Here is a 115,343-nt window from a genome sequence, read left to right as displayed (position 1 = left end):
TAAGCATTTTAACAGCGTCAGTATAAGTAACTCTTCCAAAATCAGAATTTACTACATGGTTTAATCTATCTAATAATCCTTTATCAATAAATTGATTAAAGAATTGAAGTTCTTCAGGACATTCTTTCATAACATAGTTTATAACGTATTTTAACATAGCTTCAGCAAGATTCATATCATCTATAAGGTCAGCAAAAGCTATTTCAGGTTCTATCATCCAAAATTCTGCTGCATGTCTTGCGGTGTTTGAGTTTTCAGCTCTAAATGTAGGACCAAATGTATACACGTTTCTAAATGCTAATGCATAACATTCAGCGTTTAATTGACCAGAAACTGTAAGATTTGTTTCTTTTCCAAAGAAATCTTCTGTAAAATCAACTTTTCCGTCTTCAGTTTTAGGAATATTATTTAAATCTAAAGTTGTAAGTCTAAACATTTCTCCAGCACCTTCACAGTCAGAACCTGTAATTATTGGAGTGTGAGTATAAACAAATCCTTGTTCTTGGAAGAATTTGTGTATAGCATATGCAGCCACGCTTCTAACTCTAAATACTGCTGAGAAAGCATTACTTCTTGGTCTTAAGTGAGCTATTGTTCTTAAGTATTCAAAAGTGTGTCTTTTCTTTTGAAGAGGGTAATCAGCATCTGATAATCCTTCAACTACTATGTTCTCTGCTTGAATTTCAAAAGGTTGTTTTGAATCAGGAGTTTCAACTAAAGTACCAACAACAGAGATTGAGGAACTTATAGGAAGTTTTGAAACCTCTTTAAAATTAGAAATTTTTGAACTATCAAATACTACTTGAACATTTTTAAAAAAAGAACCGTCATTAACTTCAATAAATCCAAAAGCATTTGAAGCTCTTAGTGTTCTTATCCAACCAGAAATTTTTACTTGTTTATTAGTAAAATCACTAGTGTTTCTGTATAGTTGTTTAACTAATATAACATTACTCATTTTATAACCTCCATGTAATTGTTATTTACATTTTAAAATAAAAAAGTCCATTTCATCCTCAATGGGACGAAAATGGACATATTCGCGGTACCACCCAAATTGCTATAAAAATAGCCACTTAGTAAAGCATAATAATGCTTTTTTCAAATTTAACGGTTGAAAACCGTCTAAGCCTACTATCCTTTAATGGATTTCGGTTAGAAACTCAGAGATGTTCTTCTATAAAGTTTTAATGACAGGACTCACACCATAACCTGCTCGCTAAACATTAAAATCTAAATATACTCTTCTCGTCATAGTTTATTTTTATTAAATACAAACTCGCACTTTTAAAGGCAAATCTACTGTCTTTTAACAATATATAAATTGATTTTACAATAAAAAATTAATATTTGCAATATAATTCAAAGCCATAGAATAATATGCTTTTTATACTTAGTTATTCTTTACCAAGTTCATAAGATTTTATAAGTTTTTCAGGAAAGTTTAAATTTTTCATTGTATTCATAATTTCTTTATAATCATAAGAAACTGAATGTATTTCAGGTGTTAAATTATCATCTGTTATATCAATTATTAGATATGTTGCGTTTGGAGTTCCATTTTTAGGTTTACCTACACTACCATCATTTATTATGATTTTAGAATTAATTACTTTTACATAAGGGATGTGTGTGTGTGCACAAACCAAAACATCATAATTAAATTCGTTAATAACTTCATCAATTTTTTCATAGTCTTCAGTTAAATATTCATTAATTCTTCTAGGACTTCCATGAACAAATTGTATTTTTTTATTATTAAATTCTAAAGTAATAGTGTTAGGAAGTTCTTTTAAAAATTTTATATTTTCATCAGTCACATTTTTAATTGCCCAAGGTAAGCTAAAGGAGTTTACTTCATTTTCACGAATAAACGTATAATCCTTATCAACAACGGAAGCATCATAATTCCCTTTAATACAAGGAATTTTTTCATTTCTAAGTCTTTCTATAACCTCATTAGGATTACATCCATATCCAACTAAATCTCCAAGGCATATAGTATAAGTTACATCTTGTTTTTTTATAGCTTCTAAAACTGCGTTTAAAGCAAAGATATTTCCATGTATATCTGAAATAACAGCAATTTTCATAATATAGTCCTCCTAAAATTAAAATTTTTGTTATAAAAGTATTATAAATATTGTTGTATTACTAATATAAGAATAAAATAAAGTTAATATAAATCTACTTTATTTTCAACAATAACTTTTATAATTATCTATATTTAGTATAGTTATACTATAGATTTTTATATAGGCTAAAAAGTTTAGTATGTAAATTAACCTTATAAATTAATTATATCACTATAAGGTTTAATTTTAGGGAAGGAATGATATTTTTGAAAGAAGAAAGATTAAAAAGAGTTTTACAGGAAATGGATAAAAATAATTTATCACAAATGATAATAACAGAAACAGCTCCTATATTTTATCTTACAGGTGTTTGGATACATTCAGGTGAAAGATTGATGGCTCTTTATATAAATACTAAAGGTGATAAAAAATTTATAGTAAATGAATTGTTTCCAGTAGATAATAATTTAGGCGTTGAGGTTGTTTATTATAATGATACTGAAAATCCATTAGATTTATTAAAAGGAATTATAAATAACAATGAAGTCTTAGGAGTTGATAAAGATTTTAAGGCTCATTTTTTAATTGGATTAATGGATAGAAAAGTTGCAAAATCTTTTGTAAATAGTTCTCCAATCATAGATAAAATTAGGATGATTAAAGATTTAGAAGAAATAAATCTTATGAGAGAAGCATCAAGAATTAATGATTTAGTTGTAGAAAAAGTAATAACAGAAATAAAAGATGGTATTTCTGAAAAATTTATATTAAATAGGTTAGGGGAGCTGTATGAAGAAAATAAAGCAGAAGGTTTTTCTTTTGAGCCTATAGTTGCTTTTGGAGAAAATGGAGCAAACCCTCATTATGAAACAGGTAGATGTATTTTAAAAAAGGGCATGGGAGTTTTAATAGATACAGGATGTGTAAAGAATCATTATTGTTCTGATATGACAAGAACTGTGTTTTTTAAAGAAGTTACAGACAAACAAAAGGAAATATATAATATAGTTTTAGAAGCTAACATAAATGCTATGGAAAAGGTAAAACCAGGAGCAAGGTTTTGCGATATAGATAATGCTGCAAGAAATACTATCGAAAAATATGGTTATGGAAAGTATTTTACACATAGAACAGGCCATTCTATAGGAATAGAAGTACATGATTTTGGTGATGTAAGTGCAGTAAATAGTGAGGAATTAAGACCAGGAATGATATTCTCAATAGAACCTGGAATATATTTAGCAAAGGATATGGGGGTTAGAATTGAAGATTTAGTTTTAGTAACTGAAAATGGATTTGAGAGATTGAACAATCTATCTAAAGAACTTCAAGTAGTTAAATAATTTATTAAATAAAATTACAGTGTTGATTTTATTAAAATTTAAGTTTATATAAATGGTCAACACTGTATATAAATTGTAAAAACAATAGAAATATAGTTATCTAATGCTTATACTAAATTTCTTTAATTATATTTGTCATAAGATTAATAAATTTTTCTTTAACCCTTTCGGATGTTTCCATAACTTCTAAATGATTTAATGGTTGAGCTAAAATTCCAGCTGCCATATTTGTAGCACAAGAAATACCCAAAACTTTCATACCACAGTGGTTTGCTACAATAACTTCAGGTGCAGTAGACATACCAACGGCATCAGCACCTATTATTCTAGCCATTCTAATTTCGGCTGGAGTTTCATAATTTGGACCACTAAACATTGCATAAACTCCCTCTTGTACAGAAATATTTAAAGATTTAGCTATATCTTTAGCTTTTTTGATTAAATCTTTATTATAGGCGTTAGACATATCGGGGAATCGTGTTCCAAAGTCGTCCAAATTTTTACCAACTAGAGGGTTTGAACCTGATAAGTTTATGTGGTCAGAAATTATCATCAAATCTCCAGCATTAAAATCTTTATTTACTGCTCCAGCAGCATTTGTAACTATTAAAGTTTCAACTCCTAAAAGTTTCATAACTCTAACAGGGCAAGTAACTTCTTGCATTGTATACCCTTCATAGTAATGAAATCTACCTTGCATAGCAACAACTTGTTTACCTTGAAAATTTCCAATTACAAGTCTTCCTTTATGACCTTCAACTGTTGAAATAGGGAAATTTGGAATATCGCTATAATTGTAGTATTCAGCATTTTCTATTTTATTTGCGATAGCACCAAGTCCAGAACCCAAAATAAGTCCTATTTTTGGTTCAAATTTAGTTTTAGATTTAATATATTCAGCAGAAAATTTTATTTTGTCAGATAAACTCATAAAAAACACCTCTTAATAATTTATTTCTCGTCAATAATAGTAAAATTAGTTTAATACTTAAAAAGGATTAATATATAATCTAAGGATTATTAACATTATCTTAATATAAAATAAAAGAAGATGCAAAATAATTGCACCTTTTTCTAATTTTGTATTGAAATATTTAAATAATTTTGTTTTTTTATTAATTCTATTTAATTTTAAAATTTAAATTTATTTTAAAAACATCTCTCCAACCTTTACGACATCTCCAGCACCAACTGTAAGTAATAAATCACCATCTTGTAATTTGGATTTTACATAGTTTAATGCATCTTCGTGAGAATGAACATTTGTGCACTTAACTCCAAGTTTTCGTATAGCATCACCTAGTTCATCAGATGATACAAGACCTGTATCTTTTTCTCTTGCAGCGTAGATATCCATCAATATAAGTTCATCGGCATCATTGAAGCATGTTGTAAAATCGTTAAATAACGTTTTAGTTCTTGTATATGTGTGAGGTTGGAAGACACAGTATATCTTATTGTGTTTTATTTTTTTAGCTGTTGATAAAGTTGCTTTTATTTCAACAGGATGATGAGCATAATCATCTATTACAGTAATTCCGTCTTTAACCCCTTTGTATTCAAATCTTTTATGTGCACCATGGAAGGCTAACAATCCATCTTGTACTTTATTAAAAGGTATGTTAAAAATCAATCCTAATGAAACAGCTGACAAAGCATTAGAAACGTTGTGAAGACCAGGAACAGATAAAGAAATAGTTCCAAGGAATTTATCTTTATTATAGGCATCAAAAGTATAGGCACCTTTTTCATTACAAACTAAATTTTTAGCTGTAACATCACCTTCATTTATTCCATAAGTTATGATATTGCACTTAGGCTTGTCTAAAATATCTCTAACATTTTTATCATCTATATTTACTATTGCATAGCCATCTTTAGGTATTATGTTTATGAATTCCTTAAAAGTTTCTTTTATATGATTTAAATCTTTATAAAAGTCTAAATGGTCAGCATCTATATTCAAAATTATTCCTACATATGGGAAAAATCTTAAAAAGCTTTGCTTATATTCGCAAGCTTCAGTTATGAAATACTCACTATTACCAACTCTGAAGTTCCCATCTATAACATCTAAATTACCACCAACTAATATTGTTGGATCTAAATCAGCGCTTAAAGCAATATGGGAAACCATAGATGTAGTTGTTGTTTTACCGTGAGTTCCAGCAACAGCTACATTGTATTTATGACCTTTCATAATTTGACCTAAAAATTCAGCTCTATCCATAAGTTCGATATTTTTCTTTTTTGCCTCTACAAGTTCAGGATTATCAGATGGAATAGCTGCGGTATATACAATTAAATCAACATTTTTTAAATTATCTGCTTTATGTCCTATGTATATTTCTGCTCCATGAGACTTTAGTGTATTTAGTATATCAGAGTCTTTAAAATCAGAACCTGAAACCTTATAGCCAGCATTTAAAAGTACAGCAGCAAGTCCACTCATGCTAACCCCACCAATACCTATAAAATGAACCTTTTTATTTTTATCTGTTATTAAATCAAAAGACAATAAAATCAACTCCTTTAATAATCTCTTATATAATTATATACACTTTTTGTTATAAACACACAATAAAAATATACTTTTGTATAAATTTATTATAAGAAAGTGAAAGAGTAATTTTTATTATAGATAAATAACAATTGTTTATACAGTTAAAATACATAAAATTCGTATCTATACGTAATAGAATCATTAACATACATCTTAAAGTTTGTTATAATAAATTTGTGAAATTAATTAATAAGCTTTAAAAGTGGTAATACTTAGATTATAAAAAGTTTGCTATAAATTTTTAATTAGTTGATAAAATGGAGTGTGGTTTTTTTGGAAAAATTAAGTAGGAATACTAGGGTATCTATTATTACAAAAATATTAATAGAAAATCCTAATAAAATAATAGGCTTAAATAGATTTTCAGAGCTTTTAAATGCAGCAAAATCAACAATAAGTGAAGATATAGTTATTGTAAGAGAAGCTTTAGAGAAGGTTTCAATGGGAAAAGTTGAAACTATAGCAGGGGCTGCTGGAGGAATTAAGTTTATTCCTATTATGGGGGAAAAAGAAATAAAGGAGTTTTTGGATGAACTTTGTGTGTTAGCTAGTGAAGAAGGTAGAGTTATGGCTGGTGAATTTTTATATGTTACAGATATAATGTTTAATCCTAGCATAATATCAAAGGCAGCTATAATACTTGCAACATATTTTTATGGAAAAGGGGCAGATTATGTTATTACTGTTGAAACTAAAGGTATTCCATTAGCTTATGAGGTTGCTAAATGTTTAGGAGTGCCTATGGTTACTGCAAGACGTGATAGTAAAGTTACAGAAGGTTCAACTGTTTCTATAAATTATGTATCAGGAACATCAAAAAGGATTCAGCAAATGTGCTTATCAAGAAAATCATTAAAATCAGGAAGTAAATGTATCTTTATAGACGATTTTATGAGAGGTGGCGGAACTGCTAACGGAATAATTGATCTTTTAAAAGAATTTGATTCAGAACTTGTTGGAAGTGGAGTTTTAATAGACAATAAAATGTCTTCTAATAAGGTTTCAAAAAATTACATATCATTAGTAGATATATTAGCTATTGATGATAAAGAGGGCATAAAAATGGTTCCTTCAGAGAGTTTAATATAAATTGCAGTTGTTAGCATAAAAAATATATAAAATTTTCTAAAATTAGGAAGGAAATTGATATGTTTTATAGAAATATATTAGTGCTAACAACTGGAGGTGGATTAAATGAATATTACTGACGTGAGAATCAGAAAAATTACAACAGAAGGAAAAATGAAAGCTATTGTTTCTATAACTTTTAATGAAGAATTTGTAATTCATGATATTAAGGTTATTGAAGGACAAAATGGATTATTTATTGCAATGCCAAGCAGAAAGACACCAGACGGTGAATTTAAAGATATTGCGCATCCAATAAATAGTGCAACAAGAGAGAAGATTCAAAAGGCTATTTTAGATGAATATGAAAAAGTAAAGAATTCTGAGTTACAAGGAATATCTACACAGGAATAGTTTTGAAAAGTAAAAGGATAATTTCCTTTTACTTTTCTTTTTAAATGTATTTGCACTATATATAATAAGTGTTGAAAAGAAATGGTTAATAAAATATAATTAGAATGATATGAGCGTACTATTTAGAATATTTCAATTACCAAGAATATGAATATACTAAATTTTAATAGAAAGAGGTGAAGTTATGGACAGATATGCCATAATATTAGCAGCCGGACAAGGAAAAAGAATAAAGTCTAATCTTCCAAAAGTTTTACATAAAGCTTGTGGAAAAGAAATGGTGAATCATGTTATTGATACTATGAGAGAAGCCGGAATTGATGATGTGAATGTAATAATTGGAAAGGGAGCGAAACTTGTACAAGATAGAACAAGCTCAAGAAATGTTACATATTCATTGCAAGAAGAGCAATTAGGTACAGGACATGCTGTTAAATGCGCAAAAGCTTTCTTAGATGGGAAATCTGGTGTAGTAGCAATATTTACAGGAGATGCCCCATTAATAAAAGCTTCTACAGTTAAAAAGTTAATCGATACCCATATAGCAAATAATAACTGTGCTACATTATTAACATCTATTGTAGAAAATCCAACTGGTTATGGAAGAATAGTTAGAAATGATAATGCAGTTGAAAAGATAGTTGAGCATAAAGATTGTAGCGAAGATGAATTAAACATAAATGAAATAAATGCGGGAATGTACTGTTTTGATATAAAAAATCTTTTAGATGCATTAGGAAAGTTATCAAATAATAATGCTCAAGGCGAATATTACTTAACTGATGTTATAGAAATATTTAAATCAAATGGAGAAAAAATAGGAGCAATGGTTACAAATTTTGAAGAAACTTTAGGTGTTAATTCAAGAAGTGAACTTGCTGTTGTTGAAAATATATTAAGAAAAAGAATAAATAAAATGCATTTAGATAATGGGGTTACTATAATTGACCCGAATAATACGTATATAGGCGTTGATGTTAAAATAGGACAAGATACAATAATATATCCAGGAAATGTTATAGAAGGGAATACTGTAATAGGTGAATCATGTGTTATATATCCTAATTCAAGAGTAAATAATAGTATTATAGAAGAAGGTGTAGAAATACAATCATCTGTTATTTTAGATAGTAAAATAGGTAAAAATACGACAGTAGGTCCTTTTGCTTATATAAGACCTGAAAGTAATATAGGAAATAGTGTGAGAATTGGTGATTTTGTAGAAATTAAAAAATCTACAATTGGAGATAATACTAAAGTGTCACATTTAACATATATAGGAGATGCTGAAGTTGGTACTTCTTGTAATTTTGGTTGTGGTACTGTGGTTGTTAATTATGACGGAAAGAAAAAACATAAAACTAAAATAGGAAATAATGTTTTTATAGGATGTAACACAAATCTTGTTGCTCCAGTTGAAGTTAAAGATAATTCATATACAGCAGCAGGATCTACTATAACTAAAGAAGTGCCTGAGGGTTCTTTAGCAGTTGCTAGAGCAAGACAAAAAAATATTGATGGTTGGGTAGAGAGAAACAACAATAAATAATTTTAAACATAAAGGTTAAATTGTTATTTCAAGGAGGTCTTCATCATAATGGAAAATAATACAAGAAATATAAAAGCATTTACAGGAAATTTTCCTCTAGAAGAATTAGTTATGCTAAATACTATAGCCCTGCCAGAAGATAATAAAAACTTAAGTAAATTTAAGTCGTTATCTATTGCACCTCTTTTAGCAGATGCTATTAAGAGGATTTATGATGATAAACCTTTAAGTAGCTTGTTTTAAACCCAAAGTTTATATACAAAGTGTAGTAGAAAAAGGAATATAGGTGTCTACTGCACTTTTCTTTTAATAATTAAAATGCAATATCAAAAGATAATATGTAGGAGGATTATGTTATGGAAAGCTTAAAGGAGAAAATTTTAATAGTTGATGATGATGAAAATATATGCGAGGTAATAAGAATATATCTAGAATCAGCTAATTATGATGTTAAGACAATTCATGATGGAGGAATGGTTCAAGGTATTTTTATGAGATATAAACCAGATTTGGTCATATTAGATATGATGCTTCCAAACATAGAGGGTATAGATCTTTTAAAGTGGATAAGAAAAGAAGGGAATATTCCAGTCATAATGTTAACTGCAAAAGGAGAAACGTTTGATAAAGTTTTAGCGCTTGATTTAGGGGCTGATGATTATGTAGTTAAGCCATTTGAACCAAAAGAATTGATAGCTAGAGTTAAGGCTGTTATGAGAAGATACACAGTAGAAGATAAGGCTTTAGAAAAAAAATTAGAGTTTAAAGATTTAATTATAGATTTAAATTCTTATAAAGTTATTTATAAAGGTGAAGAATTGAAAATGCCTCCTAAGGAGTTTGAACTTTTATATTACTTAGCAAGTAATAGAAATAAGGTTTTTACAAGAGAACAATTGCTTTGTGAAGTGTGGGGATATGATTATCCAGGAGATTCTAGAACAGTTGATGTGCATGTAAAAAGATTAAGAGAAAAATTAAATAATGAAAGCGAATGGCAATTAGAAACTGTTTGGGGAGTTGGATATAAATTTGAGGTGAAATAATGAAAAGAAAGAGCTTAGTATTTAAGCTTATAGCAACGATAAGTGTAATTATACTTATAGTGTTTTTTGCCACTGGAGTTATTTTATCCTATTTTGTAAGACAGGATTATTTTAATTTGGAGAAAGAAAAGCTAGATATGGAGAGCAATACTATACAAGAAGTTGCTGTAAAATATCAAGGTGGTACATCTGAGGATAGAGAAAATATCTATACAATGCTACATCTAATTTCAAATTATTTAGAAGCAGATATAATGCTTGTCAATAGTTCAGGTTATATCTATGGGATATCAAATGATAAGTATCAATACTTGTACAATAAAAGATATACAAGTTTTAATGTAGAGAATTTAAAAAATGATAATATATTAGAATATAAAAGTGGAGATAAATACATATATTGCAGGGGTATGTATAATAGCAATGATGAATTTATTGGTGGGATAGTATATGTAATTCCTCAGGAAACTATAAATAGACCGATAGATGATATGTATAATATCATATGGATTTCAGTTGTTATAGCTATTATTATATTAAATATTTTATTTTATTTTATTTCAAAGAAATTTATAATTGAACCTTTAGAATCAATAAATAATGTGGCTAAAGATTTTTCTAATGGTTATTTTGAAAAGAGAGTAAGTATTAAAAATAATGATGAGATTGGAGATTTGGCTAAAACATTTAATAATATGGCAGATTCTATAGAAGAGGCAGAGAATAATAGGCGAGAATTTATATCAAATATATCTCATGAATTAAGATCACCTATAACATCTATAAAAGGTTTTATAACAGCTATTTTAGATGGTATTATACCTAAAGAAAAGGAAAAAGATTATTTAAATATAGCAAATGATGAGATAATGCGTCTTACAAGGCTTGTTAATGATCTTTTAGATTTATCGGCAATGCAAGCTGGTAAAGTTCAGTTTAACTTTATGAAAATAGATATAAATAAGGCTGTAAGAATAACTGTACTTAAAATGGGTCAAAAAGCTTTAGAGAAAAATATAAAAATAGATATAAATTTAAATGGAAAAAATCTTTTCGTTTTAGCTGATAATGATAAAATAATTCAGGTCTTGATTAATCTTATAGATAATGCTATAAAATATTGTAATAAAGGTGGTAAAATATTAGTAAGCACTAAAGTTAAAAATGAAAAAGTTATTGTGTCAGTTTATAATAATGGTCCGTGTATTAAAGAGGAGGACTTAAAGTATATATGGGATAGGTTTTATAAAGCTGATAAGTCTAGAACTAATAAAACCAGTACAGGTCTTGGACTTCCTATAGTTAGAAATATAATATTACAACATAATGAAGAGATTTGGATTGATAATACTGATAAGGGAGTAAGTTTTAGCTTCACCTTAAAAAGAATTAAAGATGATTAATTTTAAATTTTATTTACCCTTCGCAGATTATGTGAAGGGTAAGGTTTTTGCATATACAATTTTAATTGAATATAATAGAAATAAAGGAGAAAATTTCAATGTTTTTGATAGTTGGACTTGGAAATGTAGGAAAAGAATACGATAATACAAGGCATAATATAGGTTTTCAGGCTATAGATTATATAGCAGCTAAGTATAATATTGATATAAACAGGATAAAATTTAAGGGAATATATGGGGATGGAATAATAGAGGGAAACAAAGTAATTCTATTAAAACCTACAACTTATATGAATCTAAGTGGAGAGAGTATAAGGGAGGTTATGAATTTTTATAAAATATCAGAGGAAGAGCTAATAGTATTGTATGATGATATAAGTTTGCCAGTTGGAAGGCTTAGAATAAGGGAAAAAGGAAGTGCTGGTGGACATAATGGAATAAAGAGCATTATAGCTAATATTGGAACAGAAAAATTTCCAAGAGTTAAAATAGGGATAGGACAACCTAATCATGATTTAGTTGGTCATGTTCTAGGAAAGTTTACGTCTGAAGAAAGTGAAATTTTAAATAAGGTTATTCCAGTTTGTTCAGATGCTGTAGCTGAAATGATAAAAAAATCAGTAAAAGATTCAATGAATATATATAATGGTTTCAAAGTTGATTAGGAAAATGGAGGTGTCTAGTTTGAGACTACAAGGGTTAATAAATCCTTTATTAAATAGTGATAGCTTTACAAGCATAAAAGATTCTTTAAATAGAAATAAAAATTTAGAGATAAATGGACTTTCTGAATCTGGAAAAAGTTATATGATAAATGCTATTTATGAGGAGCAAGACAAATCTATGGTTATAGTAACCCATAGTGATATAGAAGCTAGAAATATGTGTGAGGATTTATCGTTTTACACACAGGATGTTTATTATTTACCTGCAAAGGAAATAGTATTTTATAATATTGCAGCTATATCTGGCGATTTAAGATGGGCTAGATTATCTGTTATAAGGGAAATATTAAATAAGAAAAAGAAAATAATTATAGTAACTATGGATTCTTTTGCGACAACATATACACCTGTTAATTTATTTAAGGAAAATACTATTAAATTAAAGGCTGGAAAGGAACTAAATTTATTAGAGTTATCTAAAAAGCTTTTAGGGTGTGGATACGAAAGAGTAGAGGTTGTTGAAGGAAAGGGAGAATTTTCTTTAAGAGGTGGGATATTAGATATATATCCACCTAATAGTTCTGTTCCATATAGAATTGAGCTTTTTGGAGATGAAATTGAGTCAATTAGAAGATTTAATGTAGAATCTCAAAGAAGTATTGATAAGATAAGGGAAATTGAAATTTTTCCAGCTAAAGAAATAATATTAAATGATGAGATTGTAGATTATGCTATAAAAAATATAAGTTCTGAACTTGAAAATTTTAAAGAATCAAAAAATCATGATGATGAAGTTATAAACAGAGTCTGTGATATGGTAAATAGGAATATAGAAAATTTAAAGGAAAATTGGACTTTTGAAACTATAGATAGTTACCTTCCTTTTTTCTTTAAAAAGCCGTCTACACTTTTTGACTATTTGGATAATTATTTAATGATAATAGATGATACAAAAAGATGTAGAGGAAAGCTTGATAGTACAATTATTGAATTTAAAGAAAATTACGAATCTTTTTTGGAAAGAGGAAGTATACTTCCATCGCAGGGGAATTTATTGTTAGATGAAGAGATTATTATTAATTCTTTTAAAGATAGAAAAATAGTAGCTATAAATTCTTTTGAAGGAAGTAAAGATTTTTATTCTTTGTGTGAAAGTGCAACTTTTAAGCAAGGCACATTAAATAATTATCAAGGACAGTTAGATTTTCTTATAGATGACATTAAAGATAGAAAAGCTAGAGGTTTTAAGACGATTATTTTAGCAGGAACAAAGCCAAGGGGGGAAAGGCTTGTTAACACTTTAAGGGAAAATGATATAGAGAGTGTATACAAGGAAAAAATAGATGAAATTAAGGATGGAGAAGTTGTCATAACTTATGGAAGTCAACTTAAAGGTTTTGAATATTCGGACTTAAAATTATGTTTAATTTCAGATAAAGAATTTTTTGGTGAAGGAAAAAGAAAATCATCAAAGAAAAAAATAAAACAAAAAGGTGTAGCCAAAATAGCAAGCTTTGGAGAACTTAAGCCAGGTGATTATGTAGTTCATGTAAATAGTGGTATTGGTGTTTATAAAGGCATAAAGCAAATAGAAGTACAAGGTCATATGAGGGATTACTTAGATATTGAGTATACCAAAGGAGATAAACTTTATGTTCCTGTTGAACAATTGGATTTAGTTCAAAAGTATATAGGTTCAGAAGGAAGTTCTCCTAAGGTAAATAAGCTTGGAGGAAATGAATGGATAAAAGCCAAAGCCAAAGCTAGAAAATCTATAAACGATATAGCTGAAGATTTGGTAAACCTTTATGCAACAAGAGCTGCATTAAAGGGATATAAGTTTTCAAAAGATACTCAATGGCAAAAACAGTTCGAGGATGAGTTCCCTCATGATGAAACACCAGATCAATTAACATCTTTAGAAGAAATAAAAAAAGATATGGAATCTGATAAGCCTATGGACAGACTTTTATGTGGAGATGTTGGTTATGGTAAAACAGAGGTTGCAATAAGAGCAGCTTTTAAAGCTGTTATGGATGGAAAGCAAGTAGCATTTTTAGTTCCAACAACTATATTAGCAGACCAACATTACAATAACTTTTTAAAAAGATTTTCAGGATTTCCTATAAAGGTTGATATGGTAAGTAGATTTAGAAGTCGAAAACAACAAACAGAAACTATTAAGGCATTAAAAGAAGGTAATGTAGATATCTTAATAGGAACTCATAGGCTTGTTTCTAAAGATATAGAATTTAAAGATTTAGGTCTTTTAATAGTAGATGAAGAACAAAGATTTGGAGTTGCTCAAAAGGAAAAAATTAAAAGTGTTAAAAAGAATGTAGATGTTTTAACCCTAAGTGCTACGCCTATTCCAAGAACACTTCATATGTCATTAACAGGAGTTCGTGATATATCAGTAATAGAAACGCCACCAGAGGATAGATATCCGATACAAACTTATGTTGTAGAACAAAATGATCAATTGATAAGAGATGCTATTCTTAGAGAAATAGGAAGAGGTGGTCAAGTTTATTTTGTATATAATAGAGTTGAAAGTATACAAAGTATGGCAAGTTATATTCAAAATTTAGTTCCAGAAGGAAAGGTAACTATTATTCATGGTCAAATGACAGAAAGGCAATTAGAAAAAGAAATGATTGCTTTCATGAATAAGGAGTTTAATATATTAGTTTGCACATCAATAATAGAAACTGGAATAGATATTCCAAATGTTAATACAATGGTAGTCTATGATGCAGACAAAATGGGACTATCTCAACTTTATCAGTTAAGGGGAAGAGTAGGAAGAAGTAATAGGGTTGCTTATACTTATTTTACTTATCAAAAAGATAAGATTTTAACAGAAGTTGCTGAGAAGAGACTTAAAGCTCTTAAAGATTTTACAGAACTAGGTTCGGGATTTAAAATTGCTATGAGAGATTTAGAAATAAGAGGAGCAGGAAATATGATGAGTTCTGCTCAACATGGTCAAATGGCTGCTGTTGGATATGATTTATATTGTAGAATGCTTGAGGATACTATAAAGCTAATTAAAGGTGATATAGATCAAGAACCAGTTGAAACAACAGTTGATATAAAAGTTGATGCATTTATTCCATCAACGTATATAGAAGATGAGATACAAAAAATTGAGATATATAAAAAAATAGCATCTATTCAAAGTATGGATGATTATGTATATGTTGAGGAGGAACTTGGAGATAGATTTTCAACCATACCAAAAGAGATTTACAATCTCATGGATATAGCATATATAAAAAGTAAAGGGAAAATTTTAAATATAGAAGAAATAAAAGAGATAAATAATGAGGTTGTATTCAAATTTGAAAGTAGAGAAAGAACTGATAAACAGTTATTTATAAGGCTTTTAGAAAAGAATAAAGAAAATATATTGTTTAGATTTGGTGATAAACCAGCCTTTGTTTATAAATATAAGGATATGAAAAAAGAAAGTGTTTTAGAAAAATTTAAAGAAATATTGGATGATTTAGTTTCCTATAAAAACAAATAATTGAAATAAAATTGTAATATTGGTATATTATTATAAAGTTAACATTATAAAAATATGAAAATATAAGGAAATTAAGTGAGGGGAATTATGAAAACTTGGAAAAAATTAGTGATAGTTATAGTTGCTGGAGTTGCAACAATTGGTGGAGTTTGTCTTACAATGGTTGAAAAAACAGATGAGGCAATACAAAAAACTGTTGTGGCTGTTGTAAATGATGAGGATATAACTTTAGGGGAGGTTAATGGAAATTTAAAGGGATTATATACAACATTAGAAACACAATATGGCAGTGATTATCTTAAGGATTCACAAATACAATCTAGAGTATTATATGAAAGACAAAGTATGTTAAGTTCCTTAGTTCAAGAAAAACTTATGGTTTTACAAGCTGAGAAGTTAGGAATAGTGCCATCAGAAGATGAAATAAATACTCAAATAGATGCTAAAATGGAAAGTCTTAAAGAGTATTTAGGGGATAAATATGATGAATATATAGAGACATATGGAGAAAGTTCTGTTAAAGAAATGTTTAAAAGTTCTATAATATGTGAAATACTTCAAGATTATATGACTAAGGATTTGTCAGTTTCTGATGAAGAAGTTGAAACTTATTATAATGAGAATAAAAATGATTATTTAAATTATGGAAGTGTTAATATTAAGGAACTTTCATTTAAAACTGAAGAGGAAGCAAAGGTTGCAAGTGAAGCTATAAAAAATGGTACAGCAACTTTTGATGCTTTATATAACGAATATGTAGCTAATGTTGAAAAGGCAGAAGCAGAGGAGGCAACAGATGAAGAGAAAAATCTTCCGACAGCTAGTGATTTAGGAAAAATAGGTTATAACTCAACTACTTATGAAACTACATTTATGGAAGCTGTAAAAGGTATAACAGAAAGTAAGGGAGTATCAGAAGTTATAAATTACAATTCAAAGTATGTTATACTTCAAGGAGATAATGTAGTGGCAACAACTGAAAAGCCTTTAGATGATGAATTAAAGGAAGAAGTAAAGGAAAAAGTTTTATATAATAAAAAGGTTGATGTTATGACTGAAGGATTAACTGCTTGGGAAGAGGAATTTAATGCAAAAACTTATAATGATAAGTTAAAAGAAGGTTTATAAATTGTTTAAAAAATCGCAAAGTATTGATGCTTTGCGTTTTTTTATTTTTAAATTTAATATTTAATTTTTAAAGTAAAATTTTCTTTATAGATAAATTATAACCAATGTGTATAAAATTTGAAATTAATAAGATACTAATATTGAAAACTAGATATAGTAATACCCTATTTTATTAAAAATAATTATACATAGATAATTAAGGAGGAAAAAACAAATGAAAGCAACAGGAATAGTTAGACGTATTGATGATTTAGGAAGGGTTGTAATTCCAAAAGAAATTAGGAGAACATTAAGAATTAGAGAAGGAGATCCATTAGAAATATTTACTGATAGAGAGGGTGGAGTTATATTAAAAAAATATTCTCCAATTGGTGAATTAACAGATTTTTCAAAAGAATACGCTGAAGCATTACAACAAACTATGGGACATATAATTTTAATTGCTGATAATGATGCCTTTATATCAGTAAGTGGCACTACAAAAAAAGAATTTATAGATAAAAAAGTTAGTGATGAACTAGAACAAGTAATAGAAAATAGGAAAACAGTTATTTTAGGGGAAGATGGAAAAAATGTAATACCTCTATATAATGATGATGATGAATCTAAATATTCAAGTCAAGTTATATCACCAATTATAGCAGAGGGAGATGTGATAGGCTCTGTTATAATAATTTCTAAAGAAGATGAAAAATTAGGAGAATTAGAAAGTAAATTGGCAGAAACTGCAGCTGTATTTTTAGGAAAACAAATGGAGCAATAATATTTAATTATCATTAGGAATAATACCTCTAGATTAACAATAAAATTAAACAGTTAATAATATCTGGAGGTATTTATGAAAAAGCAATCATTGGTTAAGGGTAGTTTAATACTAGTTTTTGCTAGCATATTAGCAAAATTTTTAGGTATATTTTTTAGATGGCCACTAATAATGTTAATAGGGGATGAAGGGCTTGGATATTATCAAATGACTTATCCCCTTTATATGTTGTTTATAGCTATATCAACTGGAGTTCCAATAGCTGTTTCAAAGCTTATATCTGAAAAAATAGCGCTAGGAAAAAGAGATGAAGTGTTTCAGGTTATAAAAGAAGCATTAAAAGTAATGATTTTATTAGGTCTTGGGACAACCATTTTTCTAGGGGGTTTTGGAAAGGTTATTATACATGTGTTAAAATGGGATGAAAAAGCGTACTATTCAATACTTGGAGTTTGTTTAGCTCCTCTTTTTATAGGATTTATGACACCACTTAGAGGTTTCTTTCAAGGAATGCAAAATATGACACCAACAGCAGTATCTCAAGTTATAGAACAGATAGGTCGCGTGGTTTTTGGTGTTGGACTAGCGTTCTTATTATTTCCATATGGAATAGAAAAAGCGGCAGGGGGAGCTTCTTTTGGTGCAGCGGCAGGAGCGATTTTAAGTGGTTTATATCTTTGGCCTAAGTATTTAAGAGTTAAAAAAGAAAATAACATAAGAAAAATAAGTAGAAGCGATAAGGTATTTATGGAAATAATGAAAGTAGCACTTCCGATATCAGTAGGAGCCGCTGTAGGAAGTATTATGGGAGTTATAGATTCTGTTTTAGTCCCACAGAAACTTTTACAATCAGGAATGAGTATGCAAAATGCAACGATACTTTACGCGCAACTAACAGGAAAAGCATCAATATTTACTAATATTCCAATGACTTTAACGGCAGCATTATCTGCTTCAATAATTCCAATAATATCTGAACTTTATATATTAAAAAATAAAAATGGTTTAGAAAATAAAATAAATTTATCTATAAAGCTTAGCATGTTAGTTGCGTTACCTTGTTTTTTAGGATTATATTTTATGGCAGGACCTATAATGAAATTAATATTTCCAGGAAAATCAGAAGGGTTTATTATTCTTAAATATTTAGCATTAAGCATTCCATTTTTAGTAATAACCAATATAACAACATCAATTTTACAAGGAACAAGATATTATTATAGACCAGTTTTAAATTTATTTATTGGGTGTGTAATAAAAGTAATTTTAACTACTATTTTAGTTCCAATGCCAAATTTAAATATATATGGAGCAGTTATAGCGACTATATCAGCTTATTTTGTAGTAGCAATATTAAATGTTGTTTACATGGTTAAGAAATTAAAATGTAGATTCTATTTTACAGATATAGTAATAAAACCTATCATTGCATCCCTATTAATGATTACAGGTGTCTTATTAACATATTTAAAAATTACGGATATAGGAATAAATAGTAGTTTATCATGCTTGATTTCTATATTTGTGGGTATTATTATATATGTAGTATTAATAATATTATTAAAAATATTAAGGTATGATGAGATTAAAGAAAGAAAAGTATATAAAAAATAAATTAATCTTAACATATTTTATATTTTACACGAAGGAGAGCTGTTATGCTAAAGATAGTAGGTCTAGGCCCTGGAGATTATAATGCATTAACTATAGGTGTTTTAAATGAGCTTAAAAAAAACAAAAATATTTATTTTAGAACAGAAAAACACCCTACAGTTGATTTTTTAAAAGAGCAAGGTATAATATTTAATACTTATGACCATGCTTATGAAATGTTTGATAGTTTTGATAATGTTTATGAATATATTGCAAATGATATAATAAAAAATTTGGCCGATAAAGAAGAAATAATATATGGAGTTCCAGGACATCCGTTGGTAGCGGAAAAATCAGTTTTAAATTTAATAGAACTTTGTAAGAAGAATAATATAGAGTATAAATTATATCCAGCTGTTAGCTTTATAGATGCTATCATGGAGAGTTTAAAAATAGATCCAATAGAAGGTATAAAAATAATTGATGCTTTTGATATAAATAATCAAATCATTGATAAGAGAATAGGATGTGTAATAACTCAAGTTTATAATAAATTTATAGCTTCTGAAGTTAAAATAAAACTTTTGGAAGGATATAATGAAGATACAGAGATATTTTTTGTTAGAGCAGCAGGAATTGAAGGTCTAGAAAGTATAAGAAAAATTCCTTTGTACGAATTAGATTGGCAAGAAGATATAGATTATTTAACGTCAATTTATATTCCTAAAGATTTAAATAACAAAAAAGATTTTTATGATTTTGTTGATTTAATAGATACTTTAAGAGGGGAAGATGGTTGCCCTTGGGATAGAGAACAAACTCATAAAAGTATTAAAAGGAATGTAATAGAGGAAAGCTTTGAGGTTTTAGATGCAATAGAAAAAGAGGACGAAAATGCACTCATAGAGGAGCTTGGAGATGTACTTTTACAAGTGATTTTTCATTCATCTATAGGAAAAGAAGATGGCTATTTTGACATAAATGATGTTATACAAGGCATATATAATAAAATGCTATATAGACATCCTCATGTCTTTAAAGATTTAAAAATAAGTTCAGCAGAAGAAGTATTAGATAATTGGGATGAGATTAAGCAAAAAGAAAAAGGATTTTCAACACTAACAGAAGAAATGAAAAGTATAGCAGATGCGTTACCAGCTTTGATAATTGCAAGTAAAGTACAAAATAAAGCTAAAAAGGTTGGATTTGATTTTGATAGTGCCTCTGACGCTATTAAAAAAATAGAAGAAGAGTTAGATGAAGTGAAGGACGTATATAAAGATGAAAATAAGTCAAGAATAGAAGAAGAACTTGGAGATTTACTATTTTCATGTGTAAACTTATCAAGATTATTAAATATTGACTGTGAAGAAGCTCTTAGAAAAACAATAAAAAAATTTATTGCTAGATTTTCTTATATGGAGAAAAAAACTTTAGAAAAACATAAATTTCTTAAGGATTTAACATTAGAACAAATGGATGAGCTTTGGAATGAGGCTAAAAACTTTCAATAAAATCATAAAAATAAGCTTTTAAAATAATTATATTATTATTTCTTAGATAATATAGAATCATTGACTATACAAAGAAAAAAATATATTGTATGATAATATAAGCTAAGTTTAGTATTTATAGCTATATTAAAAAATTAGCTAATTATGTAAATTTAAGGAGGATGTAAAAGTGAATAAAGCAGAATTAATAACAAAAATGGCTGAAAAGTCTGGATTAACAAAGAAGGATACTGAAACAGCTTTAAGAGGATTTATAGAAAGTGTTACTGAAGCTTTAGAAAATAAGGAAAAAGTTCAATTAGTTGGTTTTGGAACTTTTGAAACAAGAGAAAGAGCTGCAAGAGAAGGAAGAAACCCAAGAACTAAAGAGGCAATAATTATTCCTGCATCAATAGCTCCTGTTTTCAAACCTGGTAAAGAGTTAAAGGAAAAAGTTAATAAGTAATTTTGAAAAGAACCTAAGAAATCTTAGGTTCTTTAATAATATTTAGGTTTATAGGAGGAAAATATATGAGATTAGATAAATATTTAAAAGTATCTAGAATTATAAAGAGAAGAACTGTAGCAAAAGAAGCTTGTGAGGGTGGAAGAGTTAGTATAAATGGGAAGGTGGCAAAACCATCAACTAATTTAAAAGAAGATGATATTATAGAAATAGTTTTTGGAAATAAAGTATTAAAAGCAAAAATTATAAATTTAGCTGAACATGTTAGAAAAGAAGATGCAAAAAATATGTATGAAATAATAGAAGGCGAAGAGGATACAGAATAAAAGTATAAATGTCTCCATATTTAAAAATTGAGTTAGTTATTTTTTATGTTGAGTTAGCATAATTATAATTTAGAAAATATTTTAAAGTTTTTAATATATGGAGGAGTTTTATGGAAAATAAACTTGTAAAAGAAGAAAATAAAAATAGTTTAAATCTTGAAGATAGAAAAGTTTTAGTAGTAAATGGAGTATTAGAGGTATTAAATTTTAATGATGAGAAGATAACAGTAAACACTAATTTAGGCTCTTTAGCTATAAAAGGGAAAAATCTTAGAGTGAAAAAATTAGACTTGGAAAATAGTGAAATAATAATTCATGGATATGTAGACAGCTTAATATATTCAGGAACAAAGGCTAGAAGAAAAAGAAGATTTATAATTCCTAGATTAGGGAGATAATAATTATTATGTTATTGCCATTAAAAATACAGTTTGATATGATAATATACCCATTTATAGCTGGCTTTATAATAGGTATTTTTTTCGATATTTACAGGATAATAAGGGGAAAAGAGAGAATAAAAATTATAAGTATATTACAAGATGTATTATTTTGGATATTATGTAGTATAATAGTATTTATATTTTTATTAAAGTTTAATTATGGTTTTTTAAACCTATATGTGTATGTATTTATACTTTTGGGAATGGGAATATATTTTATTTTCTTGTCTAAAAAACTACTGAAATTTGAATCTTTGCTTATAAGGAAATTATTAAAAATTATAAGGGTAATATTTAAGAATTTAATATATATATTTAAAAGTATTTTTATAAAATAATTACTAAAGAATTGAAAAAAATCTTGAATAAAAAAATAATAGTGTTTAAAATATACTTATAATAAGCCATTTTTTATTGGGGGACATATATGAGAAATGGAAAAATTAAAATTAAAACGTTAGTGGTTATGATAATATTTGGAGTATTTATTATAGCTTTTGTAAGACAGGAATCTACTATGAAAAGGTTAAATAAGAACATAGCTACAAAAAATGAAGAACTTCAGCAATTGCAAGAAGAAAATGTAAAGTTGCAGAATGAAGTTGATATGGTAAACTCAGATTCATATATAGAAAGATTAGCTAGAGAACGTCTTGGAATGATAAGAAATGGAGAAAAGGTTATAATAAGTTCTAGTGAATCTAATTAATTGTATTTTAGGTTATTATTTAAATAACATATATTTATTTTAAATTAATTTAAGGAGGAATCTTTTAAACATGACCTTAGAGGCAGGAAACATATTAGAAGGCAAAGTAATAAATATTACTAATTTTGGTGCATTTGTTGAAGTTGGTGGAAAGACAGGATTAGTTCACATCTCAGAAGTTGCTGATTCTTATGTTAAAGATATAAGAGAACATTTAAAAGAACAGGATGTAGTTAAAGTTAAAGTTCTTTCAGTAGATGATAATGGTAAGATGAGTTTATCTATTAAACAAGCAATGCCACCTAAAAGAAAATCCGCTAAACCTATAGAAATAGATTGGATTTCAGAGAAAAGAAAAACTTCTTCAAATAATTTTGAGGATATAATGTCTAAGTTTTTAAAAGATAGCGAAGAAAGACTTCAAGATGTTAAAAAACATCAAGATGTTAAAAATAAAAAGAGAAGTTACTAAAATTTAAATTAACATAATAATAGTATTTATTATGGTTAGTATATTATATATGGAGTAAATTCATTTTAAATTAAAATCAAGTATGGTAATGGCTGTTTCAAAATTATTTACATTCTTTTTAATTTACATTTACGTTAATATAAATTTTTAAGAATTATCTATATTTGATACAGCCTTTATGTCTGTTATAGAATTATAAAAAAAATTTTAAAAAAGTGTTGACACTTACTAAAGTGTTATGTATAATAAAACATGTCGCTAAGATAACTAAAGAAATTAAATGCATGCCGAAGTGGCGGAACTGGCAGACGCACAGGACTTAAAATCCTGCGATGCTAACACATCGTACCGGTTCGATTCCGGTCTTCGGCACCAAATATCGCGGGGTGGAGCAGTTGGCAGCTCGTCGGGCTCATAACCCGAAGGTCGTAGGTTCAAGTCCTGCCCCCGCAACCAAATTATGGCGGGATAGCTCAGCTGGCTAGAGCATTCGGTTCATACCCGAAGGGTCGTAGGTTCAAGTCCTATTCCCGCTACCATTTAAATTAAATATATGCCGAAGTGGCGGAACTGGCAGACGCACAGGACTTAAAATCCTGCGATGCTAACACATCGTACCGGTTCGATTCCGGTCTTCGGCACCAAATATCGCGGGGTGGAGCAGTTGGCAGCTCGTCGGGCTCATAACCCGAAGGTCGTAGGTTCAAGTCCTGCCCCCGCAACCAATTATGGCGGGATAGCTCAGCTGGCTAGAGCATTCGGTTCATACCCGAAGGGTCGTAGGTTCAAGTCCTATTCCCGCTACCATTTAAATTAAATATATGCCGAAGTGGCGGAACTGGCAGACGCACAGGACTTAAAATCCTGCGATGCTAACACATCGTACCGGTTCGATTCCGGTCTTCGGCACCAAAACTCATCTAAATTTTTAGATGAGTTTTTTGTGTTTTCAATAAAAAATGATATATAGTATTTTATTTTATTTTTGTGTAGATTATTATAAAAAAAAATAAAAAAATATATATAAAAAGAGAAATATGTCTTACGAAAATGTAAAAAAAATACATAAATTTATATAAAAAAATATCCCATATTGGTATAATATAATTACAATTAATGGAAGAGGTGAATTGTATGCAATATGGAGCTAAAGTTAATAATTATGGCGACAATAAAAATTCTATATTAAAAAACAATAGTTATGTTGTTATAAATTTTGTTTTGTATTTTATTATAGGATTATTAATAAGCAGGGTTAACATAGCTATGAGCTTTGGCGGTTTTAATAGTTTAGCACCTTTTGGGATAGCATATTCTTTATCTGTAATGAAAAAAGATAGAAAAACATTTTATTGTGCTTCGCTAGGAATATTTTTAGGATATATAACTCTTTTTAATAAGGTGAAAGAATTTCCTCTATATTTAATAATATTGATGCTAATAATTATTTTACAAACTGCTAATATGAAAACAACTGATAATCAAAAGATTAGGCTTAGTTTTTTAATTGTATTTTTTACAGTTTTATCATATGGTGTATTCATAAGTAAGACTGATTTCATTATAAATATAATAATATCTTTTATAATTTCAGGTCTTATTTATCCTATATATTTTATGATGACATATAGTATAAAATGTTTAGATAATATCTATAATAGGCATATGTTTAATAGTAATGAAATTATAACTTTGGGATTATTTATAGCATTGCTTATAGTTGGAATTGGAGAGATTTCATTATTTCAGATTGGGTTTAGAAATATAGTAGCATTACTATTTGTTATTTCTATCTCGTATGGAATTAGTTATAATATGGGAGCTTGTATTGGTGCTATTATGGGAATTGTTTTAGGCTTTGTTTCTGGAAATTTACCTTTGTATATAGCAATTTATAGCTCTTGTGGTCTTGTAGCTGGAATATTTAAAGAAACAGGAAAAATATTAACATTTTTTTCTTTTAATATAATGTATTTAATTATAAATATGTATTGTGAAACTCTAACTCAATATGGAATGATAGAAGTATTAATTGCAACTGGTATATTTTTTTTAATTCCTAAAAGTTTATATAAGCATATATTTTTAGAACAGAATGAAGATATAAAAGTAAATAAATATAATGAAAATTGTTTGGATAAGATTACAAATGATTTCACTATAAAGGTGAGGAATTTAACTGATATTTTAGGGATGATTGGGAATATATTAAATTACAAAAGAGACGAGGAGTTTTCTCTAGAAAATAAATATAATGTATTAATAGATGATATATCGGAAAAAACTTGTGTAAATTGTGAAAGAAAGTTAGTATGTTGGAAAAATGAATTGACTTCAACTTACAATTCATTTGTAGAACTTATAGATAATTGTCAAAATGATATGTTTCCGTTAGAGCTTGAGAAGAAGTGTTTAAAAAAATATACGTTGATAAAAAATTTAGAAAATACAATGTCTATTTATAGAATTAATGAAAATCTCAAAAAAAGATTGAAGGAAGGACGAGAACTTCTATCTAAAAATATAAATAATATGGCTTTGACTATAAACGAGCTTGTTGATAATTTTCAAGGGGAGCTAGATATTTTAACGGGAGTAGAAAATGATGTTAAAGTCGCTTTAAGTAAAGAATATATAGTATATAATGATGTATTATGCTATAACGATAAATATGGAAGGCTTAATGTAAAGATACAATTGGATAATTTTAATCAAATGGAAATTTGTGAATATATAGTGCCTATAGTCAGTAGTGCAGTTGGAAAAACTATGAGTCTTTGTGAAAATGGTTTTGAAATGAATAAAAGTGTTAATAGGTGGGAAGCTTGTTTTGAGGAAGCGACTAAATATAAAGTTACATCTTATGTGGCTGCTGATAAAAAATTTGATGAAAAATATACAGGTGATTCTTATAGTAATGGCAAAACCAAAGATGGAAGTTATATAATGGCGATATCAGATGGTATGGGCTCAGGAAAGGGCGCTGGTACAGAAAGTAAAATGGCTATCGAGATTATGGAAAAATTTATAGAACTTGGATTTGATGATGTAATAGCTATAAATACTATAAATTCTATAATAGGAATTAAGTTTGATGAGGAAGAAAAGTTTGCAACTTTAGATATGCAGAAGATAGATTTATATAATGGAAAAGTTAAATTTATGAAGGTTGGAGCTGTAGAGAGTTTTATAAAGAGAAAAAAGGATGTTGAAGTCATAAACTCTAATTCTTTACCTTTTGGCGTATTGGATAGAGTAGATATAGATATAGTAGAAAAAAATGTTAAAAATGGGGATTTGATAATAAATATAAGTGATGGTATTTTAGATAATAAAGAAAATGGTTCTTTTAATGTTGAGTGGCTTGTCAATTTTTTAGAAAATACTAATATCAAGCAGCCAAAAGATCTTGCTATAAGTATACTAAAAAAAGCTAAGGAATTTAATGAAGGAAAAGCTAAAGATGATATGACTGTAATTGTGTCAAAAATTTTTACAGAAGGTTAAAATAATAGATAATAACTAAATTATAGTTATTATCTATTAAAATTTTATTAGTGTACAAAATTTTTAATTTTAATATTTGAAGATATTATAAAACTAATTTATAATTCTAACTAAAGATTTAATATGCTATAATGTTATAAGGTTAAATTTATAATGGAGTGTGTTTAATAGTGGAAAATAAAGTTTTGGGTTTTATAAAAGAAAACTCCATGATTAAAGATAAAGATAGAATATTGGTAGCTTTATCTGGAGGTCCTGATTCTATTTGTCTTTTAAATATTTTGAATGAACTAAAGGAGAGTTTAAATATAACTATATTTGCAGCTCATGTTAATCATTGTTTAAGAGGGGATGCAGCATTAGATGATGAGAATTATTGTTTAAATTTTTGTAAAAATTTAAATATACCTTGTTATGTTAAACGAGTAGATATTAAAAAATTAGCTAAAGATAAGGGTGTATCTACTGAAATGGCAGGAAGAGATGCGCGTTATGAATTTTTTGAAGAATTAATGAAGACATTAAATATAGATAAAATAGCAATAGCGCATAATGCTAATGATCAGGCTGAAACTATTATAATGAGAGCTATTAGAGGGACTGGTATAGATGGTTTAGTTGGAATTAGGCCAATTAGAGATAATAAATACATAAGACCTATTTTATGCTTAACAAGAGATGAAATAGAGAAATATTGCATAATAAAAGAATTAAATCCTCATATTGATAAGAGCAATTTAGAAGAAATTTATTCAAGAAATAAAATAAGGTTAAAAGCCATACCTTATATAGAGGATAACTTTAACAAGGAGGTTATTTTTGCCTTAAATAGACTAGCTTATAGTTGTAGCAAAGATATAGAGTTAATTAATAGTATAATAAAATCTAAATATAGTGAATATTGTATTATAGAAAAAGCTTATATTATTATTAAAAAGCAGGCTTTTGAAGAAATGGATGCTGTAATTACAAGGATTATTAGAAAAGCTTTAGCTGATATTAGTTTAAAATTCAATAATTTTGAAATGAAGCACATATATGACATAATAAGCCTTCAAAAAGGAACTTCGGGAAAGAAAATAAATATAACTAATAATGTTGTAGCGATTAATGAGTATGGGAATATAAAGTTAAAAGTAAATAATAATACAAAAGAAGAAAATAATCATGTTAGTGTTGAAGAATTAAAAATTTCCAAAAAAGATATAGAAAATAGTGATTTTTGCTATGCAAATGGTGATTTTACTTTTAAAATATATAATAAGAACAATTTTAATGGATTTGTTAACAACAATTTCATAAAAGTATTTGATATTTCTAACATTTCGACTATAACTATAAGAGGTAGAAAAAGTGGAGATAAAATAATTCCATTAGGAATGAAAGGAAATCAAAAAATAAAAAACATATTAATTGATGCTAAAGTTCCTAAAGATTTAAGAGATACCATACCTTTAATATTATTTGATAATGAGGTAGCTTGGATTTTGGGATTAAAAACTAGTGATAAATTTAAAGTCACTAAAAATACTAAAACATTTTTAGAAATAAGATATAATAGGAAAGGACATGATTATGAATAGTATTACAAATGATATTGAAGAAACTCTTTACTCAGAAGAAGAAATATTAAAACGTGTTAAAGAGATTTCAATGCAAATATCAAAAGACTACGAAGGTAAAGATTTATTAATAGTAGGTATTTTAAAGGGTTCTGTAATTTTCACATCAGATCTTGCAAAACATATAAAGATACCTTGTTCTTTAGATTTTATGGCTGTATCTAGTTATGGCAGTTCAACAGAAAGTTCTGGTGTTATAAAAATACTAAAGGATTTAGATGAAGATATTGAAGGAAAACATGTTTTAATAGTAGAAGATATAGTAGATACAGGAATAACTTTAAGTTATCTTTTAGAGTATTTAAATGTTAGAAAGGCTGCTAGTATAGAAATAGTAGCACTATTAAATAAAAAAGCTAGAAGAAAAGCAGATATTAAGGTGAAATATATTGGATTTGATATTCCTGATGAATTCATAGTTGGATATGGCATGGATTATAGTGAAAAATATAGAAATCTACCATTCATAGGAATATTAAAAAGAGAGATATATGAAAAATAATCATCACTAAATATAAAATTTTATGATATAGAGAGGAGGCAAATGCAATGAGAAAGACATCCAAATTAACTGTGTGGATTGTTGTACTTATAATGATTATAATGGCTGCTGTTACTTTATATAATAGTGGAGATGTTAGTTCAACTATTGGGTACAGTCAATTTGAGCAAAGTTGGAGAGACAATCAAGTTGCTACAGCTAATGTAAATGTAAGTAAAGATTTAATTTCAGGAACTATGAGAAATGGTTCAAAATATAATGTAGTAGTTCCTACTGAAACATTTAATCAATTATTAACACAATATTCAAGTACTAATACTGCTGTAATACAATTTCAACAAACAAATAGTTCATCAGCATGGATATCAGTTGTTCCAACAATACTTATGGTAGTAGTATTTTTAGTATTTTTCTTTATGATAATGAATCAATCTCAAGGTGGTGGAGGAAATAGAGGTGTAATGAACTTTGGTAAGAGTAAGGCTAAAGTGGCTCCACCAAATAGCAACAAGGTTACTTTTAAAGATGTAGCTGGTGCAGATGAAGAAAAAGCAGAACTTGAAGAAATAGTAGACTTTTTAAAACAACCTAAAAAATATATAGAAATGGGTGCTAGAATTCCGAAGGGAGTATTATTAGTTGGCCCTCCAGGAACTGGTAAAACATTGTTAGCTAAAGCAATATCTGGTGAAGCTGGTGTACCATTCTTTAGTATATCAGGTTCAGATTTTGTTGAAATGTTTGTTGGTGTTGGTGCATCAAGAGTTAGAGATATGTTTGATCAAGCTAAGAAAAATGCTCCTTGCATAGTATTTATTGACGAAATAGATGCTGTTGGTAGACAAAGAGGAGCTGGAGTTGGTGGTGGTCATGATGAAAGGGAACAAACTTTAAATCAGCTTTTAGTTGAGATGGATGGATTTGGAGTTAATGAAGGAATAATCATGATTGCGGCAACTAATAGACCAGATATATTAGACCCTGCACTTTTAAGACCAGGTAGATTTGATAGACAAATAGTAGTTGGTGCTCCAGATGTAGCAGGAAGAGAAGCTATACTTAAAGTTCACACTAGAAATAAACATTTAGGTGATGATGTGGAATTAAAAGTATTAGCTAAAAGAACACCTGGATTTACAGGGGCTGATTTGGAAAATCTAACTAATGAAGCAGCACTTTTAGCAGTTAGAAGAAATAAGATGACAATTGATATGGATGATATAGAAGAGGCTATAACAAGAGTAATAGCAGGACCAGAAAAGAAAAGTAGAGTAATGAGTGCTCATGATAAAAAAATTACGGCTTATCATGAAGCAGGTCATGCGGTGGCTATGAGAATGCTTGAACATTCTGATCCAGTTCATGAAATAAGTATAATCCCAAGAGGAATGGCAGCAGGATATACTATGCATCTTCCAGAAAATGATAGAAGTCATATATCTAAATTGAAATTAAAAGATGATATGGTAGGGCTTTTAGGTGGAAGAGTTGCTGAACAAATAATAATTGGAGATATAAGTACTGGTGCTAAAAATGATATAGATAGAACTAGCAGTATTGCAAGAAGTATGGTTATGCAGTATGGTATGAGTAGTAAAATTGGTACTATATCATTTGGAAATGATAATGGCGAGGTATTCTTAGGTAGAGATATGGGTAAAAGCAGCAATATAAGTGAGGAAACAAGTGCTAAAATAGATGAAGAAGTTAAGGCACTTATAGATGAAGCTTATAAAAGAGCTGAAAAGATATTAAATGAAAATGTTAATAAACTTCATGCAGTTGCTCAAGCTTTACTTGAAAAAGAAAAAATTGATGGAGAAGAATTCGAAAGAATATTCCAAAACTCATAAAATAAAGCAGTTAAGCCTTTGGTTTAACTGCTTTATTGAATTATATAAGTATTAAAATAATTTAAAGTTCGTATATGATAAAACTTTTTTTAAAAAAATATATATTTTATTCGTATAAAACTTTATTTTTTTTAAAAAAATTAATATAATATAAATATAAAATTTGATAGTTAAATTATAATTTGTAGAAGATATTAAAAAAGTGAGGGCATATTTATGAAAAGTGATATAGAAATAGCTCAAAACGCTAAAATGGAGCCAATAGTAAAGATAGCTGAAAAATTAGGAGTGCTAGAAGATGAAATAGAGCAATACGGAAAATACAAATGTAAAATTTCTTTAGATATTATGAAAAAAAATGAAAATAAAAAGGATGGAAAGCTTATATTAGTAACAGCAATTAATCCTACGCCAGCTGGAGAGGGAAAATCAACAGTTACAGTTGGTTTAGGTGATGCTTTTAATAAAATAGGAAAAAAAGCAGTTATAGCTTTAAGGGAGCCTTCTTTAGGTCCTGTTTTTGGAATGAAAGGAGGAGCGACAGGTGGTGGAAATGCACAAGTAGTTCCGATGGAAGATATAAATCTTCATTTTACTGGAGATATGCATGCAATAACATCTGCAAATAATTTATTAAGCGCAGCTATAGATAACCATATTCATCAAGGCAATCTACTTAGAATAGATTCTAGAAGGGTTGTTTTTAAAAGAGTTATAGATATGAATGATAGGGCATTAAGAAATATAGTTGTGGGATTAGGTGGAAAAATAAATGGTTTTTTAAGAGAAGATGGATTTAATATAACAGTTGCATCAGAAATTATGGCTATTCTTTGCATGGCTAAAGACCTATCTGATTTAAAAGAAAGAATGGGTAATATACTAGTAGCTTATAATTTAGATGGTGAGCCTGTATATGCAAAAGATTTACAAGTTCAAGGTGCTATGGCTCTTCTTATGAAAGATGCAATAAAACCTAATTTAGTTCAAACATTAGAAAATACACCTGCAATAATACATGGAGGACCTTTTGCAAATATTGCTCATGGTTGTAATTCAATAGTTGCTACAAAGATGGCTTTGAAATTAGGTGATTTTGCTATAACAGAAGCTGGATTTGGAGCTGATCTTGGAGCAGAAAAATTTTTGAATATAAAGTGTAGGTATGGAGATCTAGCACCAGAGTGTGTTGTATTAGTTGCTACTGTAAGGGCTTTAAAACATCATGGTGGGGTTAAAAAAGATGAGTTAAATATACCAAGTGTTTCAGCTTTAGAAAAAGGTATTAAAAATCTTGAAAAGCAAATAGAAAATATAAAAGAATTTAATATTCCAGTAGTTGTGGCTATAAATAAATTTATAACAGATTCAGAAGAAGAAATTAAATTTATTGAAAATTTTTGCTCAAATTTAGGGATAAAGGTTAGCAATACTGAAGTTTGGGAAAAAGGTGGACTAGGTGGAATTGATTTAGCAAATAAAATTTTAGAAACTATTGAGGAAAGTGAGTCTAAATTTGCTCCGATATATGATATAAATGATTCTATAAAAGATAAAATATTAAAGATATCTAAAACAATTTATGGAGCCGATAATGTTAATTATGCACCACAAGCCTTAAAGCAAATAAGTGAAATAGAAAAATTTAATATGGATAAATTACCAATATGTATGGCAAAGACACAATATTCATTATCAGATAATCCGATGTTGTTAGGGAGACCTCATGGATTTGATATAAATGTAAAAGAAATAAATGTGTCAAATGGAGCTGGATTTATAGTTGTTCAAACAGGAAATATAATGACTATGCCAGGTCTTCCAAAAGTGCCAGCTGCAAACAAGATGGATATAGATATAAATGGAAAAATAACTGGATTATTTTAAAATTAAATTAAATAAGCAGTAAAGAAGCTATATTGTTCAAATAAAATATTTGAGCAATATAGCTTTTATTTATCATTGAAAAAAATTGACAATCATCGTTTTGATTGCTTGACAAAAGCTTAGTTGTTGTTAAAATTATATTGTTATATGAAAGGGAGTAGCATGTTTTTCGACAGCTTATATGCTGTCTTTTAATTATATTAAGGTGGTGTAAATATGATTTTACTTGTTGATGTGGGGAACACTAACATAGTATTAGGAATCTACAGTAAAAATAAATATGTAGCTTGCTGGAGAATATCAACGGATTCTAAAAAAACATCAGATGAATATTCTATACAGGTTATGCAACTCTTTAACCAAGCAAATCTAAACACAGAAGACATAGAGGGAATAATTATATCTTCTGTCGTACCAAATGTTATGCATTCTTTAGAAAATATGATTAAGAAATGTTTTAATAAAGAACCAATAATAGTAGGCCCAGGTATAAAAACTGGACTAAATATTAAATATGATAATCCAAAAGAAGCAGGTGCAGACAGGATTGTAAATGCAGTAGCAGCTTATGAAAAATATAAAAAAGAATTAATAATTATAGATTTTGGGACAGCAACAACTTATTGTGCTATAACAAAAAATGGTACTTATTTAGGGGGAAGTATATGTCCTGGAATTATAATATCGTCAGAAGCTTTATTTGAAAGAGCAGCTAAACTTCCAAGAATTGAACTTGAAAAACCTAATAGAATAATATGTAAGAATACCGTAGAAGGTATGCAAGCTGGCATAATATATGGTTATGTAGGTCAAGTTGAATATATTGTAAGAGCAATGAAAAAAGAGATGCAAGATTTAGGACATAGTGAACCATTGGTAATAGCAACAGGTGGTTTAGCTAAACTTATATCAAATTCAACAAATGTAATTGATGTAATTGATTCAAAATTAACTTTAGAAGGATTGCAAATACTTTATGAGAAAAATAAGGAGTCATTAAATGCGAATTTCAAATGTAACTTTAGAGAATAATGTATTTTTAGCTCCCATGGCAGGTGTAACAGATATTGCTTTTAGAAGTCTTTGTAAAGAAATGGGCTGTGGTCTTGTGTATACGGAGATGGTTAGTGCTAAGGCGTTATATTATGAAAGTGAAAATACAAAAACATTAATGAGGATTGCAGAAGAAGAAAAGCCAGTTGCATGTCAAATGTTTGGTAGCGATCCTAAAATAATGTCGTATGTAACAGAAAAATATTTTAATACTAATGATGATATATGTATTATAGATATAAATATGGGATGCCCAGCACCTAAAATAGTGAAAAATGGTGATGGATCAGCTCTTATGAAAAATCCAAAGTTAGCTTATGAAATAGTTAATGAAGTAAAAAAAGTTTCACTAAAACCAGTAACTGTTAAGTTTAGAATGGGATATGATGAAAATAGTATAAATGCAGTAGAATTTGCTAAAATTATTGAAAGTGCAGGAGCAGATGCAGTAGCTATTCACGGTAGAACAAGAGCTCAAATGTATACAGGAAAGGCAAATTGGGATATTATAAGACAAGTAAAAGAAGCTGTAAAGATTCCTGTTATAGGGAATGGAGATGTTTTTTGTGCTGAAGATGCCTTAAATTTAATAAAAACAAGTAATTGTGATGGAATAATGATAGGTCGAGGTTGTACTGGTAACCCATGGATATTTAAACAAATTGTTGATAAATTTAATAATAATGAAGTTAAAATGCCTAACTCTTGGGAAAAGGTAGATATGTGTATAAGACATTATAATCTGGCTTTGAAATACAATGGAGAGTATAAGGCTGTAAGAGAAATGAGGAAGCATTCAGCTTGGTATATAAGGGGTTTACCTAAATGTACAGAGATAAAAAATAAGATAAATTTAGAGAATGATTCTCTTAAGGTTTTAAAAATATTAAGCGAATATAAAAGTATATTAAAAGAAAATTATAAATAATACCTATAATTAACTCAAAATATTGATAATTTAATATTATATAACATAAAATACAATAAAAGTATTTAGATAAGTTGACATAATCATAGTAAAGATTTATAATATTTTAAATACTTGAGAATAAACTGTTCTCAAGTTTTTTAAGGAGTTTTAATAATTTTTACATTAAATAATATTAAGTTAAAATTTAGTCCAATATTATATATATAGATAAATTTGTGATAATTTTTTATGAAGGGAAGAAAATATTATGAGCGAAAAAAAGCATCTAATGACCTATGAAGGTATAAAAAAGTTAGAAGATGAATTAGAATATCTTAAAACCGTAAAGAGAAAAGAAATAACAGAGAAAATTAAGGTTGCTTTGGATATGGAGATTTAAGTGAAAACTCTGAGTATGATGAAGCTAAAAATGAACAAGCTTTTACAGAGGGAAGAATACTTCAATTAGAAAACATGCTTAAAAATGCAGTTGTTGTTGATGAATCAGAAATATCAACAGATGCTGTAACAGTAGGTTCTATAGTAAAGGTTAAAGACTATGAATTTGATGAAGAGGTTGAATATACAATAGTAGGTTCAGCTGAAGCTGATCCAATGAGCTTTAAAATTTCTAATGAGTCACCAGTTGGAGAAGGTCTTATAGGTAAGAAAGTTGGAGACATAGTAGAAGTAAATGTTCCAGGTGGAATAGCTAAATTTGAAGTATTAGGAATCAGAAGATAATTTTAAAATAATTTAATAAACATAATCATGGAGGTATGGAAAATGTCAAATGAAGATATAAATATTCACCAAGAAGATAAACTTAGTGAACAAGAAATATTAAGAAGACAAAAACTTAAGGATTTACAAGATGCTGGAAAGGATCCTTTTGACGTGTATAAGGTTGAAAGGACTCATTCTTCAGCACAAATAGTAAAAGGATTTGAAGAATTAGAAGGTAAAGAAGTTAAAGTAGCCGGAAGATTAATGTCTAAAAGAGGGCAAGGAAAAGTATTGTTTTCTGACATTCATGATAGGGATGGAAAACTTCAATTATTTGTAAAAATAGATGCTGTTGGTGAAGAAGCTTTAAAAGAATTTAAAAGCTTAGATCTTGGAGATTGGATTGCAGCAACAGGAACAGTTTTTAAAACAAAAACAGGAGAAGTATCTGTTAAGGTTACTTCATTCCAATTAATCTGTAAATCATTAAAGCCATTACCAGAAAAATTCCATGGATTAAAAGACCCAGATTTAAGATATAGACAAAGAGAAGTTGATATAATAACTAATCCAGAAGTAAAAACAACTTTCTTAAAGAGAGCTCAAATAATAAAAGGAATTAGAAATTTCTTAGACAACAAAGGATATATAGAAGTTGATACTCCAATTTTAGGATCTATTGCAGGAGGAGCAGCAGCGAGACCGTTTATAACTCATCATAATACGTTAGATATAGATATGTATTTAAGAATAGCAACAGAATTACATTTAAAGAGATGTATAGTTGCTGGTTTTGAAAAAGTTTATGAAATGGGAAGAATATTTAGAAATGAAGGAATGTCAGTTAGACATAATCCAGAGTTTACATCTATAGAATTATATGAAGCTTATGCAGATTATAATGACATGATGGAACTTACTGAAAACATGGTGGCAGAAGTTTGTACATTGGTTAACGGAACAACTAAGGTTACATATGAAGGAACAGAAATAGATTTTAAACCACCTTGGAGAAGATTAACAATGGTTGACGCTGTTAAAGAATTTGCAGGGGTTGATTTTAATTCAATATCATCAGATGAAGAAGCTCAAGAAATAGCTAAAAAGCATAATTTGGAATTCCCTAAAGAATTACAATATGTAAGTAAAGGTGAAGTTTTAAATGCTTTATTCGAAGAGTTTGGAGAATCAAAATTAATTCAACCTACATTTATAATAGATTATCCATCAGAAAATTCACCTCTTACTAAAAAGAAAAGAGGAAATGCAGATTTCACTGAAAGATTTGAAGGCTTTGTTTATGGTAGAGAATTGTGTAATGCATATTCAGAACTTAACGATCCTATAGTTCAAAGAGAAAGATTCGAACAACAAGCAAAACAAAGAGATTTAGGCGATGATGAGGCGTATGTTATAGATGAAGAGTTTATGAGTGCGTTAGAAACTGGTATGCCTCCAACAGGTGGTTTAGGAATAGGTATAGATAGATTAATTATGTTCTTAACAGATTCATCATCAATTAAAGATGTTATATTATTTCCAACAATGAAACCTCAAGAAAATAATTAATATTTTAAGGACACTTAAACATTAAAGTTTGTGTGTCCTTTTTTATTTTATTTAAATAATAAATCATTAAAACGAAGTATATATATTGACATATTAGATGTTTTTGATAAAATAAAGACTATAAGTTAATATACACAATGAGAGAGAAGAGTAATCTTAAAAATTTTTAAGAGAGATGATGGTAGGTGTAAATCATTAAAGATTTAAGATGAATGGAACTTTTGAGTGTTTTTTAGAAAGTTGAGCTTAGCTAAGAAGGGTGGAACCGCGGAATAAATTTTTCGTCCCTTTAATTTTAGTTAGGTTTTTTTGTTTTTAAAGTTAATAATTCATATAATAAATTTAAAATTATTGGAGGTATAGAAAATGTCAGTAGAAAAGACTATGGATAAAATAGTTGCATTATGTAAAAATAGAGGATTTATATTTCCAGGTTCAGATATCTATGGTGGACTTGCGAATTCATGGGATTATGGTCCTTTAGGAGTTGAATTTAAAAATAATGTAAAAAAAGCTTGGTGGAGAAAATTTGTTCAAGAAAGTAAATATAATGTTGGATTAGATAGTGCTATTCTTATGAATAAAGAAGTTTGGGTTGCATCAGGTCACATTGGGGGATTCTCAGACCCACTTATGGATTGTAAAGAATGTAAGTCAAGGTTTAGAGCAGATAAGTTAGTTGAAGACCATATGACTGCAAATGGAGCAGAAGTAGCATCAGCTGATGGTTGGTCTAATGAGCAATTAAAAGAGTATATAGAAAGCAATAACATAGTATGTCCTAAATGTGGAAAGTTAAATTATACAGATATAAGAAAATTTAATTTAATGTTTAAAACATTCCAAGGAGTTACTGAAGATGCTAAAAATGAAATATATTTAAGACCAGAAACAGCTCAAGGTATATTTGTAAATTTCAAAGCAACTCAAAGAACAACTAGAAAGAAAGTTCCTTTTGGTATAGCTCAAATAGGTAAATCTTTTAGAAATGAGATAACTCCAGGAAACTTTACATTTAGAACAAGAGAGTTTGAACAAATGGAATTAGAATTTTTCTGCAAACCAGGAACAGATATGGAATGGTTTGAATATTGGAGAAGCTATTGTTGGAATTTCTTATTAAATTTAGGAATGAATAAAGAAAACATAAGATTAAGAGATCATGCAAAAGAAGAGTTAAGTTTCTATTCAAATGCTACATCAGACATAGAATACTTATTCCCATTTGGATGGGGTGAACTTTGGGGAATAGCAGATAGAACTGATTATGATTTAACTAAACATCAAGAACATTCAGGTCAAGATATGGCATATTTAGATCCAACAACTAATGAGAAATATATTCCATATGTTATAGAACCATCATTAGGAGCTGATAGAGTTGCATTAGCATTCTTAGTTGAGGCTTATGATGAGGAAGAATTAGAAGGTGGAGATGTAAGAACAGTTATGCATTTACACCCAGCTTTAGCTCCATATAAGGCTGCTGTATTACCTCTTTCAAAGAAACTTTCAGAAAAAGCTGATGAAGTTTATGGTGCATTAAGCAAATATTTTAATATTGAATATGATGAAGCAGGAAGTATAGGAAAAAGATATAGAAGACAAGATGAAATTGGAACTCCATATTGTATAACAGTAGATTTTGATACGTTAGAGGATAACTGCGTAACAATAAGAGACAGAGATACAATGCAACAAGAAAGAATTAAAATATCTGATTTAAAATCTTATATAGAAAAAAGCTTAGAATTTTAGTTTATAAGTATGTAGCAAGCATAGTAAGAAGGTTCTTACTATGCTTTTGTTTTATATTTTAACAACAAGCTATAAAGTAGCATATGTTTATTATGGGTGATATAATGAAGAAAAATGGATAGAATTATTTGTATAATGAGAGTGCATTAAAATTAAAATAATTGTTGGAGGATTAAAGGTGAAAAAAGATTTTACTGAGTTTAAAAATTTTATTAAAGGAAAAAAAGTTGCAGTAGTAGGAATAGGGGTTAGTAATATTCCTCTTATGAATTTTTTAGACAAGCTAGGAGCTAAAATAACAGGTTTTGATATGAAAGCTGAGGCTGAATTAGGTGAAGTTGCTATTGACTTCAAAGGTAAAGGAATAAGCTTAGAGCTTGGAGAAAAATATTTGGATAGATTAACAGGATATGATGTGATTTTTAAAACACCATCCATGAGAATTGATAGTGAGGCATTAGTTAGATGTAAAAAAGAGGGTGCATACATAACTTCTGAAATGGAGGAATTCACAAAATATTGTAAGGGAAAAATATATGGAATCACAGGTAGTGATGGTAAAACAACAACAACTACAATAATTTCAAAATTATTAGAAAAACAAGGATATACTACTTGGGTAGGAGGAAATATAGGAACTCCATTATTTGCTGAAATAGAAAAAATAAAAGAAGAAGATAAAGTTGTTTTAGAGTTATCTAGTTTTCAATTAATGACAATGGATAGTTTGATAGATGTTGCAGTAGTGACTAATATTACACCGAATCATTTAGATATGCATCATGGTATGGAAGAATATATAGAGGCTAAGAAGAACGTATTTAGATATCAAGATAAAAATTGTCTATTAATTATAAATGATGAAAATAATATTACGAAAGAGTTTTATAAAGAAGCAAAAGGAAAAGTTGAAAAATTTAGTTCTAAAAAAATTAAAAACGAAGATGGATATTACGAAAATGGAGTACTTTATATTCATGGACAAGAAGTGTGTAAAAAAAATGATATAGTTATAAAAGGAATGCATAACGTAGAAAACTATTTAGCAGCGTTTTTAGCAGTAAGGAATGAAGTTTCCATCGAAAATATGAAATTTGTTGCCCAAACATTTGGTGGTGTGGAGCATAGATGTGAATTTATAAGGGAAATTAATGGTGTAAGATATTATAATGATTCTATTGCATCTAGTCCAACAAGAACTTTAGCAGGATTAAAAGCTTTTGAAAAACCGGTGATATTAATAGCTGGAGGATATGATAAACATATACCGTTTGAGCCATTGGCATTTGAAGGATATGAAAAAATAAAGAGTATAGTTATAATGGGGGCTACAAAATATAAAATAGCTAAATGTTTTCAGGATTTAAGAGAAAGAAAAGGGATTAACATTCCAGTATATATTGTAAATAATATGGAGGAAGCAGTTAATAAATGTAGAGAGATAGCTAAAGAAGGAGATATAGTTACGTTATCTCCAGCATGTGCTAGTTTTGATATGTTTAAAAATTTTGAGATAAGAGGAAATATATTTAAAGATATAATAAATAACTTATAGTTTAATCTAAAAAAAGCAACTAAATCTATAATAAGGTTTAGTTGCTTTTTATGTTTTAATTAAGAAATATCTTATAGTAAAGCAATTTAATATTAAAGATATCCAAGTATTTTATCTATTTGAAAAAGAAAACTCTCCCTGGAGTATCTATAATAGAAAAAATAAAAAAAAGAAGAATAAAAGAGAAAATACAAAATAATTTTTTAATATTATAGAATATAATATCAAATTAAATGTATTAATATGATATTATAAATTTCGTCGTCACGAGTTAACAACTTAAACAAGTGAAAAACAAAAAAAGATGTTGACAAATGGAAGTGATGATGTTAATATATAAAAGTCGCTTGAGTAAATAGCGAATGGATCTTTGAAAATTAAACAGATAATTTAAGTAAACCAGCAATTCTTTTATAAGTAATATGAGTAGATTAAACTCAAATAAAAACTAAGAAATTAGTATATTTTAATTTGAGAGTTTGATCCTGGCTCAGGATGAACGCTGGCGGCGTGCTTAACACATGCAAGTCGAGCGAGAAAAGTTCTTCGGAGCTTTTCTAGCGGCGGACGGGTGAGTAACACGTGGGCAACCTGCCTCATAGAGGGGAATAGCCTTCCGAAAGGAAGATTAATACCGCATAATATTGTTGAAAGGCATCTTTTAACAATCAAAGGAGCAATCCGCTATGAGATGGGCCCGCGGCGCATTAGCTAGTTGGTGAGGTAACAGCTCACCAAGGCGACGATGCGTAGCCGACCTGAGAGGGTGATCGGCCACATTGGAACTGAGACACGGTCCAGACTCCTACGGGAGGCAGCAGTGGGGAATATTGCACAATGGGGGAAACCCTGATGCAGCAACGCCGCGTGAGTGATGAAGGTCTTCGGATTGTAAAGCTCTGTCTTTAGGGACGATAATGACGGTACCTAAGGAGGAAGCCACGGCTAACTACGTGCCAGCAGCCGCGGTAATACGTAGGTGGCAAGCGTTATCCGGATTTACTGGGCGTAAAGGGAGCGTAGGCGGATATTTAAGTGGGATGTGAAATACCCGAGCTTAACTTGGGAGCTGCATTCCAAACTGGATATCTAGAGTGCAGGAGAGGAGAATGGAATTCCTAGTGTAGCGGTGAAATGCGTAGAGATTAGGAAGAACACCAGTGGCGAAGGCGATTCTCTGGACTGTAACTGACGCTGAGGCTCGAAAGCGTGGGGAGCAAACAGGATTAGATACCCTGGTAGTCCACGCCGTAAACGATGAATACTAGGTGTAGGGGCCCCAAGCCTCTGTGCCGCCGCTAACGCACTAAGTATTCCGCCTGGGGAGTACGGTCGCAAGATTAAAACTCAAAGGAATTGACGGGGACCCGCACAAGCAGCGGAGCATGTGGTTTAATTCGAAGCAACGCGAAGAACCTTACCTAGACTTGACATGTCCTGAATTACCAGTAATGTGGGAAGTTCCTTCGGGAACAGGAACACAGGTGGTGCATGGTTGTCGTCAGCTCGTGTCGTGAGATGTTGGGTTAAGTCCCGCAACGAGCGCAACCCTTATTGTTAGTTGGTACCATTAAGTTGACCACTCTAGCGAGACTGCCCGGGTTAACCGGGAGGAAGGTGGGGATGACGTCAAATCATCATGCCCCTTATGTCTAGGGCTACACACGTGCTACAATGGCAAGTACAAAGAGAAGCAATACTGTGAAGTGGAGCAAAACTCAAAAACTTGTCTCAGTTCGGATTGTAGGCTGAAACTCGCCTACATGAAGCTGGAGTTGCTAGTAATCGCGAATCAGAATGTCGCGGTGAATACGTTCCCGGGTCTTGTACACACCGCCCGTCACACCATGAGAGTTGGCAATACCCGAAGTCCGTAAGCTAACCGTAAGGAGGCAGCGGCCGAAGGTAGGGTCAGCGATTGGGGTGAAGTCGTAACAAGGTAGCCGTAGGAGAACCTGCGGCTGGATCACCTCCTTTCTAAGGAAGAACATCTTAGGAAAACTAAGATGATAATAAAGAATGCTTCTTAAATATCTGTTTAATTTTGAGAGATTAACTCTCAAAACATATGGGGGTATAGCTCAGTTGGGAGAGCACTTGCCTTGCACGCAGGGGGTCAAGGGTTCGAATCCCTTTACCTCCACCATATGGGTCTATAGCTCAGCTGGTTAGAGCGCACGCCTGATAAGCGTGAGGTCGATGGTTCGAGTCCATTTAGACCCACCATGTTCTTTGAAAATTACACATAAGTATTAATAAATAGAGTAAAGCCAATTAAATTTACTATTCTTTGTAAAATTGATTGCAACTATCTAAAAGATAGAAACAAAGGTCAAGCTACAAAGGGCGTATGGTGAATGCCTTGGCATCAGGAGCCGACGAAGGACGTGATAAGCTGCGATAAGCTTTGGGTAGACGCACATAGTCTGAGATCCAAAGATTTCCGAATGAGGAAACTCACATGGGAAACCTCATGTATCGTTAACTGAATAAATAGGTTAACGAGGGTAAACCTAGGGAACTGAAACATCTAAGTACCTAGAGGAAGAGAAAGAAAAATCGATTTTCTAAGTAGCGGCGAGCGAAAGGGAAAGAGCCCAAACCGGAAACTTGTTTCCGGGGTTGTGGATAGAACATAACGAGAAACTATAACTAATTGAAGAGAGCTGGAAAGCTCTACCGTAGAAGGTAATAGTCCTGTAAATGAAAGTTAGAGTAATCAAGTTCTAATCCAGAGTACCACGAGACACGTGAAACCTTGTGGGAAGCAGGGAGGACCACCTCCCAAGGCTAAATACTACCTGATGACCGATAGTGAAGCAGTACCGTGAGGGAAAGGTGAAAAGAACCCCGGGAGGGGAGTGAAATAGAACCTGAAACCATATGTCTACAACCGATCAAAGCACCTTATGTGTGCGATGATGTGCTTTTTGTAGAACGAGCCAACGAGTTACGATATGTAGCAAGGTTAAGTACTTAAGGTACGGAGCCGAAGGGAAACCAAGTCTTAATAGGGCAACTAGTTGCATGTCGTAGACCCGAAACCGGGTGACCTATCCATGGCCAGGTTGAAGCGAGGGTAAAACCTCGTGGAGGACCGAACCACGTTGCTGTTGAAAAAGCATGGGATGAGCTGTGGATAGCGGAGAAATTCCAATCGAACTCGGAGATAGCTGGTTCTCCTCGAAATAGCTTTAGGGCTAGCGTCGAATATGAGTAATGGAGGTAGAGCACTGAATGGGCTAGGGGGCATAGCGCTTACCGAACCTTATCAAACTCCGAATGCCATATACTATAAGTTCGGCAGTCAGACTACGAATGATAAGATCCGTGGTCAAAAGGGAAACAGCCCAGATCGTCAGCTAAGGTCCCAAAGTGTAAGTTAAGTGGAAAAGGATGTGGGATTTCTAAGACAACTAGGATGTTGGCTTAGAAGCAGCCACTCATTAAAAGAGTGCGTAATAGCTCACTAGTCGAGAGATCCTGCGCCGAAGATGTTCGGGGCTAAAACTTACCACCGAAGCTACGGGCTTGAATTTATTCAAGCGGTAGAGGAGCGTCGTAATCGGGCTGAAGTCATACCGTAAGGAGTGGTGGACTGATTACGAGTGAGAATGTTGGCATTAGTAGCGAGATGTAGGTGAGAATCCTACAGGCCGAATACCTAAGGTTTCCTCAGGAAGGCTCGTCCGCTGAGGGTTAGTCGGGACCTAAGCCGAGGCCGAAAGGCGTAGGTGATGGACAACTGGTTGATATTCCAGTACCACTACCATCGTTATTATCGATGGCGTGACGTAGGAGGATAGTGTGTGCTAGCTATTGGATGCTAGTCTAAGCATTTAGTCAGTTACAATAGGCAAATCCGTTGTAATAATGATGAGATGTTATGGGGAAGGTTCTACGGAACCGAAGTACATGATTCCACGCTGCCAAGAAAAGCGTCTAGAGAGAGAAGTAGTGCCCGTACCGCAAACCGACACAGGTAGGTGAGGAGAGAATCCTAAGGCCGGCGGAAGAATTGCAGTTAAGGAACTCGGCAAATTGATCCCGTAAGTTAGCAATAAGGGATGCCTATGAGAGTAGGCCGCAGAGAATAGGCTCAAGCAACTGTTTAGCAAAAACACAGGTCTCTGCTAAAGCGTAAGCTGATGTATAGGGGCTGACGCCTGCCCGGTGCTGGAAGGTTAAGGGGAACACTTAGCGTAAGCGAAGGTGTGAACTTAAGCCCCAGTAAACGGCGGCCGTAACTATAACGGTCCTAAGGTAGCGAAATTCCTTGTCAGGTAAGTTCTGACCCGCACGAATGGCGTAATGACTTGAGCACTGTCTCAACTGCAAATCCGGCGAAGTTGTAGTACCAGTGAAGATGCTGGTTACCCGCGATTGGACGGAAAGACCCCGTAGAGCTTTACTGTAGCTTAGCATTGAATTTCGGTATTGTCTGTACAGGATAGGTGGGAGACTGAGAGACTAGGGCGTCAGCCTTAGTGGAGTCGACGTTGGGATACCACCCTGATAGTACTGAAGTTCTAACTGGCGGCCATGAATCTGGTCACAGGACATTGTTAGGTGGGCAGTTTGACTGGGGCGGTCGCCTCCTAAAAAGTAACGGAGGCGCCCAAAGGTTCCCTCAGAACGGTCGGAAATCGTTCGAAGAGTGCAAAGGCAGAAGGGAGCCTGACTGCGACACCCACAAGTGGAGCAGGGACGAAAGTCGGGCTTAGTGATCCGGTGGTACCTCGTGGGAGGGCCATCGCTCAACGGATAAAAGCTACCTCGGGGATAACAGGCTGATCTCCCCCAAGAGTCCACATCGACGGGGAGGTTTGGCACCTCGATGTCGGCTCGTCGCATCCTGGGGCTGAAGTAGGTCCCAAGGGTTGGGCTGTTCGCCCATTAAAGCGGCACGCGAGCTGGGTTCAGAACGTCGTGAGACAGTTCGGTCCCTATCCGTCGCGGGCGTAGGAAATTTGAGAGGAGCTGTCCTTAGTACGAGAGGACCGGGATGGACCGACCTCTGGTGTACCAGTTGTTCCGCCAGGAGCACAGCTGGGTAGCTAAGTCGGGAAGGGATAAACGCTGAAAGCATCTAAGCGTGAAGCCCACCTCAAGATGAGATTTCCCATAGCATAAGCTAGTAAGACCCCTTGAAGAACACAAGGTTGATAGGTCAGAGGTGTAAGTATGGTAACATATTTAGCTGACTGATACTAATAGGTCGAGGGCTTGATCTAATTAACTTTATGTTAATGCTTAGTGTAGTTTAAAAAGAATATTTTTTAAATGAATATCTAGTGATTATGCTCTTTAAGGTAACACCCGTTTCCATTCCGAACACGAAGGTTAAGCTTTTAGAGGCCGATAGTACTGCATAGGGAACTGTGTGGGAGGGTAGGTGGTTGCTAGGTTTATGTTCCTCTGTAGCTCAATGGTGGAGCACTCGGCTGTTAACCGATAGGTTGGAGGTTCGAGCCCTCTCGGAGGAGCCATATCTGGTGATAATGCGTTTTAAGGTAACACCCGTTTCCATTCCGAACACGAAGGTTAAGCTTTTTACGGTTGATGGTACTGCATAGGAGACTGTGTGGGAGAGTAAATGGTTGCCAGGTTTTAAAATTTATTTATATTAAAAATGTCTTGACAAAAATCATATTAATTAATATAATTTATAATGTGGTTTGTAAGGCTCGATAGCTCAGTCGGTAGAGCAGAGGACTGAAAATCCTCGTGTCACTGGTTCGATTCCAGTTCGAGCCACCATGGCGCTATAGCCAAGTGGTAAGGCAGAGGTCTGCAAAACCTTTATTCCCCAGTTCAAATCTGGGTGGCGCCTCCAAAAATCTCAGCTTAAGCTGAGATTTTTTGTTTTATAATAAATTATTATTTTTAACTTATTTAAATTTTTTATTTTAAGAGTTAGAATGTTTCCTATTTAAATATGGGCTCAATTGATATGATATTTTGCGAAAAATCTATTAAAATATTGCCTCCAAGTGGTAATGACACATTAGGATATGCATGACCACTTGGAAAACCTAGTATAATAGGTTTATTTAAAGGTAAAAGTATGTTTTTTATTAAATTTAATGTATTGATATCATATGGGGTGAAATGTCCCAAAATAAAACCACAACATTTATCTAGCTTTTTAGACATAAGAAGTTGAGTTAGCATTCTATCTATTTTATATGCAGGTTCATTTATGTCTTCTAGCAAAAGAATTTTATTGTTCGTATCTATATCGTAAGGTGTTCCTAAAGCGCTACAAATCATAGAGAGGTTTCCACCACATATTTTTCCCGTAATATTTCTAATGTTAAAAGTTTTTATGTTTTTAAAGTTTTTTAAGTTTATAGAACTATATTTCTTAGTTAAAAGATTTAAAAAAAAATTTTGTGTTACAAAATCTTGAAGATTGGAATTTACCATAGGCGTGTGAAATGTAGGAATATTTGATACCTTATTTATATAATTTAAGAGCAAGGTTATATCACTAAATCCACAAAATATTTTAGGATTGTTTTTTATTACATCCCAATTAACATAAGGCATCATTCGTATAGAGCCATAACCGCCTCTATAACACATGATAGCAGCTACTTCTGGGTCTTTAAACATATTCATAAAGTCAGATGCACGTTCTTTATCGGTGCCTGCAAAATAATTATTTGTTTTTCTTAAATGTTTACCTTCTTTAATTTTAAAACCTAATTTTTTTAATTGATTTAAATTATAGTCTATTGAATTATTTTTTTCACAACCAGCTGGACTAATAACACCTATAGTATCATTAAATTTTAATTTATTTAATATATTAAAAACCTCCTTTTTATAGTTACTTGCATAAGATAAGATTATTTTAATTTTAGTAGTATTATATTATTTAATACTATATAAATAACACTTTATATTAAAATAAAAACTTATATAATAATAAGGAGTATAAATAAAATCTATAAATTCTATAACATGTCTTTTTTATAAAGTAGTAAGGCTACTAAAAAACATAATGCAAAAGATATACCCATAACTATAATAAAAGCATTAGGACTATCAGCAAAAGGAAGTTTAGATATGTTCATTCCATATATTCCAGAAACAACTGTAAAGATTGACATTAAAATAGTTACAGAAGCCATTACTTTCATAACAATATTTAAATTATTAGATATTACAGAAGCAAAAAAATCCATGGTACTTGAAAGAATGTTACCATAGATTTCAGTCATTTCTATAGCTTGTTTATTCTCTATTATTACGTCTTCTAGTATGTCTTTATCTTCTTCATATTTTTGAATTAGTTCTAATTTCAGCATTTTTTCTAACGTTATCTCATTGGATTTTAAAGATGTAGAAAAATATACTAAAGATTTTTCAAGCGAGTGCAATTGAATAAGTTCTCTATTTTTCATGGATTTATGAAGTCTTTTTTCTATCATTAAACTTTTTTTATCTATTTGTCTTAAATAAAGAAGATAATAGGTTGAAATTCTATTTAATATTTGTAAAGTAAATCGAGATTTTTTAAAAGTATAAAATGATTTTATTTTATTTCTAGTGAAATCCGTTAATATCTTACTATTTTTTAAACAGACGGTGATTAATACATTGCTAGTATGAATTATAGATAATGGATAAGTATCATACGTTAATGAATTATCTTCCATTTCTGTAAAAGGAATATCAACAATGATTAAAAGATTTTCTCCTTCTATGTCTATACGAGAAGTTTCTTCATCATCTAAAGAAGCTCTTAGAAACTGTAGTGGTATAGATGTTTTTTTAGAAATTAAAATTAATTCTTCTTGAGAAGGTGCAACTATATTAATCCAGCAACCATTCTCTATTGTGTCAATATTTTTTAATTCTCCAGTATTATTATAAGATTTATATATCTGAATCAAAATTTCACCTCCAACGTAATTATTATACTATTTAAATATTTATAGGTAAACATACTATCTAGAGTAAGTAATATAATTAATTAAGTAATTTATCAGAAACATTTAATAAAAAAAATAAAGGCAATATTAAATAAGTTTATTAATTAACATCGCTTTTATCTAGTATCACTTTATATAAAATTGATCTAAGTGTAATAAAAAAATAAGGATTTAGGTTATTAGTAAAGTGATGATTTCGCTTCATTTAACAGAGAATCATTTTCTATTAAATCTAAAGCAGTTTGAGCTAAGGCATAGGAAGCTTTTAATCCTTGTTCAAATCCAAAAGAAGATATTGTTTGTTCAGCGAATTCTTTGGTTCCGAAATAAATTACACCTTTTTCTATTATATTAATATAAGGATGAATACAGGGAACTATAGTACTTATGTTTCCAATGCTTAATCTAGATTCTATATGTAAAGGAGGACATATTTCAATTACACCATTTTCTTTTAAATTATTTATAAAAAGCCTATTTAATGTTTTATTTGATAATAATTCTTCACTTGGGGGTTCATAAAGAGAATAGGAACATTGAAGACCCATAAGTTTACTTACATACAGTGTTAGTTCTCTAATTCTTTCTTCAGCAAACTTGGCCATATCCATATTTTTAGCCTGTATATAAAATTTAGCTTCTGCCTCTTCAGGAACTAGCAAAGGTGTATTACATCCCCTAGATAGAATAAAATTTATAGATATATCTGGTGTTAAAGCTTTTAAAAGTGAATTTAATATATTAAATGATAATAGTATTCCATCTAAAGATGTATATGTTTTTGAATTTAGGAAGCTAAGCCCATTTCCACCTATAAATTTAACTTCTAAAGGAATAGTTGCTTTAGATAAGCCACTTTCTGCTGTGACTAATTCTGGTTGAACCATTAAAACTGCATCTATATTATCAAAAACTCCGAGTTTAGCAAAAATAGATTTAGAACCACCTAAGAATTCACCAGGAGAACCAATTACAGTTATGGTTCCAGTGAATTTATCTGTAAACTTACCAAGACCTATGGCTGATGAAATACTTATAGTGGTTAAAAGGTTATTGCCTGTAATATGACCTTGATCTTTTGTTGCATCATAATCACATAAAAAACAAATGTTAGGGTAACCTGAACCTTTAGTTGCTATGAAAGCAGTTTCAATATCGCAAAAATTTTTAGTAATATTGAATCCTCTTGTATTTAAAAAATCACAAATATATTTGCAAGATTCATATTCTTTATAACTTTCTTCAGGGTTATCATATAAGAATTTACATAATTTAAATAAGTTTTCTTTTTCAGTAGATAAATATGATAAGATTTCCTGTTTCATAAAAATTCCTCCTAAATTTTTTTATATTTAATAGTTTTATCAATAATAAAAAAAATATTTATTTTTATGAATAAAATCAAAAGTAAAGGAAAAAATTTTATATAAAAAGTATTTATTGTAAGGGTACAAACTATAAATTTAGGAGTGATTAAATGAGTAATAAAATATGTATTATATGCAAAAAACAAGGATATGGTATAATTATAAAAGGTAAGCTTATTTGCAAAAGTTGTGAAACTAAAGTAATAGAATGTGATTTAGATAGTGAGTTTTATAAATTTTATAAAAACAGATTAAAAGAAGAAATTTACACTAGAAAATCTGTTTAATATACTAAAGAGGGGGATTTTATTTGAATAATGTTCCAATAATAAATAAAATCAATGATTATCTAAAAGAAGATGTTGTTCCATTTTCTATGCCTGGTCATAAGATGGGAAGAGCGTTTAATGATGAATTAAAAAGGATTTTATTAGAAGGTGATTTAACTGAGGTTGAGGGATTAGATAATTTACATAACCCAGAGGGAATAATAAAAGATGCTCAGGATAAATTGACTCGATTATATAAAAGTAAACAAAGTTATTTTTTAATTAATGGAAGTACTTGTGGGAATTTAATAATGGTATTTTCAGCTTTTAATGAAGGAGATAAGGTTTTAGTCGAACGAAATTGCCATAGAAGCATAATGAACGGTGTAATACTTAGAAAATTAGAACCGATATTTATAAAGAATAAATATGATAAAAAATTAAAAGCACCTATAGGTATTGATTTGGATAATTTAGATGAACTATTAAAGGTAGAAAATAATATTAAAGGAATAATACTAACGTATCCTAATTATTATGGTATAGGTCTTGGTATTGAAAATATAATAAAGTTGTGTAAGGAAAGAAACATAAAAGTTTTAATAGATTCGGCACATGGAGCTCATTATGGCTTTAATAAAAAATTACCTAAAAGTCCACAAGAATTAGGGGCGGATATGGTTATTATGAGTGCACATAAAACATTGCCAAGCTTAACTCAAACATCTTATCTTCATGTTAATAATTTAAAATATATAGGGAATGTAGAATTTTACAAGGGTATATTTATGAGCACTAGTCCATCATATATGCTTATGATGAGTTTAGATTATGCTAGAAATTATTTAGAAAATCATGGGAAGAATGATTATAATAAGTTAATAAAAATTATTAAAGAATTTAGGGAGAAAATTAAAGACATAAGTTATTTAAATATTGTAGATAAAGAATTTATATGTGAAAATTGTGAGGATGATAAGAATAAAGCATGTAGTCGATGCAATCTTCAGTATGACTTTAGTAGGATAGTTATAAATTTAAAATATGGTTATAATGGAAACAAGCTTTTAAAATATTTAAGGGAAAATCGTATCCAATGCGAAATGAGTGATAATAAAAATATAGTTTTAATACCAACACCTTTTAATAAGAAAGAAGATTTTGATATTTTATATAAGGTTCTTTTAAATTGTGATGTTGAAATGATAAAGTCAAAGGAACAAAATTTTTATAATATTGATATTCCCAAAAGAAAATTTATGCCTTATGAGATAATTGGAAAAGAAAGTGAAGAAGTGTGTTTAAGCGATTCTTTGGGAAGAGTTGTATTTGAAAATATAATACCTTATCCACCTGGAGTACCTATATTGGTTTCAGGAGAAATAATAGAGCAAGAACATATAAAATATATAGAAAATTATATAAATGAAGGTACAAATATCATAGGGGTTAACAACCATTATATAAAAGTGATAAAATCAGATGATAAAGTTTAGATATTGTGGGGGAAGTGTAATGGGAAAAGTTTTTTGTATAATGGGTAAAAGTGGCTCAGGAAAAGATACTATTTTTAAAGAAATTATTAAAGATAATTCTTTAAATTTAAAAAAAATAGTTGGATACACTACTAGACCTAAGAGAGTGGAAGAGAACGATGGTGTAGAATATAATTTTATAGATGATGATATGATAAATAAATTTATACAAAAAAATAAAGTTATTGAACTTAGAAAATATGATACTGTAAATGGAATTTGGTATTATGGAACAATGGATGATGGGCAAATAAATTTACAGACTAATAGCTATATAGTTATATCAACTTTAGAATCTTATAGTAGTTTTAAAAAATATTTTGGATCTAATAATGTTATTCCTCTATATATAGATGTTGATGATGGAATAAGACTTCAAAGAATTTTAAATCGTGAGATGAGTGAGGATAGTCCAAACTATAAAGAGATTTGTAGAAGATTTATAGCAGATTCAGAGGATTTTAGCAATAAAAATTTAAAATTAAATGGTATTGAAAAAATATATTCAAATAATAATCTTGTAGAATGTATCGCAGATGTAAAAAATAATATTATTAAATACATAAAATAGGGATATATGATAAAATATCAACAAGTAAATACTGTTGATATTTTATTTTTCCTGTAGTTTATAAGCATGGATGTTATAATATTTGTAATAGAAATAATTTTAAGATTGTTTTTATAGTATTATTCTATTTTGGTTTAATGAGATAAAAATTTAAGATTAAATAAATATAAGAGGATTTTTATATGAAAATTATAGGTCATAAAGAAGTTATAAATAGTTTTAATAATGCTTTAAAAAATGATATGATTTCACATGCTCATCTTATAATTGGAGAAGATGGAATTGGAAAAAGTTTAATAGCTAAAAAATTTGCTATGAATATATTAGGAGTTAAAGTAGAAAAAAGTTATATAGATATAATAGAGTATAAGACTAATAAAGAGTCTTTTGGGATTGATAATGTTCGAGAAATAATTAATGAAGCTAATAAAAAACCTTATGAATTTGATAAAAAAGTAATAATAATATATGGTGGAGAAAAATTAACCAGTCAAGCTCAAAATGCTTTATTAAAAACAATAGAAGAGCCACCTAAAGGTGTATTTATAATATTGTTGTCTAACAATAGCGAAAGTATTCTAGATACTATAAAGTCAAGATGTCAAATTTATAGGCTTTGGCCTTTAAGCAAAGATGAAATGTATGAATTTATAAATATTAGTTATAACGATATAAAGACTGAACAAGCTGAGGTTTTATTATCGTTTTGTGAAGGTATTCCCGGAAGAATAGAAAAATTAATAAATGATGAATCTTTTAAGGAGATAAGATTAATTGTAATAGAATTATTAAAAGAAATATCAACTAATAATTCAGAACTTGTATTAAAATATTCTGATATTTTTTGTAAATTTAAAGGAAGAGAAAATGATATTTTATCTGTTTTTAAAACTTTTATAAGAGATATAATTGTATACAAGGAAATCAAAGGTCATATGGATATATTAAATTTAGATAAAATAAATGATATTGAAGAGATAGCAAGTGTTATTTCTTATAAAAAGTTAGAAAAAATATCACAAATAATAGATAAGACAAGAAAGGATTTAAAGAGTAATATAAACTTATGGGCTGCATTTAGTAGCATGTTGATTAGCATATTGGAGGAAGAAAAATGGTAAATGTAATAGGGGTAAGATTTAAAAAAGCGGGGAAAATATATTATTTTGGACCTGATAAATACGACATAAATAAAGGAGATTTTGTTATAGTAGAGACTGCTAGAGGTATAGAATTTGGTGAATGTGTTATAGGAATAAAGCAAATTCCAGAAGAAAGTATTATATCTCCTCTAAAATTAGTATTAAGAATTGCAACTAAAGATGATATAAAAAAACATAAGGAAAATAAAGAAAAAGAAAAATCAGCATTTGAAATATGTTTAAATAAAATATCAGAACATGGACTTAATATGAAGCTTATAGATGTTGAGTATACATTTGATAATAATAAGGTGATATTTTATTTTACTGCGGAGGGAAGAGTTGATTTTAGAGATTTAGTAAAAGATTTAGCAACTATATTTAAGACTAGAATAGAACTTAGACAAATAGGGGTTAGAGATGAGGCTAAGATGTTAGGTGGTCTTGGACCATGTGGAAGACCACTTTGTTGTTCTACATTCTTAGGAGACTTTGCTTCTGTATCAATAAAAATGGCAAAAGAGCAAAATCTATCATTGAATCCTACTAAAATTTCTGGAATATGTGGTAGACTTATGTGTTGTTTAAATTATGAGCAAAGTACCTATGAGGATATAAGAAAGAGGCTTCCAAAGGTTGGATCATTAGTGGAAACTGAAAGGGGAAAAGGTGAGGTAGTAAGCAATAATTTATTAAAAGAAAAGGTAGCAGTTAAATTTAAGATTTCAAAAAATGAGGATGTAGTAGAAGATTTTAGAATAGATAATATAAAACTTATATCAGGTGGATATGAAGATGATATTGAAGATTCTGATATAAAATTAGAAATAGAAGATGAGGCAGATAAAAAATTGGTTAGGGATTTATTTAAGGGTAATTAATTTTATGACAATTTAAAAATTTCGCCAAACGCTTTTAAATGTTATTTAAATGTGGTAAGATAGAGTTTGTACGAAGAACTATTTTTAAGGAGGTGTTTTTAATGGCATACAAAATAGAAGATTCATGCGTAAGCTGTGGAGCATGCGCTGCTGAATGTCCAGTTGAAGCTATATCTCAAGGAGATACTCAATACGTTATAGATGCTAGCACTTGCATTGATTGCGGAACTTGCGCTAACGTTTGTCCAGTTGGAGCACCAGTTGCTGAATAATTTATAAAAAAAGCTATCTTAAGAGGATAGCTTTTTTTATTATGTAATTTAATTAGAATAAATATCTATTAATATAATTTTTGATTTTGTGTGTAGTTCATCTTTATTTATTGAAAAGCTAGATACATTTTCAACTGGATACTCTTTCATCTCCATAAGAAATTTATCAACTCCTGCTAAAGGAATATTTAATAACTTTGTTTTATAATGCATAGGAATTATGAATTTAGGATTTATCTTTTTTACAACTTTTGCAGCAGTTTTAACATCCAAAGTATATGTTTCTCCGACAGGAACAAAAAGAACATCTATTTTACCTAGTTCTTTTAAAGTTTCTTCATCTAAGTCATGCCCTAAGTCTCCTAAATGGCAAAGTGTTACAGAATCGATAATGTATTTAAATATTATGTTATCTCCTCTTTTAGTCCCGTTTGTTTCATCGTGGAAGGATTTTATTCCTGTAATTTCACAAAAATCATTATTATAATTTCCTAAAGATTTAATTATAGTAGGATTGTTTTTAATAAGTTTTGTAAAGTTATGATCATAATGGTCATGACTGATTGTTACTAAATCAACAGAACCCTCAAATGGTGTATAGCCTATACTATCATTAAATGGATCTATAAGAAGTCTTTTACCATTGCTTGTTTTTATTAAGTAAGAAGCTTGACCAAGCCAATAAATATTCATTAATATTTTCCTCCTAAATTAATTATAAATTTAATAAAATTATAACATAATTTTAAAAAAGATATTATATATGAGTTGAAAACACTTTTTGTGGATATAATCACTAATAAAGTTAATGTGTTTAAATATGATATAGGAGGATTAGAATGCTTTTTGATAAATTTACAGAGCGAGGTAAGAAAGTAGTATTAAGAGCTAAGGAAAGTTCTAAGGAGCTTAAGCATGGATATATAGGAACGGAACATATATTAATAGGTTTGCTAAAAGAAGGAGGGCAAAGTAAGGAATTATTAATAAGGTATGGAATAACAGAAAAAAAAGTATTAGAACTTATAAAGAAATTCTTAGGTGTTGGGGAAATTGAATATAATCAAGATGAAATACCAGTTACGCCAAGAGTTAAAAGTATATTAGAGGACGCGTCTTATGAAGCAAAATCCATGGGACAAAATTATGCAGCTCCTGAGCATATATTATTGTCTATGTTAAAGAATAATGATAGTTTAGGTTTTATAATTATATCTAAATTATTTAATGGAAACATAAAAACTTTAATAGAAATGATTACAGAGAATATTAAGAAAAATTATTATCAGCAAAATATAAATCAAGATAAATTAGATAGAAAGTATAACAGGGATAAAAGAAATGATACGCCTTCTTTAGATATGTATGGTGTAGATTTGACATGTATGGCAGAGGATGAAAAGCTAGACCCTGTTATAGGGAGAGATGATGAAACTCAAAGGCTTCTTGAAATACTTTGTAGGAGAGTTAAAAATAATCCATGCTTAATAGGAGAACCTGGGGTTGGTAAAACGGCAATAGTAGAAGGATTAGCTAGAAAGATAGTTGAAGGAAAGGTACCAGAAATACTTAGAGATAAAAAAATAGTTTCTTTAGATTTAACATCTATGATTGCTGGATCTAAATATAGAGGAGAATTTGAGGATAGATTAAAAAAGGTTATAAATGAACTTAAACAAGTAAATAACACAATATTGTTTATAGATGAAATTCACACAATTGTTGGAGCTGGAGGAGCAGAAGGGGCTATAGATGCATGTAATATACTAAAACCAGCTTTAGCTAGAGGGGAAATTCAATGTGTAGGAGCAACAACCATAGATGAATATAGAAAATATATTGAAAAAGATACAGCATTAGAGAGGAGGTTTCAACCTATAAAAGTTGAAGAGCCTTCAAAAGATGACGTTTTAAAAATATTAAAGGGAATTAAAAGCAAATATGAGATTCATCATAAGGTTGAAATAACAGAAAAAGCATTAAGTGGTGCTATATATTTATCAGATAGATATATAACAGATAGATTTATGCCAGATAAAGCTATTGATCTTATAGATGAAGCATCGGCAAGAGTTAGAATAAATAGTTTGAATACTCCAGAGTATATAGAAGATTTAGAGGAAGAATTAGAACTTTTAATAGCTGAAAAACAATGTGCTATAGAAAAACAAGATTTTGAAGTTGCAGCAAAGCTTAGAGATGAAGAATCAAAATTAAAATCAGAATTGGAATATGAAAAAAATAGATGGTTAGACGAAAACTCTGTAAATGTTGAAACTGTTGATTATGAAGATGTTGTAAATATAGTTTCTAGATGGACTAAGATACCTTTAGAAAAGATAAATGAAAGTGAGACGGATAGGTTATTAAATTTAGAAGATAGACTTAAGAAGAGGGTTGTTGGTCAAGAGGATGGAATAAAGGCTTTGGCAAAAGCTGTTAGAAGGGCTAGAGTTGGATTAAAAAACCCTAAAAGACCAATTGGATCATTTATATTTTTAGGGCCTACTGGAGTTGGAAAAACGGAGCTTTGCAAGGCTTTAGCAGATGTTATGTTTGGAGATGAAAATAATTTTATAAGAATTGATATGTCAGAATACATGGAACAGCATGGAGTATCTAAACTTATAGGTTCGCCACCAGGTTATATTGGGTATGAAGATGGAGGTCAGTTGACTAAAAAAGTTAGAAGTAATCCTTATTCTGTTATATTGTTTGATGAAATTGAGAAAGCAAATCCAGATATTTTAAATATACTTTTGCAAATATTAGATGATGGTATATTGACAGATGGAAAAGGAAAAACTGTAGATTTTAAAAATACGATAATAATAATGACCTCTAATATTGGTGCAGAGTGCTTAAAGAAAAAAAATTCTTTAGGATTTTCAATATTGGAGGAAGGTGAAGATGAGAGATATGAAAAGATGAAAAATGAAATGATTGAAAAGTTAAAAAAATCTTTTAGAGATGAGTTTTTAAACAGGGTAGATGATATAATAGTTTTTCATCAATTGCAACATAGACATTTATTAAAAATTGTCGATATAATGTTAACAAATACCAAAGATATATTAAAATCAAAAGATATGGATTTAAATTTTACTGATGAGGTTAAGCAATTTTTAGTTGAAAAAGCTATAGATACAAATTATGGTGCAAGACCATTAAGAAGAGCTATAACTAAAAACATAGAAGATAAATTAAGTGAGGAAATATTAAAAGGAAACGTAACTAAAGGAAGTGTTTTAAAAGCTATTATTGAGAATAATGAGGTTGGTTTTATTAAAAATTAAAATTATAAGATAAAGATTTTCATAAATTATGAAAATCTTTATCTTATATTATTTAGAGCTTTGTCTATTTCTTCTTGTTTAAAGCCTATTATAATTTCATTATTTATTTCAAGTACAGGAACATGACCTTGCTTTGTTTTTTTTATCATTTCATTTCTGGCTTCCATGTCAGATTGAACATTTAGTTCTTTAAAATCAATGTTTAAGGATTTTAAATATTCTTTTGCTTTGGTACACCAAGGGCATGTACTTGTAGTATAAATTTTAACCATTATAGTATCACTCCTAAATTTTATTATGTATTATATCTTCATTACTAATCTTATCATTAATTAGTAAATTTGTCATAGAATCATAATCATTAACTGTATTAAATATATTGTTCTTATAATTTCTTAATGGATTTGATTTTATTTTTTCGGGATTATAGTTGTTGTATAATTTATCTTTAATATTCAATAATATCAACTCCTTATTAAAATAAAATTTAATATAATTTTAGTATTGTTAAAAGAGTTAAAAATATTCATTATGTACTTAATATAAAAGTACTATTAGCATTTATAAGATATAAAAAATTTTATTATATCTTGTAAATAAAAAAACATATATTTAGTAAATAAAGGAAAATATAAAGAATAGTAAAAATTATATATAAATAGTCGTAACTATGTGCTATTATTAGTTTTATAGAAATTTTAATAAATAAGTATTTAATTTATGGTAAAGTTATTTTAATGTCATTTAAATTAATTTTATTTAAAATATAGTATTAGATAATGGTTATTTTAAGGAGGTTAACATAAGTGGCTAAACAAAAGAGTATATTTATATGCCAAAACTGCGGATATGAATCTCTTAAATGGCTTGGAAAATGTCCAGATTGTAATAGCTGGAATACAATGGTTGAAGAAATAAAAGATAATAATTTAAAATTTACTAATATTAATATAGAAAAAAAACTTGATGCAGTAAAAAAGATAGGTGAAATAAAATCAGGAGAGAAGGAGAGGTACAATACAAAGATTACTGAACTTAACAGGGTATTGGGTGGAGGTCTTGTTAAGGGATCTATGATACTAATATCGGGAGATCCTGGAATTGGAAAGTCAACATTGCTTTTACAAACTGCAAATAATATATCTAAAGAATATGGGAAGGTATTGTATGTTTCTGGAGAAGAATCAGAGGAACAAATAAAGATAAGGGGAGATAGATTAGGGATAGATGCCGATGAATTATATATAGTATCTGAAACAAATTTAGATATTATTAATATATATATAGATCAAATTAAGCCTATTTTTGTTATAATAGATTCAATACAGACTGTATATAAAGATAGTGTTAGTTCTGCACCTGGAAGTGTTTCTCAGGTAAAAGAATGTTCGAATTCTATAATGAGAATAGTTAAGGGAAATAATATACCTCTTTTTATAGTTGCTCATGTAACAAAGCAAGGAGAATTAGCTGGTCCGAGGGTTTTGGAGCATATGGTAGATGCAGTATTATCATTTGAGGGAGAGAGAACAGAAGAATTTAGAATATTAAGAACTATGAAAAATAGGTTTGGAACAACATCAGAAATAGGGGTATTTGAAATGAGACAAGAAGGTCTTATAGAAATATATGATCCATCAAAAATGTTTTTGGAGGATACTTCGTTTAATCAAGAGGGTTCAATAGTAATTGGAATTATAGAAGGAACTAGACCTATTCTTGTAGAAATACAGGCCTTGGTGAGCGAAACCAAAGCCGTAATGCCAAGAAGAACAGCAGTTGGTATAGAGAATTCAAGATTAAGTTTAATTTTAGCTGTTCTAGAGAAAAAATTAAAAATTCCATTTTATAATACTGATATATATGTAAATGTAGTTGGTGGACTTGAGATAGAGGGTACTACCGCAGATTTAGGTATTGCAATAGCATTAATATCATCTGTTAGAGGTAGAGTGTCTAAATTGGAAAGATTATTAATTATTGGAGAAGTTGGACTAACAGGAGAAATTAGACCAATTGCCAATTGTGAAAGGATAATAAATGAAGCTGAGAAAATGGGATTTTTAAATGCCATAATACCTTATAGAAATTTAGAAAAAGTAAAGAATTCTAAATTAAATATAATTGGAGTTAAAACTTTAAAGGAAGCTATAAGTAAGATATTTTAATAGATAGGTGAGTATATGAGGATAGAACAAGATAGTGAAATAAAAAAAGTACTAAAGATAATAAGCCATGGAACAGCGTTAAGAGAAGGTCTTGAAAATATTTTAAGAGCTAAAACTGGAGGACTTATTGTATTAGGGAATAATGAAAGTGTATTAGATATAGTGGATGGAGGATTTAATATAAATTCAGATTATAGTCCAGCTTTTATATATGAGCTTGCTAAAATGGATGGAGCGATAATTGTAAGCTCTGATTTAAAGAGGATATTGTATGCTAATACTCAACTTATGCCTAATCAATCAATTGCAACTTATGAAACAGGAACAAGGCATAGAACTGCCCAACGTGTTGCTAAACAAACGGGCAATATAGCTATTGCAATATCTCAAAGAAGAACAATGATAACAATATATAAAGGTGATATAAAATATGTGTTAAGAGATAGTAGTATTGTTCTAAGCAAAGCTAATCAAGCATTACAAACATTAGAAAAATATGTAGTTGTTTTAGATAGGGTAATAAATAATTTAAATATTTTAGAATTTCAAGATTTAGCTACATTATTTGATGTTACAACAGCTATTCAGCGTACAGAAATGATTATGAGAATAGTTCAGGAAATTGATGGTTATATTATAGAGCTTGGGAATGAAGGAAGACTTATATCGATGCAATTAAATGAATTGGTGAGAAATATAGAACAAGATGGATTGCTTCTTATAAGAGATTATTGTAGTAATAAAGATTTGGATTTAGAGGATATATATAAAAATATACAATTATTATCATCGGAAGATTTATTAGATTTAGAACAAATAGCTAAAGAACTAGGATATGTTGGAAAACCATTAATTGACACATTAGTGTCACCAAAGGGATATAGAATAGTCAATAAAGTGCCAAGAATACCTTCAAACGTAATAGAAAATTTAGTTAAGCATTTTAACAAATTAAAATACGTGTTAGAAGCAGGGACAGAAGAATTAGATAAGGTAGAGGGAATTGGTGAAGCGAGAGCAAAAGCTATAAAGAATGGGCTTAGAAGAATAAGGGAACAAGTATCTTTAAATAAAAATCTATAGCAAAAGTAGTGCTTGATAAATCAAGCACTAAAGATTATTTATCTAAGAGTAAATTTGCCTAATGTGTTCATTTTATCATATTCTTTTAGATAGATATCATAAAGATTTAAACCAAGAGCGTTACAAAGGGAAGCTAAATAGAACATATTGTTTCCTAACTCTCTTTCAATAACTTCTCTACAGTTGTCGCAAAGCTGTCCTTCTATACCGCTAGTTATGGTATTTAAGTTTTCTAAGTAGTTTTCATCATAGATTAAATCTTGCTTTTCGGCAGATACTTTGATGCAACCACAATTTGTAACTGCTTTACAAACTGCTCTAGAAGCTCTAGCTTGAGATTCTTGATATTTGCTTAAAATGTCTAAGATATTTCTATGTCTTAATAGAGAATCATTTACACTGTTTTGAAAATTATCAAAAATTATATCTCTCATAGTGTTACACTCCTTAGTAAAAGAATTTCATCATATATTTTTATACTAATTATAAGATTTGTATTTGTAAAAAGTCAATAAATTACAAAATATAGTTATAAAATTATTAGATTAACTTGAATATAATATTAAAACAAACTGTTTGTTATTAATAGGGGGTGTTATTAAATAGTGATTTAATTATATTAAGATTCATGCTAACAACTAATTAATAGGAGGTGATATTTAGTGGTAAAAAATTTTTTTAGAGGGACATTTACAGTTTTAGGGCTTTTAGCGGGGTATATAATAGGAGAATCTATAACCAAAAATAAATATATTGCTCAAAATGCTTATTTTTCCAATATAATTATACAGGCATTATTTTTAATTTTTATGACAGTTGCTGTTGGTGTTATACTGTTTTTAATTTCCCCAGCTATTTATAGATATATAAAAAGATTTATATCTTATATGGAAAGTGGCATTAGTAAGCTTTCTGCAAGTGAAGTAATATTTGGTGTTTTAGGAGCAGCAATTGGTATAATAATAGTATCAATATTTACTATACCGTTAAATTATATTTTAAGTAATATAGCAAACAGTGTTTTAGGATCAGTAGTTTTAATAGCAATTAATTTTATAGCAATGTTAGTTGGTATTGATTTAGCTATAAAAAAGAAAGATGACATATTGATATATATAGAGAATTTTAAGAAAAATTCACCTAAAGAAAAAAAATCAAAAATTAAGGTGGTTCCTAAAATATTAGATACATCAGTAATTATAGATGGAAGAATATTTGATATATGTCAAACAGGATTTGTTGAAGGACCATTGGTTATTCCAAGCTTTGTATTGGATGAACTTAGGCATGTATCAGATTGTTCAGATTCATTAAAAAGAACAAGAGGAAGACGTGGTCTTGATATATTAAATAAAATACAAAAAGAATTGCCAATAGAAGTTCAGATTTGGGAAGGAGATTTTCCAGAGATAAATGAAGTTGATAGTAAACTTTTAAAACTTACACAAAAGTTAGATGGAAAAGTTTTAACTAATGATTATAATTTAAATAAAGTAGCAGAGGTTCAAGGTGTTACTGTTCTAAATATAAATGAACTTTCTAATGCAATAAAGCCAGTTGTTCTTCCAGGGGAAGATATGAAGTTAACTATCGTAAAGGATGGTAAGGAATCTGGACAAGGAATAGCCTATTTAGATGATGGAACAATGATTGTAGTAGAAGGTGGAAGAAAGTATATTGGAGAAGAGATAGACGTGACTGTGACATCAGTTCTTCAAACAGCAGCAGGAAGGATGATATTTGCTAAACAGAAGGGATAGGCATTATGAAAAAAACAATAGCGATTATTTTAGCAGGTGGAAAAGGAAAAAGAATGGGAGCTAATATTAGCAAACAGTTTATAGAGATAAATGGGAAACCTATAATATATTACACAATTAAATCTTTTGAACTTTGTGAAGGTATTGATGAAATAGTTTTAGTTTTACCTAAAGATGAGATTAGCTATTTTAAGAATAATATAATGAATAAATTCGATTTTAATATATCCAGCATAATTGAAGGTGGAAAAGAAAGACAAGATTCTGTTTACAATGCATTAAAAAGTATACAAGATTGTGAAGTAGTTTTGATACATGACGGAGCACGACCTTTTGTATCAAAGAAAATAATTGAAGATGGAATAAAAAAAGCTAAAGAGTATGGAGCAGCAGCACCTGGAGTTGTGCCAAAAGATACTATTAAAATTAGAGATAGTAATGGGTTTTCAATAAAAACTTTGAAGAGGGACGAATTAGTTGCTATTCAAACGCCTCAATGTTTTGATTTTAATATAATAAAGAAGTGTCATGAAGAAATAAAGAAGAAGAATATACAAGTTACTGATGATACTATGGTAGTTGAGATGTTTGGAAATAAAGTTCTTATTTATGATGGAGACTATAAAAATATAAAAATAACAACCAAAGAAGATTTGATTATTTGCAATGAATTTTTAAATAATTAATTTGTAGATTAGTATTTTTTTAGAATATTGACATAAAATTTTTATAAGGATATAATGAAAAAGCAAAATCTATATAAAACGTTGAAGAAGATTAGTAAAAACTACCATTCAGAGAAAAAATCCTAGGCTGTAAGATTTTTAAAAAGTTTTGAACCTACTTCTGAGTTGTATTTAAAAATTACCGGTTTAATATCGTTAAAATTATAAGAGTACAAATTTAGGTGGTACCGCGACTTATTGCTCGCCCTAAAATATTTTTAGGGTGAGTTTTTTTATATTTGTTAAAAATAATAAAAAATATTAGTTATGATTTAAATATTATAAAATATTATAAATAATTTTTTAGGAGGTATTTTAAATGAGAGCATCAAAAATGTTAATATCAACGTTAAGAGAGGTTCCAGCGGAAGCAGAAATAGAAAGTCATAAGCTTATGTTAAGGGCTGGTATGATGAGAAAAATGGCAGCAGGTATATATAATTATATGCCACTTGGACTTAAAGTTTTAAAAAAAATAGAGGATATAGTGAGAGAGGAAATGGATAATGCAGGTGCTCAAGAATTTTTAGCATCAGCACTTTTACCATCAGAACTTTGGAAAGAATCTGGAAGATGGGATGCTTATGGGGCAGAAATGTTTAGATTAACTGATAGAAATAGTAGGGAATTTTGTTTAGGACCAACTCATGAAGAGGTGTTTACAGATATCGCAAGAAATGAAATAAAGTCATATAAGCAACTTCCACTTAATCTTTATCAAATTCAAACAAAGTATAGAGATGAGAGAAGACCAAGATTTGGAGTTATGAGATCTAGAGAATTTATAATGAAAGATGCTTATAGTTTTGATAAAGATCAAGAAGGATTAGATATTTCTTACAATAAAATGTATGAAGCTTACGTTAAAATATTTAATAGATGTGGGTTAGATGCTAAATGTGTTGCGGCAGATTCAGGTGCAATTGGAGGATCAGGTTCTGCTGAATTCATGGTTAAATCAGAAGTTGGTGAAGATGATGTAGTATTTTGCACAAGTTGTGACTATGCAGCAAACATAGAAAAAGCGCCAGCAACATCAGAAATGGCTGAAAAAGAAGAATTAAAAGAATTGAATAAAATAGAGACTCCTCATACAAAAACTATAGAAGATTTAGCAAAATTATTTAACTGCTCAGAAAAGAAAATAGCTAAGACATTAATATATAGAGCAGATGATAAAGTTGTAGCTGTAATGGTTAGAGGTGATAGAGAAGTTAATGAAGTTAAAGTTTCTAATGCTTTAGGAGGAGTTATAGAGCTAGACATGGCAAGTGAGAGTATGGTTAAAAATGCTACAAATGCTGAAGTTGGTTTTGCCGGTCCTATAGGAATAAAAGTTGATAGATTATTAGTTGATACTGAAGTTGCTAATATGTTTAATTTTATAGTTGGTGCTAATGAAACAGGATTCCATATAGAAAATGTGAATTATGGAAGAGATTTTGAGGGAGAAGTTTCAGATTTTAGAAATATAACAGAGGGTGAAAAATGTCCTGTGTGCGGAAAAGAAATAACAATAGCAAGAGGAACTGAAGTTGGTCATATATTTAAATTAGGAACCAAGTATTCAGAGGCTATGAATGCTACATTTATTGATGAGAATGGAAAAACTAAACCATTTATCATGGGTTGTTATGGAATAGGTGTAACAAGAACAATGGCTTCAATAATAGAGCAACACAATGATGAAAATGGAATTATATGGCCTTTATCAGTAGCTCCATATCATGTATCTATTATAATAGCTAATATGAAAGATGAAACTCAAATTACTTTAGCAGAAAAAATGCATGAAGAATTAGAAAATATGGGGATAGAAGTATTTTTGGATGATAGAAATGAGAGAGCTGGAGTTAAATTTAAAGATTCAGAGCTTATGGGTATTCCTATGAGAATTACTGTTGGGAAAAAAGCATCAGAAGGAATAGTTGAATTTAAGTTAAGAAATGGTGGAGAAAATGAAAATATATCCATTGAAGATGTATATAATAAAATTAAAGATGAGTTTAAAAAGGCATCAATAGAACTTAAAAGATAGGAGGAGTTTGCATTGATTAAGGTATATAATACTTTAACTAAGAAAAAAGAAGAATTTAAGCCTTTAGTTGCTGGAAAAGTTAAAATGTATGTTTGTGGTCCTACTGTATATAATTTTTTTCATATAGGTAATGGTAGAACATTTATAGTATTTGATACGATAAGAAGATACTTTGAATATAGAGGATATGAAGTAGAATTTGTACAAAATTTTACTGATATAGACGATAAGATGATAAAAAGAGCCAATGAAGAAAATACTACGGTAAAGGAAGTTGGAGATAAATATATTAAGGAATATTATGAAGATGCTGATAATCTTAATATAGAAAGAGCAACAGTAAACCCTAGAGCAACAGAATATATAACGCAAATAATAGATTTTGTTAAGGGATTAGTTGACAAAGGATATGCTTATGAAGTAGATGGAGATGTGTATTTTTCAACTAAAAAGTTTGGTGATTATGGGAAACTTTCTGGGCAAAATATTGAAGATTTACAATCAGGGGCAAGAATAAGCATAGATGAGAGAAAGAAAGATCCTATGGATTTTGCCATATGGAAAGCTCAAAAACCTGGTGAACCTGCTTGGAAAAGTCCTTGGGGAATGGGAAGACCTGGATGGCATATAGAATGTTCTTGTATGGCTAAAAATATATTAGGCGATACTATAGATATTCATGCTGGTGGTTCAGATTTAGCTTTTCCACATCATGAGAATGAAATAGCGCAAAGTGAAGCATTAACAGGAAAAACATTTGCAAATTATTGGCTTCATTCAGCTTTTGTTAATGTAAACAATCAAAAAATGTCTAAATCATTAAACAATTTTTTAACTGCAAGGGCTGCACTTGAAAAGTTTGATGCTGATGTAATTAGATTTTTAATGTTATCTGCTCACTATAGACAACAATTAAACTTTAGTGAAGAATTGTTATTATCTGCAAAGGCTTCAGTTGAAAGAATTTATAATACAATATATAATTTAGAAAACTTATTGGATGAAGTTAGAACTACTCATATTACAGATGAAGAAAAGAAATATTTGCAAAGCTTAAACAAATATAAAGAAAAATATATAGAAAAAATGGATGATGATTTTAATACAGCAGATGCTATAACAGCTATATTTGATCTTATAAAAGATGTGAATATTAATGTTAATATAGATTCGTCTAAGGAGTTAATTACAGGTTGTTTAAATTTAATAAGAGAGCTTGGAAAACCTCTAGGTATGTTACAAAAATCAACTAAAGTAAATTTAGATGATGAAATTCAAAAGCTAGTTAATGAAAGGCAACAAGCAAGAAAAGATAAAAATTGGGCTTTAGCGGATAAAATAAGAGATGATTTAAAAAACAGGGGAATTGTTTTAGAGGATACCCCTCAAGGGATAAGATGGCATAAAATAGATGAATAAAAATTTATTATAGATATTATAAAAGGTTGAATTGTAGAAATAATTATAATTCAATCTTTTATTTTTAAAATTAATTTCTAAATTTAGATAAGTTATGATAAGATTGATTTGTAATAAATAAAACTAGGTCGCAATTCTTATAAAAGTGAAATTTTGTATTTTATTGAGTAAAGTATATAAATAAAAGGAGCTAAAAATGGATTTTCAATTATTTAAAAACAAGTTTACAAAAGAAGAGGTAAGACAATTAAACCCTCTTGTACTTGCTTTTATTGGAGATGGAGTATATGAAGTTTTTATAAGAAGTTACATAATTGATAGAAATAGAAATATGCCTGTCCATAAACTTCATATAAAAACAATATCATACGTAAGAGCACATGAACAAAGTAATTTTATGAATCAGCTTATAGAATTATTAAACGAGGAAGAATTATCAATATATAAAAGAGGAAGAAATGCAAAATCAGGGACAATACCTAAAAATGCAGATGTTAGAGAATATAGAAATGCAACTGGGTTTGAAGCATTAATAGGATATTTATATTTAATAGATGATAAAGAACGATTAGAGGAACTATTAAATAGGTGTGTAGAGTAAAGAAAATGAGGAGAATATTATGAGTTTGAAGGTTAAATTAATACAATATACAAAAGAAGCAGAAAAGACTATAGCAGCTGCGGCTAAACTTTGTTATAGTGCAGTTGGGGTGGATGATATAGTTTCTAATTTAAATGAAGAAAATGTAGAAAAATTTTTAAATATGCTAATGTCGTATGGGCATCAATCTCCAATAGAACATGTAAGTTTTACATTTGCAGTAGAAGGGGTTTCAAGAAGTTTAACGCATCAATTGGTAAGGCATAGGATAGCTAGTTATTCACAACAAAGTCAAAGATATGTAAAACTAAATCAATTTGAATATATAGTTCCACCAGCTATAAATAATAATGAGAAATGTAAAGAAATATATGTAAATGCTATGAAAAATATTCAGAGAGATTATGATATTATTGTAGATAATCTTATGCAAGACTATTTAAAGCAAGGTTTAGATAAGAAAGTTGCTGAAAAAAAAGCTATAGAAGACGCAAGATATGTTTTCCCAAATGCTTGTGAAACAAAAATAATATTAACAATGAATGCGAGAAGTCTTATAAATTTCTTTAATCATAGATGCTGTGAAAGGGCTCAATGGGAGATAAGAAATTTAGCGGATGAAATGTTAAAACAAGTAAAAGAAGTTGCACCGATTTTATTTAAGTATGCTGGTCCAAACTGTGTAAAAGGTACTTGTCCAGAAGGAAAAATGACTTGTGGAAAGAGTAGTGAAAAAAGAGAGATATATTTAGGAAGTAAATAAAAGTGATTTTTAAGGAGAATTAATAATGACAAAATCAGAAAATAAATACAAACATTTAACTCGTAAACAAAAATATTTTGCAGATAGTGTAAATAAAGGACATGATGAGAGAAATAACAATGAAGAAAATTATATAAAACAAAGAGAAGATTTAGTAGAAGGTAGAAATGCAGTTATAGAATTATTAAAATCTAATAAAACTATAGAACAATTATTTATAGCTAATGGAAAAATGGAAGGATCCATAAATAAAATTTTAGGTTTAGCAAAAGATAAAGGTGTTATTGTAAAAGAAGTTGATAGAAAAAAGTTAGATTTAATGAGTGAAACTAAAGCACATCAAGGTGTTATTGCTCAAATTACACCATTTAAATATAGTACAGTAGATGAGATTTTAAATTATGCAAAACAAAAAGATGAAGATCCATTTATAGTTATATTAGACGAATTGGAAGATCCACATAATCTAGGATCTATAGTAAGAACCGCAGAACTTTGTGGTGTTCATGGAATTATAATACCTAAAAGAAGAAATGTTGGAGTTACTACCACAGTTTATAAGGCATCAGTTGGAGCTATAGAATATGTGAAAATAGCTAAAGTAACCAATGTAAATAGTACAATTGACGAATTAAAAGCAAAAAATATTTGGGTATATGGAGCTGATATAAATGGAGAAGAGTATAGTCATGATACTAACTTCAATGGAGCTTGCGCGATTGTTATAGGAAATGAGGGAAAAGGAATAAGCAAGCTTACTAAAAATAAATGTGATAAATTAGTAAAAATACCTATGATAGGAAAAATAAATTCTTTAAATGCTTCTGTTGCCGGTGGTATAATGATGTATGAAGTATTAAAGGGAAGGATAAAAAAATAGAAAATGAGTGAGGAAAGTTGAGAAGAATTTTTGTAGATGGATATAATGTTATAAATAGTTGGTCAGAGCTAAATGAACGAAAAAAATATAGTTATGAAGCTGCAAGACAAAAACTTATAGAAATGCTTCAAAACTATGCAGCATATAAAAGTTGTAAAATTGTTTTAGTTTTTGATGCTCACAAAGTTTTAGGAAATTTAGAAAAACAAGATATCGTAGGAAACATAGTTGTTGTTTTTACAAAAGATGGAGAAACAGCAGACTCATATATAGAACGAGTTGTGGATGAGATTGGGAGAAAAGTAGAGGTTGTAGTTGTTACATCGGACTCACTAGAACAACAAACTATATTTCAAAGAGGCGCTATTAGAATGTCTTCTATAGAATTTCATAATGAAGTAGTAGAAGTTCAAAGAATTATAAGAAAAAAAACTGAAAAAAATAACATAAATACTAATAAAAATTTTTTGAGTGATAGAATAAATAGAGAGATTTTTGAAAAATTAGATAAAATAAGAAAACAATAATGATAAATTATTGACTGTAAAATAAATGGGATTTATAATTTAATTAAATGGGTAAAAATGGAGGGGAATATGTTTGAAAAGGGTAGAAATAAGTAGAGAAATTGGCTATATAAATGAAATATCGGATGAAGAAATAGTTTTAAAAGCTAAAGGTGGAAATAAATTAGCACAAGAAAAAATAATAAATAAATATGAGCAATTTGTAAGAAATAAAGCAAAATCTTATTTTTTAATTGGAGCAGATAAAGAAGATATATATCAAGAAGGAATGATTGGCTTATATAAAGCAATTAGAGATTTTAATCCGGAAAAATTAACATCTTTCAAAGGATTTGCAGAATTATGCATAACTAGACAGATAATTACAGCTATAAAAACTGCTACTAGGCAAAAACATATTCCATTAAATACCTATGTATCTTTGAATAAACCTATGTATGAAGAAGAATCTGATAGAACATTGTTAGATGTTATTGAGGGGTTGACGGTAAGTGATCCTGAGGAACTTATTATAGGTAGAGAAGAAGTAAATCATATAGAAAAAGAGATAAGCAAAGTGCTTTCAGAACTTGAATTAGAAGTGTTAATGTCATATCTTGATGGAAAAACATATCAAGAAATTGCCTGTGATTTGGATAGACAGGCAAAGTCAATAGATAATGCACTTCAAAGAGTTAAAAAGAAATTAGAAAAATGTTTAAATATTAGATAATCAATTATATAAAATATATTGACAAAGAATTTTAATAGTAGTAAAATTTCTATGGTATAAAGAATACTTTACGTATTTAACTGCTCACATAGCTCAGTCGGTAGAGCGTCGCCTTGGTAAGGCGGAGGTCGTCGGTTCAATCCCGATTGTGAGCTCCATGAAATGGAAAGTAGAAAACGCTAGGTAGAGTTTATTTAATATAAGGAGGAAAAAACAATGTCAAAAGCAAAATTCGAAAGAAATAAGCCACACGTAAACATTGGAACAATAGGACACGTAGACCACGGTAAAACAACATTAACAGCAGCAATAACAACAGTATTAGCAAACAGAGGATATGCAGAAGCATTCAACTATGCTGATATAGATAAAGCACCAGAAGAAAAAGAAAGAGGAATCACAATCAACACAGCACACGTTGAGTATGAAACAGAAAATAGACACTATGCTCACGTTGACTGTCCAGGACATGCTGACTATGTTAAGAACATGATAACAGGAGCAGCACAAATGGATGGAGCTATATTAGTATGTTCAGCAGCAGATGGTCCAATGCCACAAACAAGAGAACATATACTATTAGCATCAAGAGTTGGAGTTGACTATATCGTAGTATTTTTAAATAAAGCAGATATGGTAGATGACGAAGAATTATTAGAATTAGTTGAAATGGAAGTTAGAGAATTATTAAATGAATACAACTTCCCAGGAGATGATATTCCAGTAATAAAAGGATCAGCATTAAAAGCATTAGAAAATCCAACAGATGAAGCTGCAATAGCTCCAATTTTAGAATTAATGGAAGCAGTAGATAGCTACATCCCAACACCAGAAAGAGCAACAGACAAACCATTCTTAATGCCAGTAGAAGATGTATTCACAATCACTGGTAGAGGAACAGTTGCAACAGGAAGAGTTGAAAGAGGAGTTCTTCATGTATCAGACGAAGTAGAAATCGTAGGATTAATGGAAGAAAAGAGAAAAGTAGTAGTAACAGGAATAGAAATGTTCAGAAAGTTATTAGACGAAGCGCAAGCTGGGGATAACATTGGAGCATTATTAAGAGGTATCCAAAGATCAGAAATCGAAAGAGGTCAAGTACTTGCAAAAGTTGGATCAGTAAACCCACACAAGAAATTTGTAGGTCAAGTTTACGTATTAAAGAAAGAAGAAGGTGGAAGACATACTCCATTCTTTGATGGATATAGACCACAATTCTATTTCAGAACAACAGACGTTACAGGAACAATTAAATTACCAGAAGGAATGGAAATGGTAATGCCTGGAGACCACATAGATATGAACGTTGAGTTAATCACTCAAGTAGCAATGGATGAAGGATTAAGATTTGCTATTAGAGAAGGTGGAAGAACTGTAGGTTCTGGTGTTGTTACTAAAATAATAGAATAATTTGATTTTTATATTATCATACTTGAGGGGACTGGGTTATATGACCTAGTCCTTTACATAGTGAACGGTTATGTTGACAGTGTTATGGATTTATGATAATGTAATTTAGTAATACTGGAAGTAAGTAATATTTACTTTATATATAAGAAAAACTGGAGGTGCTTACGGTGAGAGTTAAGGTTACTTTAGCATGCACAGAGTGCAAACAAAGAAATTACAACACAATGAAAAATAAAAAAAATGATCCTAATAGAATAGAAATGAAAAAATACTGTAAATTCTGTAAGAGTCATACTCTTCACAGAGAAACTAAATAGTTTTATTTAGTTAATGGTATAGGTATATAAGGATGTGAATTTATGCCTGAAAAGCAGAACGTACAACATTCAGAAAAAAAGTTTAGCTTAATAAATTTTTTTAGAGAGGTTAAGGCAGAGTTTAAACAAATAACTTGGCCTTCTAAACAAGAAACTAAGAAAAATTTAATTGCAGTTATAGTTTTTACTGTGATTTTTATATTAGTTATAGGTGGCATGGACTTAATTTTTAAAAACCTCTTTGAGTTAGTGTTTGGACTTAAATAATATAATGGAGGTTTGACGGTTTTTTAATCGTTAAGTAAAAAATATGAGTGAAAATGAAGTAGCTAGATGGTATGTAATACACACATATTCAGGTTATGAAAATAAAGTTAAAGCCAACATAGAAAAAACTATCGAAAACAGAAATTTACAAGCATTATTTCAAGATATACAAGTACCTATGGAAGAATGTAGTGAAGAAAAAGATGGAAAAGTTAAAATAACTTTAAAGAAGAAATTCCCTGGATATGTTTTGGTAAAAATGTTAATGACAGATGACTCTTGGTATGTTGTAAGAAATACTAGAGGAGTTACTGGCTTTGTGGGTCCAGGATCAAAACCTGTACCACTTACTGATGAGGAGATTGAATCAATGGGTGTATGTGAAACAGCACCTGATATCGACTTAGAAGTAGGCGAAACTATAAATATTATTTCTGGTGCATTAAGCGGATTTTCTGCTTCAGTACAAGAAATTAATGTAGAGCAAAGAAAAATAAAAGCATTGGTTGATATGTTCGGAAGAGAAACAATCGCCGAATTAGAATTAAATCAAATACAAAAAATTTAAATAAGAAAATTATTAGACGAAAGTCTTAATAAAGTGGGAGGGTAAAGCCCGAAATTACCACAGTATAGGAGGAATAACTCATGGCTAAGAAAGTAACAGGAATGATAAAGCTTCAACTTGCTGCAGGAAAAGCAACACCAGCACCACCAGTAGGACCAGCTTTAGGTCAACACGGTGTAAATATAATGGGATTTTGTAAGGAGTTTAATGCAAAGACTGCTGATAAAGCGGGATTAATTATACCAGTTGTAATAACTGTATATCAAGATAGATCATTTAGTTTTATACTAAAAACTCCACCAGCTGCAGTTTTAATTAAAAAGGAATTAGGATTACAAAGTGGATCTGGGGTTCCAAATAGAACTAAAGTTGGAAATATAACTAAAGAACAAGTTAGAAAAATTGCTGAATTAAAAATGCCTGACTTAAATGCAGCTACAATAGAATCTGCAATGAGTATGATAGAAGGTACTGCAAGAAGTATGGGTGTAGTAGTAGTAGAATAATTTATTCACAAATAGGTGGGAGGTATTAACCGTTAAGACCACGGAGGAGGATTACATTAATGGGAAAAAAATATATTGAAAGTGTAAAATTAATAGATAGAAGCGCATTATATACTCCATCAGAAGCATTAGAGCTTTCTGTTAAAACAGCAAAAGCTAAATTTGATGAAACTGTAGAATTGCATGTAAGACTTGGTGTAGATCCAAGACACGCAGATCAACAAGTTAGAGGAGCAGTTGTATTACCACACGGTACTGGTAAAACTGTTAGAGTTTTAGTATTTGCAAAAGGGGAGAAAGCTAAAGAAGCAGAAGCAGCTGGAGCTGATTTTGTTGGAGCTGATGAATTAGTTCAAAAAATTCAAGGAGAAAACTGGTTTGATTACGATGTTGTAGTAGCTACTCCAGATATGATGGGTGTTGTTGGTAGATTAGGTAGAGTTTTAGGACCTAAAGGATTAATGCCAAATCCAAAGTCAGGAACAGTTACATTTGATGTTGCTAAAGCTATAGCTGATATCAAAGCTGGTAAAGTTGAATATAGAGTAGATAAAACTGCTATAATTCATTGCCCAATAGGAAAAGCATCTTTCGGTTCAGAAAAATTAATAGAAAATTTCCATACACTAATGGATGCAATAGTTAAGGCTAAACCAGCTGCTGCTAAAGGACAATATATAAAATCTGTATCAGTTTCTTCAACTATGGGACCTGGTGCTAAGATTAATCCAACAAAAGTTTTAGACTAATTTTATTTAATTTGGTTGACATAACTATAATAGAATGATAAAATGAATGCTGTTGGAAAAAGTAAATAAGGCTTCCGTAGACAGTAGGTACCTTAGGGTTAAATAAAAATAGCCTACCGAGGATCATTAGTTTAGATAATGAGTCTTCCTATGTCTACGGGAAGGCTTTCTTAATATATAAAGCAGTTTCAAACTGTGAGGAGGTGGACACGGTGAACAAAAATAGACAATTAAAAGAAGCTAAAGTTGCAGAAATTAAAGAAAAACTAGAAAAAGCTCAAGGGATTGTTCTTGCTAAGTATCAAGGTTTAACAGTTGAACAAGATACTAAATTAAGAAAATCTTTAAGAGAAGCTGGTGTAGAATATAAAGTGTATAAAAATACTTTAGTTACATTAGCAGTTAAAGAATTAGGATATGAAGGTGTTGTTCCTTTTTTAGAAGGACCAGTTTCAATAGCATTTGGTTATGAAGATGCTACTGCACCAGCTAGAATACTTAATGATTTTGCTAAAGAAAACAAAAAATTAGAATTAAAAGCTGGTATAGTTGATGGAGAAGTTTATGATTCAGATAAGGTTAAACAACTTGCATCAATACCATCAAAGGAAGTTTTACTTGCAAAACTTCTAGGAAGCTTCAATGCTCCAATATCAAATTTTGCTTATTTAATTAAAGCTATATCAGATAAAAAAGAAGCAGAATCTGCTGAATAATCAAATAAATGAAAAAAGTTTTGGAAAAAATTCGGAGGTGTAAATTATTATGAATAAAGAACAAATTATAGAAGCTATAAAAGGTATGACTGTTTTAGAATTAAATGAATTAGTAACAGCTTGTGAAGAAGAATTTGGAGTTAGCGCTGCTGCTCCTGTAGCTGTAGCTGGTGGAGTTGCTGGTGCTGGTGCTGCAGAAGAAAAAACTGATTTCGATGTTGTATTAACTAATGCAGGATCAAGCAAAATAAAAGTTATTAAAGTAGTTAGAGAATTAACTGGTTTAGGATTAAAAGAAGCTAAAGAAATAGTTGATGGAGCTCCTAAAACATTAAAAGAAGGCGTTGCTAAAGATGCTGCTGAAGAAATGAAAGCTAAATTAGCTGAAGTTGGAGCTGAAGTAGAACTTAAGTAATTTAAGTTTTTAAAAATAAAAGAGATACTTTTTGAGTATCTCTTTTTTATGAAATTATTGGAGTTTTGCAACTTTGAAATATTTTTGTTAAAATATTTACAGATATATTGACAATATTCAAACTCTATGATACCATAACTAAATGTACTACGCTTTGATAGTACTTTTTTTATCATAAATTTAAAAGTATAACTAGATAAATTTTGGTTATAATTAGAAATAATGTGTGTGCGATCCGAAAGCATAAGTCCTTAGGGAAAGTATGCTTTTGGTTATTTTAGTTTATACAAGGGGTGAAAGTTGATGGTACATCCTGTCCAAGTTGGAAAAAGAACAAGAATGAGCTTTGGTAAAATTAAAGAAGTGGCAGAAATGCCAAATCTAATTGAGGTACAATTAGATTCTTATAATTGGTTCTTAAAAGAAGGTCTTGATGAAGTATTTGCAGATATAAATCCTATAACAAATTTTACAGGGAATCTTGTCCTTGAATTTATTGGATTTAAGCTAGACAAAGGAAATACAAAGTATTCAGTAGAGGAATGCAAAGAAAGAGATACTACTTATGCAGCACCATTAAAGGTTGCTGTACGACTTCAAAACAAAGAAACTGGTGAAATAAAGGAACAAGAAGTTTTTATGGGGGATTTCCCATTAATGACAGAACAAGGTACATTTATTATAAATGGTGCTGAAAGAGTTATTGTTTCACAATTAGTCAGATCACCAGGTGTCTATTATAATTACAGTGTTGATAAAACAGGTAAAAAATTATATTCAGCAACTGTAATCCCTAACAGAGGTGCATGGTTAGAGTACGAAACTGATTCTAATGATGTAATTTATGTTAGAATAGATAAAACAAGAAAATTACCTATAAGTATATTAGGTAGAGCTTTAGGTTTTGGAAGTGACCAAGAACTTTTAGAGTACTTTGGTGAAGAAGAAAGATTTAAAGCTACTATAGAAAAAGATAATACTAAAACAACAGAAGATGCTTTATTAGAAATCTATAAAAGATTAAGACCTGGTGAACCACCTACTGTAGATAGTGCTATATCTTTAATAGATACCTTATTCTTTGATGCTAAAAGGTATGATTTATCAAGAGTTGGAAGATATAAGTTTAATAAGAAACTTGCTTTAAACTTAAGAATAGCAAATCAAATTGCGGCTGAAGACATAATAGATAGATTAACAGGTGAGGTTTTAGTTAGTAAAGGTGAAAAAATTTCTAGAACTGATGCTGAAGAGATTCAAAATAGAGGTATTAATTCTGTTGATGTTATTGTAGAAGACAGAATAATAAAGGTTATTGGAAATCATTTTGTAGATATTAATAGATATGTTAATTTTGATATATCTGACTTAAATATAAAAGAGCTAGTTCATTATCCTACATTGATGGAAATATTAGATGGTTGTAGTGATGATGATTCAATAAAACAAGAAATTAAGAAGAACATAACTAAACTTATACCAAAACATATAATTAAAGATGATATTTTTGCAACTATAAGTTATCAAATAGGATTAGTTTATGGAATTGGATATGTAGATGACATAGATCATTTGGGTAATAGAAGATTAAGAAGTGTTGGTGAACTTTTACAAAATCAATTTAGAATTGGTTTGTCAAGAATGGAAAGAGTAGTTAAGGAAAGAATGACTATTCAAGACCAAGAAACTATTACACCTCAACAATTAATCAATATAAGACCTGTTGCAGCTTCTATCAAGGAATTCTTTGGAAGCTCACAATTATCACAATTCATGGATCAAACAAATCCTTTATCAGAATTAACTCATAAAAGGAGATTATCAGCATTAGGACCTGGAGGACTTTCAAGAGAAAGAGCTGGGTTTGAGGTTAGAGACGTACATCATTCTCATTATGGTAGAATGTGTCCTATAGAAACACCAGAAGGACCTAATATAGGACTTATAAATTCATTAGCAACTTATGCTAGGGTTAATGAATATGGATTTATAGAAACTCCTTATAGAATAGTTGATAAAAAAGCTGGAGTTGCTACTGGTGAAATACGATATTTTACAGCTGATGAAGAAGATCAATATTTAGTAGCACAAGCAAAAGAACCTTTAGATGAGGAAGGTCATTTTATAGATAAAAAGGTAACTGTTAGAGCTAAAGGTGATACAATAGTTGTTCCAAGAGAAGACGTTGATTTAATAGATGTATCTCCAAGACAGTTAGTATCAGTAGCAACAGCAATGATTCCTTTCTTAGAAAATGATGATGCTTCTAGAGCACTTATGGGATCTAACATGCAACGTCAAGCGGTTCCTTTATTAAAACCACAAGCTCCGGTTGTTGGAACAGGTATAGAATATAGAGCTGCTGTAGATTCTGGAGTTCTACCTAAGGCTAGAGAAGCTGGAACTGTAACTTATGTAAGTGCTAATGAAGTAAGAGTTAAAAATGATGTAGATGGTTCAACTCAGACTTATAGACTTCTTAAATTTAAAAGGAGTAACCAAGGTACATGTATAAATCAAAGACCAATAGTTTCTAAAGGTGAACATGTAGAAAAAGGTCAGGTTTTATCAGATGGACCATCAACTGATTTAGGTGAAATAGCATTAGGTAAAAATATCAGAATGGGATTCATAACATGGGAAGGATATAATTACGAGGATGCTATGCTAATTTCAGAAGAATTAGTAAGAGAAGACGTATTTACATCTATCCATATAGAAGAATATGAATGTGAAGCTAGGGATACTAAATTAGGACCAGAAGAAATAACAAGAGATATTCCAAATGTTAGTGAAGATACTCTTAAGGATATAGATGAAAGAGGAATAATTAGAATAGGTGCTGAGGTAAGATCAGGAGATATTCTAGTTGGAAAGGTTACTCCTAAAGGAGAAACTGAACTTACTGCAGAGGAAAGACTTTTAAGAGCTATTTTTGGGGAAAAAGCTAGAGAAGTTAGAGATACTTCACTTAGAGTTCCACATGGAGAAGCAGGTATAATTGTAGATGTGAAAGTATTTACAAGAGAAAACGGAGATGATTTATCACCTGGAGTTAATGAACTTGTAAGATGTTATATAGCTCAAAAAAGAAAAATATCTGTTGGAGATAAGATGGCTGGTCGTCATGGTAACAAGGGGGTTATCTCTAGAGTGTTGCCAGAAGAAGATATGCCATTTTTACCAGATGGAAGACCGCTTCAAATATGCTTGAATCCTCTAGGTGTTCCATCACGTATGAATATCGGTCAGGTATTAGAGGTTCATTTAGGATGGGCAGCTAGTGCGTTAGGGTGGCATATTGCTACTCCAGTTTTTGATGGAGCAACAGAAAGTGATATAGAAAAATGTCTAGAAGATGCAGGATATAACGCTAATGGAAAAACAGCGTTAAGAGATGGTAGAACTGGAGAAGAGTTTGATAATGATGTAACTGTTGGAATAATGTACATTTTAAAGTTGGCTCATTTAGTTGACGATAAAATACATGCAAGATCAACAGGACCATATTCACTAGTAACTCAACAACCATTAGGAGGTAAAGCACAGTTTGGTGGTCAAAGATTTGGAGAAATGGAGGTTTGGGCATTAGAGGCATATGGTGCTGCTCATACTCTTCAAGAAATACTTACTGTCAAATCAGATGATGTTGTTGGTAGAGTTAAAACTTATGAATCAATAGTTAAAGGTGAAAATATACCTGAACCAGGAATTCCAGAATCATTTAAAGTTCTTATAAAAGAACTTCAAGCATTATGTTTAGATGTTAAAGTACTAAATGATGATAATGAAGAAGTTAAATTAAAAGAATTTGTAGAAGATGATGTTGAAGAATTAGAAGTTAATATAGAAGGAACTGAAGAAAGAATAGTTTCAACACCAGTAAATGAACCATCATTAACTACTGTTGAAGAAAGTAATGATGAGTTAGAAGAAGTGGTAGATTACGACAACATTAATATAGAAGATATTACTGGTGATTTAGAGTTAGATGATTTTAATTAACAATAGAATAATCCCTCACTTTTAATAGTGGGGGAATATTTATAATAATAAACTTAAATTTATGAAGGGAGGACACACCCTTGTTCGAGTTAAACAATTTTGATGCATTACAAATAGGTCTAGCATCTCCAGCTCAAATTAGAGAGTGGTCAAGAGGAGAAGTAAAAAAGCCTGAAACAATAAATTATAGAACTTTAAAACCAGAGAGAGATGGTCTGTTTTGTGAGAGAATATTTGGACCTATGAAGGACTGGGAATGTCATTGTGGAAAATATAAGAGAGTAAGATATAAAGGCGTAGTTTGTGATAGATGTGGTGTTGAAGTAACAAAATCTAAAGTAAGAAGAGAAAGAATGGCTCATATAGAATTAGCTGCACCAGTATCACATATTTGGTATTTTAAAGGAATACCATCAAGAATGGGATTAATTCTAGATATGTCTCCAAGAGCACTAGAAAAAGTTTTATATTTCGCTTCATATATAGTGATAGATCCAAAAGAAACTTCGCTATTAAAAAAGCAACTTTTAAATGAAAAAGAATATAGAGAAGCATGTGATAAATATGGTGATGATAGTTTCGTTGCAGGAATGGGAGCAGAAGCTATAAAATGTTTATTATCTGAAATAGATTTAGAAAGATCATCAGTTGAATTAAAAGAAGAACTTAAACAAAGTTCAGGACAAAAAAGAGTTAGAATAATAAGAAGACTTGAAGTTATAGAGTCATTTAGAAAATCAGGAAATAAACCAGAGTGGATGATTGTTGATGTTATACCAGTTATACCACCAGATTTAAGACCGATGGTTCAGTTAGATGGAGGAAGATTTGCAACATCTGACTTAAATGATTTATATAGAAGAGTTATAAATAGAAATAATAGACTTAAAAAGTTATTAGATTTAGGAGCTCCTGATATAATAGTAAGAAATGAAAAAAGAATGCTTCAAGAAGCAGTGGATGCTTTAATTGATAATGGTAGAAGAGGAAGACCGGTAACTGGTCCAGGAAATAGACCTCTTAAATCTTTATCTGATATGTTAAAAGGAAAACAAGGAAGATTTAGACAAAATCTTTTAGGAAAAAGAGTTGATTATTCTGGTAGATCTGTTATAGTTGTTGGTCCAGAATTAAAAATGTATCAATGTGGTCTTCCAAAGGAAATGGCATTAGAGTTATTTAAACCATTTGTAATGAAGAAGTTAGTTGAAGGCGGAATAGCTCATAACATAAAAAGTGCAAAAAGAATGGTAGAAAGAGTAATGCCACAGGTTTGGGATGTTTTAGAAGAAGTTATTGCAGATCATCCAGTATTATTAAATAGAGCACCTACTTTACACAGATTAGGAATTCAAGCATTCCAACCTGTTTTAGTTGAAGGTAGAGCTATCAAACTTCATCCGCTTGTTTGTACTGCTTACAATGCTGACTTTGATGGAGACCAAATGGCTGTTCACGTTCCGTTATCAGTTGAAGCTCAAGCTGAAGCTAGATTTTTAATGCTTGCTGCAGGAAATATAATGAAACCATCTGATGGAAAACCAGTTTGTGTACCTACACAAGATATGGTACTTGGATCTTATTATTTAACAATGGATAAAGATGGTGCAAAAGGTGAAGGAAGATATTTTTCATCAGTAGAGGAAGCCATAATGGCTTACCAAGTAAAAGACATAGATATACATGCTAAAATAAATGTCAAAGTGTTTAAGGAAATTAATGGAGAAATAAAATCAGGAATAATAAAGACAACTCCTGGATTTATTATTTTCAATGAATCAATTCCTCAAGATTTAGGTTTTGTTAATAGAGAAAATAAATCAGAAATGTTTGACTTAGAAATTAACTTTTTAATAACTAAAAAATCTTTAGGTAAAATTATAGATAAATGTTATTTAAAACACGGACCAACTAAAACATCAATTATGCTAGATAATATAAAAGCTACAGGATATCATTATTCATCAATTGGTGCAGTAACAGTTGCAGCATCAGATATGATAGTTCCTAAGAAAAAATATGAATTATTAGCAGAAGCAGATGCAACTGTTGATAAAATTGAAAAGATGTATAGAAGAGGTCTTATATCTGAAGATGAGAGATATGAAAGAGTAATTGAAAAATGGACTGATACAACAGAAGAGGTTGCTAATACTCTTATGAATAGTTTGGATAAATTTAATCCAATATTTATGATGGCAGATTCAGGAGCCAGAGGTTCTAAATCTCAGATTAAACAGTTAGCAGGTATGAGAGGACTTATGGCAAGTCCATCAGGTAAAATTATCGAACTTCCAATCAGAGCTTCATTTAGAGAAGGTCTTGATGTATTAGAATACTTTATTTCTACACATGGTGCTAGAAAAGGAAATGCCGATACAGCTTTAAAAACTGCGGATTCAGGTTACTTAACTAGAAGATTAGTAGATGTAAGTCAAGATGTTATAGTTAGGGAAGAAGATTGTGGTACAGATGAAGGATTATATGTAGAAGAAATCAGAGAAGGATTAGAAGTTATAGAAAGTTTAGCTGAAAGGCTAACAGGTAGATATGCTGCAGAGGATATATATGATTCAGAAGGTAAAGAACTTTTAGTCGCTAAAAATGGATATATGGATGCTAATTTAGCTGAAAAGATAGCTAGTACTGGTATAAAGAAAGTTAAAATTAGATCAGTATTTACATGTAATTCAAAGATAGGTGTATGTGCTAAATGCTACGGAATGAATATGGCTACAGCTCAAAAAATAAACATTGGAGAAGCAGTAGGAATAGTTGCAGCACAATCAATAGGAGAACCAGGAACTCAGCTTACAATGAGAACATTCCATACTGGTGGAGTTGCTGGAGCCGATATAACTCAAGGTCTTCCAAGAGTTGAAGAGCTTTTTGAAGCTAGAAAACCAAAAGGGTTAGCTATAGTAAGTGAGGTAGCAGGTTCTGTTAGAATAGAGGAAACTAAAAAGAAGAGAACCGTATTTGTGCTTACAGATTCAGGAGAAGAGCACACTTATGATATACCATTTGGTTCAAGACTTAAGGTACATGATGGTGATATTATAGAAGCAGGGGATGAGATAACAGAAGGTTCTGTAAATCCTCATGATATAATGAATATCAAAGGCGTTCATGGGGCTAGAGAATATCTTCTTTCAGAAGTTCAAAAAGTTTACAGACTTCAAGGTGTTGATATAAATGATAAACATTTAGAAGTTGTTGTAAGACAAATGACTAGAAAAATTAAGGTTTTAGAATCAGGTGATACTGATCTTTTACCAGGTGTGATGATAGATATGTTTAACTTTAGAGAAGAAAATGCTAGAATAGAAGCTTTAGGTGGTGAAAAAGCTACTGGAGAAGAAGTTTTACTTGGTATAACTAAAGCCGCTTTAGCAACAGAAAGTTTCTTATCAGCAGCATCATTCCAAGAAACAACAAGAGTATTAACAGATGCAGCTATAAAAGGTAAAATAGATCCACTTGTTGGGTTGAAAGAAAATGTGTTAATAGGTAAATTAATACCAGCAGGAACTGGAATGATAAGATATAGAAATGTTAAGCTTAATACTGAAAATAATGTTTGTGAAAAAGAAACAGCTATGGATTTAGAAGAATCAAATTAATTATGTTGACAGCATTATGCTTAAATGATAAAATACAGTTTGTGTGATTTGTAAAAATACTTAGTAATAAGTGTTTTTAAATTGAAATACTATTAAAAAATAGCCTACATTATAGTTAGGGCTAGAAGAATGTGTAAGAAGATATTTATCTATTTACAACATTATTCTGGGAACATTAGTTAACATCTAACAATTAATTATAGATAGTTAAAAAAAATTTAATCAGGAGGTGAAAGTATGCCAACTATAAGCCAATTAGTAAGAAAAGGCAGAAAGACAGTAGCATCAAAATCAACTGCACCAGCACTTAAAGAGTGTCCACAAAAAAGAGGAGTTTGTACAGTTGTTAAAACAACAACTCCAAAGAAACCTAACTCAGCGTTAAGAAAGATTGCCAGAGTAAGATTAACAAATGGATACGAAGTTACAGCTTATATTCCTGGTGTTGGTCACAACTTACAAGAGCATAGCGTTGTTCTTATAAGAGGTGGAAGAGTTAAAGACCTTCCTGGTGTTAGATACCATATAGTAAGAGGAGCTTTAGACTCTGCTGGAGTAGCTAACAGAATGCAAGGAAGATCAAAGTACGGTGCTAAGAAACCAAAACAAAAATAGTGTTGTTTAAACTTAGTTGAAGTGCTTGACTTCAATTATTAAATAGATTAATTAATAGTTTATATATAGATGAAGCATGCACTTTACGGCAAATATTAAGTTATGTCGAGTACCGATGAACTTAAATTAAAATTGTTAAGGAGGGAAGAAAAGTGCCAAGAAAAGGACATATAGCAAAAAGAGATGTGTTACCAGATCCAGTATATGGTTCAAAAGTTGTTACTAAATTTATAAACAATATAATGGAAGATGGTAAAAAGGGAGTAGCGCAAAAAATATGCTACGATGCATTTGAAATAATTCAAGAAAAAACAGGAAAAGAGCCTGTTGAAGTTTTTGAAGAAGCAATGAATAATGTAATGCCTTTATTAGAAGTAAAAGCTAGAAGAATAGGTGGAGCTAACTATCAAGTACCTATTGAAGTTAGACCTGAGAGAAGACAGACTTTAGGAATAAGATGGATTCTTGCAGCAGCTGACAAAAGAGGCGAAAAATATGCTAGAGAGAGAGTAGCTGGAGAATTAATGGATGCAGCTAACAATACTGGAGCGGCAGTTAAGAAGAGAGAAGATACTCATAAAATGGCTGAAGCTAATAAAGCATTTGCTCATTACAGATATTAATAAAATAACAAAACTGTTTTGGTGTAAGCCAAAACAGTTTTGTCTAATTTAAAAAAACGATTAAATTGAAAGGGGAAATCAAGATGGCTAGAAAATATCCGTTAGATAAATTTCGTAATTTCGGAATAATGGCTCATATAGATGCAGGTAAAACTACTACTACTGAGCGTATATTATTCTACACAGGAAAAACTCACAAAATTGGTGAAACACATGAAGGTGAGTCACAAATGGACTGGATGGTTCAAGAACAAGAAAGAGGTATAACTATTACTTCTGCTGCAACAACTTGTTTTTGGAAAGAACATGAATTAAATATAATTGATACTCCAGGTCACGTAGATTTCACAGTTGAAGTTGAAAGATCATTAAGAGTATTAGATGGTGCTGTAACAGTTCTTGATGCAAAGAGTGGAGTTGAACCACAAACTGAAACAGTATGGAGACAGGCAGATAAATATGGAGTTCCTAGAATGATCTATGTAAATAAGATGGATGCTACAGGAGCTGATTTCTTCAGATGTATACAAACTGTAAGAGATAGATTAAAAGCTAATGCAGTTCCAATACAAATTCCAATAGGATCAGAAGATCAATTCAGAGGAATGGTTGACTTAATTACAAATAAGGCTATCTTAACTTATGATGATTTAGGAAAAGATGTAAGAATTGAAGAAATTCCTGCAGAATTAGTTGATCAAGCAGAAGAATATAGAGCAGCTATGATAGAATCAATAGCTGAAACAGATGAAGCTTTAATGGAAAAATACCTTGAAGGTGAAGAATTAACTGAAGATGAATTACATGCAGCTTTAAGAAAAGCTACAATAGCTAATGAAATAGTTCCATGTATATGTGGATCTTCATATAAAAATAAAGGTGTTCAAGAAATGATAAATGGGGTTGTTGCTTATTTACCATCACCTTTAGATATTCCAGCTGTTAAAGGAACAGATTTAGATGGTAATGAAGATTCAAGAGAAGCTTCAGATGAAGCTCCAATGTCAGCATTAGCATTTAAAATAGCTACTGACCCATTTGTTGGTAAATTAGCATTTACAAGAATCTATTCTGGTGTACTAAAAAGTGGATCATACGTTTTAAATTCAACAAAAGGTAAGAAAGAAAGAATTGGTAGACTAGTTAAAATGCACTCTAACACTAGAGAAGAAGTTGAAGAATTAGAAGCTGGAGAATTAGGAGCAATAATTGGATTAAAGAATACTACTACTGGTGATACTTTATGTTCTGAAGATAAGCCAATAATTCTTGAGTCAATGGAATTCCCAGAACCAGTTATATCTGTTGCGATAGAACCAAAAACAAAAGCTGGTCAAGAAAAAATGGGCTTAGCTTTAGCAAAACTTGCTGAAGAAGATCCAACTTTTAAGACTTATACTGATCAAGAAACTGGTCAAACAATTATAGCAGGTATGGGTGAACTTCACTTAGAAATCATCGTTGATAGATTGACAAGAGAATTTAAAGTTGAATGTAATGTAGGTGCTCCTCAAGTTGCTTATAAAGAAACAATTAAAGAAGCTGTTAAAGCTGAGGCTAAATATGCTAAACAGTCAGGTGGTAAAGGACAATACGGTCACTGTGTTATTGAAATGGAACCAACTGAAGGCGAATATGAATTTGAAAATAAAATTGTTGGAGGAGCTATTCCAAAAGAATATATTCCTGCAATAGATAATGGAATTCAAGAGGCATCTAAAAATGGTATAATAGCTGGATACCCAGTTATAAACTTCAAAGTAAGATTAGTTCATGGATCATATCATGAAGTTGACTCATCAGAAATGGCATTTAAAATAGCTGGTTCTATGGCATTTAAAAATGCTATGCAAAAAGCAAAACCAGTATTACTTGAACCAATGATGAAAGTTGAAGTTACAATTCCAGAAGAATATATGGGAGATGTAATGGGAGACATTAATTCAAGAAGAGGTAGAATCGAAGGAATGGAAGCTGTAAATGGAGCACAAGTTATAAGAGCTTTTGTACCATTGTCAGAAATGTTTGGATATGCTACTACTTTAAGATCAAGAACTCAAGGTAGAGGTAATTATTCAATGGTATTTGATCATTATGAAGAAGTTCCTAAGAGCATTCAAGAAAAAGTTGCAGGTGAAAGAAGTAAATAAATTTTTAATATTTACTTTATATAAATTAAATTTTTATTTTAAGGAGGAAAAAAACAATGTCAAAAGCAAAATTCGAAAGAAATAAGCCACACGTAAACATTGGAACAATAGGACACGTAGACCACGGTAAAACAACATTAACAGCAGCAATAACAACAGTATTAGCAAACAGAGGATATGCAGAAGCATTCAACTATGCTGATATAGATAAAGCACCAGAAGAAAAAGAAAGAGGAATCACAATCAACACAGCACACGTTGAGTATGAAACAGAAAATAGACACTATGCTCACGTTGACTGTCCAGGACATGCTGACTATGTTAAGAACATGATAACAGGAGCAGCACAAATGGATGGAGCTATATTAGTATGTTCAGCAGCAGATGGTCCAATGCCACAAACAAGAGAACATATACTATTAGCATCAAGAGTTGGAGTTGACTATATCGTAGTATTTTTAAATAAAGCAGATATGGTAGATGACGAAGAATTATTAGAATTAGTTGAAATGGAAGTTAGAGAATTATTAAATGAATACAACTTCCCAGGAGATGATATTCCAGTAATAAAAGGATCAGCATTAAAAGCATTAGAAAATCCAACAGATGAAGCTGCAATAGCTCCAATTTTAGAATTAATGGAAGCAGTAGATAGCTACATCCCAACACCAGAAAGAGCAACAGACAAACCATTCTTAATGCCAGTAGAAGATGTATTCACAATCACTGGTAGAGGAACAGTTGCAACAGGAAGAGTTGAAAGAGGAGTTCTTCATGTATCAGACGAAGTAGAAATCGTAGGATTAATGGAAGAAAAGAGAAAAGTAGTAGTAACAGGAATAGAAATGTTCAGAAAGTTATTAGACGAAGCGCAAGCTGGGGATAACATTGGAGCATTATTAAGAGGTATCCAAAGATCAGAAATCGAAAGAGGTCAAGTACTTGCAAAAGTTGGATCAGTAAACCCACACAAGAAATTTGTAGGTCAAGTTTACGTATTAAAGAAAGAAGAAGGTGGAAGACATACTCCATTCTTTGATGGATATAGACCACAATTCTATTTCAGAACAACAGACGTTACAGGAACAATTAAATTACCAGAAGGAATGGAAATGGTAATGCCTGGAGACCACATAGATATGAACGTTGAGTTAATCACTCAAGTAGCAATGGATGAAGGATTAAGATTTGCTATTAGAGAAGGTGGAAGAACTGTAGGTTCTGGTGTTGTTACTAAAATAATAGAATAATTTGATTTTTATATAAATAAAAGAAGTAGGTAAATTTATCTACTTCTTTTATTTATATAAAAAATTTATTGAAATTTTAAAAAAAAGTAGTATAATAAAAAAATATGTAGAAGATGATAAATATTAGTTTAATAAATTTATAATGAGTAAATATTAATTTTGAAAAAATACTTGAAATAAAGTAATATGCATAGTATAATGAAGAAGTTGTAAAGCGAACAGTGATGAATCAAGAGGTTGCCGAACTTCCGGGGAATTCTTGATGAGTATGTCAGGATCTAGAATCCGACGACAGGGGTTCTAGTATTATCTTAGTTATGAAACACCAGGATAAGTTTATAGAACAAGCGCTGTTGTGCGTTAGAAGTAAAGCGTACATGAAAAGGAGGGAAATTAAATGTCAAAACAAAAAATAAGAATAAGATTAAAAGCATTTGATCATACAATATTAGATCAATCAGCTGAAAAAATAGTTGAGACTGCTAAATCTACAGGTGCTAGGGTTGCTGGACCAGTTCCACTACCAACTGAGAAAGATGTTATAACTATCTTAAGAGCTGTACATAAGTACAAAGATTCTAGAGAGCAGTTTGAAATCAGAACTCATAAGAGATTAATCGATATAGTTAATCCATCACCTAAAACTGTTGATGCATTAATGAGATTAAACTTGCCTGCAGGTGTAGATATTGAAATAAAATTATAATAATTTATAAGATTGCAAAAATGAACTGTTATGATTGTATAACAATCCGCTAATAAGTTTAGGAGGTGTAGCTAAATGCAAAAAGCTATAATAGGAAAAAAGATAGGAATGACTCAAATATTTGATGAGAATGGAAAAGTTGTTCCAGTAACAGTTGTAGAAGCAGGTCCATGTGTTGTTGTTCAAAAGAAGACAGTAGAATCAGATGGATATGATGCAATACAAGTTGGATTTGGAGAAATAAGAGAAAAGTTAGTAAATAAGCCTAAAAAAGGACATTTTGCTAAAGCTGGAGTATCAGTTAAAAGAAAGTTAAAAGAATTCAGATTAGAAGATATATCAACTTATAATGTTGGAGATGAAATAAAAGTTGACATATTTGAAGCTGGAGATAAAGTTGATGTGTCAGGTATATCTAAAGGTAAAGGATTTGCCGGAGTTATAAAAAGATGGAACTTCAACAGAGGACCTATGTCTCATGGTTCTAAATTTAAAAGAGCTGTTGGTTCTATGGGAGCTTCATCAGATCCATCAAGAACTTTCAAAAATAAAAAAATGCCAGGACACATGGGTGCTGTAAATACTACTGTATTAAATTTACAAGTTGTTAGAGTAATGCCTGAAAAAAATGTTATTCTAATAAAAGGTGGAATACCAGGACCAAATAAAGGAACAGTAGTTATAAAAAATAGCGCTAGAGCTTAATTTTTATAGAAAGGAGGAACCCTAATGCCTACAATAGGATTATTTAATAAGGAAGCAAATAAAGTTGGAGAAATCCAATTAAACGATCAAATTTTTGCAGTTGAGGTGAATACTGATGCAATACATCAAGTAGTTGTAGCTCAATTAGCTAATAAAAGACAAGGAACTCAATCAGCTAAAACTAGAGCTGAAGTTAGAGGAGGCGGAATTAAGCCTTGGAGACAAAAAGGAACAGGTAGAGCAAGACAAGGTTCTATAAGAGCACCTCAATGGATAAAAGGTGGAGTTGTATTCGCACCAAAACCAAGAGATTATAGAATGTCTATACCTAAAACTATGAGAAGAGTTGCTATAACTTCTGCATTAACAAGTAAAGTTTTAGATAACAATATAATAGTTTTAGAAAGCTTAGAATTAGCTGCTCCAAAAACTAAAGAAATGGTTAATGTTTTAAATGCGTTTGAAGCTAAAAAGACTTTAATTGTAACAGCTGAATCAAATGAAAATGTATATAAATCAGCAAGAAATATTCAAGGAGTTGCTGTTTTACCAGTTAACAATATAAATGTTTATGATTTATTAAAATTTGAAAAGTTAATAATAACTAAAGAAGCTGTAAACAAAATTGAGGAGGTGTACGCATAATGAGATTAACAAGCCATGATATAATTAGAAAGCCAATGATAACTGAAAAAACTATGGCTGCTATGGCAGAAAATAAATACACCTTCATAGTTCATCAATCAGCTAACAAAGTTCAAGTAAAAAGAGCTATAGAAGAAATATTCAATGTAAAAGTTGAAGATGTAAAAACTATGAGAGTTGAAGGAAAAACTAAAAGAGTTGGCGTTCATATCGGAAAAAGAGCTGACTATAAAAAGGCTATAGTTAAATTAGCTGAAGGAAGTTCAATAGAATTCTTCGAAGGAATGCAATAATATTAAAGCATTTATTGGTTATATAACCAGATAAGCGAAAAAGAGGAGGGAATAAAATGGCAGTTAAAAAGTTTAAACCAACCACTCCATCTAGAAGACAAATGACTATGCCAACATTTGAAGAAATAACTACAAATGTTCCTGAAAAGTCACTTTTAGTTTCTTTAAATAAAACAGGTGGTAGAAATGGTCAAGGTAAAATAACTGTTAGACACCGTGGTGGTGGAGCTAAAAGAAAATATAGAATTATAGATTTCAAAAGAAATAAGGATGGTATAGTTGCTAAAGTTGCTTCTATAGAATATGATCCAAATAGATCTGCATATATCGCATTAGTTGTATATGCTGATGGAGATAAAAGATATATACTTGCTCCAGTCGGATTAAATGTTGGAGATAAGATAGTATCTGGTCCAGAAGCTGATATAAAACCAGGTAATGCACTTCCACTAAAAAATATGCCAGTTGGTACTGTTGTTCACAACATAGAATTACAAGCTGGAAAAGGTGGTCAAATGGTAAGAGCAGCAGGTACTTCAGCTCAATTAATGGCTAAAGAAGGAAATTATGCTACATTAAGATTACCATCAGGTGAAATGAGATATGTTAGAATAGAATGCAGAGCTACTATTGGAACTTTATCTAATACTACACATGATATAGTTAATATAGGTAAAGCAGGAAGAAAGAGACATATGGGATTCAGACCTACTGTTAGAGGATCTGTAATGAACCCTTGTGATCATCCACATGGTGGTGGTGAAGGTAGATCTCCTATAGGTAGACCAAGTCCAGTTACTCCATGGGGTAAACCAGCACTTGGATATAAAACTAGAAAAAATAAAAAATATTCAGATAGATTTATCATTAAGAGAAGAAACGACAAGTAATTTGGAGAGAATATATATTTCTCTTCATAGCTTGATCGCATAATTAGTAGATTTATGAAGGGAGGCAATTATAGTGAGTAGATCAATTAAAAAAGGACCTTTCGTACATGTTGGTCTTTTAAATAAGATAGAAGCAATGAACCAAAGTGGTGATAAGAAGGTTATTAAAACTTGGTCAAGAAGTTCAACTATATTTCCACAAATGATTGGCCATACAATAGCTGTTCATGATGGAAGAAAACATGTTCCTGTATATATATCAGAAGATATGGTAGGTCATAAATTAGGTGAGTTTGTATTAACAAGAACTTACAAAGGACATGATTACAACGAAAAAACATCAAAAAGAAAATAATAATCCCAGAAAGGAGGGCTTTAAATGGAAGCTAGAGCTATAGCTAAATATGTTAGAATGTCTCCAACTAAAGTAGGAGTTGTTCTTAATTTAATAAGAGGAAAAGATGTTAATGAAGCTTTCGCAATTTTAAAATACACTCCAAGAGATGCTGCAGAGGTAATATATAAAGTTTTAAAATCAGCAGTTGCTAATGCTGAAAATAATAATGATTTAGATATAAACAGATTATATGTTAGTGAAGCATTTGTAGGTCAAGGACCAACATTAAAGAGATTCAGACCTATGGATCACGGTAAAGCATTCAGAATAAATAAAAGAACAAGTCACATAACTGTAATAGTTAAAGAGAGAGCTTAATTAAGTAAGGAGGGAAACAGAGTGGGTCAAAAAGTAAATCCTCATGGACTAAGAGTTGGCGTTATTAAAGATTGGAATGCAAAATGGTATGCAGATAAGAAAAATTTCGCTGATAACTTAGTTGAAGATCACAAGATTAGAGAATTTGTTAAAAAAGAACTTTTTAACGCAGGAATATCTAAAGTTGAAATAGAAAGAGCTGCAAAAAGAGTTAAATTAAACATATATACAGCTAAACCAGGAGTTATTATAGGAAAAGGTGGTTCTGGAATAGAAAAATTAAAGAAACAATTATCTACTATAATAGCTGAAAAGAATATTTTAATAAATATTGTAGAAGTTAAAAATGTAGAAGTTGATTCTCAATTAATGGCTGAGAACATAGCAGCTCAATTAGAAAAGAGAATATCATTCAGAAGAGCTATGAAGCAAACAATACAAAGATCTATGAAATCTGGAGCTAAAGGAGTTAAAATAGCTTGTTCAGGTAGATTAGGTGGTGCAGAAATAGCAAGAACAGAACAATATCATGAAGGAACTATTCCACTACAAACTTTAAGAGCGGACATAGATTATGGATTTGCAGAAGCTGATACAACTTATGGAAAAATAGGAGTTAAAGTTTGGGTTTATAATGGAGAAGTTCTTCCAACAAAAAAAGTTGAAAAAGAAGAAGTTAGTGAATAGGATGTAATATAAGAAAGGAGGAATTTAATCATGTTAATGCCTAAAAGAGTAAAACATCGTAAGGTTCAACGTGGTAGAATGAAAGGTAAAGCTACTAGAGGAAATTTCCTTGCATATGGAGACTTTGGTATTCAAGCTACAACTTGTGGTTGGATAACAAGCAACCAAATAGAGTCTGCCAGAATAGCTATTAATAGATATATAAGAAGAGGCGGTAAGCTTTGGATAAAAATATTCCCAGATAAACCAGTAACTGAAAAACCAGCTGAAACAAGAATGGGTTCAGGTAAAGGTTCAGTAGAGTATTGGGTAGCAGTAGTAAAACCAGGTAGAGTTTTATTTGAGTTATCAGGAGTAGATGAAGAAAAAGCTAGAGAAGCTATGAGACTTGCTTCACACAAACTTCCTGTAAAGACTAAGTTCGTTACAAGAAGAGATTTTGAGGAAATGGGTGGTGAAGAGTAATGAAAGCTAGAGAGATAAAAGAACTAAGAACAAGTGCTCCTCAAGATTTAAAAGCTAAATTAGATGAATTAAAAGCTGAATTATTCAATTTAAGATTCCAATTAGCTACAGGTCAATTAGAAAACCCAATGAGAATAAGAGAAGTAAAGAAATCAATAGCTCAAATAAAAACTATTATAAGAGAAGAAGAGTTAAGAGTTGAGCTGTAATCCTGAAAGGAGGTTAAATCTGTGGAAAATAGAGGTTTAAGAAAGAACAGAATAGGTAAAGTTGTTTCAGATAAAATGGAAAAAACTATCGTAGTTGCAATAGAAACAAAGGTAAGACATCCATTATACGGAAAAACAGTTAATAGAACTACTAAGTTTAAAGTTCATGATGAAAATAACGAAGCTAAAATTGGAGATAGAGTTTCTATAATGGAGACTAGACCATTATCTAAGGATAAAAGATGGAGACTAGTTGAAATAGTAGAAAAAGCTAAATAGTATTTCAGAGTCTGAAAGGAGGTTAATTTCATGATACAACAACAAACCTTATTAAAGGTTGCAGATAATTCTGGTGCAAAGGAAATTATGTGTATCAGAGTTTTAGGCGGATCTAAAAGAAAGTATGGAAATATTGGAGATGTAATAGTCGCTAGCGTTAAAAGTGCAACACCAGGCGGAGTTGTTAAAAAAGGTGACGTTGTAAAAGCAGTAGTAGTAAGATCAGTTAGAGGATTAAGAAGAGCAGATGGTTCTTATATAAAATTTGACGAAAACGCTGCTGTAATTATTAAAGATGATAAGCAACCAAGAGGAACTCGTATTTTTGGACCGGTTGCTAGAGAGCTAAGAGATAAGGAATTTAACAAAATATTATCATTAGCACCAGAAGTTCTATAATTATAAAAGATTAGGAGGTGGCTAAGATGAAGGTACATGTTAGAAAGAATGATACGGTAATAGTTATATCAGGAAAAGACAAAGGTAAAACTGGTGAAGTTTTAAAAGTTATTCCAAAAACAGGTAGAGTTATCGTTAAAGGTGTTAACATAGTTAAGAAACATCAAAAACCAAATAAACAAAACATGCAAGGCGGTATAGTTGAAATGGAAGCAGCTATAAACAGCTCTAAAGTTATGTTATATTGTGAAAAATGTAAAAAAGCTACAAGAATAAGCAATAAAATAATGGAAGATGGTTCTAAAGTAAGAGTATGTAAGAAGTGTGGAGAAACATTCTAAAATTTGAAAGGAGGTACTTTACATGTTAACAAGACTACAAGAAAGATATGAAAAAGAAGTAGTTCCAGCTATGATGGAAAAGTTCGGATACAAAAATATAATGCAAGTTCCAAAACTTGAGAAAATAGTTATAAACATGGGTGTAGGTGAAGCTAAGGATAATCCTAAAGTTTTAGAATCAGCTGTTAATGATTTACAATTAATAGCAGGACAAAAACCTATATTAACAAGAGCAAAAAAATCAGTTGCTAACTTTAAAATTAGAGAGAATATGGCTCTAGGATGTAAGGTTACATTGAGAAAAGCAAATATGTATGAATTTGCTGACAAATTAATGTCTATAGCTCTTCCAAGAGTTAGAGATTTTAGAGGAGTATCAAGCAAAGCTTTTGATGGTAGAGGAAATTATTCTCTAGGAGTTAAAGAACAATTAATATTCCCAGAAATTGAATATGATAAAATAGATAAAGTTAGAGGTATGGATATAATCTTCGTTACAACAGCTAATACTGACGAAGAAGCAAGAGAATTATTAAGATTCCTTGGTATGCCATTCGCTCAATAATAAGGAGGGGATACTATGGCTCGTAAAGCAATGATCGAAAAATGGAAAAAAGAACCTAAATATCAAACAAGAGCTTATACTAGATGTAGATTATGTGGAAGACCACATTCTGTATTAAAGAAATTTGGAATTTGTCGTATATGCTTTAGAGAATTAGCTTACAAAGGTGAAATTCCAGGATGCAAAAAGGCAAGTTGGTAATTACTAGTATAGTGAAAGGAGGCACAAAATAATGGTTATGACAGATCCTATTGCAGACTTACTAACTCGTATTAGAAATGCGAATGCAGTAAGACATGAAGTAGTAGAAGTACCTTCTTCAACAGTTAAGAAGGCTATAACAAACATATTATTACAAGAAGGTTATCTTAAAGAAATAGAGGAATACAATGATGGTGTTGTTCCTATGTTAAGATTATCTTTAAAATATGGATCAAATAAAGAAAGAGTTATTACTGGATTAAAGAGAATATCTAAACCAGGATTAAGAGTTTATTGTAAAAAGGATGAAGTTCCTAAAGTATTAAATGGATTAGGAGTTGCATTAATATCAACTTCAAAAGGAATATTAGTAGACAGAGAAGCTAGAAAAGCAGGATTAGGCGGAGAAGTTATCTGCTACGTTTGGTAATATAAATAATATAATTTTATATTTAGATTGAGAAAAAAATTAAAACATAAAAAAACATATTAGATGGATCCAAATTAACAGGAGGTGCAATTATGTCAAGAGTAGGTAGATTACCTATAGCTATCCCTTCTGGAGTAACTGTTGCTGTAACACCAGAGAATGTTGTTACAGTGAAAGGCCCAAAAGGTGAGTTAGTAAAAGCTATGCACAAAGACATTACAATAGCTGTTGAAGATGCTCAAGTAGTTGTTACAAGACCAAATGATGCTAAACAAAATAGAGCACTTCATGGTTTAACTAGAGCTTTAATCAATAATATGATTATTGGAGTTAACCAAGGTTTTAGTAAAACTTTAGAATTAATAGGTGTTGGATATAGAGCACAATTACAAGGAAAGAAACTTGTAATGAACTTAGGATATTCACATCCAGTAGAAATAGAAGCAGTAGATGGAATAGAGTTCAAATTAGATGGAACTACTAAGGTTATAGTTCAAGGTATAGATAAAGAAAAAGTTGGAGCTGTTGCTGCAGATATAAGATCATGGAGAAAACCAGAGCCATATAAGGGCAAAGGAATTAAGTATTCTGATGAAGTAATCAGAAGAAAAGAAGGTAAGACTGGTAAGAAATAATAGAAAGGAGTGAACCTTTATGTTTAAGAAAGCAGATAGAAAAGCATCAAGAGAAAAGCGTCATTTAAGAGTTCGTAAAAAAGTGTTTGGAACTACAGAAAGACCAAGACTTTCAGTGTATAGAAGTGAAAAAAATATTTATGCTCAAATAATAGATGATGTTAATGCTGTTACTGTAGTAGCCGCTTCAAGTTTAGATAAAACTATAGAAAAAGGAAGCAATAAAGAAGCTGCTAAATTAGTGGGAGAACTTGTTGCTAAAAGAGCTATAGAAAAAGGAATCACTGAAGTTGTATTCGATAGAGGCGGATACGTATATCATGGAAGAATTCAAGCTTTAGCTGATGGAGCAAGAGAAGCAGGCTTGAAATTCTAATCTAGAAGGAGGAAAATACATGAGAATCGATCCTAGTACACTAGACCTTAAAGAAAAGGTTGTTCATATAAATAGAGTTACTAAGGTTGTTAAGGGTGGTAGAAATTTCAGATTCAGCGCACTTGTAGTTGTTGGAGACGAAAACGGACATATCGGTGTTGGTACTGGTAAGTCAATTGAAATCCCTGAAGCAATAAGAAAAGGAATAGAAGATGCTAAGAAAAACTTAGTATCTGTTGCTATGGTTGGAACTACAGTTCCACACGAAATATATGGTAAATTCGGAACTGGTAAAGTTTTAATAATGCCAGCATCAGAAGGTACTGGAGTTATTGCTGGAGGTCCAGCAAGATCAGTTCTTGAATTATCAGGCTTAAAAGATGTTAGAGCTAAGTCTTTAGGATCTAACAATCCAAGAAACATGGTTAAAGCAACAATCAATGGATTAGCTAGCTTAAGAACAGCTGAAGATATAGCTAAATTAAGAGGAAAATCTGTTGAAGAGATATTAGGTTAGGAGGGATGGCGTCATGGTAAAAGTTACATTAGTAAAAAGCTTAATAGGTAGAAAAAAAGACCATATCGCTACTGCGCATGCCCTAGGACTAAGAAAAATTGGTAAAACAGTAGAGCATGAGGTAACTCCTCAAATAAATGGTATGTTAAATAAAATTAACTACCTATTAAAAATTGAAGAAGTATAAGAGGAGGTGTAGATGACTATGAAACTTCATGAATTAAAGCCTGCTGCTGGTAGTAAAAAAGCTCCTAAAAGAATTGGTAGAGGTACTGGTTCAGGTTTAGGAAGAAATGCTGGTAAAGGTGAAAAAGGTCAAAAAGCTAGATCAGGTGGTGGAGTAAGACCTGGATTTGAAGGCGGTCAAATGCCTTTATACAGAAGACTTCCAAAAAGAGGTTTTACAAATATATTTGCTAAAGAAATAGTTTCTATTAATGTTGATAGATTAAATGTATTTGAAAATGGAACAGAAGTTACTCCAGAATTATTACTTGAAAGAAGAGTAGTAAGTAAAGTAATGGACGGAATCAAAATATTAGGAAATGGTACTTTAGAAAAAAGTATTACTCTTAAAGGTTGTAAATTCTCAAAACAAGCAGCTGAAAAAATAGTTGCGGCTGGAGGAAAAGTTGAGGTGAATTAATCATGATATCAACCCTACACAATGCCTGGAAGGTTCCAGATTTGAGGAAAAAAATATTATGGACAATATTTCTTGTAGCAATTTTCAGGATGGGAAGTTATATTCCTGTTCCTGGGATTGATACAGGAGCATTAAAAAATCTTACTCAATCTGGAGGCTTGATTAGTTTTTATGATTTAATTTCTGGAGGCTCTTTTAGTAGATTTAGTTTATTTGCATTATCCGTAACTCCGTATATTAATGCTACTATAATCATGCAATTATTACAAATTGCTATTCCTAAATTAGAACAATTGTCTAAAGAGGGAGACGATGGTAGAAAAAAAATACAAAAGATAACCAGATATGCAGCTATAGGTATTTCTATAATAATGGCTTATGGAAGTTACATTGTAATAGCAAAATATGGTGCTTTAAAATACAATTCTCCTATTGATATATTTTTAATAGTATTAAGCTTAGTGGTTGGATCAACTTTTCTTATTTGGTTAGGAGATCAAATAACAGTAAAAGGTGTTGGTAATGGAACATCAATAATAATATATGCTAATATAATATCAGCATTACCAATGACAGGATATCAAATATATTCTCTATTAATAGCAGGTAAAATAAATATTGTTGAAGTGATTTTATTTGTTGGAGCTGCAATTGCTTTATTAGCAGGAGTAATTTACTTATATCTAGCAGAAAGAAGAATACAAGTACAATATTCAAACAAGGCAGTAGGAAGTAGAATGGCTAGAGGTCAGTCACATATTCCTTTAAGTATAATAGGAACAGCGGTTATAGCAATAATATTTGCTATGTCAGTTATGAGTTTTCCAATGACTGTAGCAAACTTTTTCCCAAATGCTTCGTGGGCTCAGTGGATAACAGGATCTTCATATAGTCCATTTAATTCGGGAACATGGATGTATATAGCATTGTATTGCATTTTAACTATATTCTTTACTTGGTTCTATACGCAAATAACTTTTAAACCGGATGAAATGGCTGAAAATATGCACAAGTCATCAGGATTTATTCCAGGAGTAAGACCTGGTAAACCAACAGAGATTTATTTAGAAAAAGTGTTAAACAAGGTTGCTTTAATAGGAGGAATATTTGCGGCTATAATAGCAATAGCCCCTGTATTAGTTGCAAACTATACTAGTTTTCAAGATGTCCAATTTGGTGGAACATCAGTATTAATTTTAGTATCAGTTTCATTAGAGATTATGAGACAATTAAGTACTCAATTAACCATGAAACATTATCAAGGATTCTTGAATTAAATAAAATGAATTTGGAGATGATTGCCCGTGAAAATAGTTTTATTAGGTCCTCCGGGAGCAGGTAAAGGGACACAGGCAAAATCAATCAGTAATAGATACTCTATTCTTCATATATCAACAGGTGATATATTTAGAAAAAATATTTCAGAAAATACTCCTCTTGGAGTAGAAGCTAAAAGATATATGGATAATGGTCAATTAGTTCCAGATGAAGTTACTATCAATATGGTTAAGGATAGACTTAAACAAGATGATTGTAAAAATGGGTATCTACTAGATGGTTTTCCTAGAACAGTTCATCAAGCGGAAGCATTAGATGAATTTTTATGTTCAAGAGGAGAAAGTTTAAGTACATCTCTTTTAATAGAGGTGCCAACTGATTTTATTCTTGAAAGAATGACTGGAAGAAGAGTTTGTCCTTCATGTGGAGCTAGTTATCATGTGAAGTTCAATCCGCCAACAAAAGATGGAAAATGCAGTGTTTGTGGATCAGAAGTTATACAAAGAAAAGATGATACTGTAGAAACAGTACAAGAGAGACTAGATGTATATCAAAAACAAACTCAACCATTGATTGATTTTTATAAAGCTAAAAATAAACTTTCAGTAGTGGATGGAACAAAAGCAATAAATGAAGTTTTTGAAGATATCTGTAAGATATTGGATTAGGGAGCGATAATAATGATAATAATAAAAAATGATTTAGAAATCGACCTAATGAGGAAAGCCGGCAGAATTGTTGGAGAAACTTTAAATTTGTTAGAGGGCAAAGTGAAGCCAGGTATTACTACTGGAGAATTAGATAGAATAGCTGAAGAATTTATAACTAAGCATGGAGCTACGCCGTCTTTTAAAGGACTGTATGGATTTCCTTCTTCACTATGTATATCTGTGAATGAGCAAGTGGTTCATGGTTTTCCAGGAAAAAGAAAGTTAAAAGAAGGCGATATAGTTTCAGTTGACTGTGGAGCTTTTATTAACGGATTTCATGGAGATGCTGCTAGAACTTTTGCGGTAGGAGAGATATCTGAAGAAGCTAAAAAACTTATAAGTGTTACTAAAGAAAGTTTCTTTAAAGGTATTGAAAAAGCTTATGTGGGAAATAGATTAACAGATATTTCTTGCGAAATACAAAGATTTGTAGAGGATAATGGATTTTCAGTGGTTAGAGACTATGTTGGACACGGCATAGGAAAAAAAGTTCATGAAGATCCAGAGGTACCTAATTTCGGTAGATCAGGTAGAGGCCCAAAACTTGTTTCAGGAATGGTTTTAGCCATAGAACCTATGGTTAACATTGGAAGTTATCATGTAAATACATTAGAAGATGGATGGACAGTAGTAACTCAAGATGGAAAGTTTTCAGCGCATTATGAAAATACAGTTGCAATTTTACCTAATGGTCCTGAAATATTAACACTTGTTAAGTAAATTAATGTGTGTTGCTTAGTTATAAATTTATGTTTACTTATATTAAAGTAAACTGTATATTTATGGCTAAGGTAATCTTTGAGGTGAATAATTTGCGAAATAATAACTCAATTGGCAGATTAGTAGTATCTAATAATGGGAGAGATAAAGGGAATTTTTATATTGTTGCTAATATAAAGGAAGAGTACTTATATCTTGTTAATGGTTCTACTAAAACGATAGAAAAGCCAAAGAAGAAAAAAAAGAAACATGTGATACTTACTAATGTGATTGATGTGAATATTAAAAATTCTATTGAATCTCAAGATAAGAATGCAAATTTAAAAATAAAAAGATTTATAAAACTTAATGGCACTGTCAAGGAGGTTTGATTACCTTATGTCAAAAGATGATATTATAGAAATGGAAGGTAAAGTTTTAGAAGCTTTACCAAATGCAATGTTTCAAGTAGAATTAGAGAGTGGGCATGTAATACTAGCTCATATTTCTGGAAAATTAAGAATGAACTTCATAAGAATTTTACCAGGAGATAAAGTTACAGTAGAGCTTTCTCCATATGACCTAACAAGAGGTAGAATTACTTGGAGAGCAAAATAAGGAGGGTTAGCGATGAAAGTAAGACCATCAGTTAAGCCTATTTGCGAAAAGTGCAAGATAATAAGAAGAAAAGGAAGAGTAATGGTAATCTGTGAAAATCCTAAGCACAAACAAAAACAAGGCTAATAGGTAAAAACATATAATAATTTTAGTCAATTAGTTAATTCTTATTGACTTTTATTAAAAACTCACATATTATTATATAGGCAAATAATAATGTGATTAAGTTTTAGGTGCGGCTGCAGTAAAAAATACTGGCCTAAAATTTTAAATATAAAAAACAATACATTGATTTACAAAATTTAAGACTTCAATTATCAGGAGGTGTAATTAATGGCAAGAATAGCAGGTGTAGACCTACCAAAAGAAAAAAGAGTAGAAATAGGTCTAACATATATATATGGTATAGGATTACCTACATCACAAAAGATTCTTAAAGATACAGGAATAAATCCAGACACAAGAGTTAAGGATCTTACAGAAGATGAAGTTAATTCAATAAGAAATATAGTTAAAGAAATGACTATAGAAGGTGACTTAAGAAGGGAAGTTGCTCTTAATATAAAGAGACTTGTTGAAATAGGTTGCTATAGAGGAATAAGACACAGAAAAGGTCTTCCAGTTAGAGGACAAAAAACTAAGACTAATGCTAGAACTAGAAAAGGTCCTAAGAAGACTATAGCTAATAAGAAGAAGTAGTTTAAGGAGGGAAGACAATGGCAGCTCAAAAAGTTAAAAAGACTAGAAGAAGAAAAGAGAGAAAAAATGTTGAGCATGGAGCAGCACATATCCAATCAACTTTTAATAACTCAATAGTTACTTTAACTGATGCTAGAGGAAATGCTTTATCATGGGCAAGTGCTGGTGGACTAGGATTTAAAGGTTCAAGAAAAAGCACACCATTTGCAGCTCAAATGGCAGCAGAAACAGCAGCTAAAGCAGCTATGGAACACGGTTTAAAAAGCGTTGAGGTTTACGTAAAAGGACCTGGTGCAGGTAGAGAAGCAGCAATAAGAAGTTTACAAGCAGCAGGATTAGAAGTTACTTTAATAAAAGATGTAACTCCAATACCACACAATGGATGTAGACCACCAAAAAGAAGAAGAGTTTAGTAACATAATAGTAGGAGGTGTAAGTAATGGCAAGATATACTGGAGCTACATGTAGACTATGTAGAAGAGAAGGTATGAAATTATTCCTAAAAGGGGATAGATGCTTTACAGATAAATGTGCTTTTGTTAGAAGAAGTTATGCGCCAGGACAACATGGAGCAAGCAAAAAGAAAATATCTAACTATGGAACACAATTAAGAGAAAAGCAAAAAGCTAAAAGAATTTACGGAGTTCTTGAAAGTCAATTCAGAACAACTTATGAAAGAGCTGAAAAGATGAAAGGAATTGCCGGTGAAAATTTATTAAAATTACTAGAAATGAGATTAGATAACGTAGTATTTAGATTAGGTTTTGGTGCATCTAGAACAGAAGCTAGACAATTAGTTACTCATGGACATTTCTTAGTAAATGGTAAAAAAGTAGATATTCCATCATACAGAGTATCTGTTAATGATGTTATAACTGTTTGTGAAAAAAGTAGAGGAACTGAAAAGTTCAAAACTTTTGCTGAAAATCCAAAAGCTTTACCAAAATGGTTAACAGCTAATGTTGAAAATTTTGAAGGTAAAGTTATAGCTGAACCAGTTAGAGAAGATATTGATGTTCCAGTTAATGAAACTCTAATTGTTGAGTTATATAGTAAATAATAGCTAATATTAATTTGTTTAGTATTGGATCAGTTGCCCTCATATAAGGTTGCAATGAAAATTGAAGGAGGGTTTGCTAATGTTAGAAATAGAAAAGCCAGTTATTCAGTGTGTGGAGTCAAGCGATGATGGGACTTATGGCAAGTTTGTTATAGAACCACTTGAAAGAGGATATGGAATTACTCTTGGAAATGCATTAAGAAGAATATTACTTTCTTCTTTACCAGGAGTAGCACCATCATCAGTTAAAATAGATTCAGTTCTTCATGAATTTTCAACTATAAAAGGTGTTAAAGAAGATGTTACAGAGATAATCTTAAATCTTAAAGCTTTAGCCCTTAAAATGGAAGGTGAAGGACCAAAAACTATTTATATAGATGCACAAGGACCAGGAGTTGTTAGTGGTGTAGATATAAAAACAGATGGTGATGTAGAAGTTGTAAATAAGGATTTACATATAGCTACATTAGATAATGATGGTAAATTATATATGGAGATAGTTGTTAATAGAGGAAGAGGGTATGTTTCACAAAATAAAAACAAAACTGAAGATCTTCCATTATCAGCTATAGCAATAGACTCTATATATACTCCTGTGAAGAGAGTTAATTTTACTGTTGAAAATACAAGAGTTGGTCAAATTACAGATTATGACAAACTTACTCTTGAAATTTGGACTAATGGAACTATAAAAATAGAGGAAGCAATTTCTTTATCAGCAAAAATTCTTATAGAGCACTTCAAATTATTCATGACTTTAACAGACAATGCTAACGACGTTGAAATAATGATTGAAAAAGAAGAAGATAAAAAAGAAAAAGCATTAGAAATGACTATTGAGGAATTAGATTTATCAGTTAGATCTTATAACTGTTTAAAGAGAGCCGGAATCAACACTGTACAAGAGCTTGCAACAAAGAGTATGGATGATATGATGAAGGTTAGAAACCTTGGTAAGAAATCTCTAGAAGAAGTAGAGAGAAAATTAACAGAGTTAGGCTTAAATTTAAAGTTAAGCGATGAGTAGTTGAGGAGGTAAAGTCATGGCAGGATATCGTAAATTAGGTCGTCCTACTGATCAAAGAAGAGCTATGTTGAGAAATCTTGTTACAAGTTTTTTAAAACATGGTAAAATAGAAACAACAGAAACTAGAGCTAAAGAAACTAGAAGTATTGCAGAAAAAATGATTACTCTTGCAAAAAGAGGAGATTTACATGCAAGAAGACAAGTATTAGCTTATGTAACTGAAGAAGCAGTAGTTCAAAATTTATTTGATAATATCGCTCCTAAGTATGCTGAAAGAAACGGTGGATACACTAGAATGTATAAAGTGGGTCCAAGAAGAGGTGACGGAGCTGAGGTTGTTATACTTGAGTTAGTATAATAGCATTCTGGGATTAAGTTATGCTTAATCCCTTTTTTGCATTTTTAAACTTAATTATCTTTAATGTTGTTGTGGGGATTATAGTGTTGTATAGTTCTTCTTACAAGTATTATTTGAGAAATTTTAAAATTAAAATATAAATTGATGATATAATTAATTAATCTTAAATTTATATAATTATAAAATAATATTATTGATGTGATAAGATTAAATTGTTAATATTATTTTATAATTATATAAAAATAACATTTTAATTTATGTAAAATAGGAGGTGTTTGAATGAAAGAAAAAATGATTTTTTGTAAGGATTTATTTTTTAAATATATGAACTATGAAGATAAAACTGAAAAAATAGCTATAGATAATGTTAGTATGGATGTAAAAGAAGGAGAATTTCTGGTTATTTTAGGACAAAATGGTTCAGGAAAATCAACAATTGCAAAACATATGAATGCACTTATTTTGCCTAGTGGCGGAAAAATGTTTGTAGATAATTTAGATACATCAAATAACAGTAATTTATGGGATATAAGAAGCAAGGCAGGGATGGTATTTCAAAATCCTGATAATCAGTTAGTTGCAACAGTAGTAGAAGAAGATGTTGCTTTTGGTCCTGAAAACTTGGGAGTTGAGCCTTTAGAAATAAGAAAAAGAGTTGATGAAAGTTTAAAATCAGTTGGGATGTATGAATATAGAAAACATGCACCGCATTTATTATCAGGAGGACAAAAGCAAAGAATTGCAATAGCAGGTATACTTGCTATGATGCCTAAGTGCATTATATTAGATGAGCCCACAGCAATGTTAGATCCTATTGGAAGAAAGGAAGTAATAAGTACTATAAAATCTATAAATAAAAATAATAAAATAACAATAGTGTTAATAACACACTATATGGATGAAGCAGCGCAAGCTGATAGAATTATAGTTATGGATAATGGTAAAAAAACCATGGAGGGAACTCCTAGAGAAATTTTTTCTCAGGTAGAAAAAATGAAAAAAATTGGATTAGATGTTCCACAAGTAACAGAACTAGCTTATGAACTTAATAAGGAAGGTGTAAACATATCGACAGATATTTTAAATATAGATGAAATGGTGAGTGAATTATGTCAATTAAAATAGAAAATTTAAGTTACACATATATGCCTAAAACGCCTTTTGAAAAAAAAGCTTTAATAAACATTAATTGTGAATTTTATGATGGTGAGTTTATAGTCTTAATCGGGCATACTGGATCTGGAAAATCTACTTTAATACAACATTTAAATGGTCTTTTAAAACCAACAGAAGGAAAAATAATAGTAGATGGTATAGATATCACAGATAAAAAAGTTAAATTAACTAATATCAGAAAAAATATTGGATTAGTATTTCAATATCCAGAATATCAATTGTTTGAAGAAACAATTGAAAAGGATATAGAATTTGGTCCAAGGAATTTAGGCTTATCTGAAGAAGAAATAACAAGAAGAGTAAAAAGAGCAATGAAGATGGTTGATTTAGATTATGATACATATAAAGATAAATCTCCTTTTGATTTAAGTGGTGGTCAAAAAAGAAGAGTAGCAATAGCTGGAGTTATAGCTATGGAACCTAAGGTTTTGATACTAGATGAACCAATAGCAGGTTTAGATCCTAAGGGTAGAGATGATATTTTGAATCAAATAAGGAAATTACATGATGATTATAAAATAACTACTATAATGATAAGTCATAGTATGGAAGATGTAGCTAAAGTTGCAGATAGAGTTGTTGTTATGAATCATGGAAGCATTATTCTTGATGGAAAAGTTTCTGATGTCTTTAAGGAAGTTGATGTTTTAGAGGATATAGGGCTTGGGGTTCCGCAAGTGACTTATTTACTCAGAGAACTTAGAAAAAAGGGATTTGATATATCAGATGATATATATACAATTAAAGATGCTAAGAAAGCCATACTTGAATATTTAAATAAAAATTAGCAGAAAGGGCTTTAAGATATGTTAAAGGATATAAATATAGGGCAGTATGTTCCAGGTAGTTCATTTATACATAAATTAGATCCACGAACAAAGATACTTATAACTTTTTTCTTTATAATAACTCTATTTTTTATAAATAAGTTTTATGGATATATTTTTGTGGTTATTTTTCTTGGAATAGTAATATTGTTATCTAAATTAAGTTTTAAATATATATATAAAGGGGTAAAGCCAATATTTATATTAATACTTATTACTGCAGTTCTTAATGTATTTTTAGTAACGGGGACTCCAGAAACATTAGTATTTAAATTGGGCTTTATATCTATATATACACAGGGTATAAAAACAGCAATATTTATGGCTTTGAGACTTATATTTTTAATAATGGGTACATCAATAATGACTCTTACAACATCACCAATAGAATTAACTGATGGAATAGAAAAATTATTAGCTCCATTTAAAAAAGTAGGTTTGCCAGCTCATGAGTTAGCAATGATGATGACAATTGCTTTGAGATTTATACCAACTCTTATAGATGAAACAGATAAGATAATGAAAGCACAACAGGCAAGGGGTGCAGATTTTGAAACAGGAAACTTAGTGCAAAAGGCTAAAAATTTAATTCCACTTTTAGTTCCTCTTTTTATAAGTTCATTTAGAAGAGCAGATGAATTGGCAATGGCTATGGAGGCTAGATGTTATAGAGGTGGAGAAGGTAGAACTAGGATGAAACAATTAAAATTAGAGAAGAAAGATGCTATTGCATTTGTAGTATACATAGTATTTTTAATTTTATGTATTGTTTCAAGATTTGGACCTAGTTTAGTATTATAGTTTAAAAATTGTATTATAAGATAGATTATGTGTAATCTTAGCATAATCTATTTTTATATTAAAATTATAAGATTTCAAGGAGCAATAAATGAGAAATATAAAGCTTACAATAGAGTATGATGGAACAAGGTACTATGGATGGCAAAGACAACCTATAGGAAATACAATTCAACAAGAATTAGAGAAAGCTATATCTAAAGTAATCAAAGAGTATGTAGAAGTCATAGGAAGTAGCAGAACTGATTCTGGTGTTCATGCTAAAGGATATGTAGCTAATTTTAAAACAAATGTAAAAATGCCAGCTGAAAAATTTAGAGATGCCGTAAATTGCAAATTACCTCGAGATATAGTTATAATAAAATCAGAAGAGGTTGATTTAGATTTTCATGCTAGATATTCTAGTAAGGGAAAAACGTATTGTTATACCATATTAAATAGGGAATATCCATGTGCTATAGATAAGGATTATGTATATTATTATAGGTGGAAGCTTAATGTTGAGGAGATGAAAAAGGCGTGTAAATATTTTTTGGGAACTCACGATTTTAAAGCTTTTCAAACTCCTGGAGGCTCTGTTAAAACATCAATAAGAACAATAAGTGACTTACATATAGAAACAAATGTAGATAAGATAAAAATATATATATCTGCAGACGGTTTTTTATATAATATGGTAAGGATAATAGTAGGAACATTAATTTTAGTTGGAAGTAATAAAATAAAAGAAGATTTTGTAAAAAATATTATAGAGTCTGGAGTAAGACAAAATGCTGGGAAATGTGCTCCTGCTAATGGACTTTGCTTAGAGAAAGTTTTTTATTAAATTATATTAAAAATATGTTGACACGCCCGTAAGCGTGTATTATAATGATATATGTTTGTAAGAGAAGTATGTATAGATTTTTATTCATAGATCTTAACATAGAGCACGATTAATTAAAATTAACCTATTCGAAATTTTTAGGGAGGGAAAAACATGAAATCATACATTGCGAAAGCACAAGACGTTGAAAGAAAATGGTATGTTGTTGATGCTGCTGGAAAGCCACTAGGAAGAGTTGCTAGCCAAGTTGCAACAATATTAAGAGGAAAGAATAAGCCAACATTTACACCAAATGTTGATTGCGGAGATTTCGTTATAATAATAAATGCTGAGAAAGTTGTTTTAACTGGTAAAAAGTTAGATCAAAAAATGATGAGAAAACATAGCCTATATCCAGGTGGATTAAAAGAAACTCCATACAGAGAAGTATTAGAAAAGAAACCTGAATTTGCTTTTGAAGAAGCTGTAAGAAGAATGCTTCCATCAGGAGTTTTAGGAAGAAAAATGTTAAAGAAATTAAAAGTATATAGAGGTTCTGAGCATAATCATGCAGCTCAAAATCCAGAAGTACTTGAATTAAGATACTAATATAATAGTCTCGGGAGGAGGAACAGTAATGGCAAAAGTTCAATATATGGGAACTGGTAGAAGAAAAAAATCAGTTGCAAGAGTAAGACTTGTACCAGGTGAAGGTAAAGTTATAGTAAATAAAAGAGAAATCGAAACATATTTCGGATTAGAAACTTTAAGAGTTATAGTTAATCAACCATTAGTATTAACTGCAACTAAAGATAAATTTGACGTTTTAGTTAATGTATATGGTGGTGGATTATCAGGTCAAGCAGGAGCTATAAGACATGGTATATCAAGAGCTTTATTAAAAGCTGATGAAAATTTAAGACCAGAATTAAAGAAAGCTGGATTTTTAACTAGAGATCCAAGAATGAAAGAAAGAAAGAAATACGGTCTTAAAAAAGCAAGAAGATCTCCACAATTCTCAAAGAGATAGTTTGTGGTTTAAAAAAGAGAGGAAATTTCCTCTCTTTTTTTATTTACATTGTTTTTTATATATCATTATTATTAATGCTAAACTTTTAGTGAATTAAGGATTTAGTACATACTATAATACTTTTTGGAAAAAATAAATATAGGTTTTTTAAGTATTTAAATAATGGATGTTAGGAATAGGTAAAAAATGATATTTAATTTTGTTATGGAAAGGAACTATTATGGTATGAAAGTTAAAAGATTTATTAAGAGTATATCAATGGTAGCATTAACTTTAGTATTAATTTTATGTTTTTTAATAACAGGAACTTTGGTTAAAGCTGAAGAAAAGGAAGAGGGTGGTAGTGAAAAAATAATACTTATAGATCCTGGTCATGGAGGAATGGATGGTGGTGCTAAGGGTAATGATGGAACGTTGGAGAAAGATATAAACTTAGCAATATCTTTAAAATTAAAATCTACTTTAGAAGAAAAGGGATATAGAGTAGCAGTAACTAGAGAAGCAGATGCTGATTTACACACTAAGGGAGATACGGTAAGAGAGAAAAAAAGAGATGATTTGGCTAATAGAGTTAAAATGAAAGAGGAAACAAAGTGTGATATTTTTATAAGTATTCATCAAAATATGTTTCCACAAAGCAATTGCAAAGGTGCACAGGTTTGGTATGCAGCAGATGATAGCAGTAAGCTTTTAGGGGAGGCTTTGCAAGAAAGTTTTAAACTTAATTTAGATGGGAATAATCATAGAGTAGCAAAGCAAGCTAAAGAGGAGTATAGAATACTTAGAAATAATAAAGGGTGTGCTGCGGTCATTGCAGAATGTGGATTTTTATCTAATCCAGAAGAGTTAGAGTTATTACAGAGTGATGATTATCAAAATAAAATAGTCTATTCTTTAGTTCAAGGAATTGATAAGTATTTTTCACAAAATAAATAAGAGCTTGTATCGATTTAGATACAGCTCTTTTCTTTCATTATATAGAATTTCTAAAGCCTTTTCCACGAACTTCAGATACATCCATAACAGTAATAAATGCCTTAGGATCTATTAGATGGATTGTATTTTTAAGTTCAATCATTTGTCTTGGTGTAACAAGGCAATAGAGCATTTTTTTCTTATCATGTGTATATTCTCCTTCTGCCAAAAGAGATGTAACACCTCTATGAAGGTCATTTATTATATAGCTTATAACAAGTTGCTCTTTTTCGGTTATTATAAATAATAACTGTTTGTTATTAGTACCCTTTATAACCTTGTCTAAAACCATGCCTTGTATAAACATACTTATAAGAGTGTATAGAGCCATAGGAATCCCAAAAAATGTTGATGCAACAGCTACAATAATTAAGTTTATAGCAAATCCTAAGCTTCCAATATTAAAATTAGAATATTTTTTTCTAATAAGCATATTGACAATATCTGTTCCACCGGTAGAACCATTTCTTGAAAAGACTATTCCATAACCTAGACCACAAAGAATTCCTCCATATATGCAATAAAGTAATGTATCATTTAGTGATACAAGACTTGAAAGTGGTGATGTAATTATAAGGCATGCGGATAAAGAAATCATTCCAATACCAGTATATAGTGTAAATTTTTTTGGTAATTTGAAATAACTAAGAATGAATAATGGTATGTTTATTATAAATACAGTTATACCAGAATTTATTCTAGTAAGATATTGAATTATAAGTCCAACTCCAGTAGCTCCACCACTTATTAGCTGAGCATTAGCTAAAAACATATTAACTCCTAGAGATGATATGAAACATCCTAAAAAGATTAATATGCAGTCAAGAATAAAGCCACTTGTGCTCTTCATAAATTTCATAAAATTATCTCCTTAACTTAATTATGAAATGATATAGATGTAATTATAATAGATATTATTGTAATATTAAATATTTTTTTATTAAAATTTAATTAATATTAATATTTTGCTCAATAGTATTAAAATGAGTAATTGTTTATAAAGTAAATTTAGACAATTATATTGGTAAGTCATAATAAAAATATAAATTATATTTGTAACTTTTATATTTTATTATAAAATATATATAGAAAGTTAAAGAGGTGTTTATTAATGGATAAATTCAATGTATTAGTTGTAGATGATGAAAAAGAAATAAGAGATGCTATAGATATATATTTAAGGGGGGAGGGGATAAATGTAATAAAGGCTAAGGATGGTCTTGAAGCTTTAGAAGTTTTAGATAAAGAGGATGTTCATTTAGTCGTTTTAGATTTGATGATGCCAAGATTAGACGGTATGCAGACATGTATGAAAATAAGGGAAACCAGAAATATGCCGATTATAATGTTATCTGCAAAATCCGAGGATAGCGATAAAATATTAGGATTAAATATAGGAGCAGATGATTATGTTACAAAACCTTTTAATAATTTAGAATTGGTTGCTAGAGTAAAATCACAACTTAGAAGGTATGAAAAACCTTTAAGCATAGAAAATTCACAAGATACGATAATTATAAAAGATTTACTAATAGATAATATAAATAAAAAAGTAGTTTTGAGAGGTAATGAAGTAAAACTTACTGCTACTGAATATAAAATATTAATTCTTTTAGCTTCACATCCAGGAAGAATCTTTTCGATAAAAGAAATTTATGAGAAAGTATGGGAAGAGGCTTTTTATAAGAGTGAGAATACAGTAACTGTACATATAAGAAGAATGAGAGAGAAGATAGAGATAAACTCAAAAGACCCTGAATATATAAAGGTGGTGTGGGGTATTGGTTATAAAGTGGATAAATAAAATAAGGTTTTGGTGGCGTGATTATAGAATTTGGGTTAGAAATGTAGAAAATATATTTATAATAGGTTCTTTAATAATATTCCCAGCGATGTTAATTATTTTATTTGGAGGTAATTCATATCAAAGTTTAGTCAAGATAAATTATACTCAAGGATCTTATATAGAACCAAGGGTAAATTATGTGGATGCTTTAATAAATCCTAAAAAGTATGAAGAAGGAAAGCTTTTAGAAAGATCAGCAGAGTTATCTAATGTAATTTATAATCAGACAGATTATTTAAAGGACATAAAAAATGCTACAACAAAAGATGAACAAGATATTGTAAAGCAAAAAATATTACAGTTATCTACGTATTATATTGGAGTTGTAATAATTGATAAAACAACGGGAGATTATTATTCAAATAGAAGTTGGTTTTATGATCCGCCATACGCTTTATCCACTCCCAAAAATATTATACAAGAGTTAGCTAAGAATGAAAATTTAACTTATATAACTTTAAATCCTGCTGAAGATATAGAAGAAATATATTTTTATCAAGGTGATATGTATATACAAGAAGTAAATGCTATTAGAACATCTTTTTTTATATTATTAATATGTACAATAATTTTAGTTGTTTTTCTTGTAAAAAAAATATATATGATAAAGAATCTTGGATTTAAAAAATATAAAATTAGTTTAAAACAAGGATATTTATTTAAATTATTTAGAGCTATTAGGGCTATATTTAAAACTAGGATAATAGTAGAGGAAATAATAAAAGATAAAGTATTTTTATTTATTATTTTTGCTACAATAATATATCTTTTATTTTGGTGGATTGCAAGTGCTATTGATTTTTGGCTTGGATATCCGAGTGGATATTCATATATTTATTATGTAGGAATAGGTGTTGGAATTGCAATTATTGTATTTCTATTTGTACATTTTGTAATAAAATATATATTAAAATATGATTCGCTAGCAACTATTATATATGATATAGATGAAATAAAAAAAGGTAATATGGAACTTGAAGTTGAATATGGAAATGACAAGCAGATATCAGAGCTTGCAAAAGGAATAAATGATTTAAGGTTAAATTATAAAGATTCTATTGAAGAGGGAATAAGAAATGAAAAACTAAAAACTGAGCTTATATCAAATGTTTCTCATGATTTAAAAACTCCATTAACTTCTATAATAAATTATGTAAACATACTTCAAAGAGATGATATAAGTGAAGATGAGAAAAAAGAATGTATAAAAATATTGGAAACTAAATCGCATAGATTAAAGAGATTAATTGATGATCTTTTTGAAGTGTCAAAAATGAATTCAGGAAAAGTTGATTTATATGAAATGGATATAGATATAATTCAACTTATATACCAGTCTATTATGGAGGTTGAAGATTTATATATAGAGAAAAAAATGGAATTTAAGGTTAAAGCTCCAGATGAGTTGAAAATAAATGTAGACCCTGAAAAGATGTCTAGGGTATTTCAAAATCTTGCGACAAATTCCTTAAAATATGGTTTGGAAAATACAAGGATATATGTGGATATAAAAGACTTTGATGATAGAGCTGAAATATCTTTTAAGAATGTATCTGCTTTTGAATTAGATTTTAATGAAAGTCAAATATTAGAAAGATTTGCAAGGGGAGATAAATCAAGGAATTCAACTATAGAGGGTTCTGGGCTTGGCTTGGCTATAGCTAAAACTATTGTTGAACTTCATGAAGGATTGTTTAAAGTAGAATGTGAGGGAGATTTGTTTAAGGCATATGTAATACTTCCAAAAACAAAACTTAAATAATAGTTAAAAGAATTGGTTAATCCAATGTTCAAACAGGATTATAATTGATACTTAAAAAAACTAAATAAAGAAACATGAAAAAATTATATTAAGTTCATAAGAAATTAGGAGATATAAAGAGTATTAATTAGAATATAAATGATAAATTGATTTTAATGGTTAAAAAGATAATGATAATCATTTTCAATTAATCAATATATATGATATTATAATATCATAAAATGAACATTAGGAGGTTTAATATGGCTAAGATGATGGAACCTCGTTTCAAGATGTGCAGAAGGCTTGGATTAAATGTAATAGGGCATCCAAAGGCCATGGAACGAGCATTTAAAGGAACAAGTAGGGCAGATAAAAAATTATCCGATTACGGAACTCAATTATTAGAAAAGCAAAGATTAAGAGCTTATTATGGTGTTATGGAAAAGCAATTTGCTAGATATGTAGAAAAGGCATTTAATAGCAAAGAACAGCCAGGTGAAGCTTTGCTTATGATATTGGAATCTAGATTAGATAATATGGTCTATAGAATGGGTTTTGCTAATTCCATAAGGCAAGCTAGACAAATGGTGAATCATGGACATTTTTTAGTTAATGGAGAAAAGGTAAATATACCTTCTTTTAGACTAAAAGTAGGAGATGAGGTTGTTTTAAGAGAAAAATCAAGAAAAACAGAAATGTTCACAAACAACTTTATAAATAATATAGGAAATGAAGTTCCATATATATCTAAAGATGAAAATAGTTTTAAAGGAATATTTATTAGAAAACCTAAGAGAGAAGAACTTCCAATAATCATACAAGAACAGTTAATAGTTGAGTTTTACTCCAAATAATAATTGAATGTTTCTTAAATACATTTTGTTCTTTTAGCAATATCTTGCAAATTATACTTCTGATGTTACTAAACTCTTAAATACTTGAAGGGGTGCTGACCTTCAAGTATTTTTTATTTAATTTTTAATTTTTTTTACATCAATATTATATTTTTTGCATTTTAAAGATATTGTTCTATGGGTTAACCCTAAAGCTTTTCCAGCCTTATTAAATGTTTTATATTTTTCAATAGCCATTTTTATTATTTGCTTTTCATATTCCTCAAAAGGAAGAATATTGTCTTTATCTAAATCAAATTTATTAGGATTCTCTATTGTAGGTTTTAAATATGATGGTAAATAAAAACTTGAAATATATTTTTCATCACAAAAATTCATAGCTCTTTCTATTATATTTTCAAGTTCTCGTATATTTCCAGGCCATTGATATTGTTGAAGTAGATTTAATGCATCATTGGATATTCCTAAGATATTTTTATTTAATTTAATATTTAACTTTTTTATAAAATATTCAACCAAATCAGGAATATCTTCTTTTCGTTCTCTAAGAGCAGGGAGATTAATTCCTATTACATCTAATCTGTAATATAAATCTTGTCTAAATGTTTTTTCTTTTATCATTTCTTCAAGATTTCGATTAGTAGCAGCAATAACCCTAACATCAATAGAAATTGGATCTATTCCTCCTATAGGATCTATTTCCATTTCTTGAAGAACCCTTAGAAGTTTAACTTGCATAGACAGAGGCATATCGCCTATTTCATCTAAGAAGATTGTTCCACCATCAGCAATTAAGAATTTACCTGGTTTACTTTTGGTAGCCCCTGTAAACGAACCTTTTTCATACCCAAAAAGCTCACTTTCTAAAAGATTTTCAGGAATAGAAGCACAGTTAACTCGTACAAAAGGTTTATCATGCCTAGTACTGTTATTGTGTACAGCCTTAGCAATTAATTCTTTACCAGTACCACTTTCACCTCTTATTAAAATTGTAGAAGTTGTTTTTGATGTTTTTTCGCATATATATAGAATATCTTTTAGAGTTCTGCTAGAACCTATGATATTATTAAAAGATGAATTGTTAGAAATTTGTTTAAAGAATTCTTCTTTGTAATAATTAAGCTCCTCTTGTGATTTGTTTAGTTTTCCTATAAGCTCTTTTAGCTCGTTAATAGGTCTTGCTGTTGATATAACTCCAACAAACTCATCATCTATAAATAATGGTTCTATATTACCTATCACATTAACATTATTAATAGAATAAATGACATCGTTAAATTTTGATTTATTCTTAAAGGATTTATAAATATAGCCATCAGGCTCTATATCTGTAATATGTTTACCAAGAATATTTTGAGCCTTTAAATTACTATGCTTAATGTAAGCTGGATTAATATAATTTATAATCCCATTTTTGTCTAAAAAACAAATCATATCTTGTGAATTTTCTAAAATTTTAGTGAATTTTTCATTTAATTCTTTTATGCCAACTAAATTAGAGACATCTTGTATAACAGCAACAGCGCCTATTATTTTATTGTTCATAAAAAGAGGAGATCTATTTACAAGTGCTGATTTATTTTTTATATGCAGTACTTGTCCGAATTGTTTTAAGCCTTTTTTTAAAATCATTGGTAAATCAGAATAAGGAATAATATCCTTAATATTTTTTCCTATAACATCCTTAAAACTTTTTTCTAAAAATTTTAATGCATATTCATTTATTGTTGTTATATTTTCATAGGAATCTATAACTAATATACCAATTGGAACATTTTCTAATACCTGTTCTTTAGCTATTATTGTTTCATCTATAAATTCATCAATTTTAACATTAGCAGATGGATTTATAGAATTTATAAACTCATCTATATATTGAATTAACGACATTACAGCTATTTTCCCTAGCATACCTTCTTCGTTACAACCAATACTTATTTTATCATTATTTGAAATTTTTAAAGAAAGAATAGCTA

At 30.1% G+C, this 115,343-nt stretch carries 115 protein-coding genes, 13 tRNA genes, 4 rRNA genes, 2 pseudogenes and 3 other annotated features (2 of these 137 cut by a window edge); of the genes and pseudogenes, 121 read left to right on the top strand and 13 right to left on the bottom strand.

The annotated features are described in order from the left end of the window. A protein-coding gene (gene asnS, locus DR020_RS05340; RefSeq protein WP_112365423.1) for an asparagine--tRNA ligase crosses the window boundary here: on the bottom strand, positions 1 to 958 show its 5' portion. The gene continues 440 nt to the left of window position 1, outside the view; only the first 958 of its 1,398 coding nucleotides appear in the window; the start codon lies at positions 956 to 958; the stop codon falls past the left edge of the window. A gap of 59 nt (positions 959 to 1,017) precedes the next feature. Then, positions 1,018 to 1,264: a binding site (T-box leader), on the bottom strand. A 133-nt stretch (positions 1,265 to 1,397) separates the two neighbouring features. Then, the gene (locus DR020_RS05335; RefSeq protein ID WP_058993335.1) at positions 1,398 to 2,093 is read right to left on the bottom strand and encodes a metallophosphoesterase family protein; all 696 of its coding nucleotides are present in this window, start codon (positions 2,091 to 2,093) and stop codon (positions 1,398 to 1,400) included. A gap of 248 nt (positions 2,094 to 2,341) precedes the next feature. Between DR020_RS05335 and DR020_RS05330 the strand changes: the two genes are divergently transcribed. Further along, positions 2,342 to 3,418, top strand: coding sequence for a M24 family metallopeptidase (locus DR020_RS05330; RefSeq protein ID WP_055259168.1), 1,077 nt, complete (start codon positions 2,342 to 2,344; stop codon positions 3,416 to 3,418). Between the two features lie 112 nt (positions 3,419 to 3,530). On the opposite strand, the gene DR020_RS05325 is transcribed toward DR020_RS05330, so the two are convergent. Then, a complete protein-coding gene (locus DR020_RS05325) occupies positions 3,531 to 4,349 on the bottom strand; it encodes a purine-nucleoside phosphorylase (protein ID WP_112365422.1) in 819 nt (272 codons plus the stop codon). Positions 4,350 to 4,562: 213 nt separating this feature from the next. Next, positions 4,563 to 5,936, bottom strand: coding sequence for a UDP-N-acetylmuramate--L-alanine ligase (murC, locus tag DR020_RS05320; protein WP_055258717.1), 1,374 nt, complete (start codon positions 5,934 to 5,936; stop codon positions 4,563 to 4,565). A gap of 318 nt (positions 5,937 to 6,254) precedes the next feature. Here murC and purR point away from each other — a divergent pair, with 318 nt between their 5' ends. The 45 genes and pseudogenes from purR (at position 6,255) to DR020_RS05095 (ending at position 45,829) form a co-directional block, all read left to right on the top strand. After that, on the top strand, positions 6,255 to 7,070 hold the full coding sequence (purR, locus tag DR020_RS05315) for a pur operon repressor (protein WP_055258715.1): 816 nt from the start codon (positions 6,255 to 6,257) through the stop codon (positions 7,068 to 7,070). A 105-nt stretch (positions 7,071 to 7,175) separates the two neighbouring features. Further along, positions 7,176 to 7,463: a septation regulator SpoVG gene (gene spoVG / locus DR020_RS05310; RefSeq protein WP_058993329.1), complete on the top strand. Its 288-nt coding sequence runs from the start codon at positions 7,176 to 7,178 to the stop codon at positions 7,461 to 7,463. Between the two features lie 184 nt (positions 7,464 to 7,647). Further along, positions 7,648 to 9,012 carry a bifunctional UDP-N-acetylglucosamine diphosphorylase/glucosamine-1-phosphate N-acetyltransferase GlmU gene (glmU, locus tag DR020_RS05305; protein WP_055258711.1) on the top strand — a complete coding sequence of 455 codons (1,365 nt, stop codon included), beginning with the start codon at positions 7,648 to 7,650 and terminating at the stop codon, positions 9,010 to 9,012. Positions 9,013 to 9,099: 87 nt separating this feature from the next. Next, positions 9,100 to 9,255 (top strand): annotated as a pseudogene (locus DR020_RS05300) (ribose-phosphate pyrophosphokinase); the annotation flags it as partial. A 113-nt stretch (positions 9,256 to 9,368) separates the two neighbouring features. Next, positions 9,369 to 10,058 carry a response regulator transcription factor gene (locus DR020_RS05295; protein ID WP_055258707.1) on the top strand — a complete coding sequence of 230 codons (690 nt, stop codon included), beginning with the start codon at positions 9,369 to 9,371 and terminating at the stop codon, positions 10,056 to 10,058. Next, positions 10,058 to 11,461 carry a sensor histidine kinase gene (locus DR020_RS05290; RefSeq protein WP_112365421.1) on the top strand — a complete coding sequence of 468 codons (1,404 nt, stop codon included), beginning with the start codon at positions 10,058 to 10,060 and terminating at the stop codon, positions 11,459 to 11,461. The genes DR020_RS05295 and DR020_RS05290 overlap by 1 nt, the downstream gene beginning before the upstream one ends. Positions 11,462 to 11,559: 98 nt before the next feature. Continuing rightward, positions 11,560 to 12,126 carry an aminoacyl-tRNA hydrolase gene (pth, locus tag DR020_RS05285; RefSeq protein WP_112365420.1) on the top strand — a complete coding sequence of 189 codons (567 nt, stop codon included), beginning with the start codon at positions 11,560 to 11,562 and terminating at the stop codon, positions 12,124 to 12,126. 19 nt (positions 12,127 to 12,145) lie between these two features. Next, complete coding sequence (mfd, locus tag DR020_RS05280) at positions 12,146 to 15,658, top strand: transcription-repair coupling factor (RefSeq protein ID WP_112365419.1); 3,513 nt, start codon at positions 12,146 to 12,148, stop codon at positions 15,656 to 15,658. 87 nt (positions 15,659 to 15,745) lie between these two features. Beyond that, positions 15,746 to 16,786, top strand: a complete 1,041-nt coding sequence (locus DR020_RS05275; protein WP_112365418.1) for a SurA N-terminal domain-containing protein — start codon at positions 15,746 to 15,748, stop codon at positions 16,784 to 16,786. Between the two features lie 214 nt (positions 16,787 to 17,000). Then, complete coding sequence (gene spoVT, locus DR020_RS05270) at positions 17,001 to 17,549, top strand: stage V sporulation protein T (protein WP_055258697.1); 549 nt, start codon at positions 17,001 to 17,003, stop codon at positions 17,547 to 17,549. Between the two features lie 75 nt (positions 17,550 to 17,624). Then, positions 17,625 to 19,163, top strand: coding sequence for a putative polysaccharide biosynthesis protein (locus tag DR020_RS05265; RefSeq protein WP_112365417.1), 1,539 nt, complete (start codon positions 17,625 to 17,627; stop codon positions 19,161 to 19,163). A gap of 44 nt (positions 19,164 to 19,207) precedes the next feature. Beyond that, positions 19,208 to 20,656: a bifunctional methyltransferase/pyrophosphohydrolase YabN gene (gene yabN / locus DR020_RS05260; RefSeq protein ID WP_112365416.1), complete on the top strand. Its 1,449-nt coding sequence runs from the start codon at positions 19,208 to 19,210 to the stop codon at positions 20,654 to 20,656. 169 nt (positions 20,657 to 20,825) lie between these two features. After that, a complete protein-coding gene (locus DR020_RS05255) occupies positions 20,826 to 21,101 on the top strand; it encodes an HU family DNA-binding protein (RefSeq protein WP_055258692.1) in 276 nt (91 codons plus the stop codon). Positions 21,102 to 21,166: 65 nt separating this feature from the next. After that, positions 21,167 to 21,427, top strand: coding sequence for an RNA-binding S4 domain-containing protein (locus tag DR020_RS05250; RefSeq protein WP_055258690.1), 261 nt, complete (start codon positions 21,167 to 21,169; stop codon positions 21,425 to 21,427). Between the two features lie 110 nt (positions 21,428 to 21,537). Further along, on the top strand, positions 21,538 to 21,825 hold the full coding sequence (gene yabP / locus DR020_RS05245) for a sporulation protein YabP (RefSeq protein ID WP_055258688.1): 288 nt from the start codon (positions 21,538 to 21,540) through the stop codon (positions 21,823 to 21,825). Positions 21,826 to 21,833: 8 nt separating this feature from the next. Then, the gene (gene yabQ, locus DR020_RS05240; protein WP_055258686.1) at positions 21,834 to 22,208 is read left to right on the top strand and encodes a spore cortex biosynthesis protein YabQ; all 375 of its coding nucleotides are present in this window, start codon (positions 21,834 to 21,836) and stop codon (positions 22,206 to 22,208) included. An 89-nt stretch (positions 22,209 to 22,297) separates the two neighbouring features. Then, entirely contained in the window at positions 22,298 to 22,579 is a 282-nt protein-coding gene (locus DR020_RS05235; protein ID WP_055258684.1) for an FtsB family cell division protein, read from the top strand. Positions 22,580 to 22,649: 70 nt separating this feature from the next. Continuing rightward, positions 22,650 to 23,051 (top strand): S1 domain-containing RNA-binding protein, encoded by a 402-nt coding sequence (locus tag DR020_RS05230; RefSeq protein ID WP_055258682.1) that lies wholly within the window; start codon positions 22,650 to 22,652, stop codon positions 23,049 to 23,051. A gap of 286 nt (positions 23,052 to 23,337) precedes the next feature. Next, positions 23,338 to 23,426 (top strand) — tRNA-Leu (locus DR020_RS05225). A 5-nt stretch (positions 23,427 to 23,431) separates the two neighbouring features. Continuing rightward, positions 23,432 to 23,507, top strand: a tRNA-Met gene (locus tag DR020_RS05220). 6 nt (positions 23,508 to 23,513) lie between these two features. After that, positions 23,514 to 23,590: transfer RNA gene (locus DR020_RS05215), tRNA-Met, on the top strand. Between the two features lie 16 nt (positions 23,591 to 23,606). Continuing rightward, positions 23,607 to 23,695: transfer RNA gene (locus DR020_RS05210), tRNA-Leu, on the top strand. Between the two features lie 5 nt (positions 23,696 to 23,700). Continuing rightward, a tRNA-Met gene (locus DR020_RS05205) sits at positions 23,701 to 23,776 on the top strand. A gap of 5 nt (positions 23,777 to 23,781) precedes the next feature. Continuing rightward, positions 23,782 to 23,858 (top strand) — tRNA-Met (locus DR020_RS05200). A 16-nt stretch (positions 23,859 to 23,874) separates the two neighbouring features. After that, a tRNA-Leu gene (locus DR020_RS05195) sits at positions 23,875 to 23,963 on the top strand. A 222-nt stretch (positions 23,964 to 24,185) separates the two neighbouring features. Next, positions 24,186 to 26,558: a stage II sporulation protein E gene (gene spoIIE / locus DR020_RS05190; RefSeq protein WP_112365415.1), complete on the top strand. Its 2,373-nt coding sequence runs from the start codon at positions 24,186 to 24,188 to the stop codon at positions 26,556 to 26,558. Between the two features lie 170 nt (positions 26,559 to 26,728). Beyond that, the gene (gene tilS, locus DR020_RS05185; protein WP_058993858.1) at positions 26,729 to 28,141 is read left to right on the top strand and encodes a tRNA lysidine(34) synthetase TilS; all 1,413 of its coding nucleotides are present in this window, start codon (positions 26,729 to 26,731) and stop codon (positions 28,139 to 28,141) included. After that, a complete protein-coding gene (gene hpt / locus DR020_RS05180) occupies positions 28,134 to 28,682 on the top strand; it encodes a hypoxanthine phosphoribosyltransferase (protein WP_174208897.1) in 549 nt (182 codons plus the stop codon). Before tilS ends, hpt begins: the two co-directional genes overlap by 8 nt. Positions 28,683 to 28,729: 47 nt before the next feature. Next, on the top strand, positions 28,730 to 30,535 hold the full coding sequence (ftsH, locus tag DR020_RS05175; protein WP_112365414.1) for an ATP-dependent zinc metalloprotease FtsH: 1,806 nt from the start codon (positions 28,730 to 28,732) through the stop codon (positions 30,533 to 30,535). A 216-nt stretch (positions 30,536 to 30,751) separates the two neighbouring features. Then, complete coding sequence (locus DR020_RS05170) at positions 30,752 to 32,422, top strand: formate--tetrahydrofolate ligase (protein WP_055258674.1); 1,671 nt, start codon at positions 30,752 to 30,754, stop codon at positions 32,420 to 32,422. Between the two features lie 216 nt (positions 32,423 to 32,638). Then, positions 32,639 to 33,454: a type III pantothenate kinase gene (locus tag DR020_RS05165; protein WP_055258672.1), complete on the top strand. Its 816-nt coding sequence runs from the start codon at positions 32,639 to 32,641 to the stop codon at positions 33,452 to 33,454. Further along, positions 33,423 to 34,403 (top strand): tRNA dihydrouridine synthase DusB, encoded by a 981-nt coding sequence (gene dusB, locus DR020_RS05160; protein ID WP_112365413.1) that lies wholly within the window; start codon positions 33,423 to 33,425, stop codon positions 34,401 to 34,403. The genes DR020_RS05165 and dusB overlap by 32 nt, the downstream gene beginning before the upstream one ends. Positions 34,404 to 34,653: 250 nt before the next feature. Next, positions 34,654 to 35,129, top strand: a pseudogene (greA, locus tag DR020_RS05155) (transcription elongation factor GreA). Between the two features lie 42 nt (positions 35,130 to 35,171). Continuing rightward, entirely contained in the window at positions 35,172 to 36,680 is a 1,509-nt protein-coding gene (lysS, locus tag DR020_RS05150) for a lysine--tRNA ligase (protein WP_055258667.1), read from the top strand. 128 nt (positions 36,681 to 36,808) lie between these two features. Next, positions 36,809 to 36,972, top strand: a binding site (T-box leader). Between the two features lie 74 nt (positions 36,973 to 37,046). Next, positions 37,047 to 38,438 (top strand): glycine--tRNA ligase, encoded by a 1,392-nt coding sequence (locus DR020_RS05145; protein ID WP_112365412.1) that lies wholly within the window; start codon positions 37,047 to 37,049, stop codon positions 38,436 to 38,438. Between the two features lie 178 nt (positions 38,439 to 38,616). Then, a complete protein-coding gene (murD, locus tag DR020_RS05140; RefSeq protein ID WP_112365411.1) occupies positions 38,617 to 39,993 on the top strand; it encodes a UDP-N-acetylmuramoyl-L-alanine--D-glutamate ligase in 1,377 nt (458 codons plus the stop codon). Between the two features lie 467 nt (positions 39,994 to 40,460). Continuing rightward, positions 40,461 to 41,970, top strand: a 16S ribosomal RNA gene (locus DR020_RS05135). 93 nt (positions 41,971 to 42,063) lie between these two features. Next, positions 42,064 to 42,139, top strand: a tRNA-Ala gene (locus tag DR020_RS05130). Positions 42,140 to 42,142: 3 nt separating this feature from the next. Next, a tRNA-Ile gene (locus DR020_RS05125) sits at positions 42,143 to 42,219 on the top strand. A gap of 104 nt (positions 42,220 to 42,323) precedes the next feature. Continuing rightward, a 23S ribosomal RNA gene (locus DR020_RS05120) occupies positions 42,324 to 45,227 on the top strand. Positions 45,228 to 45,283: 56 nt separating this feature from the next. After that, a 5S ribosomal RNA gene (gene rrf, locus DR020_RS05115) occupies positions 45,284 to 45,401 on the top strand. A gap of 6 nt (positions 45,402 to 45,407) precedes the next feature. Beyond that, positions 45,408 to 45,482 (top strand) — tRNA-Asn (locus tag DR020_RS05110). A 2-nt stretch (positions 45,483 to 45,484) separates the two neighbouring features. After that, positions 45,485 to 45,602 (top strand): 5S ribosomal RNA (gene rrf / locus DR020_RS05105). Together the 16S, 23S and 5S rRNA genes with 5 tRNA genes alongside form the textbook arrangement of a ribosomal RNA operon. Before the next feature lie 75 nt (positions 45,603 to 45,677). Further along, positions 45,678 to 45,753 (top strand) — tRNA-Phe (locus DR020_RS05100). Position 45,754: 1 nt separating this feature from the next. After that, a tRNA-Cys gene (locus DR020_RS05095) sits at positions 45,755 to 45,829 on the top strand. Positions 45,830 to 45,921: 92 nt separating this feature from the next. On the opposite strand, the gene DR020_RS05090 is transcribed toward DR020_RS05095, so the two are convergent. The 3 genes from DR020_RS05090 to DR020_RS05080 form a co-directional block, all read right to left on the bottom strand. Then, complete coding sequence (locus tag DR020_RS05090; RefSeq protein WP_265327740.1) at positions 45,922 to 46,767, bottom strand: S66 peptidase family protein; 846 nt, start codon at positions 46,765 to 46,767, stop codon at positions 45,922 to 45,924. A 188-nt stretch (positions 46,768 to 46,955) separates the two neighbouring features. Then, positions 46,956 to 47,897, bottom strand: a complete 942-nt coding sequence (locus DR020_RS05085) for a magnesium transporter CorA family protein (protein WP_055260187.1) — start codon at positions 47,895 to 47,897, stop codon at positions 46,956 to 46,958. Between the two features lie 218 nt (positions 47,898 to 48,115). Next, on the bottom strand, positions 48,116 to 49,261 hold the full coding sequence (locus DR020_RS05080) for a zinc-binding metallopeptidase family protein (RefSeq protein ID WP_055260188.1): 1,146 nt from the start codon (positions 49,259 to 49,261) through the stop codon (positions 48,116 to 48,118). 152 nt (positions 49,262 to 49,413) lie between these two features. Here DR020_RS05080 and DR020_RS05075 point away from each other — a divergent pair, with 152 nt between their 5' ends. The 6 genes from DR020_RS05075 (at position 49,414) to DR020_RS05050 (ending at position 53,973) form a co-directional block, all read left to right on the top strand. After that, on the top strand, positions 49,414 to 49,590 hold the full coding sequence (locus DR020_RS05075) for a sigma factor G inhibitor Gin (RefSeq protein ID WP_055260189.1): 177 nt from the start codon (positions 49,414 to 49,416) through the stop codon (positions 49,588 to 49,590). 23 nt (positions 49,591 to 49,613) lie between these two features. Next, the gene (locus tag DR020_RS05070; protein WP_112365409.1) at positions 49,614 to 51,068 is read left to right on the top strand and encodes an aminotransferase class I/II-fold pyridoxal phosphate-dependent enzyme; all 1,455 of its coding nucleotides are present in this window, start codon (positions 49,614 to 49,616) and stop codon (positions 51,066 to 51,068) included. A gap of 19 nt (positions 51,069 to 51,087) precedes the next feature. Further along, positions 51,088 to 51,678 (top strand): nucleoside/nucleotide kinase family protein, encoded by a 591-nt coding sequence (locus DR020_RS05065; RefSeq protein ID WP_055260207.1) that lies wholly within the window; start codon positions 51,088 to 51,090, stop codon positions 51,676 to 51,678. A 182-nt stretch (positions 51,679 to 51,860) separates the two neighbouring features. Further along, complete coding sequence (locus DR020_RS05060; protein ID WP_070101212.1) at positions 51,861 to 52,799, top strand: DNA polymerase III subunit delta'; 939 nt, start codon at positions 51,861 to 51,863, stop codon at positions 52,797 to 52,799. Further along, the gene (locus DR020_RS05055; RefSeq protein ID WP_055260191.1) at positions 52,793 to 53,701 is read left to right on the top strand and encodes a PSP1 domain-containing protein; all 909 of its coding nucleotides are present in this window, start codon (positions 52,793 to 52,795) and stop codon (positions 53,699 to 53,701) included. The genes DR020_RS05060 and DR020_RS05055 overlap by 7 nt, the downstream gene beginning before the upstream one ends. Before the next feature lie 101 nt (positions 53,702 to 53,802). Beyond that, positions 53,803 to 53,973: a DUF362 domain-containing protein gene (locus tag DR020_RS05050; RefSeq protein WP_055260192.1), complete on the top strand. Its 171-nt coding sequence runs from the start codon at positions 53,803 to 53,805 to the stop codon at positions 53,971 to 53,973. A 48-nt stretch (positions 53,974 to 54,021) separates the two neighbouring features. Here DR020_RS05050 and DR020_RS05045 read toward each other — a convergent pair whose 3' ends face one another. Then, positions 54,022 to 54,666 (bottom strand): MBL fold metallo-hydrolase, encoded by a 645-nt coding sequence (locus DR020_RS05045; RefSeq protein WP_055260193.1) that lies wholly within the window; start codon positions 54,664 to 54,666, stop codon positions 54,022 to 54,024. 146 nt (positions 54,667 to 54,812) lie between these two features. Between DR020_RS05045 and DR020_RS05040 the strand changes: the two genes are divergently transcribed. Then, entirely contained in the window at positions 54,813 to 57,269 is a 2,457-nt protein-coding gene (locus DR020_RS05040; RefSeq protein ID WP_112365408.1) for an ATP-dependent Clp protease ATP-binding subunit, read from the top strand. A 38-nt stretch (positions 57,270 to 57,307) separates the two neighbouring features. Here DR020_RS05040 and DR020_RS05035 read toward each other — a convergent pair whose 3' ends face one another. Together DR020_RS05035 and DR020_RS12235 are read right to left on the bottom strand one after the other, a co-directional pair. After that, positions 57,308 to 57,541, bottom strand: coding sequence for a glutaredoxin family protein (locus tag DR020_RS05035; RefSeq protein ID WP_055260195.1), 234 nt, complete (start codon positions 57,539 to 57,541; stop codon positions 57,308 to 57,310). A 13-nt stretch (positions 57,542 to 57,554) separates the two neighbouring features. Beyond that, entirely contained in the window at positions 57,555 to 57,728 is a 174-nt protein-coding gene (locus DR020_RS12235; RefSeq protein ID WP_160110449.1) for a hypothetical protein, read from the bottom strand. Positions 57,729 to 58,075: 347 nt separating this feature from the next. Between DR020_RS12235 and radA the strand changes: the two genes are divergently transcribed. Next, the gene (radA, locus tag DR020_RS05030) at positions 58,076 to 59,437 is read left to right on the top strand and encodes a DNA repair protein RadA (RefSeq protein WP_055260196.1); all 1,362 of its coding nucleotides are present in this window, start codon (positions 58,076 to 58,078) and stop codon (positions 59,435 to 59,437) included. 15 nt (positions 59,438 to 59,452) lie between these two features. After that, complete coding sequence (disA, locus tag DR020_RS05025; protein ID WP_112365407.1) at positions 59,453 to 60,520, top strand: DNA integrity scanning diadenylate cyclase DisA; 1,068 nt, start codon at positions 59,453 to 59,455, stop codon at positions 60,518 to 60,520. A gap of 38 nt (positions 60,521 to 60,558) precedes the next feature. Here the strand turns inward: disA and DR020_RS05020 are convergent, their stop codons facing one another. Further along, positions 60,559 to 60,954, bottom strand: a complete 396-nt coding sequence (locus tag DR020_RS05020) for a nucleoside triphosphate pyrophosphohydrolase family protein (protein ID WP_055260198.1) — start codon at positions 60,952 to 60,954, stop codon at positions 60,559 to 60,561. Between the two features lie 228 nt (positions 60,955 to 61,182). Between DR020_RS05020 and DR020_RS05015 the strand changes: the two genes are divergently transcribed. From DR020_RS05015 to cwlD, 63 genes are all read left to right on the top strand, one after another. Beyond that, complete coding sequence (locus tag DR020_RS05015; protein ID WP_055260199.1) at positions 61,183 to 62,280, top strand: PIN/TRAM domain-containing protein; 1,098 nt, start codon at positions 61,183 to 61,185, stop codon at positions 62,278 to 62,280. Between the two features lie 5 nt (positions 62,281 to 62,285). Further along, complete coding sequence (ispD, locus tag DR020_RS05010; protein ID WP_112365406.1) at positions 62,286 to 62,966, top strand: 2-C-methyl-D-erythritol 4-phosphate cytidylyltransferase; 681 nt, start codon at positions 62,286 to 62,288, stop codon at positions 62,964 to 62,966. Positions 62,967 to 63,324: 358 nt separating this feature from the next. After that, positions 63,325 to 65,043 (top strand): proline--tRNA ligase, encoded by a 1,719-nt coding sequence (locus tag DR020_RS05005; RefSeq protein ID WP_058991529.1) that lies wholly within the window; start codon positions 63,325 to 63,327, stop codon positions 65,041 to 65,043. A gap of 15 nt (positions 65,044 to 65,058) precedes the next feature. Continuing rightward, positions 65,059 to 66,462, top strand: coding sequence for a cysteine--tRNA ligase (cysS, locus tag DR020_RS05000; protein WP_112365554.1), 1,404 nt, complete (start codon positions 65,059 to 65,061; stop codon positions 66,460 to 66,462). A 196-nt stretch (positions 66,463 to 66,658) separates the two neighbouring features. Continuing rightward, complete coding sequence (locus DR020_RS04995) at positions 66,659 to 67,063, top strand: Mini-ribonuclease 3 (protein WP_055260202.1); 405 nt, start codon at positions 66,659 to 66,661, stop codon at positions 67,061 to 67,063. A 19-nt stretch (positions 67,064 to 67,082) separates the two neighbouring features. Then, positions 67,083 to 67,826 carry an FAD-dependent thymidylate synthase gene (gene thyX / locus DR020_RS04990; protein ID WP_055260203.1) on the top strand — a complete coding sequence of 248 codons (744 nt, stop codon included), beginning with the start codon at positions 67,083 to 67,085 and terminating at the stop codon, positions 67,824 to 67,826. Positions 67,827 to 67,851: 25 nt separating this feature from the next. Beyond that, on the top strand, positions 67,852 to 68,706 hold the full coding sequence (gene rlmB, locus DR020_RS04985) for a 23S rRNA (guanosine(2251)-2'-O)-methyltransferase RlmB (protein WP_112365405.1): 855 nt from the start codon (positions 67,852 to 67,854) through the stop codon (positions 68,704 to 68,706). A 17-nt stretch (positions 68,707 to 68,723) separates the two neighbouring features. Beyond that, the gene (locus DR020_RS04980) at positions 68,724 to 69,233 is read left to right on the top strand and encodes an NYN domain-containing protein (RefSeq protein WP_112365404.1); all 510 of its coding nucleotides are present in this window, start codon (positions 68,724 to 68,726) and stop codon (positions 69,231 to 69,233) included. 73 nt (positions 69,234 to 69,306) lie between these two features. Beyond that, a complete protein-coding gene (sigH, locus tag DR020_RS04975; protein WP_055260206.1) occupies positions 69,307 to 69,945 on the top strand; it encodes an RNA polymerase sporulation sigma factor SigH in 639 nt (212 codons plus the stop codon). A gap of 82 nt (positions 69,946 to 70,027) precedes the next feature. Beyond that, positions 70,028 to 70,103: transfer RNA gene (locus tag DR020_RS04970), tRNA-Thr, on the top strand. A 58-nt stretch (positions 70,104 to 70,161) separates the two neighbouring features. Next, complete coding sequence (gene tuf, locus DR020_RS04965) at positions 70,162 to 71,355, top strand: elongation factor Tu (RefSeq protein WP_058991536.1); 1,194 nt, start codon at positions 70,162 to 70,164, stop codon at positions 71,353 to 71,355. A gap of 167 nt (positions 71,356 to 71,522) precedes the next feature. Next, positions 71,523 to 71,672 carry a 50S ribosomal protein L33 gene (gene rpmG / locus DR020_RS04960; protein WP_055260249.1) on the top strand — a complete coding sequence of 50 codons (150 nt, stop codon included), beginning with the start codon at positions 71,523 to 71,525 and terminating at the stop codon, positions 71,670 to 71,672. A gap of 42 nt (positions 71,673 to 71,714) precedes the next feature. Beyond that, on the top strand, positions 71,715 to 71,939 hold the full coding sequence (gene secE, locus DR020_RS04955; RefSeq protein WP_055260250.1) for a preprotein translocase subunit SecE: 225 nt from the start codon (positions 71,715 to 71,717) through the stop codon (positions 71,937 to 71,939). Between the two features lie 43 nt (positions 71,940 to 71,982). Next, positions 71,983 to 72,507 (top strand): transcription termination/antitermination protein NusG, encoded by a 525-nt coding sequence (gene nusG / locus DR020_RS04950; protein WP_055260251.1) that lies wholly within the window; start codon positions 71,983 to 71,985, stop codon positions 72,505 to 72,507. A gap of 80 nt (positions 72,508 to 72,587) precedes the next feature. Next, a complete protein-coding gene (gene rplK / locus DR020_RS04945; RefSeq protein ID WP_055260252.1) occupies positions 72,588 to 73,013 on the top strand; it encodes a 50S ribosomal protein L11 in 426 nt (141 codons plus the stop codon). Between the two features lie 59 nt (positions 73,014 to 73,072). After that, positions 73,073 to 73,762 carry a 50S ribosomal protein L1 gene (gene rplA / locus DR020_RS04940; protein WP_112365403.1) on the top strand — a complete coding sequence of 230 codons (690 nt, stop codon included), beginning with the start codon at positions 73,073 to 73,075 and terminating at the stop codon, positions 73,760 to 73,762. A gap of 56 nt (positions 73,763 to 73,818) precedes the next feature. Beyond that, positions 73,819 to 73,943: a sequence feature (ribosomal protein L10 leader region), on the top strand. A 31-nt stretch (positions 73,944 to 73,974) separates the two neighbouring features. Continuing rightward, entirely contained in the window at positions 73,975 to 74,478 is a 504-nt protein-coding gene (rplJ, locus tag DR020_RS04935) for a 50S ribosomal protein L10 (protein WP_055260254.1), read from the top strand. Positions 74,479 to 74,527: 49 nt separating this feature from the next. Next, positions 74,528 to 74,893 (top strand): 50S ribosomal protein L7/L12, encoded by a 366-nt coding sequence (gene rplL / locus DR020_RS04930; protein WP_055260255.1) that lies wholly within the window; start codon positions 74,528 to 74,530, stop codon positions 74,891 to 74,893. Positions 74,894 to 75,196: 303 nt separating this feature from the next. Next, the gene (gene rpoB / locus DR020_RS04925) at positions 75,197 to 78,898 is read left to right on the top strand and encodes a DNA-directed RNA polymerase subunit beta (protein ID WP_055260256.1); all 3,702 of its coding nucleotides are present in this window, start codon (positions 75,197 to 75,199) and stop codon (positions 78,896 to 78,898) included. An 80-nt stretch (positions 78,899 to 78,978) separates the two neighbouring features. Continuing rightward, positions 78,979 to 82,521 carry a DNA-directed RNA polymerase subunit beta' gene (gene rpoC / locus DR020_RS04920; RefSeq protein ID WP_055260257.1) on the top strand — a complete coding sequence of 1,181 codons (3,543 nt, stop codon included), beginning with the start codon at positions 78,979 to 78,981 and terminating at the stop codon, positions 82,519 to 82,521. Positions 82,522 to 82,758: 237 nt separating this feature from the next. After that, the gene (rpsL, locus tag DR020_RS04915) at positions 82,759 to 83,136 is read left to right on the top strand and encodes a 30S ribosomal protein S12 (protein WP_055260258.1); all 378 of its coding nucleotides are present in this window, start codon (positions 82,759 to 82,761) and stop codon (positions 83,134 to 83,136) included. Positions 83,137 to 83,288: 152 nt separating this feature from the next. After that, a complete protein-coding gene (gene rpsG, locus DR020_RS04910; RefSeq protein ID WP_055260259.1) occupies positions 83,289 to 83,759 on the top strand; it encodes a 30S ribosomal protein S7 in 471 nt (156 codons plus the stop codon). An 83-nt stretch (positions 83,760 to 83,842) separates the two neighbouring features. Further along, positions 83,843 to 85,909 carry an elongation factor G gene (gene fusA / locus DR020_RS04905; RefSeq protein WP_055260260.1) on the top strand — a complete coding sequence of 689 codons (2,067 nt, stop codon included), beginning with the start codon at positions 83,843 to 83,845 and terminating at the stop codon, positions 85,907 to 85,909. Between the two features lie 56 nt (positions 85,910 to 85,965). After that, a complete protein-coding gene (gene tuf, locus DR020_RS04900) occupies positions 85,966 to 87,159 on the top strand; it encodes an elongation factor Tu (protein WP_058991536.1) in 1,194 nt (397 codons plus the stop codon). A gap of 397 nt (positions 87,160 to 87,556) precedes the next feature. Further along, positions 87,557 to 87,865 (top strand): 30S ribosomal protein S10, encoded by a 309-nt coding sequence (gene rpsJ / locus DR020_RS04895; RefSeq protein ID WP_055259925.1) that lies wholly within the window; start codon positions 87,557 to 87,559, stop codon positions 87,863 to 87,865. 75 nt (positions 87,866 to 87,940) lie between these two features. After that, positions 87,941 to 88,570 carry a 50S ribosomal protein L3 gene (gene rplC / locus DR020_RS04890; protein ID WP_055259927.1) on the top strand — a complete coding sequence of 210 codons (630 nt, stop codon included), beginning with the start codon at positions 87,941 to 87,943 and terminating at the stop codon, positions 88,568 to 88,570. 24 nt (positions 88,571 to 88,594) lie between these two features. Continuing rightward, positions 88,595 to 89,215, top strand: coding sequence for a 50S ribosomal protein L4 (rplD, locus tag DR020_RS04885; protein WP_112365402.1), 621 nt, complete (start codon positions 88,595 to 88,597; stop codon positions 89,213 to 89,215). After that, a complete protein-coding gene (gene rplW / locus DR020_RS04880) occupies positions 89,215 to 89,508 on the top strand; it encodes a 50S ribosomal protein L23 (protein ID WP_055259931.1) in 294 nt (97 codons plus the stop codon). Before rplD ends, rplW begins: the two co-directional genes overlap by 1 nt. A gap of 56 nt (positions 89,509 to 89,564) precedes the next feature. Then, positions 89,565 to 90,398 carry a 50S ribosomal protein L2 gene (gene rplB, locus DR020_RS04875; RefSeq protein ID WP_055259933.1) on the top strand — a complete coding sequence of 278 codons (834 nt, stop codon included), beginning with the start codon at positions 89,565 to 89,567 and terminating at the stop codon, positions 90,396 to 90,398. A 73-nt stretch (positions 90,399 to 90,471) separates the two neighbouring features. Continuing rightward, positions 90,472 to 90,753 carry a 30S ribosomal protein S19 gene (gene rpsS, locus DR020_RS04870; protein WP_055259935.1) on the top strand — a complete coding sequence of 94 codons (282 nt, stop codon included), beginning with the start codon at positions 90,472 to 90,474 and terminating at the stop codon, positions 90,751 to 90,753. A 24-nt stretch (positions 90,754 to 90,777) separates the two neighbouring features. Further along, on the top strand, positions 90,778 to 91,113 hold the full coding sequence (gene rplV, locus DR020_RS04865; RefSeq protein ID WP_055259937.1) for a 50S ribosomal protein L22: 336 nt from the start codon (positions 90,778 to 90,780) through the stop codon (positions 91,111 to 91,113). 21 nt (positions 91,114 to 91,134) lie between these two features. Beyond that, on the top strand, positions 91,135 to 91,800 hold the full coding sequence (rpsC, locus tag DR020_RS04860; RefSeq protein WP_055259939.1) for a 30S ribosomal protein S3: 666 nt from the start codon (positions 91,135 to 91,137) through the stop codon (positions 91,798 to 91,800). 30 nt (positions 91,801 to 91,830) lie between these two features. Continuing rightward, a complete protein-coding gene (gene rplP / locus DR020_RS04855; RefSeq protein ID WP_055259941.1) occupies positions 91,831 to 92,265 on the top strand; it encodes a 50S ribosomal protein L16 in 435 nt (144 codons plus the stop codon). After that, on the top strand, positions 92,265 to 92,474 hold the full coding sequence (rpmC, locus tag DR020_RS04850) for a 50S ribosomal protein L29 (protein ID WP_055259943.1): 210 nt from the start codon (positions 92,265 to 92,267) through the stop codon (positions 92,472 to 92,474). The genes rplP and rpmC overlap by 1 nt, the downstream gene beginning before the upstream one ends. 21 nt (positions 92,475 to 92,495) lie before the next feature. After that, positions 92,496 to 92,753: a 30S ribosomal protein S17 gene (rpsQ, locus tag DR020_RS04845; RefSeq protein WP_082412354.1), complete on the top strand. Its 258-nt coding sequence runs from the start codon at positions 92,496 to 92,498 to the stop codon at positions 92,751 to 92,753. 30 nt (positions 92,754 to 92,783) lie between these two features. Next, complete coding sequence (gene rplN / locus DR020_RS04840; RefSeq protein WP_055259945.1) at positions 92,784 to 93,152, top strand: 50S ribosomal protein L14; 369 nt, start codon at positions 92,784 to 92,786, stop codon at positions 93,150 to 93,152. Between the two features lie 26 nt (positions 93,153 to 93,178). Further along, the gene (rplX, locus tag DR020_RS04835; RefSeq protein WP_055259947.1) at positions 93,179 to 93,493 is read left to right on the top strand and encodes a 50S ribosomal protein L24; all 315 of its coding nucleotides are present in this window, start codon (positions 93,179 to 93,181) and stop codon (positions 93,491 to 93,493) included. Between the two features lie 22 nt (positions 93,494 to 93,515). Next, positions 93,516 to 94,058 (top strand): 50S ribosomal protein L5, encoded by a 543-nt coding sequence (gene rplE / locus DR020_RS04830; protein WP_055259949.1) that lies wholly within the window; start codon positions 93,516 to 93,518, stop codon positions 94,056 to 94,058. Between the two features lie 15 nt (positions 94,059 to 94,073). After that, on the top strand, positions 94,074 to 94,259 hold the full coding sequence (locus DR020_RS04825; protein WP_055259951.1) for a type Z 30S ribosomal protein S14: 186 nt from the start codon (positions 94,074 to 94,076) through the stop codon (positions 94,257 to 94,259). 31 nt (positions 94,260 to 94,290) lie between these two features. Further along, a complete protein-coding gene (rpsH, locus tag DR020_RS04820; RefSeq protein WP_055259953.1) occupies positions 94,291 to 94,689 on the top strand; it encodes a 30S ribosomal protein S8 in 399 nt (132 codons plus the stop codon). A gap of 92 nt (positions 94,690 to 94,781) precedes the next feature. Then, positions 94,782 to 95,324: a 50S ribosomal protein L6 gene (rplF, locus tag DR020_RS04815; protein ID WP_055259955.1), complete on the top strand. Its 543-nt coding sequence runs from the start codon at positions 94,782 to 94,784 to the stop codon at positions 95,322 to 95,324. Positions 95,325 to 95,343: 19 nt separating this feature from the next. Continuing rightward, a complete protein-coding gene (gene rplR, locus DR020_RS04810) occupies positions 95,344 to 95,700 on the top strand; it encodes a 50S ribosomal protein L18 (RefSeq protein WP_055259957.1) in 357 nt (118 codons plus the stop codon). Positions 95,701 to 95,719: 19 nt separating this feature from the next. Beyond that, a complete protein-coding gene (gene rpsE / locus DR020_RS04805; RefSeq protein WP_055259959.1) occupies positions 95,720 to 96,217 on the top strand; it encodes a 30S ribosomal protein S5 in 498 nt (165 codons plus the stop codon). Positions 96,218 to 96,230: 13 nt separating this feature from the next. Next, positions 96,231 to 96,404, top strand: coding sequence for a 50S ribosomal protein L30 (gene rpmD, locus DR020_RS04800; RefSeq protein WP_055259961.1), 174 nt, complete (start codon positions 96,231 to 96,233; stop codon positions 96,402 to 96,404). 18 nt (positions 96,405 to 96,422) lie between these two features. Further along, positions 96,423 to 96,863, top strand: a complete 441-nt coding sequence (rplO, locus tag DR020_RS04795; RefSeq protein ID WP_055260073.1) for a 50S ribosomal protein L15 — start codon at positions 96,423 to 96,425, stop codon at positions 96,861 to 96,863. A 2-nt stretch (positions 96,864 to 96,865) separates the two neighbouring features. After that, entirely contained in the window at positions 96,866 to 98,140 is a 1,275-nt protein-coding gene (gene secY, locus DR020_RS04790) for a preprotein translocase subunit SecY (protein ID WP_112365401.1), read from the top strand. A gap of 27 nt (positions 98,141 to 98,167) precedes the next feature. Next, positions 98,168 to 98,809, top strand: coding sequence for an adenylate kinase (locus DR020_RS04785; protein WP_055259965.1), 642 nt, complete (start codon positions 98,168 to 98,170; stop codon positions 98,807 to 98,809). Between the two features lie 12 nt (positions 98,810 to 98,821). Beyond that, positions 98,822 to 99,571 carry a type I methionyl aminopeptidase gene (gene map, locus DR020_RS04780; RefSeq protein WP_055259967.1) on the top strand — a complete coding sequence of 250 codons (750 nt, stop codon included), beginning with the start codon at positions 98,822 to 98,824 and terminating at the stop codon, positions 99,569 to 99,571. A gap of 83 nt (positions 99,572 to 99,654) precedes the next feature. Then, positions 99,655 to 99,942, top strand: coding sequence for a KOW domain-containing RNA-binding protein (locus DR020_RS04775; RefSeq protein WP_321207688.1), 288 nt, complete (start codon positions 99,655 to 99,657; stop codon positions 99,940 to 99,942). A gap of 7 nt (positions 99,943 to 99,949) precedes the next feature. Further along, on the top strand, positions 99,950 to 100,168 hold the full coding sequence (gene infA / locus DR020_RS04770) for a translation initiation factor IF-1 (protein ID WP_055259969.1): 219 nt from the start codon (positions 99,950 to 99,952) through the stop codon (positions 100,166 to 100,168). A 12-nt stretch (positions 100,169 to 100,180) separates the two neighbouring features. After that, positions 100,181 to 100,294 (top strand): 50S ribosomal protein L36, encoded by a 114-nt coding sequence (gene rpmJ / locus DR020_RS04765; RefSeq protein ID WP_003448032.1) that lies wholly within the window; start codon positions 100,181 to 100,183, stop codon positions 100,292 to 100,294. Positions 100,295 to 100,501: 207 nt separating this feature from the next. After that, positions 100,502 to 100,867: a 30S ribosomal protein S13 gene (gene rpsM, locus DR020_RS04760; RefSeq protein WP_055259971.1), complete on the top strand. Its 366-nt coding sequence runs from the start codon at positions 100,502 to 100,504 to the stop codon at positions 100,865 to 100,867. A 17-nt stretch (positions 100,868 to 100,884) separates the two neighbouring features. Beyond that, complete coding sequence (rpsK, locus tag DR020_RS04755; protein WP_055259973.1) at positions 100,885 to 101,280, top strand: 30S ribosomal protein S11; 396 nt, start codon at positions 100,885 to 100,887, stop codon at positions 101,278 to 101,280. Between the two features lie 26 nt (positions 101,281 to 101,306). Further along, positions 101,307 to 101,927, top strand: coding sequence for a 30S ribosomal protein S4 (gene rpsD, locus DR020_RS04750; RefSeq protein ID WP_055259975.1), 621 nt, complete (start codon positions 101,307 to 101,309; stop codon positions 101,925 to 101,927). Positions 101,928 to 102,006: 79 nt separating this feature from the next. Next, positions 102,007 to 102,954: a DNA-directed RNA polymerase subunit alpha gene (locus DR020_RS04745; RefSeq protein WP_112365400.1), complete on the top strand. Its 948-nt coding sequence runs from the start codon at positions 102,007 to 102,009 to the stop codon at positions 102,952 to 102,954. A 16-nt stretch (positions 102,955 to 102,970) separates the two neighbouring features. Next, positions 102,971 to 103,312 (top strand): 50S ribosomal protein L17, encoded by a 342-nt coding sequence (gene rplQ, locus DR020_RS04740; RefSeq protein WP_055259979.1) that lies wholly within the window; start codon positions 102,971 to 102,973, stop codon positions 103,310 to 103,312. Positions 103,313 to 103,591: 279 nt separating this feature from the next. Beyond that, positions 103,592 to 104,437, top strand: coding sequence for an energy-coupling factor transporter ATPase (locus DR020_RS04735; protein ID WP_055259981.1), 846 nt, complete (start codon positions 103,592 to 103,594; stop codon positions 104,435 to 104,437). Next, entirely contained in the window at positions 104,422 to 105,276 is an 855-nt protein-coding gene (locus tag DR020_RS04730; protein WP_055259983.1) for an energy-coupling factor transporter ATPase, read from the top strand. The genes DR020_RS04735 and DR020_RS04730 overlap by 16 nt, the downstream gene beginning before the upstream one ends. Positions 105,277 to 105,294: 18 nt before the next feature. Continuing rightward, positions 105,295 to 106,116 (top strand): energy-coupling factor transporter transmembrane component T family protein, encoded by an 822-nt coding sequence (locus tag DR020_RS04725; RefSeq protein WP_055259985.1) that lies wholly within the window; start codon positions 105,295 to 105,297, stop codon positions 106,114 to 106,116. Between the two features lie 88 nt (positions 106,117 to 106,204). Then, positions 106,205 to 106,939, top strand: a complete 735-nt coding sequence (truA, locus tag DR020_RS04720; protein ID WP_112365399.1) for a tRNA pseudouridine(38-40) synthase TruA — start codon at positions 106,205 to 106,207, stop codon at positions 106,937 to 106,939. 153 nt (positions 106,940 to 107,092) lie between these two features. Beyond that, complete coding sequence (gene rplM, locus DR020_RS04715) at positions 107,093 to 107,527, top strand: 50S ribosomal protein L13 (RefSeq protein ID WP_055259989.1); 435 nt, start codon at positions 107,093 to 107,095, stop codon at positions 107,525 to 107,527. A 28-nt stretch (positions 107,528 to 107,555) separates the two neighbouring features. Further along, on the top strand, positions 107,556 to 107,948 hold the full coding sequence (gene rpsI, locus DR020_RS04710) for a 30S ribosomal protein S9 (RefSeq protein ID WP_055259991.1): 393 nt from the start codon (positions 107,556 to 107,558) through the stop codon (positions 107,946 to 107,948). Between the two features lie 204 nt (positions 107,949 to 108,152). Further along, positions 108,153 to 108,884 (top strand): N-acetylmuramoyl-L-alanine amidase CwlD, encoded by a 732-nt coding sequence (gene cwlD, locus DR020_RS04705; protein ID WP_235804592.1) that lies wholly within the window; start codon positions 108,153 to 108,155, stop codon positions 108,882 to 108,884. A gap of 37 nt (positions 108,885 to 108,921) precedes the next feature. Here cwlD and DR020_RS04700 read toward each other — a convergent pair whose 3' ends face one another. Continuing rightward, the gene (locus DR020_RS04700; protein ID WP_055259993.1) at positions 108,922 to 109,782 is read right to left on the bottom strand and encodes a YitT family protein; all 861 of its coding nucleotides are present in this window, start codon (positions 109,780 to 109,782) and stop codon (positions 108,922 to 108,924) included. A 252-nt stretch (positions 109,783 to 110,034) separates the two neighbouring features. On the opposite strand from DR020_RS04700, the gene DR020_RS04695 reads away from it, so the two are divergent. From DR020_RS04695 to rpsD (DR020_RS04685), 3 genes are all read left to right on the top strand, one after another. Further along, positions 110,035 to 110,727, top strand: coding sequence for a response regulator transcription factor (locus DR020_RS04695; protein WP_055259995.1), 693 nt, complete (start codon positions 110,035 to 110,037; stop codon positions 110,725 to 110,727). After that, positions 110,705 to 112,531 carry a sensor histidine kinase gene (locus tag DR020_RS04690; RefSeq protein ID WP_235865666.1) on the top strand — a complete coding sequence of 609 codons (1,827 nt, stop codon included), beginning with the start codon at positions 110,705 to 110,707 and terminating at the stop codon, positions 112,529 to 112,531. The genes DR020_RS04695 and DR020_RS04690 overlap by 23 nt, the downstream gene beginning before the upstream one ends. Positions 112,532 to 112,773: 242 nt before the next feature. Continuing rightward, a complete protein-coding gene (gene rpsD, locus DR020_RS04685; RefSeq protein WP_055259999.1) occupies positions 112,774 to 113,367 on the top strand; it encodes a 30S ribosomal protein S4 in 594 nt (197 codons plus the stop codon). A gap of 117 nt (positions 113,368 to 113,484) precedes the next feature. Here the strand turns inward: rpsD (DR020_RS04685) and DR020_RS04680 are convergent, their stop codons facing one another. Further along, positions 113,485 to 115,343: the 3' portion of a sigma 54-interacting transcriptional regulator gene (locus DR020_RS04680; protein ID WP_112365398.1), read on the bottom strand. It continues 157 nt past the right edge of the window; only the last 1,859 of its 2,016 coding nucleotides appear in the window; the start codon falls outside the window, past its right edge; the stop codon is at positions 113,485 to 113,487.

Source organism: Sarcina ventriculi (genome assembly GCF_900456775.1).
Taxonomy (GTDB): Bacteria; Bacillota; Clostridia; order Clostridiales; family Clostridiaceae; genus Sarcina; species Sarcina ventriculi.
This window is presented reverse-complemented; position numbering and strand designations above follow the sequence as displayed.

Bases quoted from the DNA above. Each gene is read 5' to 3' on its own strand.
- rplV (WP_055259937.1), top strand. From the start codon at position 90,778: ATGGAAGCTAGAGCTATAGCTAAATATGTTAGAATGTCTCCAACTAAA.
- rpsI (WP_055259991.1), top strand. From the start codon at position 107,556: ATGGCAAAAGTTCAATATATGGGAACTGGTAGAAGAAAAAAATCAGTT.
- ftsH (WP_112365414.1), top strand. From the start codon at position 28,730: ATGAGAAAGACATCCAAATTAACTGTGTGGATTGTTGTACTTATAATG.
- nusG (WP_055260251.1), top strand. From the start codon at position 71,983: ATGAGTGAAAATGAAGTAGCTAGATGGTATGTAATACACACATATTCA.
- disA (WP_112365407.1), top strand. From the start codon at position 59,453: ATGAGGATAGAACAAGATAGTGAAATAAAAAAAGTACTAAAGATAATA.
- DR020_RS05145 (WP_112365412.1), top strand. From the start codon at position 37,047: ATGTCAGTAGAAAAGACTATGGATAAAATAGTTGCATTATGTAAAAAT.
- spoVG (WP_058993329.1), top strand. From the start codon at position 7,176: ATGAATATTACTGACGTGAGAATCAGAAAAATTACAACAGAAGGAAAA.
- rpsH (WP_055259953.1), top strand. From the start codon at position 94,291: ATGGTTATGACAGATCCTATTGCAGACTTACTAACTCGTATTAGAAAT.
- rplL (WP_055260255.1), top strand. From the start codon at position 74,528: ATGAATAAAGAACAAATTATAGAAGCTATAAAAGGTATGACTGTTTTA.
- secY (WP_112365401.1), top strand. From the start codon at position 96,866: ATGATATCAACCCTACACAATGCCTGGAAGGTTCCAGATTTGAGGAAA.
- DR020_RS05040 (WP_112365408.1), top strand. From the start codon at position 54,813: ATGCTTTTTGATAAATTTACAGAGCGAGGTAAGAAAGTAGTATTAAGA.
- yabQ (WP_055258686.1), top strand. From the start codon at position 21,834: ATGTTATTGCCATTAAAAATACAGTTTGATATGATAATATACCCATTT.
- lysS (WP_055258667.1), top strand. From the start codon at position 35,172: ATGTCAAATGAAGATATAAATATTCACCAAGAAGATAAACTTAGTGAA.
- spoIIE (WP_112365415.1), top strand. From the start codon at position 24,186: ATGCAATATGGAGCTAAAGTTAATAATTATGGCGACAATAAAAATTCT.
- infA (WP_055259969.1), top strand. From the start codon at position 99,950: ATGTCAAAAGATGATATTATAGAAATGGAAGGTAAAGTTTTAGAAGCT.
- DR020_RS04725 (WP_055259985.1), top strand. From the start codon at position 105,295: ATGTTAAAGGATATAAATATAGGGCAGTATGTTCCAGGTAGTTCATTT.
- rpmJ (WP_003448032.1), top strand. From the start codon at position 100,181: ATGAAAGTAAGACCATCAGTTAAGCCTATTTGCGAAAAGTGCAAGATA.
- DR020_RS05295 (WP_055258707.1), top strand. From the start codon at position 9,369: ATGGAAAGCTTAAAGGAGAAAATTTTAATAGTTGATGATGATGAAAAT.
- rplM (WP_055259989.1), top strand. From the start codon at position 107,093: ATGAAATCATACATTGCGAAAGCACAAGACGTTGAAAGAAAATGGTAT.
- ispD (WP_112365406.1), top strand. From the start codon at position 62,286: ATGAAAAAAACAATAGCGATTATTTTAGCAGGTGGAAAAGGAAAAAGA.
- rplW (WP_055259931.1), top strand. From the start codon at position 89,215: ATGAGATTAACAAGCCATGATATAATTAGAAAGCCAATGATAACTGAA.
- secE (WP_055260250.1), top strand. From the start codon at position 71,715: ATGCCTGAAAAGCAGAACGTACAACATTCAGAAAAAAAGTTTAGCTTA.
- DR020_RS05290 (WP_112365421.1), top strand. From the start codon at position 10,058: ATGAAAAGAAAGAGCTTAGTATTTAAGCTTATAGCAACGATAAGTGTA.
- tuf (WP_058991536.1), top strand. From the start codon at position 85,966: ATGTCAAAAGCAAAATTCGAAAGAAATAAGCCACACGTAAACATTGGA.
- rpmC (WP_055259943.1), top strand. From the start codon at position 92,265: ATGAAAGCTAGAGAGATAAAAGAACTAAGAACAAGTGCTCCTCAAGAT.
- DR020_RS04825 (WP_055259951.1), top strand. From the start codon at position 94,074: ATGGCTCGTAAAGCAATGATCGAAAAATGGAAAAAAGAACCTAAATAT.
- rplN (WP_055259945.1), top strand. From the start codon at position 92,784: ATGATACAACAACAAACCTTATTAAAGGTTGCAGATAATTCTGGTGCA.
- DR020_RS05065 (WP_055260207.1), top strand. From the start codon at position 51,088: ATGGGAAAAGTTTTTTGTATAATGGGTAAAAGTGGCTCAGGAAAAGAT.
- rplR (WP_055259957.1), top strand. From the start codon at position 95,344: ATGTTTAAGAAAGCAGATAGAAAAGCATCAAGAGAAAAGCGTCATTTA.
- map (WP_055259967.1), top strand. From the start codon at position 98,822: ATGATAATAATAAAAAATGATTTAGAAATCGACCTAATGAGGAAAGCC.
- DR020_RS05075 (WP_055260189.1), top strand. From the start codon at position 49,414: ATGAGTAATAAAATATGTATTATATGCAAAAAACAAGGATATGGTATA.
- rplP (WP_055259941.1), top strand. From the start codon at position 91,831: ATGTTAATGCCTAAAAGAGTAAAACATCGTAAGGTTCAACGTGGTAGA.
- DR020_RS05275 (WP_112365418.1), top strand. From the start codon at position 15,746: ATGAAAACTTGGAAAAAATTAGTGATAGTTATAGTTGCTGGAGTTGCA.
- DR020_RS05325 (WP_112365422.1), bottom strand. From the start codon at position 4,349: ATGAGTTTATCTGACAAAATAAAATTTTCTGCTGAATATATTAAATCT.
- rlmB (WP_112365405.1), top strand. From the start codon at position 67,852: ATGACAAAATCAGAAAATAAATACAAACATTTAACTCGTAAACAAAAA.
- rplK (WP_055260252.1), top strand. From the start codon at position 72,588: ATGGCTAAGAAAGTAACAGGAATGATAAAGCTTCAACTTGCTGCAGGA.
- pth (WP_112365420.1), top strand. From the start codon at position 11,560: ATGTTTTTGATAGTTGGACTTGGAAATGTAGGAAAAGAATACGATAAT.
- thyX (WP_055260203.1), top strand. From the start codon at position 67,083: ATGAGTTTGAAGGTTAAATTAATACAATATACAAAAGAAGCAGAAAAG.
- cwlD (WP_235804592.1), top strand. From the start codon at position 108,153: ATGGAAAGGAACTATTATGGTATGAAAGTTAAAAGATTTATTAAGAGT.
- rpsM (WP_055259971.1), top strand. From the start codon at position 100,502: ATGGCAAGAATAGCAGGTGTAGACCTACCAAAAGAAAAAAGAGTAGAA.
- DR020_RS05050 (WP_055260192.1), top strand. From the start codon at position 53,803: ATGGCATACAAAATAGAAGATTCATGCGTAAGCTGTGGAGCATGCGCT.
- yabN (WP_112365416.1), top strand. From the start codon at position 19,208: ATGCTAAAGATAGTAGGTCTAGGCCCTGGAGATTATAATGCATTAACT.
- hpt (WP_174208897.1), top strand. From the start codon at position 28,134: ATGAATAGTATTACAAATGATATTGAAGAAACTCTTTACTCAGAAGAA.
- DR020_RS05235 (WP_055258684.1), top strand. From the start codon at position 22,298: ATGAGAAATGGAAAAATTAAAATTAAAACGTTAGTGGTTATGATAATA.
- DR020_RS05055 (WP_055260191.1), top strand. From the start codon at position 52,793: ATGGTAAATGTAATAGGGGTAAGATTTAAAAAAGCGGGGAAAATATAT.
- tuf (WP_058991536.1), top strand. From the start codon at position 70,162: ATGTCAAAAGCAAAATTCGAAAGAAATAAGCCACACGTAAACATTGGA.
- DR020_RS05165 (WP_055258672.1), top strand. From the start codon at position 32,639: ATGATTTTACTTGTTGATGTGGGGAACACTAACATAGTATTAGGAATC.
- rpsD (WP_055259999.1), top strand. From the start codon at position 112,774: ATGGCTAAGATGATGGAACCTCGTTTCAAGATGTGCAGAAGGCTTGGA.
- rplX (WP_055259947.1), top strand. From the start codon at position 93,179: ATGAAGGTACATGTTAGAAAGAATGATACGGTAATAGTTATATCAGGA.
- rplC (WP_055259927.1), top strand. From the start codon at position 87,941: ATGCAAAAAGCTATAATAGGAAAAAAGATAGGAATGACTCAAATATTT.
- yabP (WP_055258688.1), top strand. From the start codon at position 21,538: ATGGAAAATAAACTTGTAAAAGAAGAAAATAAAAATAGTTTAAATCTT.
- rpmD (WP_055259961.1), top strand. From the start codon at position 96,231: ATGGTAAAAGTTACATTAGTAAAAAGCTTAATAGGTAGAAAAAAAGAC.
- rpsE (WP_055259959.1), top strand. From the start codon at position 95,720: ATGAGAATCGATCCTAGTACACTAGACCTTAAAGAAAAGGTTGTTCAT.
- rplD (WP_112365402.1), top strand. From the start codon at position 88,595: ATGCCTACAATAGGATTATTTAATAAGGAAGCAAATAAAGTTGGAGAA.
- DR020_RS05005 (WP_058991529.1), top strand. From the start codon at position 63,325: ATGAGAGCATCAAAAATGTTAATATCAACGTTAAGAGAGGTTCCAGCG.
- DR020_RS05060 (WP_070101212.1), top strand. From the start codon at position 51,861: ATGAAAATTATAGGTCATAAAGAAGTTATAAATAGTTTTAATAATGCT.
- glmU (WP_055258711.1), top strand. From the start codon at position 7,648: ATGGACAGATATGCCATAATATTAGCAGCCGGACAAGGAAAAAGAATA.
- spoVT (WP_055258697.1), top strand. From the start codon at position 17,001: ATGAAAGCAACAGGAATAGTTAGACGTATTGATGATTTAGGAAGGGTT.
- rplO (WP_055260073.1), top strand. From the start codon at position 96,423: ATGAAACTTCATGAATTAAAGCCTGCTGCTGGTAGTAAAAAAGCTCCT.
- rpsL (WP_055260258.1), top strand. From the start codon at position 82,759: ATGCCAACTATAAGCCAATTAGTAAGAAAAGGCAGAAAGACAGTAGCA.
- DR020_RS04730 (WP_055259983.1), top strand. From the start codon at position 104,422: ATGTCAATTAAAATAGAAAATTTAAGTTACACATATATGCCTAAAACG.
- DR020_RS05170 (WP_055258674.1), top strand. From the start codon at position 30,752: ATGAAAAGTGATATAGAAATAGCTCAAAACGCTAAAATGGAGCCAATA.
- rplA (WP_112365403.1), top strand. From the start codon at position 73,073: ATGGGAAAAAAATATATTGAAAGTGTAAAATTAATAGATAGAAGCGCA.
- rpsD (WP_055259975.1), top strand. From the start codon at position 101,307: ATGGCAAGATATACTGGAGCTACATGTAGACTATGTAGAAGAGAAGGT.
- rplB (WP_055259933.1), top strand. From the start codon at position 89,565: ATGGCAGTTAAAAAGTTTAAACCAACCACTCCATCTAGAAGACAAATG.
- rplF (WP_055259955.1), top strand. From the start codon at position 94,782: ATGTCAAGAGTAGGTAGATTACCTATAGCTATCCCTTCTGGAGTAACT.
- DR020_RS05020 (WP_055260198.1), bottom strand. From the start codon at position 60,954: ATGAGAGATATAATTTTTGATAATTTTCAAAACAGTGTAAATGATTCT.
- DR020_RS04735 (WP_055259981.1), top strand. From the start codon at position 103,592: ATGAAAGAAAAAATGATTTTTTGTAAGGATTTATTTTTTAAATATATG.
- dusB (WP_112365413.1), top strand. From the start codon at position 33,423: ATGCGAATTTCAAATGTAACTTTAGAGAATAATGTATTTTTAGCTCCC.
- rpsK (WP_055259973.1), top strand. From the start codon at position 100,885: ATGGCAGCTCAAAAAGTTAAAAAGACTAGAAGAAGAAAAGAGAGAAAA.
- rpoB (WP_055260256.1), top strand. From the start codon at position 75,197: ATGGTACATCCTGTCCAAGTTGGAAAAAGAACAAGAATGAGCTTTGGT.
- truA (WP_112365399.1), top strand. From the start codon at position 106,205: ATGAGAAATATAAAGCTTACAATAGAGTATGATGGAACAAGGTACTAT.
- DR020_RS05035 (WP_055260195.1), bottom strand. From the start codon at position 57,541: ATGGTTAAAATTTATACTACAAGTACATGCCCTTGGTGTACCAAAGCA.
- DR020_RS05045 (WP_055260193.1), bottom strand. From the start codon at position 54,666: ATGAATATTTATTGGCTTGGTCAAGCTTCTTACTTAATAAAAACAAGC.
- rplQ (WP_055259979.1), top strand. From the start codon at position 102,971: ATGGCAGGATATCGTAAATTAGGTCGTCCTACTGATCAAAGAAGAGCT.
- DR020_RS04695 (WP_055259995.1), top strand. From the start codon at position 110,035: ATGGATAAATTCAATGTATTAGTTGTAGATGATGAAAAAGAAATAAGA.
- DR020_RS05265 (WP_112365417.1), top strand. From the start codon at position 17,625: ATGAAAAAGCAATCATTGGTTAAGGGTAGTTTAATACTAGTTTTTGCT.
- rplE (WP_055259949.1), top strand. From the start codon at position 93,516: ATGTTAACAAGACTACAAGAAAGATATGAAAAAGAAGTAGTTCCAGCT.
- DR020_RS05080 (WP_055260188.1), bottom strand. From the start codon at position 49,261: ATGAAACAGGAAATCTTATCATATTTATCTACTGAAAAAGAAAACTTA.
- DR020_RS05335 (WP_058993335.1), bottom strand. From the start codon at position 2,093: ATGAAAATTGCTGTTATTTCAGATATACATGGAAATATCTTTGCTTTA.
- DR020_RS05230 (WP_055258682.1), top strand. From the start codon at position 22,650: ATGACCTTAGAGGCAGGAAACATATTAGAAGGCAAAGTAATAAATATT.
- DR020_RS04995 (WP_055260202.1), top strand. From the start codon at position 66,659: ATGGATTTTCAATTATTTAAAAACAAGTTTACAAAAGAAGAGGTAAGA.
- DR020_RS04700 (WP_055259993.1), bottom strand. From the start codon at position 109,782: ATGAAATTTATGAAGAGCACAAGTGGCTTTATTCTTGACTGCATATTA.
- DR020_RS04745 (WP_112365400.1), top strand. From the start codon at position 102,007: ATGTTAGAAATAGAAAAGCCAGTTATTCAGTGTGTGGAGTCAAGCGAT.
- rpsJ (WP_055259925.1), top strand. From the start codon at position 87,557: ATGTCAAAACAAAAAATAAGAATAAGATTAAAAGCATTTGATCATACA.
- fusA (WP_055260260.1), top strand. From the start codon at position 83,843: ATGGCTAGAAAATATCCGTTAGATAAATTTCGTAATTTCGGAATAATG.
- DR020_RS05250 (WP_055258690.1), top strand. From the start codon at position 21,167: ATGAGATTAGATAAATATTTAAAAGTATCTAGAATTATAAAGAGAAGA.